Consider the following 115,343-nt stretch of genomic DNA (forward strand, 5'->3'; position numbering starts at 1 on the left):
TGGGCGTGGGCGCCGACGACTACATCCGCAACGTGCTGGTGCAGGCGCTGGGCGCGGACAAGGCCGGCGGCCTGATCGACCGCATCCTGCTCGGCCGCAACACCACCGGCCTGGACACGCTGAAGTGGATGGACCCACGCGCGGTCGCCGACCTGGTGCGCAACGAACACCCGCAGATCATCGCCATCGTCATGGCGCACCTGGACAGCGACCAGGCCGCCGAGGCGCTGAAGCTGCTGCCCGAGCGCGTGCGCGCCGACGTGCTGATGCGCATCGCCACCCTCGACGGCATCCCGCCGAACGCGTTGAACGAACTCAACGAGATCATGGAGCGGCAGTTCTCCGGCAACCAGGGCCTGAAGTCGTCCAACGTCGGCGGGGTCAAGGTCGCCGCCAACATCCTCAACTTCATGGACAGCGGCCAGGACCAGGGCGTGCTGGCGGCGATCGGCAAGATCGACGCCGAGCTCAGCACCCGCATCCAGGACCTGATGTTCGTGTTCGACAACCTGGTCGAACTGGAAGACCGCGCGCTGCAGACCCTGTTGCGCGAAGTCAGCGGCGACCGCCTCGGCCTGGCCCTGCGCGGCGCCGACATCAAGGTGCGCGAGAAGATCACCAAGAACATGTCGCAGCGCGCCGCCGAAATCCTGCTCGAGGACATGGAAGCGCGCGGTCCGGTGCGCCTGGCCGACGTGGAGGGCGCGCAGAAGGAAATCCTCACCATCGTGCGCCGGCTGGCCGATGAAGGCGTGATCAGCCTCGGCGGCGCCGGTGCGGAGGCGATGGTATGAGCGGCAACGTGGTGCGCTGGTTCGCGCCGGAGCTCAACGCCGCGCCGGTACCCGAGCCGCAGTTCGAGGACGCCCTGCCCGAAGAGCCGGTCTTGCGTCCGCCCAGCCTGGAAGACATCCAGGCGATCGAGGCGGCCGCGCAGCTCGAAGGCTTCGAGCGCGGCCACAGCGAGGGCCTGGCCCAGGGCCAGGCCGAGATCCGCCGCCTGACCGCGCAGATCGAAGGCATCCTGGACAATTTCTCGCGGCCGCTGGCGCGGCTGGAAAACGAAGTGGTCGGCGCGCTCGGCGAACTGGCGGTGCGCATAGCCGGCAGCCTGGTCGGCCGCGCCTACGAGGCCGATCCGGCGCTGCTGGCGGACCTGGTCGGCGAAGCGCTGGACGCGGTCGGCGGCGCGCGCCGCGAGGTCGAGGTGCGCCTGCATCCGGACGACATCGCCGCGCTGACCCCGCTGCTGGCCTCGATGGCCGACGGCACCCGGCTGGTGCCGGACCTGACCCTGAGCCGCGGCGACCTGCGCGTGCATGCCGAAGCGGTGCGCATCGACGGCACCCTGGAAGCGCGCCTGCGCGCGGCGCTGGAGACGGTGATGCGCAAGTCCGGAGCCGGCCTGTGAGCGCGCTGTCCGGCACCCATCCGGCCGACTGGCTGGACGCGCGCAACCTGCGCCTGGCCTCGCGCCTGGGCCAGCTCGACCTGGACGCCGCCGCCGGCCGCGGCCTGATCCGCGAAGGCATCCTGCGCCGCGCGGTCGGGCTGACCCTGGAAGCGGTCGGCTGCGAGGCGCCGATGGGCGCCACCTGCAAGGTCGAGGTCGACGGCGGCTGGGTCGATGCCGAAGTGGTCGGCTTCTCCGGCGAACGCACCTCGCTGATGCCCAGCGCCGAAACCCATGGCCTGCTGCCCAACGCGCGGGTGGTGCCGGTGCGCCGCCGCGGCGGCGTGGAAGTGGGCGAAGGCCTGCTCGGCCGGGTCATCGATTCGGACGGCGTGCCGCTGGACGGCAAGGGCCCGATCCGCGCCGAAGGCTCGGTCGGCATGGCCGGCATCTCGATCAATCCGCTGGCGCGCGAGCCGATCACCATGCCGCTGGACGTGGGCGTGCGCGCGATCAACGCGCTGCTGCCGATCGGCCGCGGCCAGCGCGTGGGCCTGTTCGCCGGCTCCGGCGTCGGCAAGTCCACCCTGCTCGGGATGATGACCCGCTACACCGCCGCCGACGTGATCGTGGTCGGGCTGATCGGCGAACGCGGCCGCGAAGTGCGCGATTTCGTCGAGACCACGCTGGGCGAGGAAGGCCTGCGCCGCGCCGTGGTCGTGGCCGCGCCGGCCGACCGCCCGCCGCTGGCGCGCCTGCACGGCGCCTACCGCGCCACCGCGATCGCCGAATGGTTCCGCGACCAGGGCCTGAACGTGCTGCTGCTGATGGACTCGCTGACCCGCTTCGCCCAGGCGCAGCGCGAGATCGGCCTGTCGGTCGGCGAACCGCCGACCACCCGCGGCTACCCGCCGTCGGTGTTCGCCAAGCTGCCGGCGCTGGTCGAGCGCGCCGGCAACGGCGCCAAGGGCCGCGGCTCGATCACCGCCTTCTACACCGTGCTGACCGAAGGCGACGATCCGCAGGATCCGATCGCCGACGCCGCCCGCGCCATCCTCGACGGCCACATCCTGCTGTCGCGGCGCGTCGCCGACAGCGGCCTGTATCCGGCCATCGACGTCGAATCCTCGGTCAGCCGCGTGGTCCAGGACATCGCCGACGAGCCGTGGCGGCTGCGCATCCGCGCGCTGAAGCGGCTGGTCTCGGCGTACTCGGCCAACCGCGACCTGATCACCATCGGCGCCTACCAGCGCGGCAACGATGCGGCCGTGGACGAGGCGCTGGAGCGTTGGCCCGAAATCATGGAATTCCTCGGACAGGATGTCGCCAAGGCCGCAGATCTGCCCCACAGCCAGGCCGCGTTGAAGCGCCTGGTCGAACGTGAGAACTAAGCCATGATGCAATCACAGCGTATCGATCCCCTGCTCCGCCGCGCCCAGCAGCACGAGGACGAGGTCGCCCGCGACCTGGCCGAGCGCCAGCGCGCGCTGGAGACCCACGAGTCGCGGCTGGAAGAACTGCGCCGCTACGCCGAGGAATACGCCAACAGCCAGATGGCCGCGACCAGCCTGGCGCAACTGGCCAACCGCCGCGCGTTCCTGGATCGCCTGGAAAGCGCGGTGCAGCAGCAGTGCCAGACCGTGGACCGCAATCGCGAGAAGGTGGAAATGGAGCGCAGCCGGCTGTTGCTGGCCAGCCGCGACAAGCAGGTACTGGAACAACTGGCGGCCAGCTACCGCGCCCAGGAACGCAAGGTCGACGACCGCCGCAGCCAGCGCGAGATGGACGACCTCGGCGCGCGCCGGGTGCGCCTGGCGGTGGCCGCGGCCGACAGCGACAACGACAACGGAGACAGCCGATGAGCAACGCACTTTCCGCGCTGGGCGGCAACGCCCGCGCCAGCGCCTCCGGCAACAGCGCCGACACCCAGGGCCGCGACCGCAGCGGCGGCCAGGACTTCGACAAGCTGCTCGGCGACGACAGCGCGCGCGCCGCGCCGAAGCCGGCGCCGCGGTCGAGCGCCAAGTCGCAGCAGGCATCCGCCGACAAGGACGCGGCGGCGAAGCGGCCGGAGGCGGCGGACGACAACGCCAGCGAACCGGCGCGCAGCGCGCAGGCCGGCAACCAGGCCGCCCGCGACAGCGAAAAGAGCAGCGAGGACAGCAAGGCGCCGAGCAAGGACAGCAAGGCCGCCGCCAAGAAAGGCGAGGACGGCGAGGAAGACGCCGGCTGGCCGCCGGCGGGCCTGGCCGGCATCGGCATGAGCCTGTTGCCGACGCTCGCTGCCGCGCTGCCGGCGGCGAGCGCCGGCCCGCTGGGCGCGGCCGGGCTGGCGATCGGCGTCGCCGGCGCCGCCGCCCAGGGCGTGGCCGCGTTGCTCGGCGGCGACACCCTGGCCGCGGCGGCCGGCGCCGATACCGCCGCCGGTGCGGCCGCGACCGCCGCCGCGCCGGCCACCGCCGCGGCCAACAGCGGCGCCAGCGCCACCGGCTTCGGCGGCATGCTGGCGCAGGTCGCCGGGGCCGCGGCGCAGGCCGCCAGCGGCGGCGATGCCACGGCCCCGGTCGCCGCACTGGCGGCGCTGGCGACCGCCACCGACAAGAGCGCCGACAGCGGCAGCGATGTGGCCAGCACCGGCACCGATCCGATCAACCTGCTGGCCACGGCCGGGATCCACGCGCCGGCGCGCAGCGCCGACACCGCCGCGCCGTTCACCGGCTCGCCGACCCCGACCCCGAACCTGCACGGCGACAACTTCGACGACGAACTCGGCGCGCGCATGAGCTGGCTGGCGGACCAGAAGATCGGCCACGCGCACATCAAGCTCAGCCCGGCCGACCTGGGCCCGGTCGAGGTGCGCCTGCATCTGAACGGCGACCAGGTCAACGCCAGCTTCAGCAGCGCCCAGCCCGAAGTGCGCCAGGCGCTGGAGAACAGCCTGCCGCGGCTGCGCGACATGCTCGGCCAGCACGGCTTCCAGCTCGGCCAGGCCGACGTCGGCCAGCAGCAACAGCAGGCCTCGCAGAACGCCCGCCAAGGCAGCGGGTCGAACGCCGGCAATGCCGGCGGCGGCGTTGGCGACGAGCTGCTGGGCAACGTCGGGATTCCGTCGGTGGTGCTGCGCCAGCGCGGCCTGCTCGACGCCTACGCGTAAGCCGACCGCAGCATCGCGGCGGCCTCGGCCGCAAACCGCTGCTTGTGGGAGGGGCGTCAGCCCCGACGCGGGTCGCCGATCGAGCCCGTCGGGGTTGAACTCCGTCCCACAAAAAGCCGCATCCATCGGCCGTCGCGGCCACCGTCAAATATCCGGCGAGTCCATCCCGCCGTTTCGGCACGCCGATTGCATCCTTAGGGGCAGAGTCCCCCCTTAAGGAGCCCATCCGTGGCAGCAGCAGCCGACAAATCCAAGAAATCCGCCGACGCCAAGGACGCCAAAGAGGCCCCGGAGGGCGGCAAGTCGAAGAAGAAGCTGCTGATCATCGTCATCGCCGCGGTGCTGGTGCTGGGCGGCGGCGGCGCCGGCGCCTGGTTCTTCCTGAAGAAGCCCGATGCCGCCCATGGCAAGGCCGCGGCCAAGACCGCCGAGCTGCCCAAGCCGGCGCAGTACTTCGCGATGGACCCGGCGTTCGTGGTCAATCTCAACGGCAGCCCCGACGAGGGTCCGCACTACCTGCAGATGGAAGTGCAGCTGATGACCCGCGACCCGGAAGAGCTGAAGCTGATCACCGAGAACGCGCCGGCGATCCGCGCGCACCTGCTGATGCTGTTCTCGCAGGTGCAGGCGCAGGACATCGCCGACATCGCCGGGCGCAAGAAGCTGCAGGCCGCGGCGCTGGCCGACGCGCAGAAGCTGATGACCGCCGAGACCGGCAAGAAGTGCGTGGAAGACCTGCTGTTCACCAGCTTCGTGACCCAGTAAGGCGCCGCCGCGATGACCGACCTGCTTTCCCAAGACGAGATCGATGCGCTATTGCATGGCGTCGATGCCGGCGCGGTGGACACCGGGCCGGCGCCGCCGGCGCCCGGCGAAGCGCGCCAGTACGATTTCTCCAGCCAGGACCGGATCATCCGCGGGCGCATGCCGACCCTGGAGATGGTCAACGAGCGCTTCGCGCGGCTGTGGCGGATCGGCCTGTTCAACCTGATCCGGCGCTCGGCCGACCTGTCGGTGCGCGGCATCGACCTGATCAAGTTCAACGACTACATGCACTCGCTGTACGTGCCGAGCAACCTGAACCTGATCAAGTTCAAGCCGCTGCGCGGCACCGGCCTGATCGTGTTCGAACCGACCCTGGTGTTCACCGTGGTCGACAACTTCTTCGGCGGCGACGGCCGCTATCCCACCCGCATCGAAGGCCGCGAATTCACCCCGACCGAGATGCGGGTGATCCAGCTGATGCTCAAGCAGACCTTCGCCGACCTGCACGAGGCCTGGGCGCCGGTGATGGAGGTGGAGTTCGAGTACCTCAACTCCGAGGTCAACCCGCACTTCGCCAACATCGTCACCCCGCGCGAGTACGTGGTGGTCAGCCGCTTCCACGTGGAGCTGGAAGGCGGCGGCGGCGAGATCCACATCACCCTGCCGTACTCGATGCTGGAGCCGATCCGCGAACTGCTCGACGCCGGCATCCAGAGCGACCGCGTGGACCGCGACGAGAGCTGGAACATCATGCTGCGCGAGCAGCTCAACACCGCCGAGGTCACCATCTCCAGCGTGCTGGCGCAGAAGCAGATGACCCTGCGCGAGCTGACCCGGCTGAAGATCGGCGACGTGCTGCCGATCGAGCTGCCCAAGCAAGTGCCGCTGTGCGTGGAGAACATCCCGGTGTTCACCGGCGAGTTCGGCATTTCCCGCGGCCAGAACGCCGTGAAGATCACTTCGACCCAACCCCCGGGCGCGCTGCGCCGCCGCCCCGCCCTTCAGGAAGACGCGTCATGAGCCAGAACGAAATCCCCGAGCCGGTCCCGACCCAATTCGACAGCCTGCAGCCGGAAACCGGCAGCGACGGCAACGAGCTGAATCTGGACATGATCCTGGACGTGCCGGTGACGCTGTCGCTGGAAGTCGGGCGCAACCGCATTCCGATCCGCAACCTGCTGCAGCTCAACCAGGGCTCGGTGGTGGAACTGGAGCGCGGCGCCGGCGAGCCGCTGGACGTGTACGTCAACGGCACCCTGATCGCGCACGGCGAGGTGGTGACGATCAACGACCGCTTCGGGGTGCGCCTGACCGACGTGGTCAGCCCCAGCGAACGCATCCGGAGGCTGCGGTGAGCCTATTGCTCGCGGCCGCCACCCAGGCGGCCAAATCGGCCTCGGGCGTCGGCAGCGCCGCGCCCTCGCCGCCCAGCCTGATCGGCGCGGTGTTCGCGCTGCTGCTGGTGCTGGGGCTGATCCTGGGCATGGCCTGGGTGCTCAAGCGCCTGCCCGGCAGCGGCTTCCGCCCGGCCGAGGGCCTGCGCGTGGTGGCCAGCCTGGCGGTCGGCGCCAAGGAGCGCGTGGTGGTGGTCGAGGTCAACGGCGAGCAGTTGCTGCTGGGCGTGTCGCCGGGCGGGGTACGCACCTTGCATCGCCTGCCCGAGCCGCTGCCGCAAGCGCCGGCGCCGTCGCTGCCGAACCTCAAGCAGCTCAAGAACCTCCCCGATTTCGCCCAGCTGCTGGCGCAGAAGCTGCGCAAGGACAAATGATCATGTTGCCTCGTTGGAACCGTTATGCGCGCGGCCTGCGCCTGCTGCTGATCCTGCTGACGCTGAGCCTGCTGCCGGCGCTGGGCTGGGCCCAGGCCGCGCCGACCGCGCCCGCCGCGCCGGCCGCGCCGGCCGCGCAGAACGCCGCCCCGACCCTGCCCTCGCTGCCGGAAGTGAACGTCGGCAAGGTCGGCGCGCAGCCGGTGAGCCTGCCGCTGCAGACCCTGCTGCTGATGACCGCGATCACCCTGCTGCCGTCGATGCTGCTGGTGCTGACCGCGTTCACCCGCATCACCATCGTGCTCGGCCTGCTGCGCCAGGCGATGGGCACCGGGCAGACCCCGTCCAACCAGGTGCTGATGGGCCTGGCGCTGTTCCTGACCGCGCTGGTGATGATGCCGGTGTGGGAAAAGGCCTGGGGCCAGGGCATGAGCCCCTACCTCAACGGCCAGCTCGACTTCCAGACCGCGTGGACCCTGACCACCCAGCCGCTGCGCGCGTTCATGCTGGCGCAGATCCGCGAGGCCGACCTGATGACCTTCGCCGGCATGGCCGGCAACGGCACCTACAGCAGCCCCGACGCGATCCCGTTCCCGGTGCTGGTGGCCTCGTTCGTGACCTCGGAGCTGAAGACCGCGTTCGAGATCGGCTTCCTGATCTTCATCCCGTTCGTGATCATCGACCTGGTGGTGGCCAGCGTGCTGATGTCGATGGGCATGATGATGATGTCGCCGATGCTGGTCTCGGCGCCGTTCAAGATCCTGCTGTTCGTGCTGGTCGACGGCTGGGTGCTGACCGTCGGCACCCTCGCCGCCAGCTTCAACGGAGTCTGAGCCGATGAGTCCCGAATTGGCCCTGACCGAATTGCGCGGCGGCCTGATCACCGTGTTGTGGGTGGCCGGCCCGTTGCTGCTGTCGATGCTGGTGGTGGGCGTGGTGATCGGCGTGTTCCAGGCCGCCACCCAGCTCAACGAACCGACCATCGCCTTCATCGCCAAGGTCATCACCCTGACCGCGATGCTGTTCGCCACCGGCAGCATGCTGCTGGCGCACCTGGTCGAATACACCACCATGCTGTTCCAGCGCATTCCGCATCTGATCGGCTAGCGGGTCGCCAGCGCCATGGATTCCGCAACGCAAATGGTCATCGATGGCCAGCAGGCCTTCGCGATGGTCGGGGCGATCCTGTGGACCATGCTGCGCATCGGCGCGATGCTGATGGCGATGCCGCTGGTCGGCACCCGCGCGGTGCCGGCGCGGGTGCGGGTGATGCTGGCGGCGACGCTGGCGATGGCGCTGGCGCCGCTGCTGCCGCCGGTGCCGGACTGGAACGGCTTCGACGCCGCGGTGGTGCTGAGCGTGGCGCGCGAACTGGCGGTGGGCGCGAGCATGGGCTTCATGCTGCGGCTGATCTTCGAGGCCGGCGCGCTGGCCGGCGAACTGGTCTCGCAGAGCACCGGCCTGGGCTTCGCGCAGATGGCCGATCCGCTGCGCGGGGTCACCTCCGGGGTGATCGGGCAATGGTTCTACCTGGCCTTCGGCCTGCTGTTCTTCACCGCCAACGGCCACCTGGCCGTGGTGCAGCTGCTGGTGGACAGCTACAAGGCGCTGCCGATCGGCAATGCGCTGCCGGATGCGCAGGCGATGGCCTCGGTGGCGCCGGACTTCTTCATGAGCATGATGCGCGGCGCGGTGACCCTGGCGCTGCCGGTGATGGTGGCGATGCTGGCGGTGAACCTGGCGTTCGGCGCGCTGGCCAAGGCCGCGCCGGCGCTGAATCCGATCCAGCTCGGCCTGCCGGTAGCGGTGGTGATCGGCCTGGCGCTGCTGGCGGTGCTGGTCGGCGAGATGGGGCCGCCGGTGCAGCGCCTGTTCGATGCCGCCTTTGACGCCGCCCGGCAGGTCACCGCCTAGACTACGCGGGCGCAGGCGCGCTGCCGGGCCTTGCGCATTCAAGCCCCGTGCGGCTGCGCCGATATCCTTTCCAACGGTGTTGCGCGTGCAGCACTTACCGCCGCGCAGCGCCTTCCGGGGACGCCAGTCATCGCCGTGCCGAACAGCCACCCGCCGCTGTCGCCCTCCCCGTCGCGCGGCATCGCATGGCGGCTCGCCGCCCTGCTCGCGCTATGCGCCTGCATCAGCGCCGCCCCGGCGCAGGAATACAGTTTCCGCGACTACGCGCAGGCCGACGGCCTGCAGGGCCTGAGCATCAATTGCCTGTACGCCGATCGGCACGGCGTGGTCTGGGCCTGCACCGAACTGGGCCTGCACCGCTACGAGCGCGAACGCTTCGAACAGGTCGGCACCGATGCCGGCTTCGGCAGTCCGCTGGTCTATTCGATCGCCGAGGACCGCCGGCAACGCATGTGGGTCGGCGCGTCCAATGCGCTGTACGTCGGCGACGGGCGCCGCTTCGCCGCCGTGCCCGGCGCCGACGGGCGCCGCCTGCGGATCGACCAGGGGCAATCGCTGGCGGCGTTCGGCGACGCCATCGTGGCGCTGAGCGGCAAACAGCCGCTGCGGATCGCCGCTGGCGCCGCTGGCGGCTGGCAGGTCGCGCCGCTGCGCACCGCCGACGGTGCGCCCCTGGCCGAGATCTCCAGCGTCACCGCGATCGGCGAGGCGCTGTGGCTGGGCTGCGGCCGCCAGCTGTGCCGGCTGGATGCGCAAGGCCGCCTGCAGCGGCTCGGCCGCGCCGAGGGCGTGCCCGACGACAGCTGGCTGGCGCTGCTGCGCGACCGCAACGGCACGCTGTGGGCGCGCGGCATCCACCACGTGCTGGCCTGGCCCGCCGGCGCGGCGGGCTTCGCCGAGCGGCCGCCGCCGCCGGGCAGCAGCCTGTCGACCATGGCGGTGGGCATCAACCTGGTCGAGGACGCCGCCGGCCGCGTACTGACCCGCAGCGACACCGGCCTGCTGCGCTGGGAAGGCGGGCATTGGCGCGCGTTCGAGCGTGCGCAGGGCCTGGGCGCGCTGGCGGCCAACATTTCCCCGATGCTCAGCGATCGCCAAGGCCGCCTGTGGATGGGCACCCGCGGCCGCGGCGTGCAGCGCTGGCTGGGCTACGGGCTGATCCAGCATTGGGAGGAACCGCAGGGACTGGCGACCGGGCCGACCTGGTCGATCCTGCGCAGCCGCGGCGACGGCCGCCTGTACGTCGGCAGCGAAATGGGCGCCAACGTGCTCGACGCCGACAGCGGGCGCATGCTGCCGCTGACCGACCGCGACGGGCAGGCGTTGCGGCAGACGGTGCAACTGATCGATGCCGCCGACGGCAGCCTGTGGCTGGGCCAGTCGTCCGGGCGGGTGCTGCAGCTGGATCGCGGCAGCGGCCGCATGCTGGAGCGGACCAAGGTGCTGTCGGCGCTGAAATGGATGTTCTTCGACGACGCCGGCACGCTGTGGCTGTTGACCACCCGCGGCATGTTCCTGCTGCCGCCGGGCGAATCCAGCGCACGGCCGGCGCGCGACGTGCCGCGCGACCAGTTCGTCGGCGGCGGCTACGATGCGCGCCGCCGCTTCTGGCTGGTCGGCAAGAACGGCCTGTACCTGCGCCAGGCGCAGGGCTGGCAGTCGATCCGCCTGCGCGGCGCCGCGCTGCCGGATGCGGAACTGGACAAGTTCAGCATCGACGCCAGCGACGAAGCCTTGCTGTCGTTCGACGATGTCGGGATCTGGCGCGGGCGCTTCGACCCGCGCAGCGCCAGCCTGTCGCTGCGCAAGGTGGACGACCCGCTGCTGGCGCGGATCGTGCCCTACGTGCTGCGCCAGGACCGGCAGCAACGGTTGTGGGTCGGCAGCAGCCAGGGCCTGGATTTGTGGTCGGGCGGGCGCTGGATCCGGGTCACCCAGGCCGACGGACTGCTGTGGGACGACACCTCCGAATCGGCGTTCTTCGAGGACAACGACGGCTCGGTGTGGATCGGCAACAGCAAGGGCGTCAGCCAGATCCTGGACCCGGCGCGGCTGTTCGCCGTGCGGCCGCTGCAGCTGCGCTTGCTGCGCGCCACCCGCGCCGGCAAACCGGTCACCGCCGGCGCACAGCTGCCGTGGTCGCAGCAGCCGATCGAGTTCGCCTTCTCGGCCCCCGGCGCGGTCGGCGGCAGCGACAGCATCGGCTTCCGCTACCGCCTCGAGGGCCTGCAGGAGCAATGGGCCGGCACCCAGCAGGCGCATCTCAGCTACACCCTGCTCTCGCCCGGCCGCTACGCGCTGGAGGTGCAGGCGCTGGACGAACGCCAGCGCACCCGCAGCAACCTGGTGCGCCTGGAATTCTCGATCATGCCGCCGTGGTGGCGCAGCCCGCTGGCATGGATGGCGTACCTGCTGGCGGCGGCATTGCTGCTGACCGTGGTCTGGCGCTGGCGGGTGAAGCAGTTGCTGGTGCGCGAGCGCACCCTGGCGCGCCTGGTCGCCGAGCGCACCCAGGAACTGGAGCACGACAAGCGCGAACTGGAGCAGGCGCGTGCCACGCTGGCGCTGAAGTCGGTGCGCGACGACCTCACCGGCCTGCTCAACCGCGTCGGCATCCTCGACGCGCTGGCGGTGCAGATCCAGCGTTGCCAGGACGACGGCAGCCCGTTGGCGGTAGCGATGATCGATCTGGACCACTTCAAGCAGATCAACGACCAGCACGGCCATCTGATCGGCGATGCGGTGCTGGCGCGGGTCGGGCGGCGCATGAACGCCAACCTGCGCGGTGCCGACCTGATCGGCCGCTACGGCGGCGAGGAACTGCTGGCGGTGCTGCCGGGCCTGTCGCCGCCGGCGCAGAGCCGGCTGCGCGCCCTGCACCAGGTGATCGGCGCCACCCCGTTCCTCACCGACGCCGGCCTGCTCGAGGTCACCGCCTCGATCGGCGTGGCCTGGTACCGCGAGGGCGAGTCGGTGCAACAGCTGCTCAGCCGCGCCGACGACGCGCTGTACCGGGCCAAGCACGGCGGCCGCAACCGGATCGAATTGCATCTGGACCCGGCCCTGGGAGCCAGCGTGCCGCGCTGAGCGGCGCCGGCTCAAGCCCGGCCGCGGCGCGGCCGATAACAGACAGCGAGCGACGCGCCGCGCGCGCAGCGCCACGGCCGCCGACCGCTGCGACCACGGCACGCAACGGTCGCGCTCCTTCTCCACTTCTTGCCCGGTGCCGTACGCGATGTCGGATTTCCTGCCAGCCCCCGCCGATGACTGCCGCGGCACACGCGGCGGCTGAGGGGCCCGGCATGCGCGCGCGCCGGCGCGGCCTGTGGCCGCTGCAGGCCCTGCTGCTGTGGCTGGCCCTGGAACTGCTGTCGGCCGGCGTCGCCCGTGCGCAGTCGATTCCGTTGCGCCGCTACGCCCACGACCAGGGCCTGCTCGGCCTGGCCGACACCTGCCTGCTGCAGACCGGCGACGGCAGCCTGTGGGTGTGCACCGAGAGCGGGCTGTACCGCTTCAATGGCCATCGCTTCGAACAGGTGCCGCTGCAGGGGCAGCGCGGCCATTTCATCAGCGCCGCGACCGAGGACGCCGAGCACCGGTTGTGGGTGGCCACCTTCGACGCGCTCTATGTCGGCGACGGCACCCAACTGCGCCGGCTGACCGCGCAGGAGACCGGACCGCTGCACAAGAACAAGCTGCGCCTGGCCAGCGCCCCCTGGGGCATGGTGCTGCTCAACGGCCAGCAGGCGCTGCGCGCGGTGCCCGCCAGCGACGGCCGCTGGCGGCTGCGGCCGCTGTTCGACGCGGCGACCCTGGCGCGGCTGCCGCAGCTCGGCAAGCTCGCTGCGGCGCAGAGCGAAGCCGACACGCTGTGGCTGGGCTGCGACCAGGAGCTGTGCCGGGTCGCCGCCGATGGTTCGGTGACGGTCTACGGCCAGGCGCAGGGCCTGCCGCCCGATCGCTGGCGCCATGTCGTGCGCGACCACGACGGCGCGCTGTGGCTGCGCGGCGACCACCACGTGATGCAGTTGCCGGCCGCGGCCGAGCGTTTCGTCGCGCGGCCCCCGCCCGGCGCCGGCCAGCGCCAGGTGGTCGGCCAGGCGCAGATCCTGCTCGATCCGCAGGGGCGCGTGCTGGTCCGCACCGGCCAGGGCCTGGCGCGCTGGGAACATGGCCACTGGCGCCAGTTCGACCGCAGCAACGGCCTGCCCGACGGCGGCATCGTGGTGCTGCTGTTCGACCGCGCCGGCGACCTGTGGATGACGGTGGACGGCGAAGGCGTGGTGCGCTGGAACGGCTACGGCTGGATCGAGAACTGGGACGTCTCGCAAGGCATGAGCACCGCGCCGACCTGGAGCATCCTGCGCAACGGCGACGGCGCGCTGCTGCTCGGCAACGAAGCCGGCATCAACCGCCAACGCCGTCCCGACCAGCGCTTCCAGCCCTGGCTGGCGGATGCCGGGCTGCAGGTCATCAGCCTGCAGATCGCGGCGGACGGATCGCTGTGGAGCCTGGGCTCGCTGGGCGAACTGCGCCACCACGATCGCCACGGCCGCCTGCTGCGCAGCTATCCGCGCCTGGGCGGCTCGATCAGGCGGGTGTTCCTGGATGCCGACGGCCGGATCTGGATCCTCGCCGCGGATGGGCTGTACCTGCTGCAGCGGCCGCAGTCCGACGACGTGCCGCAGCGGGTGCAGGCACTGCCCGCCGGCGAGTACTCGGACATCCAGCAGCGCCGCGACGGCACCCTGTGGCTGGCCGGCGCGGCCGGCGTGTTCCGGCTGCGCGGCGACACCTGGACCCCGATCCGGCTGCAGCTGGACGGCAAGCCGGCGCAGCCGTGGGTCAGCAAGCTGCTGATCCAGGAAGACGGCCAGGTCTGGGCCGCGCTGTACAACCCGGGCGTGTGGCAGGGCCGGCTCGACGGCGACACCCTGCAGTTGCGGCCGAGCGCCCAGCCCGAGCAGCGCGAACTGCAGATCTACCTGATTCGGCGCACCCGCAACGGCTGGATCTGGATCGGCCACAACCAGGGCGTGGACGTCTACGACGGCCGCCGCTGGTCGCGCCTGACCCAGTCGCAGGGGCTGCTGTGGGACGACATCTCCGAATCGGCGTTCTTCGAGGACCACGACGGCTCGGTGTGGATCGGTACCAGCAAGGGCGTCAGCCATATCCTGGCCCCGCCGCGCCTGTTCCAGGCCAACGCGCCAGGGGTGATGCTGAGCGAATTCAGCCGCGGCGGCCATCCGATCGCGGCCGGCGCGCGCCTGCCCTGGAACGAGGAACCGCTGCACATCGAGGCCGGATCGCCGGACCTGTACGACGACCGCAACCGGGTTTCGCTGCGCTACCGCTTCGAAGGCGCGCACACGCGCTGGATCTACACGCCCAACTTCGAGATCGAGCACCCGCCGCTGGCGCCGGGCGACTACACGTTCGAACTGCAGTTGCTCGACGCCTACCGGCACAGCGCCTCAGCGCCGGTGCGGGTGGCGTTCTCGGTGGCGCCGGTGTGGTGGCGCAGCCAGACCATGCTGGCGCTGTACGCGCTGCTCGGCGGCGGGCTGGCGATCGCCGCGCTGCATTGGCGCGAGGGCCGCCTGCGCCAGCGCGAGCGCCACCTGGCCGACCTGGTCGCGCTGCGCACCCAGGAACTGGAGCACGACAAGCGCGAACTGGAGATCGCCCGCGCCGCGCTGGCGGTGAAGGCCTCGCACGACTCCCTGACCGGCCTGCTCAACCGCGCCGGCATCCTCGATGCGCTGGCCGCGCAGATGCGGCACAGCCTGGCCGAAGGCTGGCCGCTGGCGGTGGCGATGATCGACCTGGACCACTTCAAGCGCATCAACGACACGCACGGCCACCTGATCGGCGACGCGGTACTGACCAAGGTCGCGCAGCGCCTGAACAGCAATCTGCGCGAATCGGACCTGATCGGCCGCTACGGCGGCGAGGAACTGCTGGGCGTGCTGCCCGGACTGCCGATCCCGTCCCACGAGCGGCTGCAGGACCTGCGCGTGGCGGTCTCCGGGCATCCGCTGCGGGTCGGCACGCAGAACCTGGCGGTCACCGCCTCGATCGGCGTGGCCTGGTACCGGCCGGGCGAGAACCTGCAGCAGTTGCTGGCCCGTGCCGACGAGGCGCTGTACCGGGCCAAGCGCCTGGGACGCAATCGCGTGGAACTGCAGCAGGACTAGGCAGAGGCGCCGCGGCGGAGACGGGGCGCGACCGTGCAGCGAACGGTACGGTCCTTGCAGGAGGCTGGGTTGAACCCCTGCCCGGCACGCCTCACCGTCATGTCCGAAAACGAAGAAGGCACCGAAAAAACCGAACAACCGACCGAAAAACGCCTGCGCGAGGCGCGCGAGCAGGGCAACATCCCGCATTCGCGCGAACTGGCGACGGCGGCGGTGTTCAGCGCCGGCATCTTCGCCCTGATGGGGATGTCCGGCTCGCTGGCGGCCGGCGCGGCGAACTGGATGAAGGGCGCGCTGCGCCCGGATCCGCGCCTGCACGACAACCCGGACGCGCTGTTCGGCCACTTCGGCGAACTGCTGCTGGGGCTGCTGTGGGTGACCCTGCCGCTGGTCGGCATCTGCGTGGCGGCCGGCTTCGTCGCGCCGATCCTGATGGGCAGCCTGCGCTTCTCCGGGGCGGCGCTGATCCCCAAGTTCGAGCGGCTCAACCCGATGGCCGGACTGACCCGGCTGTACGGCCCGGAAAGCCTGGCCGAACTGTTCAAGTCGATGCTGCGCATGGGCTTCGTCGGCGGTGCCGCCGCGCTGTGCATCTCCAACAACGTCGACGGCCTGCGCAGCCTGATGCGGCAACCGCTGGAGACCGCCATCGGCGACGGCCTGGGCTTCACCCTGCACCTGCTGCTGTATACCGCCGGCGCGCTGGCGCTGCTGGCGGCGATCGACGCGCCGTACCAGAAGTGGAACTACACCCGCAAACTGATGATGACCCGCGACGAAGTGCGCCGGGAAATGAAGGAGAGCGAGGGCAGCCCGGAGGTCAAGGGCCGCATCCGGCAGATGCAGATGCAGCTGTCGCAGCGGCGGATGATGGAGGCGGTGCCCAGCGCCGACGTGGTGGTGGTCAACCCCACCCACTACGCGGTGGCGCTGAAATACGAGAGCGGCCGCATGCGCGCCCCGACCGTCGTCGCCAAGGGCGTGGACGAACTGGCCTTCCGCATCCGCGAGATCAGCGAGCAGCACCGCGTCGCAGTGGTGTCTGCGCCACCTTTGGCACGCGCCTTGTATCGGGAAGGGCAACTCGGCAAGGAAATTCCCGTGAGACTGTATTCGGCGGTGGCCCAGATCCTCTCCTACGTCTACCAGCTGCGCTCCTGGCGCAGCGGGCCGATGCCGCCGTTGCCGCCGTTGGAGGTCGATGAATTCGCCCCGGGGAGCAAGCCGTGAGCCAGCCTGCCGCGCAGATGAACACGCGCAAGATGATGGACATGATCAAGCACGGCCTGGGCGCGCCGGTGATCGTGATGGCGATGCTGGCGATGGTCGTGGTGCCGCTGGCCGCGCCGGTGCTGGATGCGCTGTTCACCTTCAACATCGCGATCTCGCTGATGGTGCTGCTGGCGGTGGTCTACGTGAAGCGGCCGCTGGAGTTCAGCATCTTCCCGATCGTGCTGCTGATGACCACGATGCTGCGCCTGGCGCTGAACGTGGCCTCCACCCGCGTGATCCTGATCAACGGCCAGGACGGCCACGGCGCCGCCGGCAAGGTCATCGAGGCGTTCGGCGAGTTCGTGATCGGCGGCAACTACGCGGTCGGCATCGTGGTGTTCGCGATCCTGACCATCATCAACTTCGTGGTCATCACCAAGGGCGCCGGGCGCGTGTCGGAAGTGACCGCGCGCTTCATCCTCGACGCCATGCCCGGCAAGCAGATGGCGATCGACGCCGACCTCAACGCCGGCCTGCTGACCCGCGAGGAAGCCAAGGCCCGGCGCGAGGAGGTGCGCGAGGAAGCGGACTTCTACGGTTCGATGGACGGCGCCAGCAAGTTCATCCGCGGCGACGCCATCGCCGGCATCCTGATCCTGTTCATCAACCTGATCGGCGGCATGGCGGTCGGCGTCCTGCAGCACGGCATGCCGGTGGCGCAGGCCGCGTCCACCTACACCCTGCTGTCGATCGGCGACGGCCTGGTGGCGCAGCTGCCGGCGCTGCTGGTGTCCTCGGCGGTGGCGATGCTGGTCACCCGCGCCTCGCGCTCGCAGGACATGGGCGCCTCGATGATGGGCCAGGTGTTCGGCCAGCACAAAGCGCTGGCGGTGGCCGCGGCGATCATGGGCCTGGTCGGCCTGGTCCCGGGCATGCCCAACGTCGCTTTCTTGACGCTGGCGCTGATCCTGGGCCTGCTGGCCTGGAAGATGTGGAAGCGCAGCCTGCTGCCGGAAGAAGCCAAGCCGGATCCGGCGCAGCAGGCGGCCAGCGCCGGCGCGCAGGCCAACGCCGAACTGGGCTGGGACGAACTGCGCCCGATCGATCCGCTGGGCCTGGAGGTCGGCTACCGGCTGATCCCGCTGGTGGACAAGGCCCAGGGCGGCGAGCTGATGGCACGGATCAAGGGCGTGCGCCGCAAGCTGACCCAGGACATCGGCTTCCTGATCCCGCCGGTGCACATCCGCGACAACCTGGAGCTGCCGGCCAACGCCTACCGCCTGCTGGTGCACGGGGTGCCGGTGGCCACCGCCGACATCCACCCCGATCGCGAACTGGCGCTGGACCCGGGCGGCGCGCTGGGCAAGATCGACGGCATCGCCGGCAAGGACCCCGCGTTCGGCCTGGACGCGATCTGGATCCAGCCGCACCAGCGCGCCCAGGCCGAGACCATGGGCTACACCGTGGTCGACCCGGCCACCGTGATCGCCACCCACCTGTCGCACCTGATCCGCGAGCACGCCCCGGAACTGCTCGGCCACGAAGAGGTGCAGCAGTTGCTGGCCACGCTGGCCAAGAGCGCGCCGAAGCTGGTCGAGGACCTCACCCCGAAGGCGCTGCCGCTGTCGGTGGTGGTGCGCGTGCTGCAGAACCTGCTGATCGAGAAGATCCCGGTGCGGCAGCTGCGCAAGATCGTCGAGGCGCTGGTCGAGCACGCCCCGCAGAGTCAGGAACCCGGCGCGTTGACCGCGGCGGTGCGCAATGCGCTGGGCCGTTTCATCGTCCAGGAAATCGCCGGAATGTCGGCGGAGCTGCCGGTGTTCACCCTGGCCCCGCAATTGGAACGTGTCTTGCAAGACTCTACCCAAGGCAACGGTGCCGCGCTGGAACCCGGCCTGGCCGAGCGACTGCACCAGAGCCTGGCCGAATGCGTCAGCAAGCAGGAAGCCCGCAACGAACCGGCGGTGGTGCTGGTCCCGGCGCAAGTCCGCGCCGCGCTGGCCAGGCTGGTCCGCCACAGCGTCCCCTCGCTGTCGGTGCTGTCCTACAGCGAGGTACCGGAAGACAAGCGGCTGAAGCTGGTCGGGACGATCAGCTGACAGGCAGGGATTGGTGATTTGGGATACGGGATTCGCAACAGCGGGTCCCGCGAGCGGAGAGAGACAGCAGTGAAACGATCGAAGACAACCAGAGCAAGGCGACCGGATGCCAGCCGCGCAATGGCGGCATCCGCGACCAATCCCCAATCCCCACTCCCGAATCCCGGTTTCCACCCATGAAGATCAAACGCTTCGTAGCCCCCGACATGCGCACCGCGTTCCGCATGGTCCGCGACGAGCACGGTCCGGATGCGGTGATCCTGTCCAACCGGCGCACCGACGAGGGCATCGAGATCGTCGCCGCCAGCAACTACGACGAAGCCCTGGTGCAGCAGGCGCTGGACGCGGCGCGTCCGGAAGAGGCGGCGCCGCGGCTGCAGGTGTCGGCCGCCAATCCGGCGCCGCGTGCGGCCAAGGCCGCCGCCAACCCGGCGATGGCGATGATGGCCGCGATCAGCGAGCGCCGCGCCCCGGCCGCCGCCATGGCCGGCGCCGGCAGCGGCGCGAGCGTGGCGCAGGCCGCGCCGGCGCGGCCGCTGACCCAGCCCGCCGCGATCGCCGCTTCGGCGATGCCCGCCGGCACCGCGCCGGCGCCGAGCCGCCCCGCCGCCGCGCCGCGGGCCCCTGCCCCGGCCCAGCCAACCGCCCCCTTCGCCGAATTCCGCATTCCCGAGGACGTGTTCCGCAACGCACCGATCAGCGTGCCGATGCCCAGCCCGTTCGCCGCCCCGGCCGCCGCTGCCAGCGCCGCCGCGATCGCCGCCGACGTGCCGGCCTGGCTCGAGGACATCGCCGCCGTGTCGCTGACCCCGGCCGCCGCGCCGGGCGCCGCGAACGTGGTGCCGCTGCCGGCCGCGGCGCCGGCGGCCAGCGCCGGGATGCCGGCGGCGCCGACGCTGGCGCCGGTGGCGAGCTTCCCCGGCGTGCAGAACGACGAACAATTGACTCAGCTGCGCGACGAACTGGCGCTGATGCGGCAGATGATCGAGCGCGAGATGAACCGGCTCACCGACGAACGCCTGCGCGGCTCGCCGGTGCGCGCCCAGGCGCTGGAGCTGATGGACGACTACGGCTTCGACAGCGGCCTGACCCGCGACGTGGTGATGCAGATCCCCGCCGACCTGGAGCTGCACCGCGGCCGCGGGCTGATGCTGGGGCTGCTGTCCAAGCGCCTGCCGATCGCCCCGCTGGACCCGATCGAGGAAGGCGGCGTGATCGCCCTGATCGGCCCCACCGGCGCCGGCAAGACCACCACCATCGCCAAGCTGGCCTCGCGCTTCCTGGAGCGCCACGCCGCCCGCGACGTGGCCCTGGTCACCACCGATACCATCCGCGTCGGCGGCCGCGAACAGCTGCACAGCTACGGCCGCCAGCTCGGCATCGCCGTGCACGAGGCCGACAGCGACGCCGCCCTGCAGCAGCTGCTGGAGCGCCTGCGCGACTACAAGCTGGTGCTGATCGACACCGCCGGCATGGGCCAGCGCGACCGCGCCCTGGCCGCACAGCTGCACTGGCTGCGCGCCTCGCGAGTGGTCCGGTCCTTGCTAGTACTCCCTGCCAACGCTCATTTCTCCGACCTGGACGAGGTGGTGCGCCGGTTTGCCGGCGCCGATCCGCAGGGGGTGATCTTGACCAAGCTGGATGAAACCGGGCGGTTTGGCAGTGCCCTGTCGGTGGTCGCGGACCACCGGCTTCCCATCACCTGGGTGACCGATGGTCAGCGCGTGCCGGACGACCTGCACCGCGCCAACGCCGCCAGCCTGGTATTGCGCCTTGAAGATTTGCGGCGCGCTGCCGATAAGCCCTGTACTCCGGAGCAGAACCATGCCGTCGCGTGATTACGCCAATCTGACCAATGCCTTCCCCCTGTCGGCAACGCGCAGCGAACCGCTCGGCCCGGTGCGCACGATCGCCGTGACCGGCGGCAAGGGCGGCGTCGGCAAGACCAACATCTCGGTCAACCTGTCGATGGCGCTGGCCGACATGGGCAAGCGCACCCTGCTGCTGGACGCCGACCTCGGCCTGGCCAACGTCGACGTGCTGCTCGGGCTGACCCCCAAGTTCACCCTGGCCGACCTGGTCGCCGGGCGCTGCACCCTGGAAGAGGTGCTGATCGACATGCCCAACGGGCTGATGGTGGTGCCCGCCGCCTCCGGTCGCCGGCACATGGCCGAGCTGCCGCCGGCCCAGCACGTCGGTCTGGTCAACGTGTTCTCCGAGCTCAAGCGCGAGCTGGACGTGATGATCATCGACACCGCGGCCGGCATCACCGACAGCGTGCTGACCTTCTGCCAGGCCGCGCAGGACGCGGTGGTGGTGGTCTGCGACGAGCCGGCCTCGATCACCGACGCCTACGCGCTGATCAAGGTGCTGTCGCGCGAACGCGGCGTGGACCGGGTGCAGATCGTCGCCAACATGGTCCGCGATCTCAACGAAGGCCGCCTGCTGTACGACAAGCTGAGCCGGGTGTGCGAGAAGTTCCTCGGCGACGTGTCGCTGAACTACCTGGGCTGCGTGCCGCAGGACGACTGGCTGCGCCTGGCGGTGCAGCGCCAGCAGCCGGTGGTCAAGGCCTACCCGTCCAGCCCGTCGGCGCAGGCGATCGCCGAGATCGCCCGCCGCACCTCGCGCTGGCAGGCGCCGACCGTGCCGCGCGGCAACGTCGAGTTCTTCGTCGAACGGATCATCCAGCGGGGGGTCGCCGCATGAACGCCGCCGCCCAGTACCGCGCCGTGCAGCGCAACAGTTCCAACGACTACATCGCCCAGCATTCGGACCTGGTGCGGCGCATCGCCCACCACCTGGCGGCGCGGCTGCCGGCCAGCGTCGAGATCGACGACCTGATCCAGGCCGGCATGATCGGCCTGATCGAGGCCTCGCGCAGCTACGACGCCGACCAGGGCGCCTCGTTCGAGACCTACGCCTCGATCCGCATCCGCGGCTCGATGATCGACGAGATCCGCCGCGGCGACTGGGTGCCGCGTTCGGTGCACCGCCGCGCCCGCGACGCCGCCTCGGCGATCCGCAAGATCGAGCAGAGCACCGGCCGCGCCGCCGCCGCCAACGAAGTGGCCGCGGCGATGGACATGCCGCTTCCCGAATACCTGCGATTGATGGAAGATGCCGCGCGCGGCCAGGTGCTGAGCCTGGAGTCGCGGGTCGAAGACCACGGCGAGCTGGACACCATCGCCAAGGGCGGGCCCAATCCGCAGCAGATGCTGGAGCGCAGCGAGTTCGGGCGCGAACTGGGCAAGGCGATCGCGCAGCTGCCCGAGCGCGAGCAGCTGGTACTGTCGCTGTACTACGAACAAGAATTGAACTTGAAGGAAATCGGCGCGGTGCTCGGTGTCAGCGAGTCGCGCGTCTGCCAGATCCACGGCCAGGCCACGGTACGCTTGCGCGGACGCTTGAAAGCGTTCGAAGCGGCGGACGCCGGCCTGGAAGACGAAGAATAAGACCCAAGGGAGTTAGCGGTGAACAAGAACATGCGGATTTTGATCGTGGACGATTTCTCGACGATGCGGCGCATCGTCAAGAATCTGCTCGGCGATCTGGGCTTCACCAACACTGCAGAGGCCGAAGACGGCAACAGTGCGCTGGCGGCACTGCGCTCGGCACCGTTCGAGTTCGTGGTCACCGACTGGAACATGCCCGGCATGACCGGCATCGACCTGCTGCGCAACATCCGTGCCGACGACAAGCTCAAGCACCTGCCGGTGCTGATGGTGACCGCCGAGGCCAAGCGCGAGCAGATCATCGAGGCGGCGCAGTGCGGCGTGAACGGCTACATCATCAAGCCGTTCACCGCGCAGACGCTGCAGGAGAAGCTGGGCAAGATCTTCGAACGCCTGGGAGCGACCGCCTGATGCAAGCCACCGCCGAACGCAGCGCCCTGATCGAACGCCTGCAAGGTGCGCTGGACGCACTGGAGCGCGGCGACGAAACCGCCTGGCGCAAGGAAATCGACACGCTCGCCGCGTGGCGCACGCGGCCGATGATGCAGGGCCTGAGCCGGCTGGCGCGCGACCTGGGCCAGGCGCTCGGCGAGCTGCCCACCATTCCCTCCGAAGCCGGCGAGCTGGACGACGCCTGCTCGCGCCTGGACCACGTGGTGGCGATGACCGAACAGGCCAGCCACCGCACCCTGGACCTGGCCGAGGAATGCCGCGCGCTGGCCGACCAGCTGCGCGCCGGCGGCCTGACCGGCGACCAGGGCGAGATCCTCGACAAGATCCGCCACAACCTCACCGAGATGGCCCTGGCGCAGAGCTTCCAGGACCTGACCGGGCAGATCATCCGCCGCGTGGCGACCATCGTGCGCCGCGTGCACGAGGGCTTCGGCGCGCTCGGCCTGCCGCCGAAGGAAGACAAGAAGCCCGACGGCAGCCTGGCCGGCCCGGCGCTGGCCGGGCTGGACCGCCACGGCGTGTCGCAGAACGACGCCGACGACCTGCTGTCCGGACTGGGGCTGTAATCCGATGAGCGCCGTGCCCGACGACATCGCTGCCGACTTCATCATCGAGGCCCAGGAAATCCTGGACCGGCTCGGCGAGCAGTTGGTGTCGCTGGAGCAGGCGCCCGAGGACAGCGACCAGCTCAACGCGGTGTTCCGCGGTTTCCACACGCTCAAGGGCGGCGCCGGGTTCCTGGCGATCACCCCGATGGTCGAGCTGTGCCACGCCGCCGAGGACACCCTGGGCCAGGCCCGTGCCGGCCAGGCCACCCTGCAGGCGCGGCACTTCGACGCCGCGCAGCAGTCGCTGGACTACCTGCAGTCGATGCTCGACGCGTTCGGCAGCGGCAACGAACCGCCGCGCGCGCCGCAACAGCTGATCGCGCAGTTCGCCACCAGCGGCGAAGAGACCGCCGCGCCCAGCGCCAAGGCCGCCGTCGCCGCGCCGCCGCCTGCCGCAGGCGGCAACGGCGACATGATCGACGACGACGAATTCGAAGCGTTGCTCGACCAGTTGCACGGCGGTGCCGCACCGGCCGCGCTGCCGGTGCAGGCCGCCGCCCCGCGGCCGGCGCCCAGCGCCAAGCCCGCCGCTGCGCCCGGCAAGGCCGCAGAACCCGAACACACCGTGCGCGTGGACACCAAGCGCCTGGACGCGATCGTCAACCTGATCGGCGAACTGGTGCTGTCGCGCAACCGGCTCAAGACCCTGCGCGTGCGCCTGCGCGACGAAGAACTGGACCGCGCGGTCAGCAGCCTGGACATCGCCACCTCGCGCCTGCAATCGGCGGTGATGCGCACCCGCATGCAGCCGGTCGGCAAGGTGTTCTCGCGCTTCCCCAAGGTCGCGCGCGACGTCGCCCGCTCCCTGAACAAGGAAGTGGACCTGGAACTGATCGGCGCCGACACCGAACTGGACCGTAACCTGGTCGAGGCGCTGGCCGATCCGCTGGTGCACCTGGTGCGCAACGCGATCGATCACGGCATCGAGACGCCGGCGCTGCGCGAAGCCACCGGCAAGCCGCGCGGCGGCCACGTGCGCCTGTCGGCGCAGCAGGAAGGCGACTACGTCAGCATCGAAGTGCAGGACGACGGCGCCGGCATCGACCCCGAACGCCTGCGGCAGAAGGCGCGCGAAAAGGGCCTGATCGATCCGGAAGCCGCCGCGCGGCTGACCACCGAGGAATGCCTGCACCTGGTGTTCCTGCCCGGTTTCTCGACCAAGTCCGAAGTCACCGACATCTCCGGCCGCGGCGTCGGCATGGACGTGGTGCAGTCGCGCATCCGCGAACTCAGCGGGCAGATCCAGATCCAGTCCGAACTGGGCCGCGGCAGCCGCTTCCTGATCCGCGTGCCGCTGACCCTGGCGATCCTGCCGACCCTGCTGGTGCAGGCCGGCGACACCGTCTATGCACTGCCGCTGGCGCGTGTGGTGGAAGTGCTGCACGCGCCGCGCCGCGCGCTGGGCTGGTTCGACGGCCGCGCCGTGCTCGACCGGCAATCGCACACCTTGCCGCTGGTGGACCTGCGTCACTGGTTGAACATCGAAGCGCCGGAACTGCCGCTGCTGACCGTGGTGGTGCTGCAGGCCGGCGAATCGCGCATGGGCCTGGTCGTGGACCAGGTCCGCGGCCGCGAGGAAGTGGTGATCAAGCCGCTGCCGCGCGCACTGCGCGGCCTGCCCGGCTACGCCGGCGCGACCCTGATCGGCGATGGCCGGCTGGCGTTGATCCTGGATGTGGACGGGTTGAAGAGCTGATAGAGCCGGGATTGGGGAGTCGGGATTGGGGATTCGCAACAGCGGGATCCCGCAGGCCGGCCGATATCGCATCGCTCGTTGTAGGAGCGGCTTCAGCCGCGACCCGGTGAAGCCGGGATTCGGGATTCGGGATTCGGGAATGGGGATTCGGGAATCGCAACAGCGGCTGCCGCTCGAATCCCGGCTCACCGCGGCTGAGGCTGTTCCTCCGACCAGCCGATCCACCGTCCGCCTTCGCGCCTTTGCGAATCCCCAATCCCGATTCCCGAATCCCGGCCCCCCATCAAGTCCCAAGCCCGCTGGCCGATACCTCCTGCATGGACAAACTCAGTCTCATTGGCTTGCTGTTGGCGATCGCCTCGCTGGTCGGCGGCAGCATCCTCAAGGGCGCCGGCGTTTCGGCGCTGTGGTCGCCGGCCGCGTTCGTGATCGTGATCGTCGGCACCGTCGCCGCGATCCTGGTGCATACCCCGCCGGCGGTGTTCAAGCGCGCGTTCCAGATCGCCAAATGGATCCTGCATCCGCCGGCCAGCGATCGCCAGGCGCTGCTGCAGCAGATCGTGGAGTGGAGCAACATCGCCCGCCGCCAGGGCCTGCTCGGCCTGGAGAACCAGGTGCAGCAGCAGCACGACCCGTTCGTGCGCAAGGGCCTGCAGATGCTGGTCGACGGGGTGGAGCCGGAATCGATCCGGCACATGCTGGAAATCGACCTGGACGGCCAGGAACACTGCGACCTGGCCGCGGCCAAGGTGTTCGAAGGCATGGGCATCTATGCGCCGACGCTGGGCATCATCGGCGCGGTGCTGGGGCTGATCGCGGTGATGAAGAACCTCGCCGACCCGAGCAAGCTCGGCCACGGCATCGCCGCCGCGTTCACCGCCACCATCTACGGCATCGCCTCGGCCAACCTGCTGTTCCTGCCGATGGCCAGCAAGCTCAAGAGCGTGATCAAGCACAGCAGCGGCGAGCGCGAAATGATCATCGAAGGGCTCATCGCCATCGCCCAGGGCGAGAACCCGCGCAACATCGAATCGAAGCTGGCCGGCTTCTTGCATTGACCCGACGACTATGGCCCGCAAGCGTCAGCACGAAGATCACGTCAACCATGAGGCATGGGCCATCCCCTATGCCGATCTGATGACGTTGCTGCTCGCCTTCTTCGTGGTGATGTACGCGCTGTCCACGGTCAACGAGGCCAAGTACCGGGTCATGGCCGACGCGATGAGCACCGCCTTCGGCGGCGCGCCGCGGACGATGAGCCCGGTGCAGGTCGGCGATCATCTGATGCAGGGCCAGGGCGGCGCGCGCCCGACCCCGATCAAGTCCAGCCCGGCGCTGTCCCTGCCCGATCCGAACCGGCTGCCCTCGGCCTCGCCGCTGCGCTCGCCCAGCGCGCTGCGCGACGAGGAGCAGCTGCGGCGCGCGCAGCGCCAGCTCGACGGCATCGCCGACCGGCTCGGCGCCGCCCTGGCGCCGCTGATCCAGAAGAAGCTGATCACCGTGCGCCATGCCGGGCTGTGGATCGAAGTGGAGATCAACAGCGACATCCTGTTCGGCTCCGGCTCCGCGTCGCTGGACCAGAGCGCCCGCGCCACCCTGGCGCAGCTGGCGCAGGTGCTGGTGCCGGTGCCCAACGGCGTGCGCGTGGAGGGCTATACCGACAACAGCCCGATCGCCACCCTGCAGTTCCCGTCGAACTGGGAACTGTCGGCGGCGCGCGCGGCCAGCGTGGTGCATCTGTTCGCCGACCAGGGCCTGCAACCGTCGCGGCTGTCGATGATCGGCTACGGCGAGTTCCGCCCGCGGGCCGACAACGACAGCCAGGCCGGCCGCAACGCCAACCGCCGCGTGGTGCTGGTGATCCTGGCCGACGCCGGCGGTCCCGACAGCGGCAGCGGCACGGCGCCCGTCGCCGCGGCCGGCACGCCGACGCCGCAAGACCGATTGACCGATACCGCCGGCGCCGCGCCGGCGACCCCGCTACATTCCGCCGCGGCGGCCACCGGCAATGCCGGCCCGTCCCGCGCGGTACCTGCCGCCATTGAAGGAGTGAACTGATGCGCATCTGGGCGATTGCCAACCAGAAGGGTGGCGTGGGCAAGACCACGACCACGCTGGCGCTGGGCCGTGGCCTGGCCATGCTCGGCCACCGCGTGCTGATGCTGGATCTCGATCCGCACGCCTCGCTGACCCGCGCCTTCGACGTGCCGCAGGACCCGCCGCCGAGCGGCGTGCTGGACCTGTTCGCCACGCCGCCGAGCGACCTGGCCGCGCTGGCCCGCGACAGCGCCATCGAACGCCTCAGCTACGTCTGCGGGCAGACCGCGCTGGCCACGCTGGAGCGGCGCAGCGCCAACCAGCCCGGGCTGGGCCTGGCGCTGCAGCAGGCGATGGCGCGGCATGCCGGCCAGCACGACTACATCCTGCTCGATTGCCCGCCGACCCTGGGCCTGCTGATGATCAATGCGCTGGCCGCGGCCGACCGGGTGATCATCCCGACCCAGGCCGAGCCGCTGGCGCTGCACGGGCTGGCCAGCATGGTCCGCACCGTGGACATGGTCGAGCGCTCGCGCCGCCGTCCCCTGCCCGCCTCGATCCTGCCGACCCTGTTCGACAAGCGCACCCGCGCCGGCAACGACACCTTGCGGCAGATGCAGGACAGCTACGGCGAGCGGGTCTGGGAAGACGCGATCCCGGTCGACACCAAAATCTGCAACGTCAAGGCGTTGACGGTGGCCGGCGTCCCCGGCGACTACCCCGGCCGCGGCCTGGCCGCCTACCGCCGCGCGCTGGAATGGCTGATCGCCAGCGACGCCACGCCCATGGAGCAGGAGCAGGCCGCATGAACACGCCCGGGGTCATCGACGACTATCTGGAAGGCCTGCTGCACGACGTGATCGCCGAAGAGCGCGACGCCGAACGCCAGGCCACGCTCGCCGCGGCCAGCGCCGCAGTGACGCCGGAACCGGAACCGGTGCGCGCCGTCGAGGCCGCCGCGCCGGTGGTCCCCTCCGCGGAGGACATCGCTGCCGCGGTGCTGGCCGAAGCCGATTCCGATCCGGCCCTGGCCGGCATCATGTCGCAGCAGGCCCTTGCGCCCAAGCCGGCTGGCCCCACCCCGGAGGAACTCGCCGCCGCGGTGCTGGCCGAAGCCGACGCCGATCCGGCCCTGGCCGGCATCATGTCGCAGCAGGCCCTGGCGCCCAAGCCGGCTGGCCCCACCCCGGAGGAACTCGCCGCCGCCGTGCTGGCCGAAGCCGACGCCGACCCGGCCCTGGCCGGCATCATGTCGCAGCAGGCCCTGGCGCCCAAGCCGGCCGGCCCCACCCCGGAGGAACTCGCCGCCGCGGTGCTGGCCGAAGCCGACGCCGACCCGGCGCTGGCCGGCATCATGTCGCAGCAGGCCCTGGCGCCCAAGCCGGCCGGCCCGACCCCGGAAGAACTCGCTGCCGCGGTGCTGGCCGAAGCCGACGCCGATCCGGCCCTGGCCGGCATCATGTCGCAGCAGGCGCCGTCCGCCGCCGACCGTGAGGCCGATCTCGAGGTGGTCGCGGCGATGGAGATGCAACGCGCCGCCGCGCCGCCGCGCGACCTGGCCGCCGAAGACGACGCCGCCGCCGCGCGTGCGGTCAAGCGCCCGCCGATGGCGGTGCCGCCGGAACGCCGCGTCGAGGCCGAGCGTGCGCAGGCCGCGGGATCGCGGCTGCCGCCCAACCTGCAGGCGTTCATGGCCCCGAGCGCCCCCCACGAAGCCTCCCCGCACCAGCGTCGCGCGCCGGACCGCAGCACCCGCTGGCTGCGCCTGCGCTGCGGCGAACAGGCCTATGCGCTGGAACTGCTGAAGGTGCAGGAAGTGGTGCTGCCGGTGCCGTTGCTGGCGCTGCGCGGCACCCCGACGGCGATGCTGGGGATCATGAACCTGCGCGGCCAGGTGGTGCCGGTGATCGACCTGGGCATCCACCTGGGCGCCGCGCCGATCGAGATGGACATGCTGACCCGGGTGGTGGTGCTGGAAGAGAACGGCGAGACCCTGGGCCTGCGCGTGTCCGCGGTCGAGGACGTGGCCAGCCTCACCGACCAGCAGATCGAGCCGCCGGACAACGCCCGCATCTGCCGCATCTCCAACCACCTGTTCCGCGGCGTGGCGCGGCTGGGGCCGCAGCCGATGATCCTGCTCGACGCCGAGCAACTGCTGCACTGAGCGCGCGAGGGCAGGCCCGCCGTGCTTGCGCACCTGCGCGGCAAGCCGGGCCAGCAAGGGAACCTGTGCCGGCAGGCGCCCCGCAACGGCGCAGTGCCGTGCGCGCCCGGGCGCCGCACGGCCAGTGGCCGCGTGCGGCGCGCCCCAACCCAGGCCTCGAGCCAGCGGCGATGCGCCGTGGCAGCGGCGGCCGGCAACTGCCAACCCTGCCGCACTTTCCCGATGCGCCGCTAAAGCTTCCCGCGCATTGGCCGTTATCTGCCCTAGAACCATTCCGTGCGGAGCAATGATGAGCACAGTGACCCTTGGCGAAGATCTCGGCATCGAGACCAGCGCCGACCTGAAACAACGGCTGACCCCGTTCCTGGCGTCGGACGACGAGCTGCAGCTGGACGCCGGCGAGGTCCGCCGCATCCATACCGCATCCGTGCAGGTGCTGTGCGCATTCGTCGATGCACGTCGGAAGGACGGCAAGAGCACTGTGTTCGCAACCTGCAACGACACGTTCCGCGACGCGGCACGCCTGCTAGGGGTCAGCGCATCGCTGGGCCTTCCTGCAACCCCTGATAACCTGAAATCTGTGGAGAACGCCGCATGAGCGCACGTATTTTGGTGGTGGACGATTCGGCGTCGATGCGCCAGATGGTCTCCTTTGCCCTCACTTCGGCCGGTTTCGCGGTCGAGGAAGCCGAAGACGGCCAGGTCGCCCTCGGCCGCGCCCAGGGCCAGCGCTTCAACGCGGTGGTCACCGACGTCAACATGCCGAACATGGACGGCATCTCGCTGATCCGCGCGCTGCGCCAGCTGCCGGACTACAAGTTCACGCCGATGCTGATGCTGACCACCGAGTCGGCGGCGGACAAGAAGTCCGAAGGCAAGGCCGCCGGCGCCACCGGCTGGCTGGTCAAGCCGTTCAACCCGGAACAGCTGATCGCCACCGTCCAGAAAGTCCTGGGCTGATTTCCTCTCCACCCTTTTTCCGGATTCCCCGCCCATGAGCATGGACCTGCAACGTTTCCACGCCACCTTCTTCGAGGAGAGCCGCGAAGGGCTGGACGCGATGGAAGCCGGATTGCTGTCGCTGGAAGAAGGCAACCGCGATCCCGAAGTGATCAACTCGGTGTTCCGCGCCGCGCACTCGATCAAGGGCGGCGCCGCCACCTTCGGCTTCGAGGCGATGGCCGGCCTGACCCACGTGCTGGAGACGCTGCTCGACGAGCTGCGCTCGGGCAAGCGCGAGGTGGAAGCGCACGCGATCGATGCGATCCTGGGGTCGGTGGACGTGCTGCGCGCCTTGCTGCGCGAAGCCGAGCACGGCACCCCGGCCGATCCGGTCGCGGTCAAGGCGGTGCACGACCGCCTGCAGCAGGCCCTCAACGGCAACGCCGCCGCCGCGCCCGCCGCGACCCCGGCCGCCAACCAGCCGGCCGAACCGGAAGCCTGGCAGATCGGCTTCACCCCGGCGCCGTCGCTGTTCATGAGCGGCAACGACCCGCTGCGCATCATCCGCGAACTCGAACACCTCGGCCCGCTGCAGGTCGCCTGCCGCACCGCGCGCCTGCCCGGCTTCAGCGACCTCGACCCGCTCGAGGCCTATCTGGCCTGGGACCTGGGCCTGGTCGGCAAGATCCCGCGCAGCGCGATCGAAGACACCTTCGCCTGGGTCATCGACGACTGCGAACTGGACATCCGCGCGGTGCCGCCGCCGAGCCTGGCCAACGCGCCCGCCCCGACCCTGGCGCAGCCGCCGGCCAGCGCCACCGCCGCGCCGGCCGCTGCCGTGGCCGCCAATGCGCCGGCCGGCAACGCCGCCGCCGCGCACGAAGCGGAAAGCTCGATCCGGGTCAGCGTCGACAAGGTCGATGCGCTGATCAACCTGGTCGGCGAACTGGTCATCACCCAGGCCATGCTCAAGCAGGTCTCCGGCGATCTCGACCCGGCCCATGCCGAGCGCCTGTTCGCCGGCCTGGACCTGCTCGAACGCAATACCCGCGACCTGCAGGAAGCGGTGATCGGCGTGCGCATGCTGCCGGTGGACGCGGTGTTCCGCCGCTTCCCGCGCCTGGTCCGCGACCTGTCCACCCGCCTCGGCAAGCAGGTGCGGCTGCGCACCATCGGCGAAGGCACCGAACTGGACAAGGGCCTGATCGAAAAGATCGCCGATCCGCTGGTGCACCTGGTGCGCAATTCGATCGATCACGGCCTGGAAATGCCGGAAGCGCGCCGCGCCGCCGGCAAGGACGAGACCGGCACCATCACCCTGGCCGCCTCGCACCAGGGCGGGCACATCGTCATCGAAGTCAGCGACGACGGCGCCGGCCTCAACCGCGACCGCATCCTGGCCAAGGCCGCCGAACGCGGCCTGAGCGTGCCGGACAACCCGACCGACGCGCAGGTGTGGGACCTGATCTTCGCGCCCGGCTTCTCCACCGCCGACGCGGTCACCGACCTGTCCGGCCGCGGCGTGGGCATGGACGTGGTCCGCCGCAACATCCAGGGCCTGGGCGGCGAAGTGCAGCTGGAAAGCAATTCCGGCCGCGGCACCCGCGTGCTGATCCGCCTGCCGCTGACCCTGGCGATCCTGGACGGCATGACCGTGTCGGTCGCCGGCGAGACCCTGATCCTGCCGCTGGCCTACGTGCTCGAAGCGCTGCAGCCGCAGCCCGACGACATCCGCAGCATGGCCGGCGAAGGCCGCGTGTTGCGGGTCCGCGGCGAATACCTGCCGATCCTCTCGCTCAGCGATTCGTACGGCTACGGCCGCACCGAGCAGGCCGAGCCGCTGGTGGTGGTGGTCGAGGCCGACGGCCAGAAGATCGCGCTGGAAGTGGACGAACTGGTCGGCCAGCAGCAGGTGGTGGTCAAGAACATCGAGAACAACTACCGGCGCATCGGCGGCATCTCCGGCGCCACCATCCTCGGCGACGGCCGCGTCGCCCTGATCGTGGACATCGGCGGGCTGGTGCGGTCGCTGAAGGTGCCGCAAGCGGCCTGATCGCTTCGGTCGATGCACCGCCGACGACGCGGCAGCGCGTCGTCGGCCAACGAAATCGCGGCCAAAACCGTTGCTTTCGGAACACGCCGCATCCTGGACGGGGACTCCCCACGCGTCGTGACGCAGACGGGTCCGTGCAGTCGAACACATCGACGTTGGCGTTCGGCTCGGTGCAATGCCGAGAACGCCAAGGGCATGATGCCTGCTCGCGGATGCGCCTGATGCATACCGCAGAGTCACCAGAAATCAGGTAGCCGAACACGCAGCTGCGCTCGAGACCCGCTTCGCCGGGATCGGGCGCCGATCGCGCAGGCTGCAGCGGCGATGCAGCAGGCCGCACGACCCCACCGCATGCGCCCCAAGAACGCCGGCACCATCGCCGGCGCGAAGAGAAAGCAGGCCGGACACCGACGCTGGCCGCCGACGCTCCATTTTTCAGACGCCACGACCGCTACGCCGCAGACCCCAGACGCGATGCCCAGGATCCATGGGCAGGGCGCGCGGTCTTGCGGCTACAGCGGCCTTCCTGCAGGGACGCCGCAAACGCAACTGACATCCTCACGTCAGCCGATCTTCCATGCCCTCGGGCTTCCTGGAACTCTGCAATGAACGCACTTCTGCAACGCTACAACGTCGGCCGCCGGCTGACGATGGCCTTCGGCCTTTTGATCCTGCTGTCCTGCCTGCTGGTCACCGCCGGCCTCGTCACCCTCGCCAAAGCGCGCGGCGAGCTCGACGACATCGTCAACGTCAACATGGAAAAGATCCGGCTATGGAGCGAGATGCTGGATGCCAACAACAGCATCTCGATCGCGTTGCGCGACCTGTCCATCGCCAAGGATGCCGACGACATCGCCACTGCCAAGGGCGTCATCGATAGCCAGCGCCTGCGCTACAACACCAACCGCGATGTGCTGTTCGCCACGCCCACCGATGCGAAGGGCATGACGAACCGCGCGCTGGTGTCCAAGCAACGGGACATTGCCCGCGTAGCGAACGATGCGATCATCGCCAGCGCCATCGCAGGCCGCCAGGCAGAAGCGCAAGCGATGTTGATGGGGACAGGCGGATCAGCGATGAACGCCTGGCAAAAAGGCATCCGTGACGCCGTTTCCACCCAGCGCAAGAATGCCGCCATCGCCTACACCACGGCGACCAGGGCAATGGCGAACGGGCGCAATACGATGGTCGCCGGGGGCTTCGGCGTGCTGCTGGTCAGCAGCACGCTGGCCTGGATGATCACCCGCAGCCTGACCCAGCCGCTGAACCGCGCCATCCGCATTGCCGAGGCGATCGCCGACGGTCGCCTGGACAACGATGCGAAGACCCAGGCGCGCGACGAGACCGGCCGCCTGCTCGATGCAATGGATCGCATGCAGACCCAGTTGCAACGCTTCTCCAGCGAAACCGCGCTGATGATCGAACTGCACGCGGACAAGGACATGACCCACCGCATGCCGTCGGATTTCCCGGGCGTGTACGGCGAGCTCGGCGCAGGCATCAACACCATGATGTTCGAGCACCTGGATGCCATCGTCGATGCGATCGCGGTGCTCAACGAGTACGCCATCGGCGACCTGCGCCGCGATGCGCGGCGCCTGCCGGGCAGCCGCGTGGTCCTGCACGAATCGATGGACGCGGCCAAGGCCAGCCTGCTGGCGATCAACACCGAGATCAAGCGCCTGGCGGCAGCGGCCGCCGCCGGCGACTTCAGTGCCCGCGGCGATGCCGGACGGTTCCAGTACGATTCGCGGGTGATGGTGCAGGATCTCAACGCGATGCTGGAGGCCAGCGACAGCAACCTGGGCAAGCTGTCCACGCTGTTGCGCTCCATCGCCGAAGGCGACCTGACCGCACGCATGCACGGCGAATTCCAGGGTGTGTTCGCCACGATGCGCGACGATGCCAATACCACGGTCGCGCAACTGACCGACATCATCGGCGGCATCCAGACCGCCGCGATCAGCATCAACGCCGCCGCCAGCGAGATCGCGACCGGCAACGACGACCTGTCGCGCCGCACCGAGCAGCAGGCCGCCAGCCTGGAGGAAACCGCCGCGTCGATGGAAGAGCTGACCTCCACGGTCAAACAGAACGCCGACCATGCACGCCAGGCCAACCAGCTCGCGGTCGGCGCGGCGGCCGTCGCCACCCAGGGCGGCGATGTCGTGAGTCAAGTGGTGACCACCATGAGCGGCATCGAGACCTCGTCGAAAAAGATTGCCGACATCATCAGCGTCATCGACGGCATCGCCTTCCAGACCAATATCCTGGCCTTGAATGCGGCCGTGGAAGCGGCGCGGGCCGGCGAACAGGGTCGCGGTTTCGCCGTGGTCGCCAGCGAGGTGCGCACCCTCGCCCAGCGCTCGGCCGGTGCCGCCAAGGAGATCAAGAGCCTGATCGACGACTCGGTCGGCCGTGTCGCCGCAGGTTCGGTCCTGGTAGGCCAGGCCGGCCAGACCATGCAGGAGATCGTGTCCTCGGTGCAGCGCGTCACCGACATCATGAGCGAGATCTCCGCCGCTTCGCAGGAGCAGTATGCCGGCATCGAACAGGTCAACCAGACCGTGACCCAGATGGACGAGACCACCCAGCAGAATGCCGCCCTGGTCGAGGAAGCCACTGCCGCGGCCCGTTCGATGGAAGAACAGGCCGGTCAGCTGACCAAAACCGTCGCCCTGTTCAAGCTGGAAGCCGCCGCCGCGCCTTCGCCGCAACGCACCTCGGCCGCATCGCGTCCGGCCCTGCATGCCGTGCCCGCATGCAAGCTGCCCGTACGCGCCAAGCCGGCGCTGGCAGCGACAGCCTCCACCGCGAAGGATTGGCAGACCTTCTGAGCCAGGCCAGGGCATTGCCCTGCGAAGCGCCCCATCGGCCGTGCTCACCCCACGGCCTTTTTGTGTGCATGGGCGCATCGCGCGCTTCAGTCCGGCCGCAGCCGATCGCGGACCAGGGTGCATCCCGCCCGGCACCCGGGCGCTTGGCAGCCGACCCCTGCCATCTACAGGTGCGCTGCGATGCGCTCAACCGGCTAAAGATCCCGACCACGCCGCCGTTATGAAGTAGACAAAACAAGAAGAAATTCACAATTTCAAAAAAATATTATTGCTTAGTGAATTAAAGCCCATATACGAAAAAAGGAGCCAGCTACATGACCGCATTCCTGCAGCGCTACAGCGTTGGCAATCGACTCTCAGCAGCATTCGGCATCCTGATCCTGATCTCCGGCCTGCTGGTTGCCGCCGGATTGTTCGCGATGTCCGGCGCGCGCAAGCAATTGGACAGCATCGTCCATTCCAATATCGAGAAGATCAACCTGTCCAACGGCATGCTGGATGCGAACTCCGCCATCCTGGTGGCACTGGGATCGTATGCCACCCAGGTCGGCAATACCGATGCCGCCAAGGAGTTGGCAGTGATCCAGACCGAACGCCAGCACTACAACAGCGAACGCGACAAGCTCTATGCGATGCCGACCAATGACGCCGGCAAGCGCCTGCGTGCGGAAATCCAAGACCTGATGAACAAGGCACGACCGCTGAACAACGCGGTGATCGAAGCCGTCAAGGCGGGCGAGTATGTTCAGGCGCAGCAACTCTTCCACGAAAAATCGCGTCCCGCGACGCTCGCCTGGCAGACCAAGATCCGCGAGAACGCGGTCCTGCAGAACCAGCTCAGCAAAGAGGCCCATGCGACCGCGGTCGGCCATATCGAACGCGGCCGCGCGATGCTGATCGGCGGCGGCATCGCCGCGGTGCTGGCCAGCAGCCTGCTGGCCTGGCTGATCACCCGCAGCCTGACCCAGCCGCTGAACCGCGCCACCCGCGCCGCCGAGGCGATCGCCAACGGCCGCCTGGACAACGACGTCAGTACCCAGGCCCGCGACGAGCCCGGCCGCCTGCTCAACGCGATGGACAAGATGCAGACGCAGCTGCAGCGCTTCTCCAGCGAGACCGCGCTGATGATCGAACTGCATGCCGACAAGGACATGACCCATCGCATGCCGCTGGACTTCCCCGGCGTGTACGGCGATCTCAGCAAGGGCATCAACACCATGATGTTCGAGCACCTGGACGCCATCGTCGATGCGATCGCGGTGCTCAACGAATACGCCAACGGCGACCTGCGCCGCGACGCGCGGCGCCTGCCCGGCAGCCGCGCGGTGCTGCACGAATCGATGGATGCGGCCAAGGCCAGCCTGCTGGCGATCAACACCGAGATCAAGCGCCTGGCCGCGGCGGCCGCCGCCGGCGACTTCAGTGCGCGTGGCGATGCCGATCACTTCCAGCACGACTTCCAGGCAATGGTGCAAGGCCTCAACGCCATGATGGAGGTCAGCGACCGCAACCTCGGCAAGCTCTCCGCGCTGCTGCAGTCGATCGCCGCCGGCGACCTGACCGCGCGCATGCACGGCGAGTTCCATGGCGTGTTCGCCAGGATGCGCGACGACGCCAACGCCACCGCCGATCAGTTGACCGGCATCGTCGGCCGCATCCAGACCGCGGCGGTCAGCATCAACGCCGCGGCCACCGAGATCGCCGCCGGCAACGACGACCTGTCGCGGCGCACCGAACAGCAGGCGGCCAGCCTGGAAGAAACCGCTGCCTCGATGGAAGAGCTGACCTCCACCGTCAAGCAGAACGCCGAGCATGCGCGCCAGGCCAACCAGCTCGCGGTCGGCGCCGCCGCGGTCGCCTCGCAGGGCGGCGACGTGGTCGGCCAGGTCGTCACCACGATGAGCGGCATCGAGACTTCGTCGAAGAAGATCGCCGACATCATCAGCGTCATCGACGGCATCGCGTTCCAGACCAATATCCTCGCCTTGAATGCCGCCGTGGAAGCGGCGCGTGCCGGCGAACAGGGTCGCGGTTTCGCCGTGGTCGCCAGCGAGGTGCGTACCCTCGCCCAGCGTTCGGCCGGTGCGGCCAAGGAGATCAAGAGCCTGATCGACGAGTCGGTGACCCGCGTCGCCGAGGGCTCGACGCTGGTGCGCCAGGCCGGCCAGACCATGACCGAGATCGTGTCCTCGGTGCAGCGCGTCACCGACATCATGGGCGAGATCTCCGCGGCGTCGCAGGAGCAGTACGCCGGCATCGAACAGGTCAACCAGACCGTGACCCAGATGGACGAAGCGACGCAGCAGAATGCTGCGCTGGTGGAAGAAGCCACGGCCGCGGCGCGGTCGATGGAAGACCAGGCCGGCCAGCTCACCGAAGCCGTGGCGGTGTTCAAGCTCGAGGCGGCCAACGCCGCGCCGGCAAACCGGGCCGCGCTGCGCAGCCTGCCGGCACACCCGGCGCAATTGCGTCAGGCATAGACGCCACGCCTAGCCAGACAGGAATGGCGGCGATCGCAAGTCCAGCCGCCACCTGACCCAGCGCAATGCGACACCGATCGGCCGCGGACCCCCGCGGCCGAATCGCGTTCTGGGACACAGTGCCGACTTACCCCGCGCTGGGGTTCGCCGCACGCGGCCGCTGTGCGGCAAGCCACAACCGCACGCCGTCGCGTGCCACTGGCCAGCCGGATAAAGGCGTCATGCATCAATAAACCAAATATCGATATGCTTTGACTATCTATTGATATCAAGAAATCGATTGAATTTAACGATAGATCCGCCGTTACAGAGGACATGGATGCAGTGACCGGCATCCGACGCGCTGCTGTCGCCCTTTCATAGCCCGTTTCATCCTCAACTCCGGGATCCATCGATGAAGACCAAGAATCTGCCCCTGTCGGCCCAACTCGCCATCGGCTTCGGCGCCGTCGTGCTGGTGCTGCTCATCGTCGGCGCGATCAGCCTGCGCAGCCAGTTCCAGTTCAACGACGCCGTCGCCATCAACGAACATACCTTCAAGGTGCTGGCTACCGGCGAACTGATGCAGGCCAACACCCTGAACGTGCAGACCAGCACCCGCGGCTATCTGCTGTCCGGCAACAAGGACTACCTGCAGCCGTTCGCACTCGGCCAGGCCGGCTTCGAGAAGAGCTTCGCCGAGGCCAAGCGCCTGACCGCGGACAATCCGCGGCAACAGGCGCGCCTGGCGCAATTGCAGTCCGCGTACCAGGAGCTGGTGCAGATCGAGCAGCAGGTCATCGCCCTGCGCGAGCGTCCCGACAGCCAGCAACAGGTCCTGGCCGCGTTCGGCGAAGGCCGCGACCGCGAGGCGATGAACAAGATCCGCCCACTGCTGAGCGCATTCGCCGACGAGGAAAGCGGGTTGCTGGTCAAGCGCAGCCAACAGCTGGAAACGGTACGCGCGCAGGGCAAGTGGTCGGTGCTGCTCGGCAGCCTGGTCGCGATCCTGGTCGCCGTGGGCATGGGCCTGGTGATCCGCCGCCAGCTGGTCAAGCGTCTGGGCCTTGCGATCGACGTGGCCGACGCCATCGCCTCGGGCAAGCTGGACAACACCATCGATACCCAATCGCGCGACGAGACCGGGCGCCTGCTGGTCAGCATGAGCAGCATGCAAAACCAGTTGCGCGCCGTGCTCGCCGCGCAGACCGAAATGGCGCAGCGCCACGACGCCGGCCAGATCAGCTATCGCATGGACGAGAGCGTCTTCCCCGGCGACTACGGGCGCATGGTCCGCGACAGCAATGGCCTGGTCGCTGCGCATATCGCGGTGAAGATGCGCCTGATCCAGATCATGGGCCGCTATGCGATCGGCGACCTCAGCGAGGACATGGACCGCCTGCCCGGCGAGAAGGCCGTGCTGACCACGACGATGGACACGGTCAAGCAGAACCTCGGTGCGATGAACCGCGAGATCGGCCAGCTTGCCGATGCCGCGGCGGCCGGCGACTTCAGCGTGCGCGGCGACGCCGAAAGCTTCCAATACGACTTCCGCGCCATGATCGACAGCCTCAACCAGCTGATGGCCACCGCCGACGGCAACCTCGACGCGCTGTCGCAAATGCTGCGCGCCATCGCCGCCGGCGACCTGACCGCCCGCATGAGCGGCGACTTCAACGGCGTGTTCGCGACCATGCGCGACGACGCCAACGCCACCGCCGAGCAACTGGCCAGCATCGTCGGCGGCATCCAGACCGCGGCGATCAGCATCAATGCGGCGGCCAGCGAGATCGCCGCCGGCAACGACGACCTGTCGCGCCGCACCGAGCAGCAGGCCGCCAGCCTGGAAGAGACCGCCGCCTCGATGGAAGAGCTGACCTCCACCGTCAAGCAGAACGCCGAACATGCGCGCCAGGCCAACCAGCTCGCGGTCGGCGCCGCCTCGGTCGCGGCGCAGGGCGGCGACGTGGTCGGCCAGGTGGTGACCACCATGAACGGCATCGAGGCCTCGTCCAAGAAGATCGCCGACATCATCTCGGTGATCGACGGCATCGCCTTCCAGACCAACATCCTGGCCTTGAATGCGGCGGTGGAAGCGGCGCGTGCCGGCGAACAGGGTCGCGGCTTCGCGGTGGTCGCCAGCGAAGTGCGGACGCTGGCCCAGCGCTCGGCCGGCGCGGCCAAGGAAATCAAGAGCCTGATCGACGACTCGGTCGGCCAGGTGTCCAACGGTTCGGCGCTGGTGCGCCAGGCCGGCCAGACCATGAGCGAGATCATGTCCTCGGTGCAGCGCGTCACCGACATCATGGGCGAGATCTCCGCCGCCTCGCAGGAGCAGTACGCCGGCATCGAGCAGGTCAACCAGACCGTCAATCAGATGGACGAGACCACCCAGCAGAATGCCGCCCTGGTCGAGGAAGCAAGCGCCGCGGCACGGGCGATGGAAGAACAGGCCAACCAGCTCACCGGCGCCGTGGCGGTGTTCAAGATCGAGGCCGCCAACGACGCGGTCGCGGCCCGACCCGGGCTGCGCAGCGTGCCGGCCCCGCGTTCGCCGCTGCGCCCGGCGCCGCGGCCGCGGGCGCTGGCCGCCGTGGGGACTGCAACGGAATGGCAGGAGTTCTGAGTCCAGCGGCGGCTCCTACCGCTGCATGAGGTTCCGATCGGCCGCAGCTCGCTGCGGCCGATTCAATTTATGAGACGCAGTGCCGATAAGGAATCAGACCCAGGATAGTGCCGATACCGTCGTACCCAACAAGAAACGCGGCACCACAGCGCGGGCGAACGGATCGGTTGCTTCGTTTTTCTCCACTTCTGCCAGCGATGAACGCCATGAGCCCGACCCCAGCCCCCCGCTTCACCAGCGTCGCCACCCGCCTGATGCTCGGCGTGGCCGCGATCGCCGTGCTGTGTTTCGGCGTGACCGCCGCGATCATCTACGTGCGCAGCAGCGATGCGCTGCTCACCTCGGCCAAAGCCGGCATGACCGATGCCGCCTACCTGGAAGCGCAGCGCATTTCCAACGATATCGGCGCGGCCTTCGTCTCCAACCAGGTGTTCGCCAACAGCCTGCTGGCGCAGCGCAACCAGGACGGCAAGGTGCGCGAGACGTTCAGCGATATCGTGCTGCGCGAATTGCGCCAGCACCCCGACTGGACCGGCCTGGGCACGCTGTGGGAGCCGCAGGCGTTCGATGGCAAGGACACGGCCTATGCCAACGCCGACGGCCACGACGCCAGCGGCCGCTACATGGTGTATTGGGCCTGGCAGGGCGACAAGCAGGTGCGCGAACCGCTGCGCGACTACGAGGTGCCCGGCTCCGGCGACTGGTATCTGAAGGCGCGCCAGCAGCACCGCCCGACCGTGGTGGAACCCTACGTGTACGAGATCGGCGGCAACAAGGTGCTGATGACCACGCTGACCACGCCGGTGCTCGAAGACGGCAAGTTCCTGGGCGTGGTGACCACCGACTTCGGCCTGGCCAAGCTGCAGGAACGTCTGTCCAAGCTGCGCCCGCTCGGCGCCGGCCATGTGCGCCTGCTGTCGCCCGGCGGCGCGATCATCGCCGATCGCGACCCGGCCAAGGTCGGCAAGAAGCTGGACGACCCGGCCACGCGCACCTTGCTGGCCGCCATCGCCAAGGGCGAGAGCGTGACCCGCGAAGTCGCCGATGCGCAGACCGGCGCCACCGACATCGAAGTCTACGTGCCGCTGCAGATCGGCCAGGCGCAGGAGCGCTTCGCGCTGGGCGTGGCGGTGCCGCGCGGGCTGCTGATGGCCCAGGCGCGCTCGCTGCTGTGGACCATCGTCGCGGTCGGCCTGTGCGCGGCGCTGCTGCTCAGCGCCGGTCTCTACCTCCTGCTGCGGCGCCTGGTGGTCACCCCGCTGGCCAACGCCGTAGAGGTGTCCGGCGCCGTCGCCGCCGGGCGCCTGGACAGCCGCATCCACTACCAGCGCAACGACGAGCTGGGCCGCCTGTTCGGTTCGTTGCAGCGGATGCAGGAACAACTGCGTGCCGTGCTCGATGCGCAGAAGGAAATGGCGCAGCGCCACGACGCCGGCCAGATCAGCTACCGCATGGACGAAAGCGCCTTCCCCGGCGATTACGGGCGCATGGTCCGCGACAGCAACGCGCTGGCCGCGTCGCATATCGCGGTGAAGCTGCGCCTGGCGCAGATCATGGGCCGCTACGCGATCGGCGACTTCAGCGAGGACATGGACCGCCTGCCTGGCGAGAAGGCCGTGCTGACCGAGACCATGGACACGGTCAAGCAGAACCTGACCGCGATGAACCGCGAGATCAACCAGCTCGCCTCCGCCGCCGCTGCCGGCGACTTCAGCGTGCGCGGCGATGCCGAGCGCTTCCAGTACGACTTCCGCGCCATGGTCGACAGCCTCAACCAGCTGATGGCCACCGCCGATGGCAACCTGGAAGCGCTGTCCACGCTGCTGCAGGCCATCGCTGCCGGCGACCTGAGCGCCCGCATGCAGGGCGAGTTCCAGGGCGTGTTCGCCCGGATGCGCGACGACGCCAACGCCACCTCCGAGCAGTTGGCCGCCATCGTCGGCCGCATCCAGACCGCCGCGCTGAGCATCAACAGCGCCTCCAGCGAGATCGCCGCCGGCAACGACGACCTGTCGCGCCGCACCGAGCAGCAGGCGGCCAGCCTGGAGGAAACCGCCGCGTCGATGGAAGAGCTGACCTCCACGGTCAAGCAGAACGCCGAGCACGCACGCCAGGCCAATCAACTCGCCGTCGGTGCGGCCACCGTCGCCTCGCAGGGTGGCGACGTGGTCAGCCAGGTGGTGACCACCATGAACGGCATCGAGACCTCGTCGAAGAAGATCGCCGACATCATCAGCGTCATCGACGGCATCGCGTTCCAGACCAATATCCTGGCCTTGAATGCCGCGGTGGAAGCGGCGCGTGCCGGCGAACAGGGCCGCGGTTTCGCCGTGGTCGCCAGCGAAGTGCGCACCCTCGCCCAGCGCTCGGCGAGCGCGGCCAAGGAGATCAAGGGCCTGATCGACGAATCGGTGACCCGCGTCAGCGAGGGCTCGGCACTGGTCGATCAGGCCGGCAGGACCATGCAGGAGATCGTGTCCTCGGTGCAACGCGTCACCGACATCATGGGCGAGATCTCCGCCGCCTCGCAGGAGCAGTACGCCGGCATCGAGCAGGTCAACCAGACCGTCACCCAGATGGACGAGGCGACGCAGCAGAATGCTGCGCTGGTGGAAGAAGCCACGGCCGCGGCGCGCGCGATGGAAGAACAGGCCGGCCAGCTCACCGAGGCCGTGGCCGTGTTCAAGCTCGACAACGCCGCCGTCTCCACGCCGGCAGCCGTGGCCAAGCCCGGCCTCGCGGTCGCCGCGTCAGGCACGAACGCCAAGCGCGCGCCGGCAAAGCGCAGCAACGTGCCGATGCGCGCGGTGCCAGGCAAGCCGGCGAGCACCGCCGACACGCAGTGGCACGAGTTCTGAGCCGTTGCGGTTCGGCGCATTCCCGCACCACCGCGGGTATGCGCCGCAACGGCATGGGCGGCTGTGCCTGGTTAGATGGCTTGTCGCCAGCCGTTCCATCGCGTCGCCATCGGCTGGGCCCCTCTCCCACCGGCGACCGAAGGAAAGCCCTGTGGGAGAGAGGATTGGGGTGACGTGCGACAAGCACGCCACGCCAACCGCCGCTGCGTTGTCCTTTCGATGACCTCCGCGCGCCATCGGTCGGACATGTTTAAAGATACGTCGGGTCTGGCCGCTAGCCAGTATGACATTTGGCTGACCGCGTCTTGGGGACGCGACAGCCGGTCCAAACGGACCATGCGGCCAGTCCGGGACAGCCCGGCCAGGCGCATGCGTTTCACGGTCGACCGTTCACGGGGAACACAATGAAACCTATCGTTCTTGCCAGCTGCCTGACCTTGCTCGGCATCGCCAGCCTCGCGCACGCCGAAGAGGAGCCGATCGCCACCGATCGCCCCGACTTCGTCGAATCCAGCCTCACCGTCGGCGATCGCCGCCTGCAAGTGGAAACCAGCGTGGCCTGGGAGCGCGACGACGGCGTCGACGGCTACGCCACGCCCACCCTGTTCCGCTACGGACTCGGCCCGACCTGGGAACTGCGCCTGGAAACCGATGGCTGGCAGCACAACGACGTGCCCGGCGGCGATGGCGACATCTCCGGCTTCGCCGACGTCTCGCTCGGGGTCAAGCATCACCTGGCCGCGTCCGACGACGGCGGCGCCTCGCTGGCGTGGTTGCTGCACGTGGACCTGCCCAGCGGCGCGCGCCGCCTGCGCGGCAACGGCGCGCGGCCTTCGTTCCGCCTGGTCGCCGAATGGGAGCTCAGCGACAGCCTCTCCGCCGGGGTGATGCCGGGCGTGATCTGGGACGAGAACGAGGATGGCCACCGCTACGCGGCCGGCATCTTCGGCGTGGTGCTCGGCAAGTCATGGAGCGAACGCAGCCGTTCGTTCGTCGAACTGGCGCTGCCGCAGATCGCGAAAAGCGACGACGGCGGCACCGTCGCCCTGCTCGACGTCGGCTCGGCCTGGCTGCTGAGCAACGACGTGCAACTGGATGTGGCCTACAGCTACGGCCTCAACGATCGTTCGCCGGATCACGCGCTCGGCGCGGGTTTGTCTTTCCGTTTTTGAACCGAACCAGGCGATACCGATGAAGATCATGCACATGCTCGCAATCCTGGTGCTGGTGGCGGTGCTCGCACTGCTGGCGCTGGGGGGCGTCGGCTACAGCGCCCAGCAAGGATTGCTCGGCGCGGTCGCCGCACAGGTCACCTCGTCCGATGCGCTGCGCAACCACATGCAGGCGGACATGATGCACGACGCGTTGCGCGGCGACGTCACCACCGCGCTACTGGCCGCCTCGCGCCAGGACGATGCCGGCATCAAGGCCGCGCGCGCCTCGCTGGGCGAGCACGCCGCGGAGTTCCGCCAGGCCCTGGCCGACAACCGCAAGCTGCCGCTGGATCCGGCCCTGCGTCGCGAACTGGACGCGGTCACGCCTGCGCTGCAGGGCTACATCGACGCGGCGAGCCAGGTCGTGGGCCTGGTCGAAACGGGTGCGGACAGCGCCGCCGCCTACGCCGCCTTCACCGAAAAGTTCGAGCAGCTCGAAACCCGCATGGGCTCGATCAGCGACCGCATCGCGGCGCTGAACGAGGCCAATCGCAGCGCGGCCGAGCAGTACAGCCACCGCGTGACCTGGCAACAGTCCGCTGCGGTGGTGCTGGCGATCCTGTGCCTGGGACTGGCCGCCGGCTGGATCCTGCGCTCGGTCTCGCGCCTGCTCGGCGGCGAGCCGAGCGTGGCGATGGCCGCCGCCCAACACATCGCGGCGGGCCGCCTGGACCAGCCGATTCCGGTCGCCGCCAAGCACGCCAACAGCCTGATGGCGGCGCTGGCGCGGATGCAGCGCGAACTGCGCGAGCGGATCGAACGCGAGCGCAGCATCGCCGCCGAGAACCTGCGCATCCGCACCGCGCTGGACAACGCCTCGACCGGCATGTACATCGCCGATCCCGACCTGACCATCGTCTACGCCAACGGCGCGCTGCAGAAACTGCTGGACACCTACGCCGACGATATCCACGCCTGTGCGCCGGCGTTCCAGCGTTCCAGCCCCCTGCTCGGCCAGCCGGTGTCGTTGCTGGAAGTGGGCAACTCGCAGGACGCCGAGATCTACCAGCAGCTCGACCGCCAGGGCGTCGCGCAGCGCGAGGTGCGCTACCGCGAAGCCTGCATCGCCCAGGAGGTCTCCGCGATCCGCAACGAGGTCGGCGCCCACGTCGGCTTCGTCTGCGAATGGCGCGACCGCACCGCCGAAGCCAGGGTCGAAGTGGAGGTGGCCGAGGTGGTGCGCAGCGCCGCGGCCGGCGACCTGTCCAGACGCATCGACAGCGACGGCAAGCAGGGCTTCTTCCTGTTGCTGGCGCAGCAGCTCAACGGCCTGCTCGACGCCAATGCGGGCAGCATCGCCGAAGTGTCGCGCCTGCTCAGCGCACTGGCCGACGGCGACCTGAGCGCGCGCATGCACGGCGAGTTCGACGGCGTGTTCGCGACCATGCGCGACGATGCCAACGCCACCGCCGAACGGCTCGCCGGCATCGTCGGCCGCATCCAGCAGGCCGCCGGCAACATCAACACCGCGGCCAGCGAGATCGCCGCCGGCAACGACGACCTGTCGCGCCGCACCGAGCAGCAGGCGGCCAGCCTGGAAGAGACCGCCGCCTCGATGGAAGAGCTGACCTCCACGGTCAAGCAGAACGCCGAACACGCGCGCCAGGCCAACCAGCTCGCGGTCGGCGCCGCCTCCGTCGCCTCGCAGGGCGGCGCCGTGGTCAGCCAGGTGGTGACCACGATGAGCGGCATCGAGACCTCCTCGAAGAAGATCGCCGACATCATTTCGGTGATCGACGGCATCGCCTTCCAGACCAATATCCTGGCGCTCAATGCCGCGGTGGAAGCGGCGCGTGCAGGCGAACAGGGCCGCGGTTTCGCCGTCGTCGCCAGCGAGGTGCGCACCCTCGCCCAGCGCTCGGCCGGCGCGGCCAAGGAGATCAAGGGCCTGATCGACGAGTCGGTGACCCGCGTCGCCGAAGGCTCGGCCCTGGTCGACCAGGCCGGCCGCACCATGCAGGAGATCGTGTCCTCGGTGCAGCGCGTCACCGACATCATGGGCGAGATCTCCGCTGCCTCGCAGGAACAGTCGTCCGGCATCGAGCAGGTCAACCAGACCGTCACCCAGATGGACGAGGCCACCCAGCAGAACGCCGCGCTGGTCGAGGAAGCCACCGCCGCGGCGCGCGCGATGGAAGAACAAGCCGGCCAGCTCAGCGAGGTCGTCGCGATCTTCAGGCTCGACGGCAGCGCGCCGGGCACGGCGCTACCGAGCCGCCCCGTGGCTGCGGCGCAGACGCAGGCGAAGCGGCCTCAGCCGGCGAGCGGCGCGCGCAAGCCCGCCATGCGCGCGATCCCCGGCAACCGCTCCGCCGCCAGTACCGCGGCCGAGACGGATTGGCAGGAGTTCTGACCGAGGGCCAGGCGGACAGTTCGTCCGGCTGGCCCTCTGTACCGACGCGACATGCACGACGAGGCGCAATGGCGCGCCTCCCAGGCGTAGGGAGCGTACGCACCCGAGGTCGGGAATCGCCTTACGCCTAATGTTTCATGCAGCACCCCGGCTTCCGTGCCGATAGAGCCTTGAGGCGACGGCACGGCAGCTGCACAGCAGTACAACGAAACAGTTGAATTCTCGCTCCATTTGCTTACCGCCACGTCTCGCCGCTCAAGGTTTCTTTCGGCACCGCCCATTGGGCGTCGCCAATCGAACCGCGACAGCCAACCTTCGGTAATCCAAAGAGGTCAGCCATGAATTCGTTCCTGCAACGCTACAACGTCGGCCGCCGCCTCGGCGGCGCCTTCGGTCTTCTGATCCTGCTCTCGTGCCTGCTGGTGGCGGCCGGGCTGCTTTCCATGTCGCGTGCCAAACAGGAACTCGACAACATCGTCAAGGTCAGCGTCGAGAAGACCCGGATCAGCAACGGCATGCTCGACGCCAATACCAATATCCTGGTCGCGCTGGGCACTCTGTCCATGGTCACCAGCGAGGAACTCAATCATCAGGCGCTGGCCGAGATCAAGAAGCAGCGCCAGCGCTATGCGGATTTGCGCAAGCAACTGGACGCGTTTCCGCCGAGCGAGAAAGGCAAGGTGCTTCGCGCCGAGATCGACGCCGCACGCGCCACCGCCCGCACCATGAACGACGAAGTCATCGCGCTCGCCATCTCCGGTCGCAATGCCGAAGCGCAAACCGCGCTGAGCGAGCGCTCGCGCCCGGCCACGCTTGCCTGGAACGCGAAGATCCGCGAGAACGTGGACTTGCAGGACGAACAACTGCAGAAGGCCTATGCCCAGGCGACGCAGGCGATGGCCAGCGGCCGCAACATGCTGATCGCCGGCGGCGTGACCGTGCTGATCGTCAGCAGCCTGCTGGCCTGGGCGATCACCCGCAGCCTGACCCAGCCGCTGAACCGCGCCACCCGCGCCGCCGAGGCGATCGCCGAAGGGCGCCTGGACAACGACGTGCGCACCGATGCGCGCGACGAACCCGGCCGCCTGCTCAACGCGATGGAGAAAATGCAAGCGCAGCTGCAGCGCTTCTCCAGCGAGACCGCGCAGATGATCGAGCTGCATGCGGACAAGGACATGAGCCATCGCATGCCGCTGGATTTCCCCGGCGTGTACGGCGACCTGAGCAAGGGCATCAACACCATGATGTTCGAGCACCTGGACGCGATCGTCGATGCGATCGCGGTGCTCAACGAATACGCCAATGGCGACCTGCGCCGCGACGCGCGGCGCCTGCCCGGCAGCCGCGCGGTGCTGCACGAATCGATGGATGGGGCCAAGGCCAGCCTGCTGGCGATCAATACCGAGATCAAGCGCCTGGCCGCGGCGGCCGCCGCCGGCGACTTCAGCGCCCGCGGCGATGCGCAGCACTTCCAGCACGACTTCCGCCTGATGGTGGAAGGCCTCAACGCCATGATGGAAGTCAGCGACCGCAACCTCGGCAAGCTCTCCGCGCTGCTGCAGTCGATCGCCGCCGGCGACCTGACCGCGCGCATGCACGGCGAGTTCCACGGCGTGTTCGCCCGGATGCGCGACGACGCCAACGCCACCGCCGATCAGTTGACCGGCATCGTCGGCCGCATCCAGACCGCGGCGGTCAGCATCAACGCCGCCGCCACCGAGATCGCCGCCGGCAACGACGACCTGTCGCGCCGCACCGAACAGCAGGCGGCCAGCCTGGAAGAGACCGCCGCGTCGATGGAAGAACTGACCTCCACCGTGAAACAGAACGCCGAGCACGCGCGCCAGGCCAACCAGCTCGCGGTCGGCGCGGCAGGCGTCGCCACCCAGGGCGGCGACGTGGTCGGCCAGGTGGTGAGCACGATGAGCGGCATCGAAGCCTCGTCGAAGAAGATCGCCGACATCATCTCGGTGATCGACGGCATTGCCTTCCAGACCAACATCCTCGCGCTCAATGCCGCGGTGGAGGCCGCGCGCGCCGGCGACCAGGGTCGCGGTTTCGCCGTGGTCGCCAGCGAAGTGCGCACCCTCGCCCAGCGCTCGGCCGGCGCGGCCAAGGAAATCAAGGGCCTGATCGACGACTCGGTGGCCCGCGTCGCCGAGGGCTCGGTACTGGTCGACCAGGCCGGCAAGACCATGCAGGAGATCGTGTCCTCGGTGAAACGCGTCACCGACATCATGGGGGAGATCTCCGCCGCCTCGCAGGAGCAGTACGCCGGCATCGAGCAGGTCAACCAGACCGTCACCCAGATGGACGAGACCACCCAGCAGAACGCCGCACTGGTGGAGGAAGCCACCGCCGCGGCGCGCTCGATGGAGGAACAGGCCGGGCAGCTCACCGAAGCGGTGGCCGTGTTCAAGATCGACGACGCTCCCGCGGCAGCGCGCCGCCGCCCCACGGTCAGCGCGCCGGAGGTGGCGGCCGTGGTCAAGGCACAGGTCGCCGCTGCGACGCGTGCGGTGCGCAATGCACCCAAGCGCGCGGCCGGGGGCGGCGGCGACGCCAGCTGGCAGGAGTTCTGAGTTCCGCAGTCGCCATGCCCGCCACGGCATGGCGACTGCGGCCGGCCAGGCCGGCATCGCATGATCGGCAAGCCCGGATCGCGGATTCGGGCTTTTTAATGTCCGCAGCGCGAATATGCGCCGCGCACCCGACAGATCGCGTCGCACCGCAACGGTCGCGGCGCCGCACGAGCATGCGCCGGAAGGCGCGTCGGCCAGTGCACAGCGACAGCGCCGCAAGGCATGGGAATCATTCTCATGCACGACACAAAAAAAACCTGCTCAAACCCCTCAAGTTTCTGAGATGCGCATCTTGAGCCGAACATTTTTCGGTTCGCCCCCTAAAGTCCATCCGGCCAATGCCGCTAAAAGTCTCAATATGAGAATTTGTCTAAAAAATACTACTAAAGTTTTCGCCCTTCTCTGCTAGGAACTGCCGCCGCCCGACAGACGGACGGTCGCGTCTGTGGGCCAGACGCACAGTGCCAACCGCTTCTCCTGCATCCGCGTCACGTCTGCTGAGCTCCGGCGCCATGCAGACCGTTCTCCCTGCCGGGCCCGTACTTCCACAGTTCGACCATTCGTTAACCTGACCCGGTAGAGCCACATGACCTCCAAAAATCCGTCCATCTCCACCCAGCTCGCCATCGGCTTCGGCGCCGTGGTGCTGGTCATGCTCGTCGTCGGCGGCATCAGCCTGAGCAGCCAGTCCAAATTGAACAGCGCCATGGAGATCAACGAACATACGTTCAAGGTGCTGGCCAGCGGCGAAGAGATGCAGGAGAACGCACTGAATATCGAGACCGGCACGCGCGGTTACCTGCTGTCGGGCGACAAGCAGCATCTGCAGCCCTTCGAGAAGGGTCAGGCCGCGTTCGAAAAGGGCTATGCCAACGCCAAGCAGCTGACCGTGGACAACGCCAGGCAACAGGCGCGCCTGGCCGAGGTGGACAAGGCGTACCAGCAATTCCTGGCCGTGGAAAAAGACACCATCGGCGTGCGCGAAGCGGACAACGGTGCCGAACAGTCCCTGGCCGTGTTCCGCGAGGGACGCGACCGCGTGGCGATGGGCAAGATCCGCCAGCTGCTGAGCGATTTCGCCAACGAAGAGACCAGCCTGCTGGCCACGCGCAGCGCCGAGCTGGAAGCGGTGCGCACCCGCGGCAAGTGGTCGGTGCTGATCGGCAGCCTGATCGCGGTGCTGGTCGCGGTGGGCATGGGCCTGGTGATCCGCCGCCAGTTGGTCAAGCGGATGGGCCAGGCCATTTCCGTCGCCGATGCCATCGCCTCGGGCAATCTCGACAATGCCATCGACACCCGGTCGCGCGACGAAACCGGCCGCCTGCTGCTCAGCATGAACAAGATGCAGACGCAGCTGCAGGCGGTCCTGGCCGCGCAGACCGAGATGGCCCAGCGCCATGATGCCGGCCAGATCAGCTACCGGATGGATGCCAAGGCGTTCCCGGGGCAATACGGCCGCATGGTGCACGACAGCAACGAGCTGGCGGGTTCGCACATCGCGGTGAAGATGCGCCTGGCGCAGATCATGGGCCGCTATGCGATCGGCGACTTCAGCGAGGACATGGATCGCCTGCCGGGCGAAAAGGCCGTGCTGACCGAGACCATGGACACGGTCAAGCAGAATCTGACCGCGATGAATCGCGAGATCAGCCAGTTGGCCACTGCCGCAGCGGCCGGCGACTTCAGCGTGCGCGGCGACGCCGAGCGCTTCCAGTACGACTTCCGCGCCATGGTCGACAACCTCAACCAGCTGATGGCCACCGCCGACGGCAACCTGCAGTCCTTGTCCACGCTGCTGCAGTCCATCGCCGCCGGCGACCTGACCGCACGCATGCACGGCGAATTCCAGGGTGTGTTCGCCCGGATGCGCGACGACGCCAACGCCACCTCCGAGCAGTTGGCCGCCATCGTCGGCCGCATCCAGACCGCCGCGTTGAGCATCAACAGTGCCTCCAGCGAGATCGCCACCGGCAACGACGACCTGTCGCGCCGTACCGAGCAGCAGGCCGCCAGCCTGGAGGAAACCGCCGCCTCGATGGAAGAGCTGACCTCCACGGTCAAGCAGAACGCCGAGCACGCGCGCCAGGCCAACCAGCTCGCAGTCGGCGCCGCGGCGGTCGCCTCGCAAGGCGGCGACGTGGTCGGCCAGGTCGTCACCACGATGAGCGGCATCGAGACTTCGTCGAAGAAGATCGCTGACATCATCAGCGTCATCGACGGCATCGCCTTCCAGACCAATATCCTGGCCTTGAATGCGGCGGTGGAAGCGGCGCGTGCCGGCGAACAGGGCCGCGGTTTCGCCGTGGTCGCCAGCGAGGTGCGTACCCTCGCCCAGCGCTCGGCCAACGCCGCCAAGGAAATCAAGAGCCTGATCGACGACTCGGTCAGCCAGGTGTCCAACGGCTCGGCGCTGGTGCGCCAGGCCGGCCAGACCATGACCGAGATCGTGTCCTCGGTGCAGCGCGTCACCGACATCATGGGCGAGATCTCCGCCGCCTCGCAGGAGCAGTACGCCGGCATCGAGCAGGTCAACCAGACCGTCACCCAGATGGACGAGGCGACGCAGCAGAATGCTGCGCTGGTGGAAGAAGCCACCGCCGCGGCACGCTCGATGGAAGAGCAGGCGCGCGAGCTCACCGAAACCGTCGCGGTGTTCAAGATCGACGATGCTCCGGCGACGACGGCACCGGCGAGCCGGCGCCAGGCGATCAGCGCACCTTCCGTGTCCGCAATGGTCAAGGCACAGGTGTCGGCAGCGACCCGCACCGTGCGCGCCGCACCCAAGCGTGCGGTCGGCGCTGGCGCCGCCGCTACCGATACCAGCTGGCACGAGTTCTAAAGCCCTGCCATCGGAATGCCCACGATCGCCATGCCGTTCCGGCATGGCGATCGTCGTTGTGCCGGCCACGCGCAGCGCGAGCGCCTCCAGACTCGCGCTCTGCAGCGGTCGCTTGGATTCCCGCGCAGCTCACGCCGATCGCCGGCAGTGACGGCACCGCCCCGTAATCGGCCCACCGTGTCGGATCGAGCGCCACGCCCAGTGCCAGGCGATGCAACGGCGCTGTAACCAGGCGCTCACAGCCACGCGACAAACTCGATCGCCGGCTGACTCGCACGCCGGACGCGCTTCAACAATCCAGTCCGCACGCCGCTACTGCATCGACACCAAGCCGCTTCCGCAAGCAGTGATCGCCATGAAGCATTCCCTATCGCGCTGCCCACTGCCTGCATCCGTGCGCGCCGCGGATCCGTATCTGCAAGCAGACGATGCCATGCAGTCGCAATCGCGCGCTGCTTGACCTGTCGCCACCACGACGCTCAGAGACTTTTCATGTCACAACAGGTTCCCCAGGCCGCTGCCGGCCATCCCCGCTCCGCCCTCGGGTCGCAGCGCGTCTTGCGTGCCTGGCACGATCTCGCCATCGCCAGGAAGCTCAGCATCATCGGCATCCTCGTCCTGCTCGGGCTGGCGATCCCGGTCCTGCTCTACAGCGACAAGCTCAACGAAAGCGTCGGCATCAGCCGCAACGAACTGCGCAGCTATGCGCCGCTGCGCGAAATGCTGTCGCTGCTGGCGGCGCTGCAGGCCGAACGCGTCGAAACCGGCGCCGCCGCCGCCGCTGCGGCACGCACTGCGGACCGGTCCCTGGCCGATCTGCAGCGCACCGTTGCGGCGCTGCCCGGCTTCGAAAGCAGCGACAAGGCCTTGGCGCGCTTGCGCCAGGCGTTGGCAAACGGACGCGGCGACAGCGGCGCGGTCGGCAAACAGGCCGCTGCTGCGCTCGATGCGCTGCGCGACGACAGCCAACTGGTCTATACCCCGTATGTGGAGAGCTATCACCTGGTGGTGGCCAGCCTGATCTACGGTCCAGATACCAGCGAAGCGCTGACCCGCCTGGATGCGGCGGCGGATCCGTCGCAGGCCGGCGCGGATGCGCCGGTGCTGCGCGAGCAGATCGCGCAGATCGCGCGCGACCATGCCCGGCTGCGCAACGAAATGGAAAAGGCGGTGGGCCTGCTCGAGCAACCGGATCCATCGCTGGCCGCCGCCGTCGCGACCGAAGCAGGCCACGCCGACGCCGCCCTGCAGCAACTGTCCGCCGCGCTGGACAGTGGCGCGCCCGATGCCGACCGCCGCTGGAACCGCGCGCTCGACGCCTGGGGCCATGCGCTGCAAGCGCTGAGCGCGACGTCGTTGCAAGCGCTGCAGCGGCAGTCGGCACGGCACCTGGCCGAGGCGCGCAGCGCGATGTGGTGGACGATCGCCGGGTTGAGCCTGCTGACGCTGCTCATCGTCGCCTTGTGCGTCCACACCCTGTCGGTGCTGACCCGCAACGTCCGCAACGCCGCCAGCGTCGCCGCGCAGATCGCGCAGGGCCGCCTGGATACCGCGATCGCGGTGTCCAGCCGCGACGAAAGCGGCCAGTTGCTGGCAAACATGCAGCAGATGCAGCAGCAACTGCAGCGCGTGCTGGCGGCGCAGGTCGAGATGGCGCGGCGCCACGACGCCGGCGAGATCAGCTACCGCATGGACGAAAGCGCCTTTCCCGGCGACTACGGGCGCATGGTCCGCGACAGCAATGCGCTGGCCGCGGCGCATATCGCCGTCACCCTGCGCCTGGCGCAGATCATGGACCGCTACGCGATCGGCGACCTCAGCGAGGACATGGAGCGCCTGCCCGGCGAGAAAGCCGCGCTGACCGCGACCATGGACACGGTCAAGCAGAACCTGACCGCGATGAACCGCGAGATCAACCAGCTCGCCGCCGCCGCCGCGGCCGGCGACTTCAGCGTGCGTGGCAACGCCGAACGCTTCCAGTACGACTTCCGCGCCATGGTCGACAGCCTCAACCGGCTGATGGCCACCGCCGACGGCAACCTCGACGCGCTGTCCGCGATGCTGCAGGCCATCGCCGCCGGCGATCTGACCGCACGCATGCACGGCGAGTTCAACGGCGTGTTCGCGACCATGCGCGACGACGCCAACGCCACCGCCGAGCAACTCGCCGGCATCGTCGGCCGCATTCAGAGCGCTGCATCGAGCATCGACAGCGCCTCCAGCGAGATCGCTGCCGGCAACGACGACTTGTCTCGGCGCACCGAGCAGCAGGCGGCCAGCCTGGAAGAAACCGCCGCGTCGATGGAAGAGTTGACCTCCACGGTCAAGCAGAACGCCGAGTCCGCGCGCCAGGCCAACCAACTGGCGGTGGGCGCCGCGTCGGTCGCCGCACAGGGCGGCGCCGTGGTCGGCCAGGTGGTGAGCACGATGAGCGGGATCGAGGCCTCGTCCAAGAAGATCGCCGACATCATCTCGGTGATCGACGGCATCGCCTTCCAGACCAACATCCTGGCCCTCAACGCCGCGGTGGAAGCGGCGCGCGCCGGCGAACAGGGCCGCGGTTTTGCGGTGGTCGCCAGCGAGGTGCGCAGCCTCGCCCAGCGCTCGGCCAACGCCGCCAAGGAAATCAAGCACCTGATCGACGACTCGGTCGGCCAGGTCGCCAACGGATCGACCCTGGTGCGCCAGGCCGGTGAGACCATGACCGAGATCGTCTCCTCGGTGCAGCGCGTCACCGACATCATGGGCGAGATCTCCGCCGCCTCGCAGCAGCAGTACGCCGGCATCGAACAGGTCAACCAGACCGTGACCCAGATGGACGAGGCGACGCAGCAGAACGCCGCGCTGGTCGAGGAAGCCGCCGCCGCGGCGCGCGCGATGGAAGAACAGGCCGGCCAGCTCACCGAGACCGTTGCGCTATTCAAGATCGACCCGACCCATGCCACGCCATCGCCGCGGTCCCGCTCCGCTGCGACAACCAAGGCAGCGGCAAACGCGCCGGCCTCGGCGACCGAACGCAAGCCGCAGCCCGCGTATGCCAGCCACGGCAGCGCGGCGATGGCAGGGCCGTAACGCACCCTGCCCAACGGCGCCGGACCCCTGCGCCGACCCGCACCGGCCGTGGAGCGTTCCCGCGGCCGAGGCGGTCCGCGTCGCCACCCGGGCGACGGCGGGTCGGCGACGAAGGCCTGGGGCAAGCGCCCTGCCCCGCTTCCGGCTTCCGAATCGGCAATTGCCTAAAGCCAGCCGGGTTCCCGTCGATAACGTGAAGAGCCGGTGATTGTCGGCGCAGCGCCCATCGGGGGGCCCATGCACGATGCCACCATCGCCGAGGCGAATCGTCCGCGCCGGCGCTCGCCGTTGCCGGTCGGCATGCTGTTGCTCGCCGTCTGGGCCGCGTGGTCGGCGGCCAGCCTGGCGTACCTCGCCAAGCCGTCGTCCGGCGCCAGCGCCGACACCATCCGCCGGCAATTGCAGGCCTTCGCGTCCTCCACGCCGCCGCGCGGCCAGGCCGCGGCGTTCCAGTTGCGCCTGGCCGAATGCGGCTGCACGCCTCGCGGACCCGCGCCCACGCTGCCGGGCCTGCTCAACATCGACCTGGGCGACCGGCCGGCGCCCGAGGCGCTGCCCTACCCGCTGATCGTGCTCGATGCCGACGGCCGCCTGGTCTACGCCGGCCCTTCGCACATCGAGGGCTGCGGCGCCGCCATTCCCGCCGCGTCATTGCTGCCGCGCCTGCTCGCGGCCAGCGGTGCGACGCCGCTGATCCTTCTCACCCACTGTGCATGCCCAAAGGAATCATCCGCATGAGCGCCGCCACCACCCAGGGAAGCTATCTCGTAGGCAACGAGCGCTACGTCTATCTGCAGAAACTGGCCGCGGAGGCCGACCGCCTGTTCCTGGCGGTGGCCGCGTTCACCGCCATCGTCAGCCTCGCCGCCGCCTGGCGCCAGGACGTGTGGACGCCATGGCTGGCGGTGACGCTGCCGACCCTGGCGATCATCGCCCTGCAGGTGAAGCTCTATCCCGGCACGCTGCTCAGCCGCTGCACCGTGGCGCTGGGCCTGATGGTGCTGGCCGCCGTGCTGATCCAGCAGGCCGGCGGCATGGCCGAAGTCCACTTCGGCGTGATCGTGCTGATCGCATTGCTGCTGTACTACCGCGACTGGCGGCCGATCGTGGTCGCCTCCGCCGCCATCGCCGTCCACCACGTGCTGTTCTTCTGGCTGCAGCATCGCGGCCTGCCGCTGCAGGCATTCGCGGCCGACGCCGGGATCGGCATCCTGGCCACCCATGCCGGCTATGTGGTGGTCGAAGCCGGGATCCTGGTGGCGATGGCGGTGCAGATGCGCAAGCAATTGCTGGACGTCGGCCACGACCCGCGCGACCTGGCGCTGCTGGCGCGCGCCATGGCCCGCCAGCAACCGCTGCCGGCCTCGATCCGCGGCCTGACCCTGCCGGAAGGCTCGATCGCCCATACCCTGGTGGTGGCCAGCGAGCAGTTGCTGAGCAGCCGCGAACAGGACGCCGAGATCCAGCGCGAGGGTTTGCGCATCCGCACCGCCCTGGACAACGTCACCGCCAATGTGATGATCGCCGACGCCGAGCGCAACATCGTCTACGTCAACAAGCCGCTGGCGCGGATGCTGTCGGTGGCGCAGGAAGACATGCGCCGCGAGCTTCCCGGCTTCGATGCGGACGCCCTGCTGGGGCGCAACATCGACATCTTCCACAAGCGGCCCGAACACCAGGCCAAGCTGCTGGCGGCGCTGCAGCAGACCCACACCGCGCAGATCCGGGTGGGCGGGCACACCATGCGCCTGATCATCAACCCGATCGTCAGCAGCGCGTCCGAGCGCCAGGGCTTCGTCGTGGAGTGGGCAGACCGTACCGACGAAATCCAGGTGGAAGAGGAAGTGACCCAGATCGTGCGGGCGGCCGCCGCCGGCGACCTCGACAGCCGCATCGGCCTGCACGGCAAGCAGGGCTTCTACCTGCTGCTGGCGCAGCAGCTCAACACGCTGCTGGACAACAACGCCGACGGCCTGGCGCGGATTTCGCAGCTGCTGTCGGCGCTGTCGCAGGGCGACCTCACCGCGCGCATGGACGGCGATCTGCATGGCGTGTTCGCCCGCATCCGCGACGACGCCAACGCGACCGCGACCCAATTGGCGACGATCGTGCGCCAGATCCAGGGCGCCTCGGATGCGATCAATACCGCCGCCGGCGAGATCGCCGCCGGCAACGACGACCTGTCGCGGCGCACCGAGCAGCAGGCCGCCAGCCTGGAGGAAACTGCCGCCTCGATGGAGGAACTGACTTCCACCGTCAAGCAGAATGCCGAATATGCGCGCCAGGCCAACCAGCTCGCGGTGGGCGCCGCCTCCGTCGCCTCGCAGGGCGGCGACGTGGTCGGCCAGGTCGTCACCACGATGAGCGGCATCGAGGCCTCCTCGAAGAAGATCGCCGACATCATCAGCGTCATCGACGGCATCGCCTTCCAGACCAACATCCTCGCCTTGAATGCCGCGGTGGAAGCGGCGCGCGCCGGCGAACAGGGCCGCGGCTTCGCCGTGGTCGCCAGCGAGGTGCGCACTCTCGCCCAGCGTTCGGCCACCGCCGCCAAGGAGATCAAGGGCCTGATCGACGCCTCGGTCGGCCAGGTCGCCAACGGCTCGGCGCTGGTGCGCCAGGCCGGCCAGACCATGAGCGAGATCGTGTCCTCGGTGCAGCGCGTCACCGACATCATGGGCGAGATCTCCGCCGCCTCGCAGGAGCAATCGTCCGGGATCGAGCAGGTCAATCAGACCGTCACCCAGATGGACGAGGCCACCCAGCAGAACGCCGCACTGGTCGAGGAAGCCAGCGCCGCGGCGCGCACGATGGAGGAACAGGCCGGGCAGCTGGCCGATGCGGTCGCGGCGTTCAAGCTGTCCGACGCGGCAACGACCGCCACGCTGCGCGCACATCCCGCCGCAGCGCCTCGCCCTGCCAGCAAGCCGGCCGCGTTGTCCGCAGTGCGCAGCGCACCGATCGCCGTCGCCACGGGCACCGAGTTGCGCGAGTTCTGATCCCGCGCAGCGCAGCCGCCCGGCCAGCCGCACACCGACATCCCGCGCTCACCGGAGCGCGGGGACGCATATCGCTTCGACGCGCATGCGTCGCCATAGCAAACGTAGTTGCCGCGGGGCTGGGGGGCCTGCCGGCTTCGCGAATGTCCCGATCATGTCCCCAACTGTCTCGAGACAGGCCGAAATGCAGGGAAAACTGCCTGCAACGGGCCACTATTCGGTCAATTTTTCGTCATCGCCGCCGATAGGATTTCACGCGCCGCTCACACAGGCGCCCTATTCCGTCCGCATAGGCGTTGCCATGAAAAAATTCAGCCATCTCTCGGTCGGCACCAAGCTGTCGGCCCTGCTCACCATCGCGGTCAGCGCCGCACTGGTGTTGCTGGCCACCCTGATCTACCGCCAGTCCGCCAGCAGCCATGAGACCCAGGTACGCAAGGAGATCGAATCGGCCACCACGCTGATGAATCAGTCGGTGGCGATGTACGACCGGGTGCTGAGCGAGGAAACCGATCGGATGGGGCAGATGTTCGCGACCATGCTGCCCGCCGGCGCGGCGCAACTGGAGCCGGCCAAGACGGTACAGATCGGCAACGTGCAGACGCCGACGCTGCGGCTCGGGCCGCATGTGCTGAATCTGGATTTCGCCTCGGTGGACCATTTCGCCGACGCCAGCGGCGGCGTGGCGACGGTGTTCGTGCGCAGCGGCGACGATCTGGTCCGGATCGCGACCTCGCTGCACGACCAGTCCGGCGCACGCGTGGTCGGCACCGTGCTGGACCATGCGCATCCCGCCTATGCGCTGCTGCTGCAGAACAAGCCCTACACCGGGCCGGCGCATCTGTTCGGCAACGACTACATGACCCATTACCAGCCGCTGCACGACGCGCAGGGCAACCTGGTCGGCGCGCTGTTCGTCGGCCGCAACTACACCCAGGGCCTGGCCGCGCTGCAGGAACGCCTGCGCAGCACGCGCATCGGCGAAGACGGCCACTTCATCGCCGTGGACATGCACCCGGCGCGGCGCGGGCAACTGCTCGCGCACCCGGTCTCCAAGGCCGCCAACGTGGAAGCGCTGGTGGTGGAGGCGGACAAGCCGTTGCTGCAGGCCTTGCTCGAGGGCAAGCAGGCCAGCGCCACGCTGCGGCTCAAGCGCGGCGCGACCGCAGATGCGGCGGCCGAGCCGTTCCTGGTCACCGCGCAGGCCTACCGGCCGTGGCAATGGGTGCTGCTCGGCGCGCAGCCGCGCAGCGCCATCGAGGCGCCGCTGCGGGCCTTGATGCGCAGCATCCTGGCGTTCTCCGCGTTGATGCTGGTCGGCTGCGCGGTGCTGGTGTTCGTGCTGGCCAGGCGCATGGTGTCGCGGCCGCTGGCGGTGGTCGAGCAGGTGGTCGGCGACATCGCCGCCGGGCGCCTGGAAAGCCATATCGAGGTCGGCCACGGCCAGGACGACGTCGGCCGGCTGCTGCACGGCATGCGCCGCATGCGCGACGATCTGCGCGAACGGCTGCGTACCGAGCGCGTGGTGGCGGCGGAGAATCTGCGCGTGCGCGTCGCGCTGGACGATGTCAGCACCAACGTGATGATCGCCGACGCCGATCGGCGCATCGTCTACGTCAACCGTCCACTGGTGAAGATGCTCGGCGACGTGCAGGACGACCTGCGCCGCGACCTGCCGCACTTCGACGTGCAGAAGCTGATCGGCAACACCATCGACGTATTCCATCGCCACCCCGAGCACCAGGCGCGCCTGCTGGCCGAACTGAAGACCACCTACCGTGCGCAGATCCGCGTCGGCGGCCGCACCATGCGCCTGATCGTCAATCCGGTGATCGACGGCGACGGCAATCGCCTCGGTTTCGTCGTCGAATGGGCCGACCGCACCGACGAGGTGAGCGTGGAAGAGGAAATCGCCGGCATCGTGCGTGGCGCGGTGGCTGGCGACCTGGGCGGACGCGTGCGGCTGGACAACAAGCAGGGCTTCCTGTTGCAGCTGGCCGAACAGATCAATGCCCTGCTGGAAGCCAGCGCCTCCGGCCTGGGGCATATCCAGCACATGCTGCAGGCGCTGTCCGAAGGCGACCTGTCCACCCGCATCGACGCCGACCTGCAGGGCGTCTACGCCAACATGAAGGACCACGCCAACACCACCGCCGAGCAACTGGCGACCATCGTGCGGCAGATCCAGGGCGCTTCGGATGCGATCAATACCGCCGCCAGCGAGATCGCGGCCGGCAACGACGACCTGTCGCGGCGTACCGAGCAACAGGCGGCCAGCCTCGAAGAGACCGCCGCCTCGATGGAAGAGCTGACCTCCACGGTCAAGCAGAACGCCGAGCACGCACGCCAGGCCAATCAACTCGCCGTCGGTGCGGCCACCGTCGCCTCGCAGGGTGGCGACGTGGTCAGCCAGGTGGTGACCACCATGAACGGCATCGAGACCTCGTCGAAGAAGATCGCCGACATCATCAGCGTCATCGACGGCATCGCCTTCCAGACCAACATCCTCGCGCTCAACGCCGCGGTGGAAGCGGCGCGTGCCGGCGAACAGGGCCGCGGCTTCGCCGTGGTCGCCAGCGAGGTACGGACGCTGGCCCAGCGCTCGGCCGGCGCGGCCAAGGAGATCAAGGGCCTGATCGACGAGTCGGTCGCGCGCGTCAGCGAAGGCTCGGCGCTGGTCGACCGCGCCGGACAGACCATGCAGGAGATCGTGTCCTCGGTGCAGCGCGTCACCGACATCATGAGCGAGATCTCCTCGGCCTCGCAGGAGCAGTACGCCGGCATCGAGCAGGTCAACCAGACCGTCACCCAGATGGACGAGGCCACCCAGCAGAACGCCGCGCTGGTCGAGGAAGCCACCGCCAGTGCGCGTTCGATGGAAAGCCAGGCCGGCGAGCTGGCGCGTGCGGTCGCCTCCTTCACACTGGACCAGCGCCCGCCGGCCGGCGCCGCGGGAAACATCGCCACATTGCATCCAGGCTACAAAAAAGCCGGTCACGGCCGATAGCATCGTGGGACGGGCGGAATGCGCCGCCCCGCCCCATCCACGATCGCATTGCCCACCCATGGCCGAAGGCATTCCCAGCGACTCCCCCGAACCGTCTCCGCACGAGGCGACGGAACAGGACGACCGCTTCCTGCTGACCAACCCGCGCCAGATCCGGCAGCTGCTGCAGTCGCTGATCAACCAGCGCTCGCAGATCAGCGCGCATCTTGGCGGCCGCGACCAGTCGTTCTCGACCGCGCTGCTGGAACTGGACGAGCACAGCCTGCTGCTGGACCTGAGCGTCAACGAGGCCAGCAACCGCTCCGCCGAGCACGCCGAGTACCTGCTGTGTTTCGCACAGCTGGACAAGGTGCGCCTGCGCTTCCGCATCGCCGACCTGGAACGGGTCGACAGCGACGGTACGCCCGGCTTTCGCGCGCCGCTGCCCGATTCGCTGTACTACCTGCAGCGCCGCGAGCACTTCCGCCTGGAGACGCCGATCACCGAATCGCCGATGTGCGTGCTGCGGCTGGACGACGCCAGCCCGCCCACCGAACTGGTGCTGCGGGTCATCGACATCAGCGGCGGCGGCCTGGCGGTGGCGCTGGTCCCCGGCCAGCCGGTGCCGGAGCAGCGCCAAAGCTACCCGCACTGCGTGCTGCAGTTGCCCGACGCCGACGCCATCAAGCTGACCCTGCAGGTCTGCAACATGTACCCGCACAAGCTGGCCAACGGCCAGGACACGCTGCGGGTGGGGCTGCGCTTCGCCGACCTGCCGCGCGGCGCCGATGCGGCGATCCAGCGCTACATCTTCCGCATCGAGCGCCAGCGCAGCGCACGCAAGAGCGGCGTGCTGTCCTGAACGGCGCCTCGACCACGCACCACGCATCCTGCAGGAGCGGCTTCAGCCGCGACCGGGCGTTACCAGGAAAGTCCCGGTCGCGGCTGAAGCCGCTCCTGCAGGCAACGCTTTCTATATGTCTGTCTCGGATGCACCAGGCCGGCCAGGACGGTTACAGGGACCGCTAAAGTTCTGCCCCACCACGCCGATCTAGTGCAAGAGCCGCATTTCCCGCTTCCCGCCATCCCTCAGCAATCCGTGCGCACCAGGAGCACACGATGAACGACAAGAACACCTCTGCCTCCGGTGCCACCGGCGGCGAATTCCTCAGCTTCACCCTCGGCGAAGAGCATTACGGCGTCGACATCCTGAAGGTGCAGGAAATCCGTGGCTACGACTCGGTCACCCGGGTGCCGGACGCCCCGGAGTACATCAAGGGCGTGATCAACCTGCGCGGCACCATCGTGCCGGTGATCGACCTGCGCCTGAAGCTGCGCCTGAAGGAAGCCCGCTACGACGCCTTCACCGTGATGATCGTGCTCAACGTCGAGGACCGCGTGGTCGGCATCGTCGTGGACAGCGTCTCCGACGTGATCCCGTTGAACGAGGACCAGATCCGGCCGACGCCCGAATTCGGCGCCGCGGTGGACACCCGCTTCATCTCCGGCATCGGCACCCAGGACGACAAGATGCTGATCCTGCTGGACATCGAGACCCTGCTCGACAGCGCCGACCTGAGCCAGCACGCGCACGTCGACGAAGCCGCCTGAGCCGGCTCGAGCCGCGGCCGCGCCGCGGTTCCGCACGCAATTCCCGACCCGCCGTCCATCGGCGGGTTTTTTCTTTCGGAAATGCGAACTGCTTATCACTTGCGCCGGTCAAGTTCGTCGTTACCACGCCGATAGCTGATAGGTGGCCCGATCAAGCACCTGGGCCGACCTCTTTCGCCCACCCCTAAAGGAGTTTCCCCCGATGAAGCCGAGCTTTCCCCTGCTGCTGGTCCTGCTGCTTGCCGCCAGCCCGAGCGCCTTCGCCCAGTCGCAGCAGATGATCCCGCCGGAGATGGCGGCCCGCTTCGTCGGCAAGGACGGCATGGTCTGCGGCAAGGTCGAGAAGGCCAAGTACGCGCAGAACTCCGAAGGCGAGCCGACCTTCCTGTACATGGGCGGCATGTTCCCGCGCCACACCTTCTCCGCGCGCATCGCCGGCGCCGACCGCGGCAAGTTCGGCTTCGCGCCGGAAACCCTGGAAGGCAAGGACGTGTGCGTGATCGGCAAGATCGAACGCGACAGCTCGCGCGCCGAGATCCAGGTCAGCGCGCCGTCCAGCCTGAAGCTGGCCACGATCAAGTAAGACGAAGCGTCGCCGCGCCGGAGCCCATGCGCTCCGGCATGGCGGCGCTTTTGTTTTTTTGGTGCTTCGCCGCCGTCGTCGAACCAAGGGGAAATGCGTTCATGCAGTGGATAAAGAATCTCAAGTTGATGCCGAAGCTGATGCTGGCGTTCGGTCTCGTACTCGCCATCATGTTGGTGCAGGGACTGGCGGCCTACAACGGCCTGCAATCGCTCAACGGCGTGGCCGACGGCGTTTCCAAACAGGTGGTGCCCAGCGTGCGCACCGGCGGCGAGATGCGCGGCATCCTCGGCGAATACCGCAATGCGGCCTACCAGACCCTGATCCGCAGCAGCGATGCACTGAAGAAGGAATCGGAGGCGCGCAAGGTCGCGCTGGCCAAGCAGCTGGACGAGATCCTGGCCAAGTACCCGCCGATGATCGGCAGCGAAAAGGAACGCGAGATCTACAAGCGCACCGTCGCCGACTGGAAAAAAGCCGGCGACTCGTACAAATCGGTCGACGAGATGGTGCAGCTGGAGCTGCACGACGATGCGATCGACACCTTCACCAGCGAGACCCGCACCCTGCACAACAAGGTCGTGGCCGACGTGATCGACCTCATCGCGGAGAACAATCGCCAAGCCGAGGTCGCCGCGAACGCCGCAGCCAACACCTACGGCAAGGCCTCGGCCACGTTGCTGGTCTGCCTGCTGATCGGCGTCGCCGGCGCGGTGGGCCTGGCCTGGCTGTTCGGGCGCATGCTGGCCACCAACGTGCGCGGCGCGGTCAAGATCGCCAATGAAGTCGCCGCAGGCAAGCTCGACGGGCACATCGACGCCAGCGGCCAGGACGAGATCGGCGAACTGATGCAGGCGCTCAAGCGCATGCAGCAGGACCTGCGCGAGCGCACCGAGCGCGACGCGGCCGTGGCGTCCGAGAACCTGCGCATCCGCACCGCGCTGGACAACTCCTCCACCGGCATGTTCATCGCCGACCTGGACTACGCCATCGTCTATGCGAATCCGTCGATGCAGGGCATCGTCGACAAGTACGCCGACCAGATCCGCAAGGTCGCTCCCGCGTTCGATTCGAGCATGCCGCTGGTCGGTTCCTCGCTGTCGGTGCTGGAATACGGCAACCAGATCGACACCCGCACCGTGGCCGCGATCGAGAAGCATGGCGTGGCCGAACGCGAGATGGCCTACGGCCATGCCCGCATCGCCCAGATCGTCTCCAGCATCCGCGACGCGCACGGCAGCCATGTCGGCTTCGTCTGCGAATCGCGCGACCGCACCGTCGAGGCCCAGGTCGAAGAAGAGGTGGCCAAGATCGTGCAGGCCGCCGCCGCCGGCGACCTCTCCGGGCGCGTGGCCACCGACGGCAAGCAGGGCTTCTTCCTGCAGCTGGCGCAGCAGCTCAACGGCCTGCTGCAGGCCAACGGCGACAGCATCGGCGAAGTCTCCAAGCTGCTGACCGCGCTCTCGCAGGGCGACCTGACCGCGCGCATGCACGGCGAGTTCGACGGCGTGTTCGCGACCATGCGCGACGACGCCAACGCCACCGCCGAGCAGCTCGCCGCCATCGTCGGCCGCATCCAGACCGCTGCGATCAGCATCAACGCCGCCGCCGGCGAGATCGCCGCCGGCAACGATGACCTGTCGCGCCGCACCGAACAGCAGGCGGCGAACCTGGAAGAAACCGCCGCCTCGATGGAAGAACTGACCTCCACGGTCAAGCAGAACGCCGAGCATGCGCGCCAGGCCAACCAGCTCGCGGTCGGCGCCGCGTCCGTCGCCTCGCAGGGCGGCGCCGTGGTCGGCCAGGTGGTGACCACGATGAGCGGCATCGAGACTTCGTCGAAGAAGATCGCCGACATCATCTCGGTGATCGACGGCATCGCCTTCCAGACCAACATCCTGGCGCTCAATGCCGCGGTGGAAGCGGCGCGGGCCGGCGAACAGGGCCGCGGTTTCGCGGTGGTCGCCAGCGAAGTGCGCACCCTCGCCCAACGCTCGGCCAATGCGGCCAAGGAGATCAAGGGCCTGATCGACGCCTCGGTCAGCCAGGTCGCCAACGGCTCGGCGCTGGTGCGCCAGGCCGGCCAGACCATGAGCGAGATCGTGTCCTCGGTGCAGCGCGTGACCGACATCATGAGCGAGATCGCGGCCGCTTCGCAGGAGCAGTCGTCCGGCATCGAGCAGGTCAACCAGACCGTCACCCAGATGGACGAGACCACCCAGCAGAACGCCGCGCTGGTCGAGGAAGCCACGGCTGCCGCACGCTCGATGGAAGAACAGGCCGGGCAGCTGACCGAGGCCGTCTCGATCTTCCGCGTGGAACAGTCGCCGGCCAGCGCGCCGGCGCCGCGCCATGCGCAGGTGCACTCGATCCGCACGGTGGCGAAGAAGCCGGTCGCGGTGCCGTCGGGCAAGCCGGCGCTGGCCACCGGCAGCAAGAAGTCCGTACCGGCCCTGGCCGATTCGGACTGGCAGGAGTTCTGAGGCGCCGGCAGTCGCGGCCTTCAGGCACTTCCCGATCCCCGGCCCCGCGCCGGGGATTTTTTTGTCGGCCACCCCCGGTCCCGGCCACGGCGGCTCGGCCGGGCCCGCGCGGGTTTGTCTCAATTTTGTTACCGCCGCGCCGTTAAAGCCTTCGAGAACCACTCGAAGGTGTCCATCCAATGTCGTATCCGTCGCTCGTCGCTCGCCTGTCGGATCTGCCGCTGCGTCGCAAGTTCGTCTGGCAAACCCTGCTGCTCGGCAGCGGCATCGTGCTGCTGGCGATCCTCGCCGCGCGCATGCAGTACGTGGATATCCGCAACACCCGCGAGCAGGCGTTGAAGAGCCAGATCGAGCTGGCGATCGGCGTGGTCCAGGCCTACGCGGCCAACGTGGAGGGCGGGCAGATGCCGCTGGACGAGGCGCAGCGCACCGCGCTGGCCACGCTGGAGTCGATGCGCGCCCGCGACGGCGTGGACTATTTCTACGTGCACGACATGCGTCCGACCATGCTGATGCACCCGACCCGCCACGACCTGGTCGGCAAGGACATCGGCAACGTGCTCAGCGCCGACGGCAAGCCGATCTTCCGCCAGTTCGCCGCGGCGGCCGCGGCCGGCGGCGGCTATGTGGACTACCTGTGGCCCAAGCCGGGCAACGACAAGCCGGTCGAGAAGGTGTCCTACAACGCGCCGTTCAAGCCCTGGAACTGGGTGATCGGCACCGGCGTGTACATGGACGACGTGCAGGCGCAGGCGCTGCTGTTCACCGGCGTGATGACCGTGGCCGGCGGCGTGCTGGTGCTGATCACCTTCGGCATCAACTGGCTGATCGGCAGCTCGGTGCTGGTGCCGGTGTCGCGCACGCTGCAGGCGATCCGCGCGGTGTCCCGCGGCGACCTGAGCGTGCGCATCGACAATCCCGGACGCGACGAGACCGGGCAGATGCTGCGCGCCACCGGCGAGATGATCCAGATGCTGGAACGCTTCTCCAGCGAGACCGCGAAGATGGCGGTGCTGCACGCCGACAAGGACATGTCGCACCGCATGCCGCAGGACTTCCCCGGCGTGTACGGCGAGCTCAGCAAAAGCATCAACACGATGATGTTCGAGCACCTGGACGCGATCGTCGACGCGATCGCGGTGCTCAACGAATACGCCAACGGCGACCTCCATCGCGATGCGCGGCGCCTGCCCGGCAGCCGCGCGGTGCTGCACGAATCGATGGATGCGGCCAAGGCCAGCCTGCTGGCGATCAACACCGAGATCAAGCGCCTGGCCGCGGCGGCCGCCGCCGGCGACTTCAGCGCCCGCGGCGATGCGACGCATTTCCAGCACGACTTCCGGCTGATGGTGCAGGACCTCAACGCGATGATGGAGGTCAGCGACCACAACCTGGGGCAGTTGTCCACGCTGCTGCAGGCCATCGCCGCCGGCGACCTGAGCGTACGCATGCAGGGCGAGTTCCACGGCGTGTTCGCGACCATGCGCGACGACGCCAATGCCACCGCCGCCCAGTTGGCCGACATCGTCGGCCGCATCCAGACCGCGGCGCTGAGCATCAACACCGCGACCACCGAGATCGCCGCCGGCAACGACGACCTGTCGCGCCGCACCGAGCAGCAGGCCGCTAGCCTGGAGGAAACCGCCGCGTCGATGGAAGAGCTGACCTCCACCGTCAAGCAGAACGCCGAACATGCCCGCCAGGCCAACCAGCTCGCGGTCGGCGCCGCCGCGGTCGCTTCGCAGGGCGGCGACGTGGTCGGCCAGGTGGTGAGCACGATGAGCGGCATCGAGACCTCCTCCAAGAAGATCGCCGACATCATTTCGGTGATCGACGGCATCGCCTTCCAGACCAACATCCTGGCGCTCAACGCCGCGGTGGAAGCGGCGCGTGCCGGCGAACAGGGTCGCGGTTTCGCCGTGGTCGCCAGCGAGGTGCGCACCCTCGCCCAGCGTTCGGCCGGTGCCGCCAAGGAGATCAAGGGCCTGATCGACGACTCGGTGACCCGCGTCGCCGAAGGCTCGGCACTGGTCGATCGCGCCGGGCAGACCATGGCCGAGATCGTGTCCTCGGTGCAGCGCGTCACCGACATCATGGGCGAGATCTCTGCCGCCTCGCAGGAGCAGTCGTCCGGGATCGAGCAGGTCAACCAGACCGTCACCCAGATGGACGAGGCCACGCAGCAGAACGCCGCGCTGGTCGAGGAAGCCAGCGCATCGGCGCGGGCGCTGGAGGAAGAGGCGCGCCTGCTGAGCGAGGCCGCAGCGGTGTTCCGGCTCGGCACCGGCGGCGGCAGCAACCCCGCTGCGGCCACGCCCGTGCGCGCAGCGCCCGCACGCGCGGCGTCGCGTCCGGCGGCGGCCAAACCGGCCCCGCGCCAGGCGGCGGGCAAGCGCGCGGCGGTGACGGAAACGGACTGGGCGGAGTTCTGAGCGCTGCGCCGCGGCCCGGCCATCCAATCGGACTTGCATCACAGTTGCATCGGTGCCGCGCACGGGCGATCTCAAGCGTCCGTCCGCGCAGTCGATATCGAATTAACGATGCGTGAATGCGGTCACCGCAGCCACCTCGCCATTGCCGCCGCTTCGGGAGCCTGAGATGCCGCGCTATACCGATCTGAAATCGTCCCTGCTCGCGTCGCTGCTGTGCGTGCTCGGCTGCGCCGCGGTGATCGGGGTGGCGCATCTGAGCACCCGCACCCTCGACGACTCGCGCCAGCACCTGCTGCAGTTGCAGACCCGGCAAGCGCCGTCGGCCATGGCCTTGCGCGAGCTGCGCGCGCAGCTCGCGGAACTGCGTCTGTACCAGCTGTCGTTGATCGCCGCGACCGGCAATGCCGCGGAAGTGGCCGACTACGACCAGCGTATCGAACGCTCGATGCGCGGCGCGCGCACGCAGGTGGCGCGGTACATCGCTACCGCGCCGAGCGGCGACGAACGCCGCCGCTTCGCCACGGTCCAGGCGGAGCTGGACGCTTATCTGCAGCTGCACCGGCAGATCAGCAGCGCGGTGCATGCCGGCGATCGCGAACGCGCCCGCCAGCTGTCCACGCAACAGGCGCTGCCGCAGCGCCGCGCCCTGTTCGCCGACCTGGAGGAACTGAGCCGGGTCAACGCCGCGCACGCGCTGCATCCGGACGCCGACGCGCCCGCCTACGTCGCCCGCTAGCCCCACTGCGGTACTGCCTCGCCATCGCCCAATCCGCTGCACGGAAACGCCAATGAACGTCTTCAAGCAACTGAAAATCCGCGACAAGCTGATCTTCGCATTCGCCCTGACCACGCTGCTGACCGTGATCCTGGGCGTGTTCACCTATTCGCGCACCACCTTGGCGATGTCCGAGCTCAAGCGCATCGAGCTGGATTGGGTGCCGGCCACGCAGGCGCTGGCCGAAGTGCGCGCGCAGCTCGGCGAGTTCCGCACCTACGAGCTGGCGCAGATCGCGCGCGCCGACGACCCGGAAGCGATGGCCGACTATTTCAAGCGCATGCAGAAGGTGCGCACGGAAGTGGCCAAGAACCAGGCCATCATCGAACGGGTGATGCTGGAAAAGACGCAGCGGCAGATGTATGCCGGGGTCAAGGAAAAACTGGACGCCTACCTGCAGGCCAACACGCTGATGGGCGATGCGATGCGCGGCGGCGACGTCGCCGCGGCGCAGGCCGTCTCCGACAAGCAGTCGCGGCCGCTGCGGCGCGAACTGTTCGAACGGATCGTGGCGCTGACCGACTACAACGTCGCCCAGCTGAACCAGGAAATGGACACCATCAACGCGCAGCTGGCGCGCACCAAGCTGCTGATCATGAGCCTGCTCGCACTGGCCATCGCGGCCGCAGCCAGCGTCGGCTGGATGATTTCGCGCGGCATCGCGCGCCAGCTCGACGCGGCACGGCAACTGTCGCAGGCCATCGCCCGCGGCGAACTGGACAGCGCCGTACGCGCGCGCTCCAACGACGAGGTCGGCCAGCTGATGGGCGACATGCTGGACATGCGCAGCCGCATCCGCGAGGTGATCGATGCGCAGAACCTGATGGCGCAGCGCCACGAACAGGGCACGATCAGCTATCGCATGGACGCGACCGCCTTCCCCGGCGACTACGGGCACATGGTCAAGGCCACCAACGATCTGGTCGCCTCGCACGTGGCGGTGAAGCTGCGCCTGGTGCAGATCATCCAGCGCTACGCGATCGGCGACCTGTCCGAGGACATGGAGCGCCTGCCCGGCGAGAAAGCCGTGCTGACCGAGGCGATGGACACCGCCAAGGCCAACCTGACCGCGATGAACGTACAGGTCAAGCAACTGGCCGAAGCCGCGGCGATCGGCGACTTCAGCGCGCGCGGCGACGCCGAGCGCTTCCAGTACGATTTCCGGGCGATGGTGCAGAACCTCAACGCGATGATGGAGGTCAGCGACCGCACCCTCGGCGAGCTGTCGCAGCTGCTGCAGGCCATCGCCGCCGGCGACCTGAGCGTGCGCATGCATGGCGAGTTCCACGGTGTGTTCGCCAAGATGCGCGACGACGCCAATGCCACCGCCGAGCAGTTGGCCGATATCGTCGGCCGCATCCAGGGCGCAGCGGCCAGCATCAACGTCGCCTCGTCGGAAATCGCCGCCGGCAACGACGACCTGTCGCGGCGCACCGAGCAGCAGGCGGCCAGCCTGGAAGAGACCGCCGCCTCGATGGAGGAACTGACCTCCACCGTCAAGCAGAACGCCGAACACGCGCGCCAGGCCAACCAGCTTGCGGTCGGTGCGGCCGCGGTCGCCTCGCAGGGCGGCGACGTGGTCGGCCAGGTGGTCGCCACCATGAGCGGCATCGAGACCTCGTCGAAGAAGATCGCCGACATCATCAGCGTCATCGACGGCATCGCCTTCCAGACCAATATCCTGGCGCTCAACGCCGCGGTGGAAGCGGCGCGCGCCGGCGAACAGGGCCGCGGCTTCGCCGTGGTCGCCAGCGAGGTGCGGACGCTGGCCCAGCGCTCGGCCGGCGCGGCCAAGGAGATCAAGGGCCTGATCGACGACTCGGTGACCCGCGTCGCCGAAGGCTCGGCCCTGGTCGATCGCGCCGGACAGACCATGCAGGAGATCGTGTCCTCGGTGCAGCGCGTCACCGACATCATGGGCGAGATTTCCGCCGCCTCGCAGGAGCAGTCGCTGGGCATCGAGCAGGTCAACCAGACCGTGACCCAGATGGACGAGGCCACGCAGCAGAACGCGGCGCTGGTCGAGGAAGCCACCGCCGCGGCGCGTACGCTGCAGACCCAGGCCGGCCAGCTCAGCGCCACCGTCGCCGAGTTCAAGCTGGACCCGCAGGCCAGCGCACCGGCGCCGCAGGCCGCGCCTGTCGCAAAAGCCAGGCCGTCCGTGCGCGCCAAGGCCTCTGCGGTGGCGACCGCACCGCGTGCGCCTGCGCGCATCCGCAGCGTGACGGGCACGGCACGCGCCTCCGCCACCGAAGACCAGTGGCAGGAGTTCTGAAGGCGGCAGCGGCAGCGGCCCATGCCGCGCCTTGTTCCGGCGTCAATTTCGCCCGGCGCCGGCCGATAACCCGATAGACCGATCACCGCTGCGAGCCATGGCCACTCCAACGTCTTCCCTGCCCCACCCCGGTTCCGACAACCGCGACTTCGAATTCAGCGATCGCGATTTCAAGCGGGTCTGCGACCTGATCTACCAGAAGGCGGGCATCGCGCTGGCCCCGGCCAAGCGCGACATGGTCTACGGCCGGCTGTCGCGGCGCCTGCGCACGCTAGGCCTGCGCTCGTTCCGCGAGTACCTGGACTGGCTGGAGCGCGACGGCGGCGACGAGTGGGAGGCGTTCACCAACGCGCTGACCACCAACCTGACCTCGTTCTTCCGCGAGCCGCATCACTTCGAGCGCCTGCGCGAAGAGCTGCAGAAGCACGCTGCCTCCGCGCCGCTGAAGATCTGGTCGTGCGCCGCCTCCACCGGCGAGGAGCCGTATTCGCTGGCGATCACCGCCTGCGAGGCGTTCGGCACGCTGACCCCGCCGGTGCGGATCCTGGCCACCGACGTGGACACCCAGGTGCTGGCGACCGCCTCGCGCGGCGTGTATGCGGTCGATCGCATCTCCAGCCTGGACCCGGCGCTCAAGCGCAAGTACTTCCAGCGCGGCAGCGGCGCCAACGAGGGCCAGTGCCGGGTGGTGCCGGCGCTGCGCGAGCTGCTCGAGTTCCGCCAGTTGAACCTGCTGGAGCCGCGCTACGACGTCAGCGGCCCATACCTGGCGCTGTTCTGCCGCAACGTGATGATTTATTTCGACAAGCCCACCCAACGTGGCATCCTGTCGCGGCTGATCCCGCATCTGGACGACGAAGGCATGCTCTACACCGGCCATTCGGAAAACTACCTGCATGCGGCCGACCTGATCCAGCCCTGCGGCCGCACGCTGTACCGGCGCGCCGCCAAGGCACGCGCATGAGAGCCGCCACGATGGTCGCGGATCAGGTGATGCGCTACCACGACACCCGCTTCCAGACCATTGCGGCGAAGCTGTTGCCGACCCAGTATCTGGTCGTGGACGACGACACCGCGCTGACCACCATCCTCGGTTCCTGCGTGGCCGCCTGCATCCGCGACCCGCTGCTGAAGATCGGCGGCATGAACCACTTCATGCTGCCCGACGGCCAGGCCGGCGACGGCGCACCGGCGCGCTACGGCAGCTATGCGATGGAAGTGCTGATCAACGACCTGCTCAAGCGCGGCGCCAGCCGCAGCCGCCTGGAAGCCAAGGTGTTCGGCGGCGGCAACGTGCTCAAGGGTTTCACCAACAACCCGGTCGGCACCCGCAACGCCGAGTTCGTGCTGAACTACCTGAAAGCCGAGCAGATTCCGGTGGTGGCCGAGGACCTGCGCGGCATCCATCCGCGCAAGATCTGGTTCTTCCCCGGCACCGGCCGCGTGGTCGTGCAGCGCCTGCCGCATGCGCACGAAGAAGCCGAAATCGCCGCCGCCGAATCGGCGGTGCGTGCCCGCCTCGCCAAAGCGCCCGTCACCGGCGCCGTGGAGTTGTTCGAATGACGTCAGAAATCCCCTGCCGCGTGCTGATCGTCGACGACTCCGCGGTCGTGCGGCAAATGCTGACCGAGATCCTGTCGCGCGCGCCCGGCATCGAAGTGGTCGGCTCGGCCGCCGATCCGATCCTGGCCCGCGAGAAGATCAAGCGGCTCAATCCGGACGTGATCACCCTGGACGTGGAAATGCCGCGCATGGACGGCCTGGCGTTCCTGGAAAACCTGATGCGGCTGCGGCCCACGCCGGTGGTGATGATCTCCTCGCTGACCGAGCGCGGCGCCGACACCACGCTGCAGGCGCTGGCGCTGGGCGCGGTCGATTTCATCTCCAAGCCCAAGCTCGACGTGGCCCGCGGCCTGGAGGAATACGCCGAGGAAATCGTCGGCAAGGTCAAGGCCGCGGCCAAGGCCAAGGTCCGCGCGCTCGACCGCCCGGCCGCGCCGCGGCCTGCCGGCAACGCCGTGATCACGCCGAGCGCCGTGTCGACGCTGAAATTCCGCACCACCGACCGGCTGATCGCGATCGGCGCCTCCGCCGGCGGCACCGAGGCGCTGCGCGTGGTCCTGGAAGGCATGCCGGCCGATGCGCCGGCGGTGGTGATGACCCAGCACCTGCCGGCCGGCTTCAGCACCGCCTTCGCCGACCGTCTCAACCGGCATTCGGCGATGGCGGTACGCGAGGCCAGCGAAGGCGAAGCGATCCTGCCCGGCCACGCCTACCTGCCGCCCGGCGGCAAGCACCTGCAGGTGGTCCGCGACGGCGCCCGCTGGCGTTGCAAGATCGACGACGGCCCGCCGGTCAACCGGCACAAGCCGGCGGTGGACGTGCTGTTCCAGTCGGTGGCGCGCAACGCCGGCGCCAACGCGATCGGCGCGGTGCTGACCGGCATGGGCGACGACGGCGCACGCGGCCTGCTGGAAATGCTGCAGGCCGGCGCCAGCACCCTGGTCCAGGACGAAGCCACCAGCGTGGTCTGGGGCATGCCCGGCACCGCATTCCGGCTCGGCGCCGCGCAGGAGGTGTTGCCGCTGGACCGGATCGCCGAACGCCTGATCGCCTTGTCCAACCAGGCCCGCTAGCCCCATGCCGCGCCAGCGCGTCCGCACCCCGAACGCGCCCAGCGAACCCGCTGCGATCTCGGCTTCCTGCCTGGCCAGGCTGCAGGATTCCGAACAGGCCCTGCTGAGCTGCCTGCAGCAGGCGCCCGACGGCGTGGTGGTGATCGACGCGGACGCGCGCATCCTCGCCTTCAATCAGACCGCCGAGGCGCTGTGGGGCCTGTCGCAGGCGCAGGTGCTGGGGCGTTCGCTCGGCGAACTGGTGCCGGACGAGGCGCGCGCGCCGTTCCTGGCCAGATGCATGCGGCAGCGCGCCGACACGCCCGGCGACGGCTACGAACTGCAGTTGCCCGGCAACGACGGCGTGCAGCGCTGGGTGTCGGTCAGCGCGGCCACGGTGCCGCAGCAACCGGCGCCGCTGTCCGTGGTGTTCGTGCGCGACATCAGCGCCGAACGCGAGCGCGACGCCAAGATGCGGCTGCTGTCGCTGGCCCTGGACCGCAGCGACAACGCCATCGTGGTCTGCGACCCGCAGCTGGCGATCCTGTACGTCAACGCCGGCTTCGTGCACATGTTCGGCTATGCCGCCGAGGAAGTGCGCGGACTGCTGCCCAGCAGCGTGCTGCCCGGCATCGGCACCGACATGCAGGCGGTACGGCTGACCCGCGAACGCGTGGTCGGCGGCCTGGGCCACCAGACCGATCTGCTGGTCTACCGCAAGGACGGCTCGCCGCTGTGGACCACGCTGATGGCCAATCCGATCGCCGACGCGGACGGCGGCATCCAGCACTACGTGGTCTCGTTCACCGACATCACCCAGAGCAAGATGCACGAGATCCTGCACAAGAACGTGCTCGACGCGCTGGTCCGCGAACAGCCGCTGGTCGACGTGGCCACGCTGATCTGCAGCGAGGTCGAACGCATCGCCCCGCAGGTGGTGGCCTCGATCATCAGCGTCGATGGCGACGGGCGGCTGCACCCGCTGGCCTCGCCGAGCCTGCCGACCGCCTTCAACGAGGCGGCCGAATGCATGCGCGTGGGTCCCACCGCCGGTGCCTGCGGCGCGGCGATCTGGCGCGGCAAGCAGGTGCTGGTGCGCGACGCCGCCACCGATCCGCTGTTCGCCGAGTACCGGCCGCTGGTGCAACAGCTCGGCCTGGGCAGCTGCGTGGCCAGTCCGATCAAGTCCAGCGGCGGGCGCGTGCTCGGCAGTTTCGCGCTGTATTACCGCGACGTCTGCGAACCGCAGGCCTGGCACCTGCGGCTGATCGAGCTGTGCCTGCACCTGTGCGCGCTGGCGCTGGAGCGCGAGCAGACCAAGGCGCGCGTGCACCAGTTGGCGTTCTACGACTCGCTGACCGGCCTGCCCAACCGGGTGATGTTCAGCGCCCGCGCCGAGCAGGCGCTGGCCGCCGCCGAATACCACGCGTTTCCGGTGGCGATCCTGTTCGTCGACATCGACCGCTTCAAGCGCGTCAACGAGACCCAGGGCCACGCCGCCGGCGACGGCATGCTGCGCGACATCGCGCGGCGCCTGGGCGAGACCTTGAACGCGACCGACCTGATCGGCCGCCAGGCCGGCGACGAGTTCGTGCTGATGCTGCCGCAGTGCGGCGCCGAGCAGGCCGCCGGGGTGGCCGAGCGCCTGTTGCTGGCGCTGGCCGAGCCGCTGGTGGTCGGGCACGTGACCCTGCACCCAGGCGCCAGCATCGGCGTGGCGATGTTCCCCGACGACGGCCGCGACATCGAGACCCTGCTGCGCCACGCCGACCTGGCCATGTACCGGGCCAAGAACGAAGGCGGCGGCAGTTTCCGCTTCTTCAGCGCCGACATGAACCGCATGGCGCAGGAACGCGTGGCGCTGGAGACCGCGCTGCGCGAAGCGTTGCGCCGCGACCAGCTGCAGCTGCACTACCAGCCGCAGCTGCACAGCCAGCCGCCCTACGCGCTGTACGGGGTGGAGGCGCTGCTGCGCTGGCAGCACCCGCATCTGGGCGACATCTCGCCGGCGCGCTTCGTGCCGATGGCCGAGGAATGCGGACTGATCGACGAACTCGGGCATTGGGTGCTGCGCCAGGCCTGCCGGCAGATGGCCGATTGGCGCCTGCGCGGCGTGCCGGTGCCGCGCGTGGCGGTCAACCTGTCGGCCAGCAACTTCGCCGACGCGCAGTTGCCGGCGCGGGTGGCGCAGATGCTGAGCGCGCATGCGCTGGCGCCCAGCGACCTGGCGCTGGAAATGACCGAGAGCGTCATGCTGTCCAACGCACCGGCGGTGCTGGCCAATCTGCGTCAGCTGCAGGCCAGCGGCGTACGCCTGTCGCTGGACGACTTCGGCACCGGCTATTCCAGCCTCAGCCATCTGCACCAGCTGCCGGTCAACGAACTCAAGCTGGACATGAGCTTCGTCCGCGACCTGGAACACAGCGAGACCGCACGCGCGCTGACCACCTCGGTGCTGCGCATCGGCGAGAGCCTGCGCCTGCATACCGTCGCCGAGGGCGTGGAAACCGAGGCGCAGCGGGCCTTCCTGGCGTGGCTCGGTTGCGACGTGCTGCAGGGCTTCCTGTTCGCGCCCGCGCTGCCGGCGACGCAGCTGGAACACTGGATCGGCGCGCATCGGGCCGAGGCGGCAGCGGCCGCGCCGCCCGCAACGTCCGGCGCGGCGCCTCCGTAGCCGGTCGCGGCACAGTTATTGCTTGATCCGCAGCACGTTTTTTTACCCCCCGTCAGGCAATGCCGATCCGCTTCCTGTTGTCGCTGCTGCTGTGGTCCGCCAGTGCTGCGCTCGCCGCGCAGACGCTGCGCCCTGCCTATCCCGACGTCGTGCGCCGCTTCTCCACCCACGACGGCCTGCCGCAGAATTCGGTGAACGCGATCGTGCAGGACCGCGACGGTTTCCTGTGGCTGGGCACCTTCGGCGGGCTGGCACGCTTCGACGGCAGCGGGTTCAGCGTCTACCGCAGCCTGGCCGGCAGCGGCCCGTCCAGCGACCGCATCCTGCAACTGCTGGAGGACGAGCGCGGCCAGTTGTGGATCGGCAGCGAGGACGCCGGCGTCAGCGTCTATCGCGACGGCCGCTTCCTGCGCCTGGACCTGTGCGGCGGCCGCTGCCTGATCCGCCGCTTCGTCGCCGCGGCCGACGGCAGCGTGTGGGTCTTCAGCAGTGCCGGCGCCTACCGGATCGACCCGCGCACCCTGCGCACCCTCGAACAGCAGCCGCAGGCGCTGGACATGGCCGCCGCGCTCGGCGGCGACGGGCAGCTCTATCTGGGTGGGCAAGGCCTGTGGCGGCTGCGCCAGGGGCGCCGCGAAGCGGTGCCGTTGCCGGCCGGGGAAACCCGGGTCAGTTCGCTGCACAGCGAAGGCAGCGTGCTGTGGGTGGGTGCCGGCGCGGCCCTGCACCGCTACGACACGCTGCGCCGGCAATGGCTGCCGGCAGCGGCACCGGTGCGCGGCGCGCAGGCGCTGGCGCGCGATGCGCAGCACCGGCTGTGGGCGGTCGATGTCGATGGACAGCTGTTCCGCGACGACGACGATGGCGGTGGGCTGCGTCGGTTGACGACGCCGGCGCTGCCGGCGTCGCGCAGCCTGCTCAGCGATCGCGACGGCAACCTGTGGCTGGGCAGCAACGCGCGCGGCCTGCTGCGCATCGCGCGCTCGCGCATCGGCCTGCTCAACGACGCACAGCAGGGCATGGACCTGCCGGGCCTGCCGGTGATCGGCGATGGCAGCGGCGGGCTGTGGCTGGGCACCGTGTGCGGCGGACTGCGGCACTGGGACGCGCCCAGCGGACGCCTGCGCCGCTGGTCGTTGCAATCCGCGCTCGGCAACGAGTGCGTGTGGTCGCTGCACCGCGACGAGGCCGGCGGCCTGTGGATCGGCACCGTCGATGGCCGCGTCGGCTATCTGCGGCCCGACGCGCAGGACGACCGCGCCGATCGCGACAACGACGCCTACCGCAGCCAGGCGCTGCGGCTGGTCGCGCAATGGCCGGACCAGTTGCCGATCCGCGCCCTGTACCGCACCGCCAAGCACAAGCTGCTGGTCGCCAGCGGCCATGGCGTGTACGCGATCCCGGTCGGCGCCGGCGGCGAGACCGGCACGCCGCAGCGCCTCCCCGGCTTGCCCGGCAGCGTCACCCTGATCCAGCCGGCGCAGCAAGGCGGCCTGTGGCTGGCCGGTGGCGAAGGCGTGGTCCGCTGGCGGCGGCAGCAGGTGGTGGAACGCTGGAGCACCGGCAACGGCCTGTCCAGCCGCTTCGTGCGCTCGCTGTACGAACAACCCGACGGCACGCTGTGGATCGGCACCTATGGCGGCGGCCTCAACCGCATCGGCAACGGCCGCGTCCAGCGCTTCGATCGCGGCAGCGGCCTGTTCGACGACGTGGTCTCGTGCATGGTCGCCGACGCGCGCGGCGGGCTGTGGCTCAGCGGCAACCGCGGCATTTCCCTGCTGCCGCCGGAGGAACTGGCCAAGGCCGCCGCCGGCAGCGAGGAGTTGAGCGCGATCGGCTTTTCCGAGAGCGACGGCCTGGAACCGGCCGAAACCAACGGCGGCGGCCAGCCGGCGTGCCTGCGCGACGCCGCCGGCAAGCTGTGGTTCCCGCTGATTTCCGGCTTCGCCGAGATCGATCCGCTCGCGCTCGGCCAGCGCCGCGTGCAGGCGCCGCCGGTGCGGATCCAGTCGCTCGACGTCGGCGGCCGCAGCGTGCCGCTGGCCGCGGAGCTGCGCCTGCCGCCGCATAGCCACGACATCGAGGTGGGCTTCACCGCGATCAACCTCAGCGCGCCGGAGAAGACCCGCTTCCGCTACCGGCTGACCCGCCCGGGACAGGACCCGGCATGGACCGACATCGGCGCGCAGCGCAGCCTGCACTTCCCGCTGCTGCCATGGGACGACAGCACCCTGGAAATCATCGCGCGCGGCGATACCGGCGCCTGGTCGAGCACGCCGGCGCGGCTGCGCTTCCGGCAGCCGTCGCCGTGGTATCTGTCGCCGCTGAGCTGGGGTGCGGCAGCGGTGTTGCTGCTTGCCGCGCTGCTGCTCGGCTGGCGCGTGCACGGCTATCGGCTGCGCCGCCAGCGCGACCTGCTGGCGCAACTGGTGAGCACCCGCACCCGGGAACTGGAGCAGGCCAACCGCCGCCTCGCCGACCAGGCCCAGCGCGACCCGGTCACCGGCATCGCCAACCATCGCCATTTCGTCGAAAGCCAGCAGCGGCTGTGGGACCAGATGCAGGCGCAGCAGCGGCCGCTGGCGCTGCTGATGATCGACATCGACGAATTCAAGCGCTTCAACGACCACTACGGCCATCTGGCCGGCGACGACTGCCTGCGCGTGGTGGCGCTGGCGATGGCCGCGCAACTGCGCGAGGACGGCGTGCTGGCGCGCTACGGCGGCGAGGAATTCGTGGCGCTGCTGCCCGGCTGCGACAGCGAGGCCGCGCATGCGGTCGGCGAACGGCTGCGCCAGGCGGTGCTGGGCTGCGCGGTGGCGCACGCCCCGGGCGCGCGCCACCGGCTGGTGACGGTCAGCATCGGCTGCGCCAGCAAATCGCCGCGGTCCGGCCTGTCGAGCACGCGCCTGACCAACCTCGCCGACCAAGCGCTGTACCGGGCCAAGGAGAACGGCCGCAACCGGGTGGAAAGCGCCTGAGTGCAGGTCGTTACGCAAGCGGTCGCGGTTGAAACCGCTCCTACAGAGAGCATCCTGGGTGCACTGTAGGAGCGGTTTCAACCGCGACCAACGAAGTCGGCATGCCGGCCGGCGCAGCGATCGATCCAGACGCAAAATGCTCCGGCAGCACAACACGACCGAACCGAAGGAGGATGAGGGTACCGGCGAAGCCTCATGTACCCGAACTTCGCGAGGCGCTTCGCGTCCGTACCCTCACCCCAACCCCTCTCCCGGGGGAGAGGGGCTTTGATCAGCGGCGCGGTGCCGGTGCGACCTTCTGCGCCAGCGCTGTCGCCGCATCGGCCCGTCCCGACTGCAGGGCCAGGCGCAAACGAAAAAGCCCGGCATCGCCGGGCTTTCTCGTTGCACTGTTCGACCGCCTGGATCAGGCCGCGACGGTATCGGCCACGTCCTGATATTCCTGGATCTGATCGAAGTTCATGTAGCGATAGATCTGCTCGCCACTGGTCTTGATCACGCCCACGTCGGCCATGTACTCGTCCTTGGTCGGGATGCGGCCCAGGCGCGAGCAGATCGCCGCCAGTTCCGCCGACCCCAGGTACACGTTGGTGTTGCGGCCCAGGCGGTTGGGGAAGTTGCGGGTGGAGGTGGAGAACACCGTGGCGCCCTCGCGCGCCTGCGCCTGGTTGCCCATGCACAGCGAGCAGCCCGGCATTTCCATGCGCGCGCCGGCCGCGCCGAAGGTGCCGTAGTGGCCTTCCTTGGTCAGCTCGGAGGCGTCCATCTTGGTCGGCGGCGCGACCCACAGCCGGGTCGGGATGTCGCGCTTGCCTTCCAGCAGCTTGGCCGCGGCGCGGAAGTGGCCGATGTTGGTCATGCACGAGCCGATGAACACCTCGTCGATCGCCGCGCCGGCGACTTCGGACAGCGTCTTGACGTCGTCCGGATCGTTCGGGCACGCCACGATCGGCTCGTGGATGTCGGCCAGATCGATCTCGATCACCGCGGCGTACTCGGCATCGGCATCGGGCTCGAGCAGCTGCGGATCGGCCAGCCACTCTTCCATCTTCTTGATGCGGCGGCCCAGCGTGCGCGCATCGGCGTAGCCCTCGGCGATCATCCAGCGCAGCAGGGTGATGTTGCTGGTCAGGTATTCGATGATCGGCGCCTTGTCCAGGCGCACCGTGCAGCCGGCGGCGGAACGTTCGGCCGAGGCGTCGGACAGTTCGAACGCCTGCTCCACCTTCAGGTTCGGCAAGCCTTCGATCTCCAGGATGCGGCCGGAGAAGATGTTCTTCTTGCCCTGCTTGGCCACGGTCAGCAGGCCGTCCTTGATCGCGTACAGCGGGATCGCGTTGACCAGGTCGCGCAGGGTCACGCCCGGCTGCATCTCGCCCTTGAAGCGCACCAGCACGCTCTCCGGCATGTCCAGCGGCATGACGCCGGTGGCGGCGGCGAACGCGACCAGGCCGGAGCCGGCCGGGAACGAGATGCCGATCGGGAAGCGGGTGTGCGAGTCGCCGCCGGTGCCGACCGTGTCGGGCAGCAGCATGCGGTTGAGCCAGCTGTGGATCACGCCGTCGCCCGGGCGCAGCGACACGCCGCCGCGGGTGGAGATGAACTCCGGCAGGGTGTGGTGGGTCTTGACGTCCACCGGCTTCGGATACGCGGCGGTGTGGCAGAACGACTGCATCACCAGGTCGGCGGAGAAACCCAGGCAGGCCAGGTCCTTCAGCTCGTCGCGGGTCATCGGCCCGGTGGTGTCCTGCGAACCCACCGAGGTCATCTTCGGCTCGCAATAGGTGCCCGGGCGCATGCCCTGGCCTTCCGCCAGACCGCAGGCGCGGCCGACCATCTTCTGCGCCAGCGAGAAGCCCTTGCCGGTGTCCGGCGGCACCATCGGCAGGCGGAACAGGTCCGACGGCGGCAGGCCGAGGAACTCGCGCGCCTTGGCGGTCAGGCCGCGGCCGACGATCAGCGGGATGCGGCCGCCGGCGCGCACTTCGTCGAACAGCACGTCGGACTTCATCGCGAACTCGGCGATCACCTGCCCGTTCTTCAGCGCCTTGCCGTCGTACGGACGCAGCTCGACCACGTCGCCGTGCTCCATCTGCGACACGTCCAGCTCGATCGGCAGCGCGCCGGCGTCTTCCATGGTGTTGTAGAAGATCGGCGCGATCTTCGAACCCAGGCACACGCCGCCGAAGCGCTTGTTCGGAATGAACGGAATGTCCTCGCCGGTCCACCACAGCACCGAGTTGGTCGCCGACTTGCGCGAGGACCCGGTCCCGACCACGTCGCCGACGTAGGCGACCAGGTGGCCCTCGGCCTTGAGGTCGGCGATCGCCTGGATCGGGCCGCGCTTGCCGTCTTCTTCCGGCACGAACGCGGCGCCGTCGCGCTTGTTCTTCAGCATCGCCAGCGCGTGCATCGGGATGTCCGGGCGCGTGGTCGCGTCCGGCGCCGGCGACAGGTCGTCGGTATTGGTCTCGCCCGGCACCTTGAACACGCTGACGGTCAGGCTCTGCGGCACTTCTGGCTTGCTGGTGAACCACTCCGCGTCGGCCCAGCTCTGCAGCACCGCCTTGGCGTGCGCATTGCCGGCTTCGGCCTTTTCCTGCACGTCGTGGAACGCGTCGAAGATCAGCAGCGTGTGCTTGAGGCCTTCGGCGGCCACCGCGCCGAGCTCGGCGTGGTCCAGCAACTCGATCAGCGGGTGGATGTTGTAGCCGCCGAGCATGGTGCCCAGCAGTTCGGTGGCGCGCTTGGGCGAGATCAGCGTGCACTGCTCGCTGCCGAAGGCGACCGCGGCCAGGTACGACGCCTTGACCTTGGCCGCGTCGTCGACGCCGGCCGGCACGCGCTGGCTCAGCAGCTCGACCAGGAACTGTTCTTCGCCGGCGGGCGGCTGCTTCAGCAGCTCGACCACCTCGGCGGTCTGCTGCGCGCTCAGCGGCAGCGGCGGGATACCGAGCGCGGCGCGCTCTGCGACGTGGTGGCGGTAGGCTTCCAACATGCGGGTTCTCCGGAAATTTCGGTAGGGGTGAGCGGTAAACGAATAGCGGCGTCAGGCGGACGGCTTGGGCACGATGATCTTCAGGCCCTTGAAGTAATCGCGGAAAAAGCCGTCGTCGCGGGTGATCAGTCCATCGCATTGCAGCAGCGCGTGGGCGCCGATCAGGAAATCGGCCACCACCCGCTCGCGCTGGCCGCCGCGGGCGCGGAAACGGCGCTGCATCTCGCCGGCACGCAACGCCGACTTGGCCTCGAGCGCATTGAAACGGATGCTCATGTCCTCCAGCACCGACAGCGCCTCGGCGCCGTCGCGCAGCGCGCCGCACACCTCGGCCAGGACGATGTCGCACACCACCACCGGGCCGGTACTCAAGCACTGGCGCAGGCAGGCTTCGGCAGCATCGGCCTGCGGGCCGTCGGCCAGCAGGTCCACCAGCACGGACGAGTCGATCGCGATCATGCCTTGGGGTCGGGTCCGAACGGATCGCCCGGCGCGCGGCCGCGGATCGCGCGCATCGCCTCGTCGGTGCTGGCGAAGCCGTCCAGCTTGAAGCGGCCGCGGGCGCGCGAGATCGCATCGTCCACGCTCTTGCGCAGGATGATGCGGCCGCCGTCCAGCTCCACCTTCAGGATGGTGCCCTTGCTCAGTCCCAGCGCATCGCGCACGGCCTTGGGCAAGGTGATCTGACCGCGCTCGGCGACGGTGGCTTCCATGGCGGACTCCTCAAGGTATGCACAAATTTTACATACTTGAAGCGTCATACTCAAGTCCGCATACAGTCCCGGTCACACCATCCGTACACACTGAATCGGTCAGAATGACCGCATTCCCTACAGCCGCGATGCCATAGGAGTTCCGTGATGAGCGATTCCTTTTCCACCCGTGCCTCGCTCGAGGTCAACGGCAAACACTACGCCTACTACAGCCTGCCCAAGCTCGCCGAGCGCTTCGACATCGGCCGCCTGCCCTACTCGCTGAAGATCCTGCTGGAAAACCTGCTGCGCCACGAAGACGGCGGCGTCACCGTGGGCAAGGACCACATCCAGGCGGTGGCGAAGTGGGATCCCAAGGCCGAACCCGACACCGAAATCGCGTTCATGCCGGCGCGGGTGGTGCTGCAGGACTTCACCGGCGTGCCGTGCGTGGTCGACCTGGCCGCGATGCGCGATGCGGTGGTCAAGCTCGGCGGGCGCCCGGAGCAGATCAATCCACTGATCCCCTCGGAACTGGTGATCGACCATTCGGTGCAGGTGGACGTGTTCGGCAAGGCCGACGCGCTCGATCTCAACGGCAAGATCGAATTCCAGCGCAACAAGGAACGCTACGGCTTCCTGCGCTGGGGCCAGAAGGCGTTCGACAACTTCAAGGTGGTGCCGCCGAACACCGGCATCGTGCACCAGGTCAACCTCGAGCACCTGGCGCGGGTGGTGATGACCGGCGAGCGCGACGGCGAGGCGATCGCCTATCCGGACACCGTATTCGGCACCGACAGCCACACCACCATGATCAACGGCATCGGCGTGCTCGGCTGGGGCGTGGGCGGCATCGAGGCGGAAGCGGCGATGCTCGGCCAGCCCTCGTCGATGCTGATCCCCCAGGTGGTCGGCTTCAAGCTGACCGGCAGGCTGCCCGAAGGCGCCACCGCCACCGACCTGGTGCTGACGGTGACGCAGATGCTGCGCAAGCACGGCGTGGTCGGCAAGTTCGTCGAGTTCTTCGGCGAAGGCCTGCAGCACCTGCCGCTGGCCGACCGCGCCACCATCGGCAACATGGCGCCGGAGTACGGCGCCACCTGCGGCATCTTCCCGGTCGACGCCGAATCGCTGACCTACCTGCGCCTGTCCGGGCGCAGCGAGGAGCAGATCGCGCTGGTCGAGGCCTACGCCAAGGCGCAGGGCCTGTGGCACGACGCCGACACCGCGCACGCCGACTACAGCGCCACGCTGGAACTGGACATGGGCCAGGTCAAGCCATCGCTGGCCGGCCCCAAGCGGCCGCAGGACCGGGTGCTGCTGGAAGACATGCAGCGCAATTTCCGCGACAACCTGGTGCCCTTCGCCGAAGCGCGCCACAAGCGCCACAGCGACCTCAAGCAGGAAGACCGGCTCAAGAACGAAGGCGGCGGCGGCACCGCGGTCGGCGCCAAGGCCTCGCAGGCCGAGACCGGCGAAGACAGCGGCGCCGGCTGGCAGTTGCGCGACGGTTCGGTGGTGATCGCCGCGATCACCTCGTGCACCAACACCTCCAATCCGGCGGTGATGCTCGGCGCCGGGCTGCTGGCGCGCAATGCCGTGGCCAAGGGCCTGAAGGCGCAGCCCTGGGTCAAGACCTCGCTCGGGCCGGGTTCGCTGGTGGTCACCGACTACCTGAAGAAGGCCGGGGTCATGGATGACCTGGAACGACTGGGGTTCTACGTGGTCGGCTACGGCTGCACCACCTGCATCGGCAACTCCGGCCCGCTGCCGGACGACGTGTCGGCGGCGATCGCCAGGGACGACCTGGTGGTGGCTTCGGTGCTGTCGGGCAACCGCAACTTCGAAGGCCGCGTGCACCCGGAAGTGAAGATGAACTACCTGGCCTCGCCGCCGCTGGTGGTCGCCTACGCCATCGCCGGCACCACCGACATCGACCTGAGCCGCGACCCGCTGGGCACCGGCAGCGACGGCCAGCCGGTATACCTGCGCGACATCTGGCCGAGCAACAAGGAAATCGGCGACACCATCGCCGCCACGGTCGGCCCGGAGATGTTCAAGCAGAACTATGCCGACGTGTTCAAGGGCGACAGCCGCTGGGCCGCGATCGCCTCGCCCGACGGCGAGCTGTACGCCTGGGACGCGGCCTCCACCTACATCAAGAACCCGCCCTACTTCGACGGCATGACCATGCAGGTCGGCAACATCGACGACGTGCACGGCGCGCGCGTGCTCGGCCTGTTCGGCGACTCGATCACCACCGACCACATCTCCCCGGCCGGCAACATCAAGAAGGACTCGCCGGCGGGCCGCTTCCTGCAGGAACGCGGCGTGCAGCCGGCCGACTTCAACAGCTACGGCAGCCGCCGCGGCAACGACGACGTGATGGTGCGCGGCACCTTCGCCAACATCCGCATCAAGAACTTGATGTTCGGCGGCGAAGAAGGCGGCAACACGCTGTACCGCGGGCCCGACGGCGCGCAGCCGCAGAAGCTGGCGATCTACGACGCGGCGATGAAGTACAAGGCCGACGGCGTGCCGCTGGTGGTCGTGGCCGGCAAGGAGTACGGCACCGGCTCCTCGCGCGACTGGGCGGCCAAGGGCACCAACCTGCTCGGGGTCAAGGCGGTGATCGCCGAGAGCTTCGAGCGCATCCACCGCTCCAACCTGGTCGGCATGGGCGTGCTGCCGCTGCAGTTCCTGGACAACGAGAACGCGCAGTCGCTGGGCCTGGACGGTTCGGAGGTGTTCGACATCACCGGGCTGCAGGACGGCGCCAGCAAGCGCGCCACCGTCGATGCGAAGAAGGCCGACGGCAGCGTCAAGCAGTTCCAGGTCAAGGTGCTGCTGCTGACGCCGAAGGAAGTGGAGTACTTCAAGCACGGCGGCCTGCTGCAGTACGTGCTGCGCCAGCTGGCGGCGCGCAAGGCGGCCTGAGGCCGCCGCGGCGCACGGCGTCCTGCGCGGGCGCCGTGCGCGCTCGCTCGGGTACTGCCCGTGCACACGCCGCCTGCATCGGCACCGCGTTTCGAAATAACGGGTCTTTGCCTGCCAGACAGACCGTATTGAAGGCGCCCCGTTTCCAGAACGGGGCGATTGCCGTTTGGCGCTACGCATGGCTCGCTACGGCGCTGCCTTCCATTGCGCATGCCGCAGCCGCCAGCGCCCGTCCTGCTCGCGCCAGCCGGTGACCACCTCGTAGCGCTGCATCCGCTCCGGCAACGCGCGCGCATCGCCGCCGCTGACCACCGCGTCGAACCGTACCGTGGCGTCGTCGCCCTGCAGCGCGATCGACAGCGGTCCGGTGTTCACCCCGATCCGCGCGTTGGCCAGAAATTGCGCGCGCAACAGGTTGTGCAGCGCAGCACGATCCATCCCCGCCTCGCCTGCGAAATCGTCGGCCACCGCGGCCATCGCATCGCGCAGGCGATGTTCCTCCACCGCCTCCTGCATGGCGGCGATGTCCTTGCGCAGCCGCTGTTCCGCCGAATCGCGCTGGCAGCCGGGCAAGGCCAGCAGCAACGCGCATCCCCATCCCCACGCCCATGCCTGTCGCATCCGGTTTCCTCCTCGGCTTCGCCTTTTCCATGCGGAACGGTATCCTGCCACTCGCCACGCCGCAGCGTTGCGTCGGCGTGCGGCAGCATTCCACACGAGGGGGGAGTACATGAGTCAGGAACGTCCGTGGTTGCAGAGTTATCCGGCCAGCATTCCCGCCGAGATCGATGTCAACGAGTACCGGTCCGTCGCCGCCGTCTTCGAAACCTCCGTCGCCAAGTTCGGCGACCGTCCGGCCTACTGCAACTTCGGCAAGACCCTGACCTACCGCGAGGCCGGCGAACTGGCCCGGCACTTCGCCGCCTACCTGCTGGGCGAGTTGCAGCTCAAGAAGGGCGACCGCGTCGCGCTGATGATGCCCAACTGCCTGCAGTACCCGATCGCCACCTTCGGCGTGCTGCTCGCCGGCATGACCGTGGTCAACGTCAATCCGCTGTACACGCCGCGCGAACTGCGCCACCAGCTGATCGACTCCGGCGCCAGCGCGATCGTGGTGATCGACAACTTCGGCAAGACCGTGCAGGAAGTGCTGGCCGACACCCCGCTCAAGCAGGTCATCACCACCGGCCTGGGCGACATGCTCGGCTTCCCGAAGGGCGCGCTGGTCAACTTCGTGCTCAAGTACGTCAAGAAGCTGGTGCCCGACTACGACATCCCCAACGCGGTGCGCTTCCGCGACACGCTGACCCTGGGCCGCCTGCACACGCTGCCGCAGCTGGACATCGAGCCGGACGACATCGCCTTCCTGCAGTACACCGGCGGCACCACCGGGGTGGCCAAGGGCGCGATGCTGACCCACCGCAACCTGGTCGCCAACATGCTGCAGGCCGGCGCCTGGATCGCGGCGACCGGCAAGCTGGAGGAAGGCAAGGAAGTCATCATCACCGCGCTGCCGCTGTACCACATCTTCGCACTGACCGCGAACGGCCTGGTGTTCATGAAGCTCGGCGGCCTCAACCACCTGATCAGCAATCCGCGCGACATGCCCGGCTTCGTCAAGGAGCTGCAGAAGACCCGCTTCACCGCCTTCACCGGGGTCAACACGCTGTTCAACGGCCTGCTCAACACGCCCGGCTTCGACAAGGTGGATTTCTCGACGCTGAAGTTCACCCTGGGCGGCGGCATGGCGGTGCAGCGCGCCGTGGCCGAGCGCTGGAAGCAGGTGACCGGGGTGACCCTGGTGGAGGCCTATGGCCTGACCGAGACCTCGCCCGCCGCCTGCATCAACCCGCTGACGCTGAAGGAATACAACGGCGCCATCGGCCTGCCGATCCCGTCCACCGACGCCTGCGTCAAGGACGATCAGGGCCAGACCATGGCGCCCGGCGAGGTCGGCGAGCTGTGCATCAAGGGTCCGCAGGTGATGAAGGGCTACTGGCGCCGTCCCGAGGAAACCGCCGGCGCCATCGATGCCGACGGCTGGCTGCACACCGGCGACATGGCGCGGATGGATCCGCAGGGCTTCTTCTACATCGTCGACCGCAAGAAGGACATGATCCTGGTCTCCGGCTTCAACGTGTACCCGAACGAGGTCGAGGACGTGATCGCGATGATGCCCGGCGTGCTGGAAGTGGCCGCGGTCGGGGTGCCGGACGAGAAGTCCGGCGAAGTGGTCAAGGTGGTCATCGTCAAGAAGGACCCCAACCTCACCGCCGAGGACGTCAAGGCCCACGCCCGCGCCAACCTGACCGGCTACAAGCATCCGCGCATCGTCGAGTTCCGCAAGGAACTGCCCAAGACCAACGTCGGCAAGATCCTGCGGCGGGAATTGCGCGACAGTCAGGCGTAACGATCCAGACACGCGGGGGCCTCAGCCCCCGCGGCGACCGGCAATCCGACGAATACCGAGAACAAAGGCCAGGTGTAGCATCGCCCGGGTGGAAACGCACTCGCCCGCTGCGCCACGTCCTCTCCGCGGGCGTTTCTTCCGAGACCCTGCCATGAGCATGATCGACACGCTGCCCCGTTCCCGCTCCTACTCCACCATACGCGTCGATTCGGACTGCACCGACGACAGCCATTGGCTGTACATGCATGCCGGCCAACAGCCAGGCACCCGCCCTTGCTTCCAGAGCCAAATGCTCGACGACGTCTTGGCCGCACTCGGCGCGCTCACAAGCCAGGAACTGCAGCAGCGCAGACATTCGCTGAAGCATCTGGTGATCGCTTCCGACGCCAACGTCTTCAACCTAGGCGGCGATCTTGCGCTTTTTTCCGATTTGATCCGTAGACAAGACCGTAATCAATTGCTCAGTTACGCGCATCGCTGCGTGAGTGGCGTCCATCAACTGCATCGGGGCTTGGCGGGAGATGTCCGCACGATCGCACTTGTGCAGGGCGATGCCTTGGGCGGCGGACTGGAGATCGCTCTGGCATGCCATACCATCGTCGCCGAAGAAGGCATCACCATGGGCCTGCCGGAGGTGATTTTCGGCCTGTTTCCTGGCATGGGCGCGTATTCCTTCCTATGCAAGCGGATGCCGCCGCAGCTCGCGGAGAAAATCATCCTGGAAGGAAACCTATACAGCAGCGAGCAGATGCATGCGCTGGGAATCGTCGATGTGCTGGTTCCCAAGGGTCAGGGGAGAGCCGCAGTGAAGGACCTCATCCGCGATCAGCGGCGCAACCAGCACTCGTATCTGGCCATGAATGCCGCACGCAATCTGGCGCAACCGGTCACCCTCCAGGAATTGCAGGCCATCACCGAGGTATGGGTGGATTCGGCCCTGGCCCTGGACGAAAAATCGTTACGCACTATGGATCGGCTGGTACGCGCGCAAACCCGTCGTTTGCAGGATGTCGCTGCCTGAGCAGGCGGACGCCGGTGGCCAGGGGGGAGGGGGCAGGCCCAGCCTAGCGCTGGGCTCCGCCAGGAAACGCTAGCGAATTTCGCCCTCATCTGACGCGTCGCTTCGACAGGCACGCAACTCCAGCGCTTCCCTGCCCTGGGTCAGACTAGCGTTGAGCGCCATCAGCCGTTGCCGCCATTCGCTGCGCATCTGCCACTCGGCCATTTGCATCAACTCGCCGCCCAGGCCGGCCATCCGCACCAACCCCAGGTTGCTCGCCACCCCTTTGATCGCATGCGCGTGTTCGCGCAGGCGTTCCCACTGCTCGGCCTCCCCCGCCACCTGCATGCCACCGAGGCAGCCCTCGGCATCGTTGAGGCATTGCGAGATGAACTCGCGCTCGAAGCCGTCGCCCATACCGAGCCCGGCCAGCTCGTCTAGCACGGATGGATCCAGCACACCCTCGGTCGATGCCGTGACCGGCCGGATCAATGTCTCGCTGGTACCACGCAGCTTGCCGTCGGTCGCGATGTCGGTCAGCGTGTCCAACAACCGATTCGCCACCACCGGCTTGGCAAGAAAGGTGTGCGCGCCGGCCTGCTCGCAGCGCTGGATCGATTCCGGGGTAACGTCGGCGCTGAGCACCACGACCGGCGTGCGCGGACCGCCCGCCTGCATCACCCGCAGCTGCTTGAGCATGTCCAGTCCGCTCATGCCCGGCATGTGTAGATCGACGATCACCGCGTCGAATTCGCCTTCGGCTAACGCATCGAGCACCGCCTCTGCCCCATCGACGCAAATCGCTCGGTGCCCTGCCTTTTGCAGCATGCGCTGCAGCACCATGCGGTTGGCCTCATGATCGTCGGCGACCAGGATGCGCATCCCCTTAACCCGCGCGCGATGACGCAGGAACGGGTCCGCAAACGCGATGACGTTGCCAGTCTGCTGAAGTGCCTCGGACGGCATCGCAGATATCTGCACGTCTCCCGCCGCCGAAGACAATCCACTCGCATCGAATGGAAGATCAAACCAGAAGCGGCTGCCACGCGGAGGATTTTCCTGGTAGCCGATGCTGCCGCCCATCGATTCAACCAGGCCTTTGGCGATCGTCGTGCCTAACCCTGTGCCTTCGTAGCGACGGGCCAAGCCCACATCGGCCTGCTCGAACGCGTCGAACAGCCGCGAGCGCATCGACACAGGCACCCCGATCCCGGTATCGACGATGTCGAAACTGAGCCATATGAGGCCACTCTCGATCCTCAGCAGGCGCACACGGACGTCCACGCGCCCCAGCTCGGTGAACTTGATCGCATTGCCCGCCAGATTCAACAAGACTTGACGCAGGTGGCCCACGTCTCCAGCCAAATTGTCCGGCACGTCGGCGGCGATCTCGACGTGGTAACCGATCGACTTGGAACGCGCTTGCGGCTGCAGGATTAGCCCAATCTGGTCTACGGTTTCACGAAGCGAAAATTCACTTTTGTCGACTCGAACCTTTCCGGCCTCAATCGCAGAAATATCCAGCACTTCCTCGACCAGCGACAACAAGCTGCGAGCCGATGCCCGGATAGTGCCCACGCATTCGCGCTGCTCGGGGTCGAGCTTCGTCGTGGATAGCAGTTCGGTCATGCCGGAGAGGCCATTCAGCGGAGTCCGGAACTCGTGGCTCATATTGGCCAGAAATCGGCTCTTTGCCTCATTGGCGCGCTGCGCTTCCTTGGTCGCGCTGGTCAACTGCCGAAGCAGTCCGGAAAGGTACAGGGGAACGGCCAAAAGGCCGATCACCAGACCGATGCCGAGGCGGATATTCTCAAGCCAGTACGGTGTGACTAGCACGGTCGTGCCGAAGCTGAGCACCCCCATCGCAACCGCCAGATACAGATAGCCTGTGCCGTAGCGCAAGCCATTGCCCACCGTCACCCACATCACCACCACGTACATCCAGGCCAGCGGCTCGCCCATGCCCACCATTGCACAAGCGATCAGGCCATAGTCGGCGATCATCCCGATGATGCGCCGCAGATCGGAACGTTCCGGCCGCCATAGCAGCCACATCAGCACTGCAAAGGAAAGCACCAGACCGGACGAAACGACCGCGACCACTTCCAGGTACTGGCGCAGCGGCAGCGTGGCGCGCGGACCGGGCAGGAAAACGTAGCTGAGGATGATCGAGATCAACACGATACGCACCAATGCCTGTGCGTGCTCTGTGTCCTTACGCTGTCCGAGTCGATGTCGGAACCAGGCGATCACTGACGTCATCTCACACCCCCGGCCGGACCGAGGCCGTCGAGAACTTCTCGCAGATCAGATGCAACTGCTCGCGCCCGCGGAACAGCGCGTCCACGCAGCGCGGGTCGAACAGACGGCCGCGTTGCGCGTAGAGATAGGCGAGGGTCGCATCCATGGTCCAGGCTTCCTTGTAGGGACGCGGCGAGATCAGCGCGTCGAAGACGTCGGCGACCGCCACGATCCGCGCCTCCAGCGGGATCGCTTCGCCGACCAGTCCGTCGGGGTATCCGCTGCCATCGTAACGCTCATGGTGGCGCAGCGCGATCAGCGCGCCGACCTGGATGAAGCGGTTCTGGCTGCCGCTGAGCAGTTCGTAGCCGATGCGCGGGTGCATGCGCATCACCGCCATCTCTTCCTCGTTGAGCTTGCCGGGCTTGAGCAGCACCGCATCGGGAATGGCGATCTTGCCCATGTCGTGCAGGCTCGCGGCCATTTCGATGACCCGCACCTCGTCCTCGGACAGGCCCAGCTGCTCGGCGATCAGGCCGGCCACGTGCGCCATCCGCTCCAGGTAGGCGCTGGTCCCGGCGTCGCGGTACTCGATCGCCCGCGCCAGCCGCGACAGGGTCTCGCGCTCGCGTTCCTCGACCTCGCGCATGCTCGCCAGCAGGCGCTGCTCCAGCGACATCGCGCGCTGCTTGATGTTCTCGCTCTGCAGCCGCAACTGCAGCAGGTTGTGGCAGCGCGCGCGCAGCTCGCGCGGGCGGATCGGCTTGACCAGGAAGTCGATGACCCCGGCTTCCAGCGCGGCCTGGCGGATCGGCTCGTCGCCGACCACGGTGATCAGGATGATCGGAATGTCGCGGTGCTTGGGCAGGCGCCGCAGCCGCCGCGCGAATTCCAGCCCGTCCATGCCGGGCATGCGGTAGTCGAGCAGCAACAGGTCGACCTTGCCGGCCTCGCACCAGGCCAGGGCAGCCTGCGAGTCGCCGAAGTCGCGGACGGTGAGTTCCGGGGCGATGTCCTCGATCACGTGGCGCAGCATGGTGCGCGCGGACGTCTGATCGTCGACGATGACGATGTTCAAGCGATTGTCCGCCCCCTCCGCCCAGTCCGGGCGGTCGCTGCTGGAGGATACTCCGGACAGGCTCATGCTGGCATCTTGCATCTGCGATCCTCTTGCCCACGGGCTTCGGGCTGCTGAGACAATAACGGGAAACGCTCCGGCGCCGGCTATGCCGACCCAACCGCCTCACTTCGCTTGCTTGCCAACCGCTTGCTTGCCGACGCCCGATACGAGAACCCCACGCCAAGGCCACCGCCGCCTTCGGCTAGATTAAGCCTCCGGACGCATGTACGGGAACAGCAGCACGTCACGGATCGAATTGCTGCCGGTCAGCAACATTACCAGCCGGTCGATGCCGATGCCCAGGCCGCCGGTGGGCGGCAGGCCGACCTCCAGCGCACGGATGTAGTCGGCGTCGAAGTGCATGGCCTCGTCGTCGCCGCCCTCCTTCGCCGCCACCTGGGCCTGGAACCGGGCGGCCTGGTCTTCCGGATCGTTGAGTTCGGAGAAGCCGTTGGCGATCTCCTTGCCGTTGATGAACAGCTCGAAGCGGTCGGTATAGCCGGGTTCGGTGTCGCTGGAACGGGCCAGCGGCGACACCTCGACCGGGTGGTCGGTGATGAAGGTCGGCTGGATCAGGGTGTGCTCGACGGTGGCCTCGAAGATCTCCAGCAGCAGCTTGCCCCAGCCGTAGGACGGCTTGGTGCGGATCTTCAGCCGCTCGCAGTGGCGCAGCAGCGCCTCACGGTCGGTGCAGTCGGCGGCGCTGATCTCGGGGTTGTGGTGGCGGACCGCCTCGTCCATGCGCCAGCGGCGGAACGCCGGGGCCAGGTCGATGTCGGCGCCGTCCCAGTGCACCTGGGTGGTGCCGAGCACCTCCTGGGCCACGTCGCGGATCACGCTCTCGGTCAGGTCCATCACCTCGTGGTACGTGGCGTAGGCCTCGTACAGCTCCATCATGGTGAATTCGGGATTATGCCGGGTGCTGACGCCTTCGTTGCGGAAATTGCGGTTGATCTCGTAGACCCGTTCCAGGCCGCCGACCACCAGCCGCTTCAGGTACAGCTCCGGCGCCACCCGCAGGTACAGGTCCAGGTCCAGCGCGTTGTGGTGGGTGGTGAACGGCTTGGCGGTGGCGCCGCCGGGGATGTAATGCATCATCGGCGTCTCCACTTCCAGGAAGCGGCGCGCGTCCAGCCAGGCGCGCATCGCGCGGATGATCTTGGAGCGCTTGACGAACACCTCGCGCGCCTCCGGCGACACGATCAGGTCCACATAGCGCTGGCGGTAGCGCTGCTCCACGTCGGACAGGCCATGCCACTTGTCCGGCAACGGGCGCAGCGCCTTGGTCAGCAGCCGCAGCGCCGTCGCCCGCACCGACAGTTCGCCGGTCTTGGTGCGGGTCAGCCCGCCTTCCACGCCGATGATGTCGCCGATGTCCCAGCCCTTGAACGCGTCGTAGGCCGGGCCCAGCGCGTTGGCCTGCAGGAACAGCTGAATGCGCCCGGATTCGTCCTGCAGCTGCACAAAGCTGGCCTTGCCCATCACCCGCTTGGCCAGCAGGCGCCCGGCCAGGCGCAGGCTGCGGCCTTCGGCCTCCAGCGCCTCGGCGCTCCAGCGCTCGGCATCGGCGAATTCGGCCTGCAGGTCGCCGGCGAAATCGTGGCGGCGGAAATCGTTCGGATAGGCCACGCCCTGCGCGCGCAGCGCTCCCAGCTTGGCGCGGCGTTCGGCGATGAGGCCGTTCTCGTCGACGGGAAGGGACGGCGCGGGGGTCTGCTCGGTCATGGGAATGGGTACGCGGAGAAGAAGGGAGAGGATGCAGCAGATGCGGGGGGCTGCCCCGCGTGGCCGGCCTCCGCCACGGCGGGCGGGGGCCGACGGTTCAGGCGTCGCTGCGTTTGGCGCCGACTTCCAGGCCGGACTTGAGGCTGGCCTCGACGAATTCGTCCAGGTCGCCGTCGAGCACCTTCTGCGTGTCGGTGCGTTCGATGCCGGTGCGCAGGTCCTTGATCCGGCTCTGGTCGAGCACGTAGTTGCGGATCTGGCTGCCCCAGCCGATGTCCGACTTGGTCGCCTCGACCGCGTCGCGCTCGGCGTTGCGCTTCTGGATCTCCAGCTCGTACAGCTTGGCGGCGAGCATCTTCATCGCGTTGTCGCGGTTCTGGTGCTGGCTGCGCCCGGTCTGGCAGGCCACGACGATGTTGGTCGGGATGTGGGTGATGCGCACCGCCGACTCGGTCTTGTTGACGTGCTGGCCGCCGGCGCCGGAGGAGCGGTAGACGTCGGTCCGCAGGTCGGCCGGATTGATGTCGATGTCGATGTTGTCGTCCACTTCCGGCGACACGAACACCGAGGTGAAGCTGGTGTGGCGGCGGTTGTCCGAGTCGAACGGCGACTTGCGCACCAGCCGGTGCACGCCGGTCTCGGTCTTCAGCCAGCCGTAGGCGAAATCGCCTTCCACGCGCAGCGTGGCCGACTTGATCCCGGCCACTTCGCCACCGGAGACTTCCATCAGCTCGGTCTTCCAGCCGCGCGACTCGCACCAGCGCAGGTACATGCGCAGCAGGATTTCGGCCCAGTCCTGGGCCTCGGTGCCGCCGGCGCCGGCCTGGATGTCGACGAAGGCGTTGCTGGCGTCCATCTGCCCGGAGAACATGCGCTGGAACTCCAGCTTCTCCACGTGCGCCTGGAAGCGGTCGACATCGGCGACCACCGCCAGCGCGGTGTCCTCGTCGTCCTCGCTCTCGGCCAGTTCCAGGAACTCCAGCGCCTCGTTCAGCCCGTCGAGCACGCTGGCGATGCCGCCGACGGTCTTCTCCAGGTTGGCGCGTTCGCGACCCAGGCCCTGGGCGCGTTCGGGGTCGTTCCAGACATCGGGGCTCTCAAGCTCCCGGGTGACTTCCTCTAGGCGTTCTTTCTTGACGTCGTAGTCAAAGAAACCCCCGGAGCGACAGCACCCGATCGGACAGATCGGCGATGCGGTGGCGGATGGGATTGAGTTCGATCATGGCGGCATTCCGGCAAACGGCAAACAAGAGCGCGATTCTAGCAATTCCGGCCGCCGCGCCACAGCGCGCGCACTGCCGCGGCCGGGCCGGGCCGCGATCACTCGGCGATCGCCGCCTCGCCCTCCCCGGCCGCCGCGCGCAGGGCGGCGCGGTAGCGGCGGCTGCACGGCACATGGCTGCCGTCGCGCAGGTGCACGCGCGCCTCGCCGGCATCCAGCGGTTCGATCGACACCACGCAGCCCAGGTTGACCATGTAGCTGCGATGGATGCGCACGAACACGGCCGGGTCGAGCCTGGCCTCGATCGCGGCCATGGTGCTGCGCAGCGGGTAGTCGTGGCCGCGCACGCGCAGGTTGACGTAGTTGCCCGAGGCCTGCAGCCATTCGATATCGGCGGCGGCGACCAGGAACTCGCGGCCGAGCTTGCGCACCAGGAAGCGCTCCGGGCGCTCCAGCGACTCCACCGGCGGGCCTTCGTCGGGCGCGCCGAGCAGGGCCGCCTCGCCCTGCCAGCGGCGCAGCAGGAAGCGGTACATCTCCACGCACAGCAGCATCGAGGCCAGGCTGCGCACGTCTTTCAGATACTCGTAGGCCAGCCCCTGCGGCCACGGGCCGAAGTCGTAGTGCAGGCCCTGCAGTCGGTACACCGCGCTGCGGATCGCGACCATGCCCAGCACGTGCAGCACCGACAGCGCGACGCTGCCCAGCAGGTAGGCCGGCAGCCGGCGCCGCCAGTTGTCCCAATGCAACGGATGGCGCCGGGTCAGCGCCGCCAGCAGCGGCACGATCAGCAGGAACACCAGATTGCTGGACCATTCCCACAGCGCCGGCTCCCACGCGGCGAAGTGCAGCCCCGCCTTGCGGATGTCCATCAGCACGGTGACGCTGTTGGCGGTGCTGTTGACCAGGGTGAGCGCGACCCAGAAGCCGATCTCGAAGCTGCGGCGCCACGGCAGGAAGCGGGCGTAGACGCTGGTGGCGGGCGATTCGGACATGGCGCATTTTAGCGCGCCGGCCACTCGGCAATGGCCGGCGCGCGGACGGCCTCAGCGCACCTCGAACTCGCCGACCAGGATCGTCTCCTTCGCGTCCTTCAGCCGCAGCGTCACCTGCTGGTCGCGCTGCGTGGCGCTGCCCCAGCCGGTGCTCAGTTGCAGGTGCAAGGTGGTGGCGCCGGTGACCAGCGGCTGGCGGTCGCCGAAGAAGTTCGCCTCCACCTTGTACTTGCCCGGCTTGGCCCGGCGCAGCGAGAACTCTTCCGGCCCGTAGCCGCCGGTGAAGTCCTGCGACAGCTGCCCGCCCTGGTAGGTCGAGCGGTGCGCGTAGTAGCAGCGCTCGCCGTTGGGATCGGTCACCCACAGGTCCATGTCGCTGTTGTCGCTGTCCCAGTTCAGCACCACGCGCAGGTCCAGCGGCAGGTTGCGCTGCAGGCGCGGGTCGATGAAGGCGGTCTGCAATGGCCGCTGCGAGCGCGCCACGATCGCGTTCAATTCGTTCAAGGCGATCAGCGCCACGCCGTCGAAGCGGGGGTCCCAGTCGCGTGCGACCACCTGGTACAGCTGTTCGATCGCGGCCTGCGCGTCGCCACGCGCGGCGTAGGCCAGGCCCAGGTCGCGGAAGCTCTGCGGCTCTTCCTCGCCCAGCCGCAGCACCTGCTCGAACACCGGCACCGCCAGGTCCGCCCTGCCCGCCTGCAGCAACCGGTAGCCGAGCACGCGCAGCACATGGCGGTTCTCCAGCTGCAGTTCGGCCAGGTTCGACAGCACGCGCAACGCCAGCTCGCGCTGGCCGCGTTCGAACAGCACGTCGGCCACGTCCAGGTAGAACGCCACGCTCTCGGCATGCGCGGCGCGCTCGCTCAGGTACAGCGGATAGACCGCCTCCGGCGCGGCGGCACGCAGGCGCCGGGCGTAGGGCGAATCCGGCTGCCACGGCTGCAATGCCAGGGAAATCGTGGTGGATGCGGGCGCGCCGGCACGCGCATCGGCGTTCGCCGCGTCGCCGTCCGAGGCCGCGACCGCGCCGGTGACGACCACCGCCTCCAGCTCAGCGGACTCCGCGGCCGGCATCGGCGCGGCGGGTGCAGGCGGCGGCGCCATGGCCATCGCCGGTGCGGGCCGGGAAACGCCGTCCCGCCGCTCCCGACTGGCGTCGTGCTCCTCGCGTTGCGGCTTGGGCTGCGGCGGCGCGTTCTTCGGGAACGTGCGCTGCCACCAGGCGACGCGCTGGGCGAAATCCTCGGCGACGCGATCGATGCGCTGCTTGCGCTGCTCGCCCTGCGCTTGCTGGCGCTGCGCCTGCGCGCGCGCCACTGCCTCGCGCAGCGCCGCTGGCGGCGCGATGGCGTAGCGCACGTAGTCGTCGACGTTCTCCAGCACCAGCAGCGAGGTCTCGGCGCTGACCAGGCCGAAGCGGCTGGCCAGTTGCTGGCGGCGTGCGGCGTCGCCTGTCGGATCGGCGGCCAGGCTGCGCAGCATGGCCCGCGCCCAGGCGCCCGGCACCAGCTCGCCCGGCACCGCGCTGGCGTCGCGCAACGGGAGACTCAGGCGGCGCGTGCTGGCGGCGGTGGCGATCTCCAGGTGCAGCGTCGCATCGGCCGCGAGCAGGCGCCCGGCGATGCGCAGATAGCCGTCGTCGGCGTAGCGCGAATCGGCGACCAGATCGGCGACGCCCTCGCCCTGCAACGCCACCAGTTCGCCGCCGCGCTGCAGCAGCCGTTCGCTGGCCTGCTGCACGCCATGCACGCCATGCAGCTCGATCAAGCGGCCGCCGCGCGCTTCCGCCGATGCCGCCAGGCGTGCGGCATCGGCATGGGCACCGGCCGAATCGACCGCGTACAGGCGCTGGCCCGGCGCCAGCGCCGGCAAGGCCTGCGCGCCGTAGTTGCCCAGGCCATCGCTGAACAACAGATACTCCTGCACATCCGCCACCGGCCGCCAATCGCCCAGCGCGCTGGCGCCGTCCGGCTGCAGGCCCTGCAGCGTCGCTTTCAACGCGCTCCAGTCGCCGGCGCGCACCTGGAACCGGCGCGGCGCCTCGGCGCGGTCGCGCAGCACGACCAGATCGACCTGCGCGTTGCCCAGCGCGGCGAAATAGCGCTGCAGCAAGGCCAGTTCGGCGGCAATGTCGCGCTGCCGCGCCGAACCCGATGCATCCCACAGCAGGCCGATGCGCTGCGGCAACGGGCGTGCGCCGTGCAGATCGGCGATCGGCAGCAGCGCCTGGAAATAGCGCTGGCCATCGTGGCTGCCGACCGCGACGCGCGGATCGCTGGTCGCGCGCAACGACAGCGCCAGTTCCCTGGGCAGTTGCGCGGGCGTGCCCGACCACGCCGCCGCGTAACCGCCGGGCGCCGGCGACAGGCGCAGGCCCGCAGGCAACGCCGCAGTGTCCACCGGCGCCGCCTGCGTGCTCAACGCCAGGCGCAGCGTCTGGGCGCTGGCCGCATAGCCCAGCGGCAGCCGCCACTGCCAACCGGCGGCGGTGCGCGGCAGCGACTCGCGATAGACCAGGCGCACGCGGCGGCTGCCGTGCGCGGGAATCGGATAGAGCCGCAGCTGAAACTGGTTGCCGGCGGTCTGCTCGACCAGGCCCGGGTCCACGCCGCGCCGCTCGATCGCCTCGAACACCTGCCGCCCGCGCGCCTTCGGCACCGGCACCGCGTCGCGCATCTGTCCGTCGATGTCCAAGGCGAAGCCGCTGATCTGCTGGCCCTCGCGCAGCGGGAACGCCAGTTGCCCTTCCAGCACGCGCGCATTGGGGTTGAAGAACAGCAGCTCCACCGTGGTTTCGGCCAGGCCGGCCGCGGCGTGCGCGCTCACCGTCGCCGAGCGCAGCTCGACCGGGCGCTCGCTGTGATCGGTCTTCAGCAGTGGGGCGAGAAGTTGCCGCTGCGGCGCGGTCTGGGCCAAGGCCGGCACGGCGGCCGCCGACAACAGCGAGAACAACAGCAGGCACAGGCCTTTGCGCGCGACGTACGGCATGGATCACTCCTTGATGGGACGGTACAGCTTGAACGTCCGGTGCGGCGCAGCGGGGTTATCCGGAATCTTCGCGCGGTGTGCTCGGGCCGCTGAGTCTTGTATCGATGCGGCTGATCCCATCTTCACCCAAGCCGTCTGCGGGGGAGAGAGGCTGGCTGTTCCCTTCTCCCGTCGGGACCATGGCCCCCTTTTCGGGGGAAGGTGGCCCGCAGGGCCGGATGAGGGTCCGGGCGCAGCCTCGTGTACCCAATTCTGCGAGTCGCTTTCGCGCCGTACCCTCACCCCAACCCCTCTCCCGAGGGGAGAGGGGCCAAGGATGGATCAGCCCGACAGACTCCGGCAGTGCTCCACCACCAGTTGCACCGCGTCGCCGCCGCGGTAGTCGTCGGCGACCAGGCGGTAGGCGATGTGCACGCGGCGGCCGGGTTCGTCGCCGCGCCACCCGTTGAAATGGATCGCGTTCAATGGCTCGCCGCGGCCGGCGCAGCGCAGGCTCAGCTTGAGGTGGCGCTCCTTCAGCAGGCGCCACTGCAGCACCTCGAACTCGCCGTCGAACAGCGGCTCGGGGAAGCCCTGTCCCCATGGCCCGGCCAGGCGCAGCGCCTCGGCGTGGCGATGGTCCAGCTCGTGCGGATCCAGTGCGCCGTCGCTGAGCAGTTCGGCCTGCAGCAGCGCCGCGTCCAGGCTGGCCAGCGCATGCTCGCGGAACAGCTGTTCGAACTCGGCCAGCGCGGCCTGCGGCAGGCTCAGGCCCGCGGCCATCGCATGGCCGCCGAACTTGTCCATCAATCCGGGCCGGCGCGCCTCCACCGCGGCCATCGCGTCGCGGATATGGAAGCCGGGAATCGAGCGCGCCGAGCCGCGCAACTGGTCGCTGCCCGGCTCGGCCGGGGCGAAGGCGATCACCGGGCGATGCAGGCGGTCCTTCATCTTCGAGGCGACCAGGCCGATCACGCCCGGATGCCAGTCGGCATCGAACAGGCACACCGCCACCGGTGGCGCGTCCGGCGCGGCCAGCAGCGCCTGCGCCACCGTGGCCTCGGCCTCGTCGGTCATCTGCTGCTGCACCGCGCGGCGCTCGCCGTTGATCTGTTCCAGCGTGGCGGCGATCTCGCGCGCCTGCTGCGGGTCCTCGCACAGCAGCAGCTCGATGCCCAGCGCCATGTCCTCGAGCCGGCCGGCGGCGTTGAGCCGCGGCGCCAGCGCGAAACCGATGTCGCTGGCGCTGAGCCGCGCCGGATCGCGGCCGCTGGCTTCGATCAGGGCGCGCAGGCCGATGCAGCCGTCGCCGCGCTGCAGGCGGCGCAGCCCGGCCGACACCAGCGCGCGATTGTTGGTGTCCAGCGGCACCAGGTCGGCGACGGTGCCGACCGCGACCAGGTCCAGCAACACCGTCAGATCCGGCGCCTGGGTCGCGAACGCACCGCGCTCGCGCAGGTGCCGGCGCAACGCCAGCAACACGTAGAAGATCACCCCGACGCCGGCCAGCATCTTGCTCGGGAACGCGTCGCCGGCCAGGTTCGGATCGACGATCGCGTCGGCCGGCGGCAGCACGCTGCCCGGCAAGTGGTGGTCGGTGACCAGCACCTGCCAGCCCAGCGCCTTGGCCGCGGCGACGCCGGCATGGCAGGCGATGCCGTGGTCGACGGTGACCAGCAGGTCCGGCTGCAGCGGCGCCAGCTCGGCGACCAGCGCCGGCGACAGGCCGTAGCCGTGCACCATGCGGTTCGGCACCGCGTGCAGCACCTGCGCGGCGCCGAGCAGGCGCAGCCCGCGCACCGCGACCGCGCAGGCGGTGGCGCCGTCGCAATCGAAATCGCCGACGACCAGGATCCGTTTGCCGGCGGCGATCGCGGCGGCAAGCAGCGCGACCGCCGCGTCGATGCCGCTCAGCGCATCCGGCGGCAGCAGCTGCGCCAGCTTCGGCTGCGCCAGGCTGGCGTCGTGGGCGCCGCGCGCGGTGTAGATGCGGCGCAGCAGCGGCAGCACGCTGTCCGTCCACGGCCCACCCTCGGCGGCCGGCCGCCGGGTGATGCGCAGCGGCGGACTCATGCGTCCAGGCGCGCCAGCGGCCGCCGCCAGAAGCGCCAGCGCTGCTCGCGCTCGATCCGGAAACGGGTGCCGTCCTCGAAATCCAGCAGCAGTTGCTGCAGTTCGCCCAGGCGCAGCGCTTCGAGCAGCGGCTGCATCACCTCGCCGACGAACTGCTCGGGCGCGCGCAGCTGGCGCAGATCGACCAGCGCATCGACGCGCGGCGTTTGCCCGGCGTCGATGCCGGCGGCCTGGGTCAGCGCGCGCAGCAGCGGCTCGCGGCTGCGCACCTGCGCATGCGCGCTGGTCACCGTGGCCGGCAACGCGCCGCCGCCCCAGAACCACAGCGAGTTGATCGCCGGCTGCCCGCGCGCACTGCGTTCGCGGTTCCACGGATGCTGGTGCAGCAGCACCTGCGCCTCGGTCAGCAGCGCCCGCCAGCGGCGCCCGCCCTCGCCCTGCGGCAGATGGTCGAACAGATCGGCGCCGAGTACCTGCGCCGGTGCGGCGAACGTGGGCAGCACGCTGTCCGCCGCCAGGCGCAGATACCAGCGGGTGGGTTCCGGCGCGTCCAGGACCAGGCCGGCCTCCACGAACAGGTCCTGCAGCGACGGCAGCAGCGCGGCCAGGTCGATGGCGTCGATCGCGAGCATGTCGCCGTGCGCCATCAGCCGCGCGCCCTGCATGTCCGGCACCACATAGGCCGGATCGGCGCGCAGCCACACGGCGTCGCCGGCGTCGCCGGCGTCCAGCTGGCGGGTCAACGCCGCCACCGGCCATTGCCCGGGCGGCAGCGTGAAATGGCGGCGCAACTGCGCTTCGGAACCGGGCTCCAGGCGCTCGCGGTCGGCGCGGCCGAACGCCCGCGCCACCTCGCCGGTCAGCGCCGCAGCGGCCAGGCGCGCGCGCTCCGGCAACAACAAGGTGGCGACCGCCACGACGTCAGCCGACGTATTCGACGCTGACGATCTCGTACTCGCGACGGCCGGCCGGGGCGTCGATGCTGACACTGTCGCCTTCCAGCTTGCCGATCAGCGCGCGCGCCAGCGGCGAGGAGATCGCGATCAGGCCCAGCTTGATGTCCGCTTCCAGATCGCCGACCAGCTGGTAGCGCTTCTCTTCGTCGTTTTCCACGTCGGCCAGGGTCACGGTCGCGCCGAACACCACCTTGCTGCCGACCGCCAGCTTGCTGACGTCGATGATCTCGGCATGCGACAGCTCGCTCTCCAGCTGCTTGATGCGGCCTTCGATGAAGCTCTGCTGCTCGCGCGCGGCGTGGTACTCGGCGTTTTCCTTCAGGTCGCCGTGCGCGCGCGCCTCGGCGATCGCGGCGATGACCTGCGGCCGCTTGACCGACTTCAACTGGTCCAGTTCCTCGCGCAAACGCAGCGCGCCTTGCATGGTGATCGGGGCTCTCACGCTTCCAGCTCCTTGTGCAGTTCCTGCAGCGCCCAGACCGGACCGGTGCCGCGGAATTCCAATGAATGCACCAGCGCGCGGGCGCCGGCGACGGTGGTCGAATAGGTGACGCGCTGCTGCAGGGCTTCGCGCCGGATCGAGAACGAATCGGAGATCGCCGCACGGCCCTCGGTGGTGTTGACGATATACACGATTTCGCCGTTCTTGATCAGATCGACGATATGCGGGCGGCCCTCGGCCACCTTGTTGATCTGGTCGCACTGCAGGCCATGCTGGCGCAGCCACGCGCAGGTGCCGCTGGTGGCCACCAGGGTGTAGCCGCGCTCGACCAGCGCCTGCGCCACCGGCAGCACGCGCTGCTTGTCCGGGTCGCGCACCGACAGGAACGCCTTGCCCAGCGGCGGCGCCTTGATCCCGCCGGCTTCCTGCGCGCGCGCGAACGCGGCGCCGAAGCTGCGGCCCACGCCCATCACCTCGCCGGTGGAGCGCATCTCCGGGCCGAGGATCGGGTCAACGCCCTGGAACTTGGCGAACGGGAAGATCGCTTCCTTCACCGAGTAGTAGTCGGGCACGATCTCCTTCAGCGCGCCCTGCTCGGCCAGGGTCTTGCCGGCCATGCAGCGCGCGGCGATCTTGGCCAGCGCCATGCCGGTGGCCTTGGACACGAACGGCACCGTGCGCGAGGCGCGCGGGTTCACTTCCAGCAGGAACACGATGTCGTCGCCGGCTTCGTCCACCTGCACCGCGAACTGGGTGTTCATCAGCCCGACCACGTTCAGGCCCTTGGCCAGCATCACCACCTGGCGGCGCAGTTCGGCCTGGGTCTTGGCCGACAGCGAGTACGGCGGCAGCGAGCACGAGGAATCGCCCGAATGCACGCCGGCTTCCTCGATGTGCTCCATCACCCCGCCGATCAGCACCTGGCCGTCCTTGTCGGCGATGATGTCCACGTCCACTTCCACCGCGTTGTCGAGGAAGCGGTCGAGCAGCACCGGCGAGTCGTTGGAGACCTTGACCGCGTCGCGCACGTAGCGCGCCAGGTCCGATTCGCCGTAGACGATCTCCATCGCGCGGCCGCCGAGCACGTAGCTCGGGCGCACCACCAGCGGATAGCCGATCTCGCGCGCCAGCACCAGCGCCTCTTCGGCGTTGCGCGCGATGCGGTTCGGCGGCTGCTTCAGGCCCAGCTTGTCGACCAGCTGCTGGAAGCGCTCGCGGTCCTCGGCCAGGTCGATCGAGTCCGGGCTGGTGCCGATCACCGGCACGCCGTTGGCCTCCAGCGCGCGCGCCAGCTTCAGCGGGGTCTGTCCGCCGTACTGCACGATCACGCCCTTGGGCTGCTCCAGCTCGACGATCTCCAGCACGTCTTCCAGGGTCAGCGGCTCGAAGTACAGGCGGTCGGAGGTATCGTAGTCGGTGGACACGGTCTCCGGGTTGCAGTTGACCATGATGGTTTCGTAGCCATCCTCGCGCAGCGCCAGCGCCGCGTGCACGCAGCAGTAGTCGAACTCGATGCCCTGGCCGATGCGGTTGGGGCCGCCGCCGAGGATCATGATCTTGTCGCGGTTGCTGGGCTTGGCCTCGCACTCGTCCTCGTAGGTCGAATACAGGTAGGCGGTGTCGGTGGCGAATTCGGCCGCGCACGAGTCCACCCGCTTGTACACCGGGCGCACCTTGTGCGCGCGGCGCAGCGCGCGCACCGCCGCCTCGTTGGTGCCGCACAGTTCGGCCAGGCGCGCATCGGAGAAACCGGCACGCTTGAGCGTGCGCAGGCGCGCGGCATCCAGCGAGCCCAGGCCGTCGGCGGCCAGCTGCTTCTCCTGCGCGATCAGGTCCTCGATCTGGTCCAGGAACCACGGATCGATGAACGACAGCGCATGCACCTGCTCCACGCTCATGCCGGCGCGGAACGCATCGGCGACGTAGAACAGCCGCTCCGGACCGGGCGCCTTCAACTCGCGCTTGAGCGCGGCCATGTCGTCCTCGCTGCCCAGGTCCAGCCCGGTCGGGTCGAGCCCGATCTTGCCGGTCTCCAGGCCGCGCAGCGCCTTCTGCAGCGATTCGGAGAAGGTGCGGCCCATCGCCATCACCTCGCCCACCGACTTCATCTGCGTGGTCAGGCGCGCATCGGCCTGCGGGAACTTCTCGAACGCGAAGCGCGGGATCTTGGTGACCACGTAGTCGATCGACGGCTCGAACGAGGCCGGGGTCAGGCCGCCGGTGATCTCGTTCTTCAGTTCGTCCAGCGTGTAGCCGACCGCCAGCTTGGCGGCGACCTTGGCGATCGGGAAGCCGGTGGCCTTGGAGGCCAGCGCCGAGGAGCGCGACACGCGCGGGTTCATCTCGATGACGACGACGCGGCCGGTCTGCGCATTGATGCCGAACTGCACGTTGGAGCCGCCGGTGTCCACGCCGATCTTGCGCAGCACCGCGATCGAGGCGTCGCGCAGGCGCTGGTATTCCTTGTCGGTGAGGGTCTGCGCCGGGGCGACGGTGATCGAGTCGCCGGTGTGCACGCCCATCGGGTCCAGGTTCTCGATCGAGCAGACGATGATGCAGTTGTCCGCGGTGTCGCGGACCACTTCCATCTCGAATTCCTTCCAGCCCAGCACCGATTCCTCGACCAGCACTTCGCTGGTCGGCGAGAGCTCCAGGCCGCGGGTCACGATCTCGATCAGTTCCTCGCGGTTGTAGGCGATGCCGCCGCCGCTGCCGCCGAGGGTGAAGCTGGGGCGGATGATGGTCGGATAGCCGACCCGGGTCTGGATCTCCAGCGCTTCCTCGAGGGTGTGCGCGACCGCCGCCTTCGGGCATTCCAGGCCGATCTCGCCCATCGCCACGCGGAACAGCTCGCGGTCCTCGGCCATCATGATCGCTTCGCGCTTGGCGCCGATCAGTTCCACGCCGTACTTTTCCAGCACGCCGTGGTCGGCCAGGTCCAGCGCGCAGTTCAGCGCGGTCTGCCCGCCCATGGTCGGCAGCAGCGCATCGGGCTTTTCCTTGGCGATGATCTTCTCGACCGTCTGCCAGTTGATCGGCTCGATGTACACGGCGTCGGCCATGTTCGGGTCGGTCATGATCGTGGCCGGGTTGCTGTTGACCAGCACCACCCGGTAGCCCTCGTCGCGCAGCGCCTTGCACGCCTGCGCGCCGGAGTAGTCGAACTCGCAGGCCTGGCCGATGACGATCGGGCCGGCGCCGATGATGAGGATGGTTTTTAGGTCGGTGCGCTTGGGCATGGGGATTCTCAGTAAAGTCGGTCCTGCCACGCCGCGGGGGCGCGCCAGGTGATCTGGTCGGACGATCGGGCGTCGATCGCACCATGGTCGACCGCGGCGCGAACCTCGCGCTGCATCGCGGCCCAGCTGGGAGCGGCGGCGCCGATGCGCGCGCCGATCCGGTTGTTGTGGGCATCCATCGCCCGGCTCGCGTTGCCGCGCCCGTCGCGCTCCATCACCGCCGTCACCCAGTCCACGCAACGCGGCGACAGGGTGTAGGCGACGATGGCGCTGGCCAGGCTGTGGCGATACGCATCGGCCGGGCCGTTGCGCCCGCCGGGCAGCCCGGCGCCGAGCCACTGCGCGTAGACCGCGACCAGCACGAACAGCGGATACGCCGCGAGCGCCAGCAACGCCAATACGCCCCAACGCCAGCGGCGTGGACGCAGCGACGGCGCCAGCGCGGCGCTCATCAGGCGGCGGCCGCCATCAGCGCGGTGAAGCGATCGAACAGCGGCGCCACGTCGCGCGGGCCGGGCGAGGCTTCCGGGTGGCCCTGGAAGCTGAAGGCCGGCGCGTCGGTCAGTTCGATGCCCTGGTTGGTGCCGTCGAACAGCGAGCGGTGGGTCACCCGCACGTTGGCCGGCAGCGACGCTTCGTCCACCGCGAAGCCGTGGTTCTGCGAGGTGATCATCACCCGGCCGCTGTCCAGGTCCTGCACCGGGTGGTTGGCGCCGTGGTGGCCATGGCCCATCTTCAGGGTCTGCGCGCCGGCGGCCAGCGCCAGCAGCTGGTGGCCCAGGCAGATGCCGAAGGTCGGGATCTTCCTGGCCACGATTTCCTTGATCGCCGCGATCGCGTAGTCGCACGGCGCCGGATCGCCCGGGCCGTTGGACAGGAACACGCCGTCCGGCTGCATCGCCAGCACCTCGGCGGCAGGCGTCTGCGCCGGCACCACGGTGACCTCGCAACCGCGCTCGGCGAGCATGCGCAGGATGTTGAGCTTCACGCCGTAGTCGTAGGCCACCACCTTGTATTTCGGTGCGGCCTGGGCGAACGCGTTGCTGTCCAGATCGAGCTGGCCGTCGCGCCACGGATAGGCCTTGCCGGTGGAGACCACCTTGGCCAGGTCCATGCCCTTGAGCCCGGGAAACTTGCGCGCCGCTTCCAGCGCGGTGTCCACGTTCACTTCGCCGGCCATCACCGCGCCGTTCTGCGATCCCTTCTCGCGCAGGATGCGGGTCAGCTTGCGGGTATCGATGCCGGCGATGGCGACCACGCCGCGCTGGATCAGCCAGTCCGGCAGCGATACCTGGCTGCGCCAGTTGCTGGGACGGCGCGGCACGCTGCGCACGATCAGCCCGGCCGACCAGACCTGGGCGGCTTCGTCGTCCTGGTCGGTGCAGCCGGTGTTGCCGATATGCGGGTACGTCAGGGTGACCAGCTGACGGGCATAGGAGGGATCGGTGAGGATCTCCTGGTAGCCGGTCATCGCGGTGTTGAACACCACTTCGCCGACGGACAGGCCGGCGGCGCCTACGGATTCGCCCTCGAACACGGTGCCGTCTTCAAGGACAAGGATTGCGGGTTGAGTCACGGGGTTCGCCTTGGGGAGAGAGGAACCCTGCCCCACCAACTTGCGGCTGCAAGAAACCGCGAACTCGGCGCTTCTCCGGGTCCGTGGCGATGGGTAACAGGCGAGCGAGAATTGTACCGACGCGGACCTGTCCGCGCCAGACGTTTATGTGAAAGCGCCGTTCAGCCGAGCAGATCGCGCAGCCGGTAGGCCCCGGGCGCGCGGCCCGGCAGGCGCGCGGCGGCATGCAGCGCGCCGCGGGCGAAGATGTCGCGGTTGCTGGCGCGGTGCACCAGTTCCACCCGCTCGCCGAGCCCGGCGAACTGCACCAGGTGTTCGCCGACGATGTCGCCGGCGCGCAGGCTGGCGTAGCGCGGCTGCGCGCCGCCATGCGCGGCGGCCTCGCCCAGGGTCAGCGCGGTGCCGGACGGCGCGTCCTGCTTGTGCACGTGGTGCGATTCGACGATGTCGCAGTCCCAGCCCGGCAGCGCCGCGGCGGCGCGTTCCACCAGGTCGTTCAGCACCGCCACGCCGAGGCTGAAGTTGGACGCCCAGATCAGCGGGATGCCCGCCGCCGCGTCGGCCAGTGCCTGCCGCTGCGCCGCGTCCAGGCCGGTGGTGCCGGACACCAGCGCCGCGCCGCGCGCCACGCACAGCGCCAGCACCGGGTCGAAGCCCTGCGGCAGGCTGAAATCCACCGCCACGTCGAACGCCGGCGCGCCGTTCAGCTCGGCCGCGGCGAAGTACGGCACCCCGTCGACCACCCGCTGCGCCGGCGCACGCCGGATCACCGCCCCCACCACCTGCAGCGCCGGGTCCTGCGCCGCCAGGCGCAACAGCGCCTGGCCCATGCGGCCGGATGCACCATGAATCAACACACGTACGGGGGAAGTCGTCATCGCACAAGGCTAGCGGTTTGTCGCGATCCGCGACAGGGGTGCGGCGCCGTGGCGTTGGTCGGCAACGCAGGCGGGTCGAGCGTTGACGGCATCCGGCAACGGAAGGTCTACCGTCCCGTTCATCGCGACTGCAGTCGCTCCCACAACGGTCTTGTGGCTCTCCTACAGGGGCTTGCGGACAGCGGGCTGGGCGCACTGTGGAAGGACTGCAGACCCGACACCATTCAACCCTGGAAGGTCCGCGGTTCCGCTGGTCGCCGCCGCTGGCCCTGCGGTTGAGCGCCCTACTCGGCCGCCGGCTGCCCCAGCAGGCGCTTGTCCCAGCACTCGACCTCGCGCTGGGCCAGGCGCCGCTCGAACAGCACGCGCCAGTTCGGCACCAGCGGCAGTTCCAGCACCTGCTCCAGCTGCGCCGGATCCACCTCGCGCCGATACAGCAGTTGGATCAGGCGGGCCAGCGACCAGTCCGGATGGGGCCGCTCCAGCAGGGTCAGGCGATCGCCGGCGGCGACCTCGCCCGGCTGCAGCACGCGGTAATACCAGCCGGTGCGGCCGCTTTCCTGCACGCGCCGCGCCAGCGTGGCCACGCCGAAGCGGTCGGACAGCTTCCAGCACGGCTGCCGCGACTGCGAAACCTCGACCAGCGCCGTGCCCAGCCGCAGCCGGTCGCCCAGGCACAGGTCGGCCTCGGTGGCGCCGAGCGTGCTGAGGTTCTCGCCGAATGCGCCCGGCGCCTCCAGCAAGGCATGCGCACCCAGTTCCTGGCGCCAGGCCGCGTAGTGGTCGCGCGGATAGTGGTGCAACGCCTTGTCCGGGCCGCCGTGCACGCGGCGGTCGCCCTGCTCGTCCAGTTCCAGGCCGTCGATGCCGATCCGCAACCGCCCCGGCAGCGGCCGCTTGGCGATCGCGCTGCGGCTGCCGGGCCGGGTGAACGCCTGCGCACGGCCGACCAGCACCGCGTCCACGCCCAGGTCCAATGCCGCAGCCGAGTGCATGCGCAGGCGTCCGGGTGCCGGATCAGGCCGCCGCGCTGCGATGCGCGGCGATCTCGGCCTGCAGCAGTTCGCCGAGGATGCGCACGCCGCGCTCGATGCGTTCTTCCGGCACGGTCACGAACGACAGGCGCAGGGTATTGCGCTGCGGTTCGACCGCGTAGAACGGCGCGCCCGGCACGAACGCGACGTTGCGCTCGATCGCCTTGGCCAGCAGCGCGCCGCCGTCCATGCCTGCCGGCAGTTCGACCCAGATGAACATGCCGCCGGCGGGACGGTTCCAGCGCACCTGCGACGGGAAATACTTCTCCAGCGCCGCCAGCATCTGCTGGCAGCGGCTGGCGTACAGGCTGCGGATACCGGGGATGTGCGCATCCAGGAAGCCGTCCTGCACCGCCTCGTAGACGATGCGCTGGCTGAACGAGGGCGTGTGCAGGTCCGCCGCCTGCTTGGCCTGCACCAGCTTGGCGTGCACCGCTTCCGGCGCGACCACGAAACCCAGGCGCAGGCCCGGCGCCAGCACCTTGGAGAACGAGCCCATGTAGATGGCCCCGTCCGGATTCATCGACAGCAGGCTCGGCAGCGTGTCGCCGCTGTAGCACAGCTCGCCATAGGGGTCGTCCTCGACGATGGGCACGCCGGCGGCGGCCGCGCGCGCGACCAGCGCCTGGCGCCGGTGCAGCGGCAGGCGCCGCCCGGTCGGGTTCTGGAAGTTCGGCAGGCAGTACATGAAGCGCGCGCCAGCCAGTTGCGCGTCGTCCAGCGCATCCACCACCAGCCCGTCGTCGTCGGACTGCATCGCCGCGAACGCCGGCTGGAACAGCGAGAACGCCTGCAGCGCACCGAGATAGCTCGGCGTCTCCACCAGCACCTTGCTGCCTTCGTCGATGAACACCTTGCCGAGCAGGTCCAGGCCCTGCTGCGATCCGGTGGTGATCAGCACCTGGCTGGGGCGGATGCTGGCGCCGTCGCGGCTCACCCGCGCCGCCACCCATTCGCGCAAGGGCAGATAGCCCTCGGTCGGGCCGTATTGCAGTGCCGCCTGCGGCGCCTCGCGCAGCACCTTGTCGCAGGCGTACTGCATGCGCGCCACCGGGAACGTGTCCGGCGACGGCAGCCCGCCGGCGAAGGAGATCACCTCCGGGCGTTCGGTGACCTTGAGGATTTCGCGGATCGCCGAACTGGTCAGCGCCTGCGCACGGCGGGAGAACTGGAAGGAGGTCGTCATGGCCACTAGCATAGCGGCAGCATGGCCGCGCTCCACTGTGCAGCGCAGCGCAAGCGACAGCGCCGGCCGGCGATGGACCGGGCCGACCCAGGTCGTGCCTGCGCTGGCGCAGGCCTGGGTCCGGCAACGTCGACGCACGATGGTGGCGTGGCTACGCGTGGCGGTCCGCAGCAACGGAGCGGCCAGGGTGGCGCGTGCCTCGACCAGCGCCGAGCGCTGGGCCGGCGCGATCTCGATGCTGCCGACGGGGTGGCTGCAGCGGCAGAGTTCGCTGCGCCGGCCAGCGGACGCCAGCTGGCCCGACACGGGCGCCGTGTCCTCGCTGGCCGCGCAGACCTGGTGGCCGGCTATCGACCCGCTCCGACCACCTGCCCGTACCGCTGGCGCTCGGCGCTGGACGCCGAGGGGCGCGCGACCGCGCTGGCGAGCGTGGACCTGAGGGTGGGGCTCAGTTGCACGTCTCCGCTGGCGACGGCATCGAGCGTGGTCATCACCAAGGGGCTGGTGGCGCCACGTGCGATGTAGTTCACCGCCACATCCGCGGCTTCGTCCGGAGCGGAGAGGCGGTAGATCTTCTGCACCGCCAGGGCGCGCACCAAGGCGTCGCCATCGCCCGAGGCCAGCGAGTCCATCTGCGCAACCGCGCTGCGCTTGAGCGCGTCGGCACCGGGCGAGACGTCGTTCTCGATGGTGCCGATGAAGTTCAGCGCGGCCACCGCGGTGCGCTGATCGGTCCCGCGCGCGTCCAGGGTCGCCAGGGCATCGGCATAGACCTCCCGCGTTGCCTGGCCAGGCAGGTTGAAGTAGGTCTCGTACATTTCTGCGTAGAGTCCCTTGTCCTTGCCGGCCCAGATCTGGTTGGCCTCGTCGAGCACCAGCGCGCGTCCCTGCGGCGAGGGCACCAGCATGCCGCGCAACATGTCGCGTTCCATCGCCTGGCTTGCCGGCATGGCCCGGTAGGCCTCGGCCACCGCTTGTCTCGCCTCGGCGCTGCCGTCGACCGACGCCAGCAACCGCGCCGCGAACGCGTCCCGCTCGGCGCGCGACGGCGGCGGGTTGGCGTTCACCCGGGCAAAGAACTCGCGCAGACGGCGCTGGACCTCGCCGGCGTCGAACGGCGTTGCCGCGTCGGCGGCGCCGTCTCGCATTGGCGCATCTTCGATCGCGGCTTGCGCGGAGCGATGAGGATTGGCCGCATCGATGGCCATGCCGAGGCGAACCTGGCCGGAGGAGCCTGCCGGCGCGGCGATCTCGCCTTCCGCGCCAGGCAGGTCCGCGTGCGCATGCTGGTAGAAGTACAACGCGGTAAAGGCGAACAAACCGCCGACGATCGCCAGCGGCAGGTAGCCGCGACGTACAGGACTCTTCATTATTTTCATTGGATTGTCACAGGTCTGGAAGAACACCGGCACAACCCCGTACCTGCGCTGACGCGCAAGCACGGGGAGCTTCCGCCATCGCGAGGCGCGCTTAGATGCGCTCGTAGTCGCAGGTGCTGCCGCGCCATTCCGGCAGATAACCCTGTCGGGAATAGGTGCCGCCGTCGTAGCGACAGGACCAGCCGGAGCCACCTTCCCAGTTCGACTTCCAGCCTGCCGGACAGGACGACCGCAACGTGACGTAATAATCCGGATCGCCACCGACCACGTTGACCGTGCCGACACGCTCGCTGAAGAGGATCGCAGCGCGGCCCTTCCAGCCCGGCTTCGGCGAACAGGTCACGGTTTCCGAACGGACATTGCACGCCGACCACGAGTTGTTGTAACCGCCGTTGATTTCCATCGAACCGACCCGGGTGGGAACCGCCCATTTGATACCGATATTGAATCCACGGGTCACGCAAGAGCTGTGGCCCGTGGTCAGCGCCACCGAACCGCAGGAACCGCCCTGGTTGCTGAAGCAGTAATGCCAGTCCGATCCGTCGATATATTCGGAACGCTGCTGCTTGCCGACCCAGCCGCCGAAGGTGGTTCTCAATTGCGTAGACGGATCTGCAGCGGCGACGCCACTGAACAAGAATAGGACCAACGAAAACAAGACGACCCTTACTTTCAATTTCGACATACCACTCTCCCTAATAAATAAGCCAGCCCAAGATGTAGACAAATAGCGCGACTGCGTCACACACGACCACCCTGGAAAATGCAGCGAAAACCTCCGCATGGCGTGCGAAGTATTTCGATCGACATTTACCAAGGAATTCCAGTTGGAGTGACGGTGCGCAGCCTATCCAGGCAATGCTACATATTGGTGGCACGCAAAATTAACTGGATGCAGAAAATCAAATTGTATGAATATTATAATATTGAACTAATTTGAAAATCCGGTCGGCCGGCCCCGCGCTTGCGCTGGCAGCGACCGCTGCCCACCTTCCCGCAAGATCGCCTCTGAGCCTTCTACGTTGCTTATCACGCAGGCATGGCAGTAGCGCTTCAACGCAGCGCCAGCGCAGAGCGCATCGTGCAGCCAAGACGCTGCGGCGCGACCGCTACGCGAACCGGTCGCGCGCGCGCGGATGCGGGCAGGCTTTTTTGAGCGCAACGCGATGTCGGCAACAGCCATCGCCGCAGGCACAGCCCGATGGCGCAGCCTCACGGCAGCAAGTGTCGCCTCCCCCATTCCGCCTGCCGGCAAAGTCGATGCCGCCGCGACGGTGACAGGCCGCAACGGTCGCAGCTGCCACTATGGCGGCCGCCGAACAACGGTCCGCGGGTGCCGGCATCAAGCCTGTGCTGCGGCGCCCAACAATTGCCCCAGCGCGGCAGGCGTATACAGACGCACATCCGAGATGGCGGGAAGTGCCGCCGCCGCGAACAGCGCCTCGTCCAACTGCAGGATCGGGCCGTAGGCGATCGCGGTCTGCGCACCGATGGAGGACAGGCGGCGCAACACGGTCAACCGATAGCCCTGCCCCCGGTAATAGCGGGTGCCGCCGTCGGCCGGCAATGGCGCTTCGGGATCGATGCGCGCGTGCAGCGGCACGCGGCCAGCCGCGACGGCGCGGAAATCGGCATCGGCGTGACGCAATGCGTCGCGCTGCGGCGGCGCGAGCGCCTGCAGATCCAGGCCGAAGAAGGCAGCCGCCGGCAGCATGGGCAGCGGCAGATCGCTCATGGCAGCCGGTGTCGGCGCATCGTTGCCGCCCGCCGCTGCCAGTTCAATGCCGGCGCGGCGGTGCCGGGCCGCAGCTGTCGCAGCCACCGCACGCACCGGCACCGGCGGTGGCCGCAGGCGCGATCCTGCGGCCCATGGCCTGCAACCAGGATGGGCGACCCGGCTTGAGCAGGCGCACGGCGATGGCGCCGCGCAGCTTGCGTGCGGTGCCGGGAAACTGCTTCTTCAGCACCACCCAGGCGCTGAGCAGGACCGCCAGTGCGATCACCAGGTACTGCAACAGCAGCGAAGCGCTCATCTCAGCCGGCTCCCAGTGCCGCCGCGACCTGGTAGGTGACCAGCGAGGCCAGATACGCCAGCGCGAACAGGTAGAACGCGGCGAAGCTCATCTGCTTCCACGAGTTGGTCTCGCGCTTGATCGTGGCCAGGGTGGAAATGCACATCGGCGCGTAGATGTACCAGACCAGCAGCGACAGCGCGGTGGCCAGCGACCAGCCGTCGCTGATCAGCGGCGACAACGCCTGCGCGGCGGCATCGTCGTCGGCCGCCGACAGCGCGTACACCGTCGCCAGCGACGCCACCGCCACTTCGCGCGCGGCCAGGCCGGGGATCAGCGCGATGCAGATCTGCCAGTTGAAGCCCAGCGGCGCGAACACCGTGGTCATCGCATGGCCGATGCGGCCGGCGAAGCTGTAGTCGATCGGCGGCAACGTGGCGTTGGCCGGCGCGGCCGGGAACGACAGCAGGAACCACAGCAGGATGGTCAGCGCCAGGATGATGCCGCCGACGCGCTTGAGGAAGATCGCCGCGCGCTCCCACAGGCCCAGCGCCAGGTCGCGCAGGTGCGGCACGCGGTACGACGGCAACTCCAGCAGCAACGGGTGCTCGCCCTTGTCGCGGCGCCACTTCTTCATCGTCCACGACACCGCCAGCGCGCTGGCGATCGCGGCGAAATACAGGCCGAACAGCACCAGGCCCTGCTGGTTGAACACGCCCCAGACTTTTTTCTGCGGGATGAACGCGCCGATCAGCAGCGCGTACACCGGCAAGCGCGCCGAGCAGGTCATCAGCGGCGCGACCAGAATCGTGGCCAGGCGGTCGCGCGGGTCCTGGATGCTGCGCGTGGACATGATGCCGGGCACCGCGCAGGCGAAGCTGGACAGCAGCGGGATGAACGAGCGCCCCGACAATCCGGCCGCCGCCATCATGCGGTCGAGCAGGAACGCCGCGCGCGGCAGGTAGCCGGATTCCTCCAGCGCCAGGATGAAGGCGAACAGGATCAGGATCTGCGGCAGGAAGATCACCACCCCGCCGAGGCCGGCGATGATGCCGTCGACCAGCAGGCTGTTGAGCGGCCCGGGCGGCAGCGTC

The 115,343-nt window shown here is 68.9% G+C and carries 79 protein-coding genes and 1 pseudogene (2 of these 80 running past the window's edge); 56 read left to right on the forward strand and 24 right to left on the reverse strand.

All coding sequences use genetic code 11. The annotated features are described in order from the left end of the window. The 53 genes and pseudogenes from fliG to JR064_RS05670 form a co-directional block, all read left to right on the forward strand. Positions 1-794, forward strand: the 3' portion of a protein-coding gene (fliG, locus tag JR064_RS05410; protein WP_179565591.1) for a flagellar motor switch protein FliG. It extends 196 nt beyond the left edge of the window; only the last 794 of its 990 coding nucleotides appear in the window; the start codon falls outside the window, past its left edge; it ends in the stop codon at positions 792-794. Then, the gene (locus tag JR064_RS05415) at positions 791-1,411 is read left to right on the forward strand and encodes a FliH/SctL family protein (protein ID WP_179564513.1); all 621 of its coding nucleotides are present in this window, start codon (positions 791-793) and stop codon (positions 1,409-1,411) included. Before fliG ends, JR064_RS05415 begins: the two co-directional genes overlap by 4 nt. Continuing rightward, entirely contained in the window at positions 1,408-2,784 is a 1,377-nt protein-coding gene (locus JR064_RS05420) for a FliI/YscN family ATPase (protein WP_179564512.1), read from the forward strand. Before JR064_RS05415 ends, JR064_RS05420 begins: the two co-directional genes overlap by 4 nt. A 3-nt stretch (positions 2,785-2,787) precedes the next feature. Continuing rightward, a complete protein-coding gene (fliJ, locus tag JR064_RS05425) occupies positions 2,788-3,255 on the forward strand; it encodes a flagellar export protein FliJ (RefSeq protein ID WP_179564511.1) in 468 nt (155 codons plus the stop codon). Continuing rightward, on the forward strand, positions 3,252-4,547 hold the full coding sequence (locus tag JR064_RS05430) for a flagellar hook-length control protein FliK (RefSeq protein ID WP_206229050.1): 1,296 nt from the start codon (positions 3,252-3,254) through the stop codon (positions 4,545-4,547). Before fliJ ends, JR064_RS05430 begins: the two co-directional genes overlap by 4 nt. A gap of 228 nt (positions 4,548-4,775) precedes the next feature. Continuing rightward, complete coding sequence (locus JR064_RS05435) at positions 4,776-5,312, forward strand: flagellar basal body-associated FliL family protein (RefSeq protein WP_179564508.1); 537 nt, start codon at positions 4,776-4,778, stop codon at positions 5,310-5,312. Between the two features lie 12 nt (positions 5,313-5,324). After that, positions 5,325-6,332, forward strand: a complete 1,008-nt coding sequence (fliM, locus tag JR064_RS05440; RefSeq protein ID WP_179564506.1) for a flagellar motor switch protein FliM — start codon at positions 5,325-5,327, stop codon at positions 6,330-6,332. Next, on the forward strand, positions 6,329-6,667 hold the full coding sequence (gene fliN, locus JR064_RS05445; protein WP_179564504.1) for a flagellar motor switch protein FliN: 339 nt from the start codon (positions 6,329-6,331) through the stop codon (positions 6,665-6,667). Before fliM ends, fliN begins: the two co-directional genes overlap by 4 nt. Then, positions 6,664-7,080, forward strand: coding sequence for a flagellar biosynthetic protein FliO (fliO, locus tag JR064_RS05450; RefSeq protein ID WP_191826760.1), 417 nt, complete (start codon positions 6,664-6,666; stop codon positions 7,078-7,080). Before fliN ends, fliO begins: the two co-directional genes overlap by 4 nt. Before the next feature lie 2 nt (positions 7,081-7,082). After that, entirely contained in the window at positions 7,083-7,913 is an 831-nt protein-coding gene (gene fliP / locus JR064_RS05455) for a flagellar type III secretion system pore protein FliP (RefSeq protein WP_206229051.1), read from the forward strand. Between the two features lie 4 nt (positions 7,914-7,917). Further along, complete coding sequence (locus JR064_RS05460; RefSeq protein WP_145708136.1) at positions 7,918-8,187, forward strand: flagellar biosynthetic protein FliQ; 270 nt, start codon at positions 7,918-7,920, stop codon at positions 8,185-8,187. A 15-nt stretch (positions 8,188-8,202) separates the two neighbouring features. Further along, positions 8,203-8,994 (forward strand): flagellar biosynthetic protein FliR, encoded by a 792-nt coding sequence (gene fliR / locus JR064_RS05465; protein ID WP_179564498.1) that lies wholly within the window; start codon positions 8,203-8,205, stop codon positions 8,992-8,994. A gap of 135 nt (positions 8,995-9,129) precedes the next feature. Further along, entirely contained in the window at positions 9,130-12,081 is a 2,952-nt protein-coding gene (locus tag JR064_RS05470; RefSeq protein WP_338123864.1) for a ligand-binding sensor domain-containing diguanylate cyclase, read from the forward strand. 215 nt (positions 12,082-12,296) lie between these two features. Continuing rightward, entirely contained in the window at positions 12,297-15,194 is a 2,898-nt protein-coding gene (locus JR064_RS05475) for a ligand-binding sensor domain-containing diguanylate cyclase (RefSeq protein ID WP_241092869.1), read from the forward strand. A gap of 99 nt (positions 15,195-15,293) precedes the next feature. After that, positions 15,294-16,424, forward strand: coding sequence for a flagellar biosynthesis protein FlhB (gene flhB / locus JR064_RS05480; protein WP_206229053.1), 1,131 nt, complete (start codon positions 15,294-15,296; stop codon positions 16,422-16,424). Positions 16,425-16,441: 17 nt separating this feature from the next. Continuing rightward, complete coding sequence (flhA, locus tag JR064_RS05485; RefSeq protein WP_179565589.1) at positions 16,442-18,505, forward strand: flagellar biosynthesis protein FlhA; 2,064 nt, start codon at positions 16,442-16,444, stop codon at positions 18,503-18,505. Positions 18,506-18,681: 176 nt separating this feature from the next. Next, positions 18,682-20,343 carry a flagellar biosynthesis GTPase FlhF gene (flhF, locus tag JR064_RS05490; RefSeq protein WP_206229054.1) on the forward strand — a complete coding sequence of 554 codons (1,662 nt, stop codon included), beginning with the start codon at positions 18,682-18,684 and terminating at the stop codon, positions 20,341-20,343. Then, a complete protein-coding gene (locus tag JR064_RS05495; protein ID WP_179564490.1) occupies positions 20,330-21,214 on the forward strand; it encodes a MinD/ParA family ATP-binding protein in 885 nt (294 codons plus the stop codon). The genes flhF and JR064_RS05495 overlap by 14 nt, the downstream gene beginning before the upstream one ends. Then, positions 21,211-21,960, forward strand: coding sequence for an RNA polymerase sigma factor FliA (locus JR064_RS05500; protein WP_179564488.1), 750 nt, complete (start codon positions 21,211-21,213; stop codon positions 21,958-21,960). Before JR064_RS05495 ends, JR064_RS05500 begins: the two co-directional genes overlap by 4 nt. An 18-nt stretch (positions 21,961-21,978) precedes the next feature. Beyond that, entirely contained in the window at positions 21,979-22,371 is a 393-nt protein-coding gene (cheY, locus tag JR064_RS05505) for a chemotaxis response regulator CheY (RefSeq protein WP_010341542.1), read from the forward strand. Next, a complete protein-coding gene (locus tag JR064_RS05510; protein ID WP_179564486.1) occupies positions 22,371-22,979 on the forward strand; it encodes a protein phosphatase CheZ in 609 nt (202 codons plus the stop codon). Before cheY ends, JR064_RS05510 begins: the two co-directional genes overlap by 1 nt. A gap of 4 nt (positions 22,980-22,983) precedes the next feature. Further along, the gene (locus tag JR064_RS05515) at positions 22,984-24,717 is read left to right on the forward strand and encodes a chemotaxis protein CheA (protein ID WP_206229055.1); all 1,734 of its coding nucleotides are present in this window, start codon (positions 22,984-22,986) and stop codon (positions 24,715-24,717) included. Between the two features lie 317 nt (positions 24,718-25,034). After that, entirely contained in the window at positions 25,035-25,775 is a 741-nt protein-coding gene (locus JR064_RS05520; protein ID WP_179564482.1) for a flagellar motor protein, read from the forward strand. Between the two features lie 10 nt (positions 25,776-25,785). Further along, complete coding sequence (motD, locus tag JR064_RS05525; protein ID WP_206229056.1) at positions 25,786-26,775, forward strand: flagellar motor protein MotD; 990 nt, start codon at positions 25,786-25,788, stop codon at positions 26,773-26,775. After that, positions 26,775-27,563 carry a ParA family protein gene (locus JR064_RS05530; protein WP_179564478.1) on the forward strand — a complete coding sequence of 263 codons (789 nt, stop codon included), beginning with the start codon at positions 26,775-26,777 and terminating at the stop codon, positions 27,561-27,563. Before motD ends, JR064_RS05530 begins: the two co-directional genes overlap by 1 nt. Next, entirely contained in the window at positions 27,560-28,918 is a 1,359-nt protein-coding gene (locus tag JR064_RS05535; RefSeq protein WP_206229057.1) for a chemotaxis protein CheW, read from the forward strand. Before JR064_RS05530 ends, JR064_RS05535 begins: the two co-directional genes overlap by 4 nt. A 289-nt stretch (positions 28,919-29,207) precedes the next feature. Next, positions 29,208-29,516 carry an STAS domain-containing protein gene (locus tag JR064_RS05540; RefSeq protein WP_074375519.1) on the forward strand — a complete coding sequence of 103 codons (309 nt, stop codon included), beginning with the start codon at positions 29,208-29,210 and terminating at the stop codon, positions 29,514-29,516. Further along, positions 29,513-29,878 carry a response regulator gene (locus JR064_RS05545; protein WP_003470902.1) on the forward strand — a complete coding sequence of 122 codons (366 nt, stop codon included), beginning with the start codon at positions 29,513-29,515 and terminating at the stop codon, positions 29,876-29,878. The genes JR064_RS05540 and JR064_RS05545 overlap by 4 nt, the downstream gene beginning before the upstream one ends. Before the next feature lie 34 nt (positions 29,879-29,912). Further along, positions 29,913-31,913 carry a chemotaxis protein CheA gene (locus tag JR064_RS05550; protein ID WP_206229058.1) on the forward strand — a complete coding sequence of 667 codons (2,001 nt, stop codon included), beginning with the start codon at positions 29,913-29,915 and terminating at the stop codon, positions 31,911-31,913. 605 nt (positions 31,914-32,518) lie between these two features. Continuing rightward, complete coding sequence (locus JR064_RS05555) at positions 32,519-34,750, forward strand: methyl-accepting chemotaxis protein (protein ID WP_206229059.1); 2,232 nt, start codon at positions 32,519-32,521, stop codon at positions 34,748-34,750. A 314-nt stretch (positions 34,751-35,064) separates the two neighbouring features. After that, entirely contained in the window at positions 35,065-37,230 is a 2,166-nt protein-coding gene (locus tag JR064_RS05560; RefSeq protein WP_206229060.1) for a methyl-accepting chemotaxis protein, read from the forward strand. A gap of 394 nt (positions 37,231-37,624) precedes the next feature. Beyond that, the gene (locus tag JR064_RS05565; protein WP_206229061.1) at positions 37,625-39,835 is read left to right on the forward strand and encodes a methyl-accepting chemotaxis protein; all 2,211 of its coding nucleotides are present in this window, start codon (positions 37,625-37,627) and stop codon (positions 39,833-39,835) included. 197 nt (positions 39,836-40,032) lie between these two features. Then, positions 40,033-42,693: a methyl-accepting chemotaxis protein gene (locus JR064_RS05570; protein ID WP_425510270.1), complete on the forward strand. Its 2,661-nt coding sequence runs from the start codon at positions 40,033-40,035 to the stop codon at positions 42,691-42,693. A gap of 404 nt (positions 42,694-43,097) precedes the next feature. Continuing rightward, positions 43,098-43,865: a transporter gene (locus tag JR064_RS05575; protein WP_206229062.1), complete on the forward strand. Its 768-nt coding sequence runs from the start codon at positions 43,098-43,100 to the stop codon at positions 43,863-43,865. Between the two features lie 19 nt (positions 43,866-43,884). Next, a complete protein-coding gene (locus tag JR064_RS05580) occupies positions 43,885-46,260 on the forward strand; it encodes a methyl-accepting chemotaxis protein (protein ID WP_206229063.1) in 2,376 nt (791 codons plus the stop codon). A 338-nt stretch (positions 46,261-46,598) separates the two neighbouring features. Beyond that, positions 46,599-48,842: a methyl-accepting chemotaxis protein gene (locus JR064_RS05585; RefSeq protein ID WP_206229064.1), complete on the forward strand. Its 2,244-nt coding sequence runs from the start codon at positions 46,599-46,601 to the stop codon at positions 48,840-48,842. A 586-nt stretch (positions 48,843-49,428) separates the two neighbouring features. Continuing rightward, positions 49,429-51,681, forward strand: coding sequence for a methyl-accepting chemotaxis protein (locus tag JR064_RS05590; protein ID WP_206229065.1), 2,253 nt, complete (start codon positions 49,429-49,431; stop codon positions 51,679-51,681). 492 nt (positions 51,682-52,173) lie between these two features. Then, positions 52,174-54,753: a HAMP domain-containing methyl-accepting chemotaxis protein gene (locus tag JR064_RS05595; RefSeq protein WP_206229066.1), complete on the forward strand. Its 2,580-nt coding sequence runs from the start codon at positions 52,174-52,176 to the stop codon at positions 54,751-54,753. Between the two features lie 237 nt (positions 54,754-54,990). Next, entirely contained in the window at positions 54,991-55,491 is a 501-nt protein-coding gene (locus tag JR064_RS05600; RefSeq protein WP_206229067.1) for a hypothetical protein, read from the forward strand. A gap of 686 nt (positions 55,492-56,177) precedes the next feature. Next, a pseudogene (locus JR064_RS05605) lies at positions 56,178-57,752 on the forward strand (methyl-accepting chemotaxis protein); the annotation flags it as partial. Positions 57,753-58,053: 301 nt separating this feature from the next. Continuing rightward, on the forward strand, positions 58,054-60,759 hold the full coding sequence (locus JR064_RS05610) for a methyl-accepting chemotaxis protein (RefSeq protein WP_206229069.1): 2,706 nt from the start codon (positions 58,054-58,056) through the stop codon (positions 60,757-60,759). A 58-nt stretch (positions 60,760-60,817) separates the two neighbouring features. Further along, entirely contained in the window at positions 60,818-61,600 is a 783-nt protein-coding gene (locus JR064_RS05615; protein ID WP_206229070.1) for a flagellar brake protein, read from the forward strand. Between the two features lie 257 nt (positions 61,601-61,857). Beyond that, positions 61,858-62,349 (forward strand): chemotaxis protein CheW, encoded by a 492-nt coding sequence (locus tag JR064_RS05620; RefSeq protein WP_145700030.1) that lies wholly within the window; start codon positions 61,858-61,860, stop codon positions 62,347-62,349. Positions 62,350-62,551: 202 nt separating this feature from the next. After that, positions 62,552-62,932, forward strand: a complete 381-nt coding sequence (locus tag JR064_RS05625) for a hypothetical protein (RefSeq protein WP_145700032.1) — start codon at positions 62,552-62,554, stop codon at positions 62,930-62,932. A 101-nt stretch (positions 62,933-63,033) separates the two neighbouring features. Then, complete coding sequence (locus JR064_RS05630; protein WP_206229071.1) at positions 63,034-65,415, forward strand: methyl-accepting chemotaxis protein; 2,382 nt, start codon at positions 63,034-63,036, stop codon at positions 65,413-65,415. 179 nt (positions 65,416-65,594) lie between these two features. Continuing rightward, complete coding sequence (locus JR064_RS05635) at positions 65,595-67,847, forward strand: methyl-accepting chemotaxis protein (protein WP_206229072.1); 2,253 nt, start codon at positions 65,595-65,597, stop codon at positions 67,845-67,847. 166 nt (positions 67,848-68,013) lie between these two features. After that, positions 68,014-68,583 (forward strand): MCP four helix bundle domain-containing protein, encoded by a 570-nt coding sequence (locus JR064_RS05640; protein WP_179564446.1) that lies wholly within the window; start codon positions 68,014-68,016, stop codon positions 68,581-68,583. 52 nt (positions 68,584-68,635) lie between these two features. Further along, entirely contained in the window at positions 68,636-70,897 is a 2,262-nt protein-coding gene (locus JR064_RS05645) for a methyl-accepting chemotaxis protein (RefSeq protein ID WP_206229073.1), read from the forward strand. Positions 70,898-70,994: 97 nt separating this feature from the next. Further along, positions 70,995-71,861, forward strand: coding sequence for a CheR family methyltransferase (locus JR064_RS05650; RefSeq protein ID WP_206229074.1), 867 nt, complete (start codon positions 70,995-70,997; stop codon positions 71,859-71,861). Continuing rightward, a complete protein-coding gene (gene cheD, locus JR064_RS05655) occupies positions 71,858-72,460 on the forward strand; it encodes a chemoreceptor glutamine deamidase CheD (RefSeq protein ID WP_241092871.1) in 603 nt (200 codons plus the stop codon). Before JR064_RS05650 ends, cheD begins: the two co-directional genes overlap by 4 nt. Beyond that, entirely contained in the window at positions 72,457-73,533 is a 1,077-nt protein-coding gene (locus JR064_RS05660; protein WP_179564440.1) for a protein-glutamate methylesterase/protein-glutamine glutaminase, read from the forward strand. Before cheD ends, JR064_RS05660 begins: the two co-directional genes overlap by 4 nt. A gap of 4 nt (positions 73,534-73,537) precedes the next feature. Beyond that, positions 73,538-76,186: a sensor domain-containing protein gene (locus JR064_RS05665; RefSeq protein WP_206229075.1), complete on the forward strand. Its 2,649-nt coding sequence runs from the start codon at positions 73,538-73,540 to the stop codon at positions 76,184-76,186. A 59-nt stretch (positions 76,187-76,245) separates the two neighbouring features. Next, entirely contained in the window at positions 76,246-79,167 is a 2,922-nt protein-coding gene (locus JR064_RS05670) for a ligand-binding sensor domain-containing diguanylate cyclase (protein ID WP_206229076.1), read from the forward strand. Positions 79,168-79,573: 406 nt separating this feature from the next. Here the strand turns inward: JR064_RS05670 and acnB are convergent, their stop codons facing one another. From acnB to JR064_RS05685, 3 genes are read right to left on the reverse strand one after another with little or no spacing between them, the layout of a single operon-like run. Next, complete coding sequence (gene acnB / locus JR064_RS05675) at positions 79,574-82,165, reverse strand: bifunctional aconitate hydratase 2/2-methylisocitrate dehydratase (protein ID WP_206229077.1); 2,592 nt, start codon at positions 82,163-82,165, stop codon at positions 79,574-79,576. Positions 82,166-82,216: 51 nt separating this feature from the next. Then, complete coding sequence (locus JR064_RS05680; protein WP_185812961.1) at positions 82,217-82,624, reverse strand: type II toxin-antitoxin system VapC family toxin; 408 nt, start codon at positions 82,622-82,624, stop codon at positions 82,217-82,219. Beyond that, positions 82,621-82,878, reverse strand: a complete 258-nt coding sequence (locus tag JR064_RS05685) for an AbrB/MazE/SpoVT family DNA-binding domain-containing protein (protein ID WP_185820191.1) — start codon at positions 82,876-82,878, stop codon at positions 82,621-82,623. Before JR064_RS05685 ends, JR064_RS05680 begins: the two co-directional genes overlap by 4 nt. A 147-nt stretch (positions 82,879-83,025) precedes the next feature. Between JR064_RS05685 and acnA the strand changes: the two genes are divergently transcribed. Next, positions 83,026-85,794 (forward strand): aconitate hydratase AcnA, encoded by a 2,769-nt coding sequence (gene acnA, locus JR064_RS05690; protein ID WP_206229078.1) that lies wholly within the window; start codon positions 83,026-83,028, stop codon positions 85,792-85,794. 186 nt (positions 85,795-85,980) lie between these two features. Here the strand turns inward: acnA and JR064_RS23015 are convergent, their stop codons facing one another. Beyond that, positions 85,981-86,415, reverse strand: coding sequence for a Cif family virulence factor (locus JR064_RS23015; protein WP_241092872.1), 435 nt, complete (start codon positions 86,413-86,415; stop codon positions 85,981-85,983). A gap of 109 nt (positions 86,416-86,524) precedes the next feature. Between JR064_RS23015 and rpfB the strand changes: the two genes are divergently transcribed. Further along, on the forward strand, positions 86,525-88,204 hold the full coding sequence (rpfB, locus tag JR064_RS05700) for a fatty acyl-CoA ligase RpfB (protein ID WP_206229079.1): 1,680 nt from the start codon (positions 86,525-86,527) through the stop codon (positions 88,202-88,204). A 151-nt stretch (positions 88,205-88,355) separates the two neighbouring features. After that, positions 88,356-89,225, forward strand: a complete 870-nt coding sequence (locus tag JR064_RS05705; protein WP_206229080.1) for a crotonase/enoyl-CoA hydratase family protein — start codon at positions 88,356-88,358, stop codon at positions 89,223-89,225. 69 nt (positions 89,226-89,294) lie between these two features. Here the strand turns inward: JR064_RS05705 and JR064_RS05710 are convergent, their stop codons facing one another. The 20 genes from JR064_RS05710 to feoB all read right to left on the reverse strand — a co-directional run. Beyond that, positions 89,295-91,466: a response regulator gene (locus JR064_RS05710; RefSeq protein WP_206229081.1), complete on the reverse strand. Its 2,172-nt coding sequence runs from the start codon at positions 91,464-91,466 to the stop codon at positions 89,295-89,297. A gap of 1 nt (position 91,467) precedes the next feature. Further along, entirely contained in the window at positions 91,468-92,604 is a 1,137-nt protein-coding gene (rpfG, locus tag JR064_RS05715; RefSeq protein WP_206229082.1) for a cyclic di-GMP phosphodiesterase response regulator RpfG, read from the reverse strand. 168 nt (positions 92,605-92,772) lie between these two features. Continuing rightward, positions 92,773-94,290 carry a lysine--tRNA ligase gene (gene lysS, locus JR064_RS05720; protein ID WP_206229083.1) on the reverse strand — a complete coding sequence of 506 codons (1,518 nt, stop codon included), beginning with the start codon at positions 94,288-94,290 and terminating at the stop codon, positions 92,773-92,775. A 97-nt stretch (positions 94,291-94,387) separates the two neighbouring features. After that, positions 94,388-95,513, reverse strand: a protein-coding gene (gene prfB / locus JR064_RS05725; protein WP_179564407.1) for a peptide chain release factor 2 whose coding sequence is annotated in 2 segments (ribosomal slippage) — positions 94,388-95,437 and positions 95,439-95,513 — 1,125 coding nt in all. Because the reading frame shifts where the segments join, the coding sequence is not laid out codon by codon here. Positions 95,514-95,610: 97 nt separating this feature from the next. Next, the gene (locus tag JR064_RS05730; protein ID WP_206229084.1) at positions 95,611-96,507 is read right to left on the reverse strand and encodes a LytTR family DNA-binding domain-containing protein; all 897 of its coding nucleotides are present in this window, start codon (positions 96,505-96,507) and stop codon (positions 95,611-95,613) included. Positions 96,508-96,558: 51 nt separating this feature from the next. Further along, entirely contained in the window at positions 96,559-99,495 is a 2,937-nt protein-coding gene (locus JR064_RS05735) for a VIT domain-containing protein (protein WP_206229085.1), read from the reverse strand. 321 nt (positions 99,496-99,816) lie between these two features. Further along, a complete protein-coding gene (gene recJ, locus JR064_RS05740; protein WP_179564401.1) occupies positions 99,817-101,547 on the reverse strand; it encodes a single-stranded-DNA-specific exonuclease RecJ in 1,731 nt (576 codons plus the stop codon). Further along, positions 101,544-102,464 carry a phosphoglycerate mutase gene (locus tag JR064_RS05745; RefSeq protein WP_206229086.1) on the reverse strand — a complete coding sequence of 307 codons (921 nt, stop codon included), beginning with the start codon at positions 102,462-102,464 and terminating at the stop codon, positions 101,544-101,546. Before JR064_RS05745 ends, recJ begins: the two co-directional genes overlap by 4 nt. A 4-nt stretch (positions 102,465-102,468) precedes the next feature. Further along, positions 102,469-102,933 carry a transcription elongation factor GreA gene (gene greA / locus JR064_RS05750; protein ID WP_170867603.1) on the reverse strand — a complete coding sequence of 155 codons (465 nt, stop codon included), beginning with the start codon at positions 102,931-102,933 and terminating at the stop codon, positions 102,469-102,471. 8 nt (positions 102,934-102,941) lie between these two features. Next, on the reverse strand, positions 102,942-106,184 hold the full coding sequence (carB, locus tag JR064_RS05755) for a carbamoyl-phosphate synthase large subunit (protein ID WP_179564397.1): 3,243 nt from the start codon (positions 106,182-106,184) through the stop codon (positions 102,942-102,944). An 8-nt stretch (positions 106,185-106,192) separates the two neighbouring features. After that, positions 106,193-106,636, reverse strand: coding sequence for a DUF6973 domain-containing protein (locus tag JR064_RS05760; RefSeq protein ID WP_104558976.1), 444 nt, complete (start codon positions 106,634-106,636; stop codon positions 106,193-106,195). Beyond that, on the reverse strand, positions 106,636-107,760 hold the full coding sequence (gene carA, locus JR064_RS05765; RefSeq protein WP_179564395.1) for a glutamine-hydrolyzing carbamoyl-phosphate synthase small subunit: 1,125 nt from the start codon (positions 107,758-107,760) through the stop codon (positions 106,636-106,638). The genes JR064_RS05760 and carA overlap by 1 nt, the downstream gene beginning before the upstream one ends. A 161-nt stretch (positions 107,761-107,921) precedes the next feature. Next, positions 107,922-108,638 (reverse strand): 4-hydroxy-tetrahydrodipicolinate reductase, encoded by a 717-nt coding sequence (dapB, locus tag JR064_RS05770; RefSeq protein ID WP_179564393.1) that lies wholly within the window; start codon positions 108,636-108,638, stop codon positions 107,922-107,924. A 284-nt stretch (positions 108,639-108,922) separates the two neighbouring features. Further along, positions 108,923-109,633 (reverse strand): MOSC domain-containing protein, encoded by a 711-nt coding sequence (locus JR064_RS05775; protein WP_206229087.1) that lies wholly within the window; start codon positions 109,631-109,633, stop codon positions 108,923-108,925. Positions 109,634-109,655: 22 nt separating this feature from the next. Then, entirely contained in the window at positions 109,656-110,858 is a 1,203-nt protein-coding gene (locus tag JR064_RS05780; protein WP_369913834.1) for an aminotransferase-like domain-containing protein, read from the reverse strand. 347 nt (positions 110,859-111,205) lie between these two features. Beyond that, a complete protein-coding gene (locus JR064_RS23020) occupies positions 111,206-112,270 on the reverse strand; it encodes a hypothetical protein (RefSeq protein ID WP_241092873.1) in 1,065 nt (354 codons plus the stop codon). A gap of 58 nt (positions 112,271-112,328) precedes the next feature. Further along, positions 112,329-112,922, reverse strand: a complete 594-nt coding sequence (locus JR064_RS05790) for a hypothetical protein (RefSeq protein WP_206229088.1) — start codon at positions 112,920-112,922, stop codon at positions 112,329-112,331. A gap of 657 nt (positions 112,923-113,579) precedes the next feature. After that, complete coding sequence (locus JR064_RS05795; protein WP_206229089.1) at positions 113,580-114,074, reverse strand: hypothetical protein; 495 nt, start codon at positions 114,072-114,074, stop codon at positions 113,580-113,582. After that, a complete protein-coding gene (locus JR064_RS05800) occupies positions 114,016-114,270 on the reverse strand; it encodes a DUF6587 family protein (protein ID WP_179564383.1) in 255 nt (84 codons plus the stop codon). The genes JR064_RS05795 and JR064_RS05800 overlap by 59 nt, the downstream gene beginning before the upstream one ends. Before the next feature lies 1 nt (position 114,271). Then, positions 114,272-115,343 carry the 3' portion of a ferrous iron transporter B gene (feoB, locus tag JR064_RS05805; protein ID WP_179564381.1) on the reverse strand. The gene runs 788 nt beyond the window's last position, so 1,072 of the gene's 1,860 nt are visible here — the last part of the coding sequence; its start codon lies off the right edge, out of view; its stop codon occupies positions 114,272-114,274.

Source organism: Xanthomonas bonasiae (assembly GCF_017163705.1).
Taxonomy (GTDB): domain Bacteria; phylum Pseudomonadota; class Gammaproteobacteria; order Xanthomonadales; family Xanthomonadaceae; genus Xanthomonas_A; species Xanthomonas_A bonasiae.

Bases quoted from the DNA above. Each gene is read 5' to 3' on its own strand.
- JR064_RS05415 (WP_179564513.1), top strand. From the start codon at position 791: ATGAGCGGCAACGTGGTGCGCTGGTTCGCGCCGGAGCTCAACGCCGCG.
- fliJ (WP_179564511.1), top strand. From the start codon at position 2,788: ATGATGCAATCACAGCGTATCGATCCCCTGCTCCGCCGCGCCCAGCAG.
- JR064_RS05430 (WP_206229050.1), top strand. From the start codon at position 3,252: ATGAGCAACGCACTTTCCGCGCTGGGCGGCAACGCCCGCGCCAGCGCC.
- fliM (WP_179564506.1), top strand. From the start codon at position 5,325: ATGACCGACCTGCTTTCCCAAGACGAGATCGATGCGCTATTGCATGGC.
- fliN (WP_179564504.1), top strand. From the start codon at position 6,329: ATGAGCCAGAACGAAATCCCCGAGCCGGTCCCGACCCAATTCGACAGC.
- fliP (WP_206229051.1), top strand. From the start codon at position 7,083: ATGTTGCCTCGTTGGAACCGTTATGCGCGCGGCCTGCGCCTGCTGCTG.
- JR064_RS05460 (WP_145708136.1), top strand. From the start codon at position 7,918: ATGAGTCCCGAATTGGCCCTGACCGAATTGCGCGGCGGCCTGATCACC.
- fliR (WP_179564498.1), top strand. From the start codon at position 8,203: ATGGATTCCGCAACGCAAATGGTCATCGATGGCCAGCAGGCCTTCGCG.
- JR064_RS05475 (WP_241092869.1), top strand. From the start codon at position 12,297: ATGCGCGCGCGCCGGCGCGGCCTGTGGCCGCTGCAGGCCCTGCTGCTG.
- flhB (WP_206229053.1), top strand. From the start codon at position 15,294: ATGTCCGAAAACGAAGAAGGCACCGAAAAAACCGAACAACCGACCGAA.
- flhA (WP_179565589.1), top strand. From the start codon at position 16,442: ATGAACACGCGCAAGATGATGGACATGATCAAGCACGGCCTGGGCGCG.
- flhF (WP_206229054.1), top strand. From the start codon at position 18,682: ATGAAGATCAAACGCTTCGTAGCCCCCGACATGCGCACCGCGTTCCGC.
- JR064_RS05495 (WP_179564490.1), top strand. From the start codon at position 20,330: ATGCCGTCGCGTGATTACGCCAATCTGACCAATGCCTTCCCCCTGTCG.
- JR064_RS05500 (WP_179564488.1), top strand. From the start codon at position 21,211: ATGAACGCCGCCGCCCAGTACCGCGCCGTGCAGCGCAACAGTTCCAAC.
- JR064_RS05510 (WP_179564486.1), top strand. From the start codon at position 22,371: ATGCAAGCCACCGCCGAACGCAGCGCCCTGATCGAACGCCTGCAAGGT.
- JR064_RS05515 (WP_206229055.1), top strand. From the start codon at position 22,984: ATGAGCGCCGTGCCCGACGACATCGCTGCCGACTTCATCATCGAGGCC.
- JR064_RS05520 (WP_179564482.1), top strand. From the start codon at position 25,035: ATGGACAAACTCAGTCTCATTGGCTTGCTGTTGGCGATCGCCTCGCTG.
- motD (WP_206229056.1), top strand. From the start codon at position 25,786: ATGGCCCGCAAGCGTCAGCACGAAGATCACGTCAACCATGAGGCATGG.
- JR064_RS05530 (WP_179564478.1), top strand. From the start codon at position 26,775: ATGCGCATCTGGGCGATTGCCAACCAGAAGGGTGGCGTGGGCAAGACC.
- JR064_RS05535 (WP_206229057.1), top strand. From the start codon at position 27,560: ATGAACACGCCCGGGGTCATCGACGACTATCTGGAAGGCCTGCTGCAC.
- JR064_RS05540 (WP_074375519.1), top strand. From the start codon at position 29,208: ATGAGCACAGTGACCCTTGGCGAAGATCTCGGCATCGAGACCAGCGCC.
- JR064_RS05545 (WP_003470902.1), top strand. From the start codon at position 29,513: ATGAGCGCACGTATTTTGGTGGTGGACGATTCGGCGTCGATGCGCCAG.
- JR064_RS05550 (WP_206229058.1), top strand. From the start codon at position 29,913: ATGAGCATGGACCTGCAACGTTTCCACGCCACCTTCTTCGAGGAGAGC.
- JR064_RS05555 (WP_206229059.1), top strand. From the start codon at position 32,519: ATGAACGCACTTCTGCAACGCTACAACGTCGGCCGCCGGCTGACGATG.
- JR064_RS05560 (WP_206229060.1), top strand. From the start codon at position 35,065: ATGACCGCATTCCTGCAGCGCTACAGCGTTGGCAATCGACTCTCAGCA.
- JR064_RS05565 (WP_206229061.1), top strand. From the start codon at position 37,625: ATGAAGACCAAGAATCTGCCCCTGTCGGCCCAACTCGCCATCGGCTTC.
- JR064_RS05570 (WP_425510270.1), top strand. From the start codon at position 40,033: ATGAACGCCATGAGCCCGACCCCAGCCCCCCGCTTCACCAGCGTCGCC.
- JR064_RS05575 (WP_206229062.1), top strand. From the start codon at position 43,098: ATGAAACCTATCGTTCTTGCCAGCTGCCTGACCTTGCTCGGCATCGCC.
- JR064_RS05580 (WP_206229063.1), top strand. From the start codon at position 43,885: ATGAAGATCATGCACATGCTCGCAATCCTGGTGCTGGTGGCGGTGCTC.
- JR064_RS05585 (WP_206229064.1), top strand. From the start codon at position 46,599: ATGAATTCGTTCCTGCAACGCTACAACGTCGGCCGCCGCCTCGGCGGC.
- JR064_RS05590 (WP_206229065.1), top strand. From the start codon at position 49,429: ATGACCTCCAAAAATCCGTCCATCTCCACCCAGCTCGCCATCGGCTTC.
- JR064_RS05595 (WP_206229066.1), top strand. From the start codon at position 52,174: ATGTCACAACAGGTTCCCCAGGCCGCTGCCGGCCATCCCCGCTCCGCC.
- JR064_RS05600 (WP_206229067.1), top strand. From the start codon at position 54,991: ATGCACGATGCCACCATCGCCGAGGCGAATCGTCCGCGCCGGCGCTCG.
- JR064_RS05610 (WP_206229069.1), top strand. From the start codon at position 58,054: ATGAAAAAATTCAGCCATCTCTCGGTCGGCACCAAGCTGTCGGCCCTG.
- JR064_RS05615 (WP_206229070.1), top strand. From the start codon at position 60,818: ATGGCCGAAGGCATTCCCAGCGACTCCCCCGAACCGTCTCCGCACGAG.
- JR064_RS05620 (WP_145700030.1), top strand. From the start codon at position 61,858: ATGAACGACAAGAACACCTCTGCCTCCGGTGCCACCGGCGGCGAATTC.
- JR064_RS05625 (WP_145700032.1), top strand. From the start codon at position 62,552: ATGAAGCCGAGCTTTCCCCTGCTGCTGGTCCTGCTGCTTGCCGCCAGC.
- JR064_RS05630 (WP_206229071.1), top strand. From the start codon at position 63,034: ATGCAGTGGATAAAGAATCTCAAGTTGATGCCGAAGCTGATGCTGGCG.
- JR064_RS05635 (WP_206229072.1), top strand. From the start codon at position 65,595: ATGTCGTATCCGTCGCTCGTCGCTCGCCTGTCGGATCTGCCGCTGCGT.
- JR064_RS05640 (WP_179564446.1), top strand. From the start codon at position 68,014: ATGCCGCGCTATACCGATCTGAAATCGTCCCTGCTCGCGTCGCTGCTG.
- JR064_RS05645 (WP_206229073.1), top strand. From the start codon at position 68,636: ATGAACGTCTTCAAGCAACTGAAAATCCGCGACAAGCTGATCTTCGCA.
- JR064_RS05650 (WP_206229074.1), top strand. From the start codon at position 70,995: ATGGCCACTCCAACGTCTTCCCTGCCCCACCCCGGTTCCGACAACCGC.
- cheD (WP_241092871.1), top strand. From the start codon at position 71,858: ATGAGAGCCGCCACGATGGTCGCGGATCAGGTGATGCGCTACCACGAC.
- JR064_RS05660 (WP_179564440.1), top strand. From the start codon at position 72,457: ATGACGTCAGAAATCCCCTGCCGCGTGCTGATCGTCGACGACTCCGCG.
- JR064_RS05665 (WP_206229075.1), top strand. From the start codon at position 73,538: ATGCCGCGCCAGCGCGTCCGCACCCCGAACGCGCCCAGCGAACCCGCT.
- JR064_RS05670 (WP_206229076.1), top strand. From the start codon at position 76,246: ATGCCGATCCGCTTCCTGTTGTCGCTGCTGCTGTGGTCCGCCAGTGCT.
- acnB (WP_206229077.1), bottom strand. From the start codon at position 82,165: ATGTTGGAAGCCTACCGCCACCACGTCGCAGAGCGCGCCGCGCTCGGT.
- JR064_RS05680 (WP_185812961.1), bottom strand. From the start codon at position 82,624: ATGATCGCGATCGACTCGTCCGTGCTGGTGGACCTGCTGGCCGACGGC.
- JR064_RS05685 (WP_185820191.1), bottom strand. From the start codon at position 82,878: ATGGAAGCCACCGTCGCCGAGCGCGGTCAGATCACCTTGCCCAAGGCC.
- acnA (WP_206229078.1), top strand. From the start codon at position 83,026: ATGAGCGATTCCTTTTCCACCCGTGCCTCGCTCGAGGTCAACGGCAAA.
- JR064_RS23015 (WP_241092872.1), bottom strand. From the start codon at position 86,415: ATGCGACAGGCATGGGCGTGGGGATGGGGATGCGCGTTGCTGCTGGCC.
- rpfB (WP_206229079.1), top strand. From the start codon at position 86,525: ATGAGTCAGGAACGTCCGTGGTTGCAGAGTTATCCGGCCAGCATTCCC.
- JR064_RS05705 (WP_206229080.1), top strand. From the start codon at position 88,356: ATGAGCATGATCGACACGCTGCCCCGTTCCCGCTCCTACTCCACCATA.
- JR064_RS05710 (WP_206229081.1), bottom strand. From the start codon at position 91,466: ATGACGTCAGTGATCGCCTGGTTCCGACATCGACTCGGACAGCGTAAG.
- rpfG (WP_206229082.1), bottom strand. From the start codon at position 92,604: ATGCAAGATGCCAGCATGAGCCTGTCCGGAGTATCCTCCAGCAGCGAC.
- lysS (WP_206229083.1), bottom strand. From the start codon at position 94,290: ATGACCGAGCAGACCCCCGCGCCGTCCCTTCCCGTCGACGAGAACGGC.
- JR064_RS05730 (WP_206229084.1), bottom strand. From the start codon at position 96,507: ATGTCCGAATCGCCCGCCACCAGCGTCTACGCCCGCTTCCTGCCGTGG.
- JR064_RS05735 (WP_206229085.1), bottom strand. From the start codon at position 99,495: ATGCCGTACGTCGCGCGCAAAGGCCTGTGCCTGCTGTTGTTCTCGCTG.
- recJ (WP_179564401.1), bottom strand. From the start codon at position 101,547: ATGAGTCCGCCGCTGCGCATCACCCGGCGGCCGGCCGCCGAGGGTGGG.
- carB (WP_179564397.1), bottom strand. From the start codon at position 106,184: ATGCCCAAGCGCACCGACCTAAAAACCATCCTCATCATCGGCGCCGGC.
- JR064_RS05760 (WP_104558976.1), bottom strand. From the start codon at position 106,636: ATGAGCGCCGCGCTGGCGCCGTCGCTGCGTCCACGCCGCTGGCGTTGG.
- dapB (WP_179564393.1), bottom strand. From the start codon at position 108,638: ATGACGACTTCCCCCGTACGTGTGTTGATTCATGGTGCATCCGGCCGC.
- JR064_RS05775 (WP_206229087.1), bottom strand. From the start codon at position 109,633: ATGCACTCGGCTGCGGCATTGGACCTGGGCGTGGACGCGGTGCTGGTC.
- JR064_RS05780 (WP_369913834.1), bottom strand. From the start codon at position 110,858: ATGACGACCTCCTTCCAGTTCTCCCGCCGTGCGCAGGCGCTGACCAGT.
- JR064_RS05790 (WP_206229088.1), bottom strand. From the start codon at position 112,922: ATGTCGAAATTGAAAGTAAGGGTCGTCTTGTTTTCGTTGGTCCTATTC.
- JR064_RS05800 (WP_179564383.1), bottom strand. From the start codon at position 114,270: ATGAGCGCTTCGCTGCTGTTGCAGTACCTGGTGATCGCACTGGCGGTC.